Source organism: Halomonas sp. DP5N14-9 (assembly GCF_019802175.1).
GTDB lineage: Bacteria > Pseudomonadota > Gammaproteobacteria > Pseudomonadales > Halomonadaceae > Halomonas > Halomonas litopenaei.
This window is the reverse complement of record NZ_JAHVHR010000035.1, coordinates 229,173-344,515: the sequence shown is the minus strand read 5'-3', so window position 1 is coordinate 344,515 and position 115,343 is coordinate 229,173. Positions and strand designations below refer to the sequence as shown.

The window sequence follows — 115,343 nt, the reverse complement described above, 5'->3', positions numbered from 1 at the left end:
AGGAATCGAGGATGACCAGATTGCCGTCGGTGGCGCCCTCGAGGCGTTTGCCTTCGTTGTCCACCAGCGCCGGCTGCACACCGAAGAACGGCAAGGTCGCGGAGCCCGGCTTCTGGTCGATGGCACCGGGCAACGGGGTGATCATGATGCCGCCGGTCTCGGTCTGCCACCAGGTATCGACGATCGGGCATTTGCTGTTGCCGATCACCCGGTAGAACCACTCCCAGGCCTCGGGGTTGATCGGCTCGCCCACCGAGCCAAGCAGGCGCAGGCTATCCCGAGAGCTGGAGTCCATCACCTTGTCGCCGTGGGCCATCAGGGCGCGCACCGCGGTGGGGGCGGTGTAGAGAATATTGACCTTGTGCTTGTCGACGATCTCGCCCATCCGCCCGTGGGTCGGATAGCTCGGCACCCCCTCGAACATCAGGGTCACCGCACCGTTGGCCAGGGGCCCATAGACGATGTAGCTGTGGCCGGTGACCCAGCCCACGTCCGCGGTGCACCAGTAGACCTCGTCCTCGTGATAGTCGAACACGTACTGGTGGGTGAGGCTGGCGTAGGTCAGGTAGCCGCCGGTGGTGTGCTTGAGCCCCTTGGGGGTACCGGTGGAGCCGGAGGTATACAGGATGAACAGCGGATCCTCGGCGCCCATCTCTTCGGCGGGGCAGTCGGTGTCCTGGTCGGCCACTGCGTCGTGGTACCAGACGTCACGTCCCTCGTGCCATTCGATGTCACCGCCGGTACGCTTGACTACCAGCACCTTCTCGGCCACATCGGTGCCATCACGGGTCAGTGCAGCGTCGACGTTGTCCTTCAGCGGTACCTGCTTGCCACCGCGTACGGACTGGTCGGCGGTGATGATGACCCGTGAGGCTGCGTCCTTGACCCGCTGTGCCAGGGCGTCGGGAGAAAAGCCGCCGAACACCACCGAGTGCACCGCACCGATACGGGCGCAGGCCAGCATGGCCATGGCGGCTTCCGGGATCATCGGCATGTACAGGGTCACGGTGTCACCCTTGCCGATCCCCATGGACTTCAGGGCGTTGGCCAGCTGGCAGGTACGCTCGTACAGCTCGCGGTAGGTGATCACCGAAGATTCGTTCGGATCGTCCCCTTCCCAGATGATCGCCGGCTTGTCGCCACGCTTGTCGAGGTGTCGATCCAGGCAGTTGGCCGCCACGTTGAGGGTGCCATCCTCGAACCAGCGGATATCGACATTGTCGCTGGCGAAGGATACCGACTTGATGGTCTGCGGCGGCTTGATCCAGTCAAGGCGTGCGGCCTGCTCCTTCCAGAAGCCCTCGGGATCTTCCACCGACTGCCGGTAGAGCTTGTCGTAGGTGGCCTTGTCGGCCCAGGCGGTCTTGGCAAACGCATCGGAAACCGGATAGACGTGCTGATGATCGCTCATGGTGCTCTGTCCTTGGATACCCATCGAAGTGAAGAGCCAGCCGCCTGAATAAGAGAGACCGACCGGCGCGAATAACCTGACAGCCAGCATAACGTCGCCAGGCCAGGGTTTCCCCTTAGACATTGGTATGACTATTTTTTTATTTTATAACAAGAGCTTAAGCTCAAATTTCAGCACTTCTTCCCAACCAGGCACAGTCGGCCACGACAGTGCCGGCAGCGATACTCCTGACCGGCCTGGGCGTTGGCATGGCGCCGTGCCGAGAATCCGTGCTCGCGACAGGCGCAGCGATAGCGATACGGGACAGGGCTCGAGCGGGCGGTATCGAAGCGATGGGTGACCCGGGGGGCCAGGCCGAACAGCCTGAGCATGACGGTCTGCCACTCCCTGCCATGGGGGCGAAAGGTAGGCCCATCTTCCAGGTGCCAGACCAGCCAGTGGGCCACCTCGTGGGGCACCACCTCGGTGAAGAAGGCGTGGCGGTTCTCTTCCAGCAGCTGGCCATTGAAGCGCAGTCCGCCGCGACCGAAGTGGGCCTGCCCTGCGCCCTTGCCGCGCAGATCGCACCACACCTTCGGCTCCGGCAGCCCAGGATGATAGTCACGACACAGCGCCACCGCCTCCGCGACTCTTGCCATCAGCGCCTGGCGCAGGGCGGCGACGTCGAGTGACTGAAGCCAGGCGTCGTCGACGTCGGGCAACACCGGGGCGGGAGAGTCACCGCGAGCGCGCGGGCGAATTGATGGCCGGGTCGAGGTCATGACGCAGTCAGAGTAGGTAAAGGAGTGCTAGAATGCCGCCTCGAACGGGGACGGTAAAGACCACCGTCCAGTCATCCCCTCGCCAAGTGAGCGCCCCATGTCCGACGCCGAAACGCCGCTCCCCCTCCCCTTGCTCGAAGACGACGCTCTGGACCTGCTCGATGACTTTCTCGAGGAGCGCGCCGGTCCCGATGCGCTGGACCTGATCGGCGCCCACGGCTTCCTGGTCGCGCTGGCGGTGGCGCCGCGGGATGTCGAGGCTGCCGCCTGGGTCGCGGAGCTGTTTCACGGCACCCCCGAGTTCGAAAGCGACCAGGAACGGGACATCATCCTGGGCCTGCTCGAGCAGCTCAGGACCAACGCCATCGGCGTGCTGGAAGGCGGCGGTCTTCCCGAACTGCCCTTCGAGCTGACGCTGGACGGCATGGCGGCGGAAGAGACGCCCATCGGCGACTGGTGTGCCGGCTTCATGGAAGGCGTCTTCCTCGACGAGGGCGCCTGGTTCGAGGGCGATGAAGAAACCGTGGCCACACTGCTGTTGCCCTTCATGGCGCTGTCGGGACTGTTCGCTGACGAGCCCGACATGGCCGATCTGGCCGGGGAAGGCGAGCGACTCGAGCGCCTGGTCGGTCAGTTGCCGGAACTGGTGCTGGATCTGTACCTGCACTTCCGGGTACCGCCGGACACCCCCAAGCCCAAGCCCCGTGGCAAGGCGCCAGCCGGCGGCAGGGGTGGCAAGGCAGGCCACAAGGGTCATGGCAACAAGGGGCAAGGCAACAAGGGGCAAGGCAACAAGAGCAAGAGCGGCCAGGGCAGACCCCAGGCCAAAGGCCCCAAAGGCAAGCGATAGCGAATAACAGGCCAAGCGCTAGCGAATAACAGGCCAAGCGATAGCGCGTCACAGGCCAGGCGCTGGTCAGCACCGGAGCAAGCGATAGCCGGCGCCTCAGCGCAAGCGGGTCAGCCAGCCATCAAGGGTGCCGTACAGCCAGGTCCTGATCCTGGCCCACCAGGAGCGGCGCGCCCAGCTTTCCCGGGTGATCTCCCGACTCGCCGCGAAATTGCGCTCGAACAGCGCCGCGACCTCGTCGGCCAGGACGGCGTCCTCGACCTCCTGATTGGCCTCGAGGTTCCACTGCAAGCTCCAGTGGTCGAAGTTGCAGGAACCCAGGCTGACCCAGTCATCGGCGACCACAAACTTGGCGTGGATGAAGCTTGGCTGGAACTCGTAGATGCGCACCCCTGCCCGCAGCAACCGAGAGTAGAAGCGCTGCCCGGCGTAGCGGATACCGGGATGGTCGTGGTCCCGTCCTGGCAGCAGCAGGCGCACGTCACGGCCCTTGCGCGCCGCGCGCTGCAGCCTGAGCCTCAGCCCCAGGGTGGGCACAAAGTAGGGCGTACACAGCCACAGGCGCCGTTCGGCGCGGGCGATTCGCTCCTGCAGTGAGTGGCGAATGGCCTGAAAGCGGTAACCCCGTCCCCAGATCACCCGTGCCCTGACTCCAGGGTCATGGCGCCTCTCGCCACTCGACGACGGCAGCGCCGGTGCCTGCGGGGCGCCTCTGGTCAACGGCGAGTTCCACACCTGGGCAAACAGTGCCACCCAGTCGTCCACCACCGGGCCCTCGACACGCACGGCCACCTCGAACCAGGCCGCCAGGAACTCATCGACGGCGCCAAAGCCCCCGGTAAAGGCCAGGCGCTGGTCCACCACCACCAGCTTGCGATGATCACGACTGACGTTGCGTCCCAGCGAGTGCCAGCCCAGCGGGTTGAAGTCCCGCAACCACACGCCGGATGCGACCAGGCGTTCTCTATCCTGGCCTGAAAGCCCCATGGCGCCGAAACCGTCCAACAGTAGATAGACGGCGACGCCGCGCTGCGATGCGGCCACCAGCGCCTCGATGACGCGGTCGGCCAGTTCGCCGGACTCCATCAGATAAAGTTCGATCAGCACGCTTTGACGGGCCTCGGCCACCGCCTCGAACAGCGCCGGCAGGAAGCGATCGGCCTCCGGCAATAGATCGACGCGATTATGCTGTCGCCACGCGGTGGTCATGCTGCACGTCTCCCTGGCGGTGTCATATCAACCGGATATCAAGCAGATCATGGCGCCACCCTACCCGATCGTTATACTGACGGCACGACATGGATGGCCCGCAGACGGTCCTCGCCTACTGCCCCGAACAACGGAATTGCTATGCCTGGCATGCTTCGCGCACCGCTGCGCCGACTCATCGAACTGTGGACCGAGGTTCGGCTGGCGGAACCGACGCCGGATAAACTGGCGCTGGATCCGCAGCTACCGACGCTCTATGTGCTACCGCGCCCCTCGCTGAGCGACGCCCTGCTGCTGGACAGCTACTGCCAACGTCATGGCCTGCCCCAGGCGCGTGGCCGGTTGGCGCTGCCCGACAGCAACCTGCCGCGCTGCGTGGCGCTGCCGGCACGCCGGTTCCGGCTGTGGCCGGGCCAAGCCACCGGTGTCGCGCCCTTCACCGAGCTGATCACCAGCGACACCCGGATACAGCTGGTGCCCGTCAGTGTGTTCTGGGGGCGAGCCCCGGGCAAGGACTTCGGCCTCTGGCATCTGCTGGCAGCGGACAGCTGGCGCCTGACCGGACGACTGCGGCGAGCGCTGTCGGTGCTGGTCAACGGCCGCGACGTGGAAATCCAGTTCGGCGCCCCGCTGCACCTCGAAGAACTGCATGACGGTGACGCCCCACGCACCAACCGCAAGGCGGCAAGGCTGTTGCGGGTACACTTTCGCCGGGTGCGTACGCGGGTGCTGGGGCCGGACCTGTCGCACCGCAGCACGATGATTCAGGGAGTGGTGGCAAGCGACGAGGTGCGTCGGGAGATCGACCAACTGGCAGAGAAGCCCAGCTCACGCAAACGACTCAAGCGACGCGCCAGACGCTATGGCTACGAGATCGCGGCCAACATGACCTATCCGGTGCTGCGCTTTCTGGCCGGCGCCTTGAAGCGCCTGTGGAACCGGCTCTACGACGGCGTCGACGTCAATGGTCTGGAAGAGGTCAAGGCCCTGGCCGAGGATCACACCCTGATCTACGTGCCCTGCCACCGCAGCCATATCGACTACCTGCTGCTGTCCTACGTGCTCTACCGCGAAGGCTTGATGCCGCCCCACATCGCCGCAGGACGCAACCTTGACATGCCGTTGATCGGCCCTTTGCTGAGACGTGGTGGCGCCTTCTTCCTGCGTCGCAGCTTTCGCGACAACCGCCTCTACGGCGCGGTGTTCAACGAATATCTGCACCGCCTGCTGGCCCGGGGCTATCCGATGGAGTACTTCATCGAAGGCGGTCGTTCCCGCAGCGGTCGCATGCTCACGCCTCGTCCCGGCATGCTGGCGATGACACTGCGGTCCTTCCTGCGCTGCCAGCGGGTCGACGAGCGGCCGATGGTCTTTGTTCCGGTCTATATCGGCTACGAGCGTATTCTCGAGAACTCCAGCTACCAGCGCGAACTGGGCGGTGGCAAGAAGCGCAAGGAGTCCCCGCTGGATCTGCTGCGGGTGCTCGGACGTCTGCGCGAGCCCTACGGCCGGGTATCGGTCAATATCGGCGAGCCGCTGCCCATCGGGGGCTTTCTCGATAGCCACGCCCCCGGCTGGCGAGACGACGAGTCGCCGCGACCCGACTGGCTGGCACCGACGGTCACCACGCTTGGCAGATCCCTGACCCGGCGCATCAACCGGGTGGCGGCGCTGAATGCCATCAACCTGACAGGCCTAGCGCTACTCTCGTCGCCGCACCGCGCCCTGGAGTACGCCACCCTGACCGACCAGCTCGCCCTGCTCTGTCGCCTGGCCGACAGCCCCGCCTGCGGCGAAAGACCCAGTCTGCCCGACGAGTCTCCGGAAGCCTGCATCGCCAGGGCGGTGGACCTGGACATGGTCGAGCGCCACGCCCATAGCCTTGGTGACATCGTTAGCGCCACGCCCGAGCAAGCGGCACTGCTGGCCTGGTATCGCAACAACGTGCTGCACCTGTTCGCCCTGCCGGCGCTGGTCGCCTTCGCCTTTCGCAGCCGCCACCAACGCACCCTCCACGAACTCTGCGACCTGTTGACGCCGCTTTGGCCACCGCTGGCCCGGGAGTTCTGTGTCGATGAAAGCGCGGACATGAAGGAACGCCTCGCGGCCATTCTTGCCGTCCAGGTGGACCTGGGGCTGCTGGAGCGCCATGGCGAAGGCTTTACGCCGGTGGAAAGCCTCGAAGGCCGAGAACGCCTCGAGCTGATCGGCCGCATGATCCAGCCATCGCTGGAGCGCAACGCCCTGCTGATCGAGGTGCTGCTGCGATCCGGATCGGGGGCACTGGACCGGGCCACCCTGAAGGAGCGCTCGCGTGCGCTGTCGGAACGCCTTGGACTGCTCAGCGGTCGCGAGGCACCGGAGTTCTTCGACCCCAAGCTGTTCGAGACCCTGATCGATACCCTGGAACAGGAAGGCTGGGTGTGGCTCGAGCAGGACCGGCTGCACTTCGACGAGTGCCTCAAGCGCGCGGCCCAGCGGGCCTCACGCCTGCTCGACGCCTCGCTGCGACGGCGGCTGGCGTTGATCAGCCGTCACCGCGAGGAGGCCATCGAGACTCCCTCGGAGGTCAGCGCTCAGCCTTGAGCGAGCGGTGCACGTAGATGTCGTAGCGGCTGGTCTTCTCCTCGAGTCGATGCCTCGGCTCGGGGCCTGCTATGGCAGGCGCCTTGCGCGGACGCTTGACCACCACGCGGTGGCTGGCGACGTCCAGCGCCGCTTCCAATAGCCGCGGTGCATCGTCATCGTCCCCCGCCAACTCGCGAAACAGCCGCATCTCCTTCTTGACCAGGGCCGACTTGTCGCGGTGGGGGAACATCGGGTCCAAGTGGATCACCTCCGGGGCTACCCCGGCCGCTGCCACGATGGCGCCAAGCTCACGACTGCTGTCGCCGTGGGCAAGGTGCATGTGCGCCGCCGCTTCCTGAGTGTCGCTATCCTCCCGGGCACGCCGGAGGCCGTCATCCAGCAGGGCCGCAATCGCGGCTACCCGCTCGATCAGCAGCACCTCGGCGCCCAGGCTCGCCAGCACGAAGGCGTCACGGCCTAGACCCGCGGTGGCATCGATGATGCTCGGGGTGACGCCCTTGGCCAGACCACAGGCCCGAGCCACCAGTTGACCGCGCCCGCCGCCGAAACGCCGTCGGTGGCCGGCTCGCCCACCGACGAAGTCCACCCACAGCGGCTTGCCATAACGGGCCTCGTCACCGACCAGCACCAGCCGACCCTGGTCATCCCGTTCCAGCGCCAGCGCCGCCTCGGGATCGGTGTCCATAACGAAGGGCAGCGCCAGGTCAGGGCTCAGGCGAACACTCACGAACGCGCCTTTCGCTCGGTCTTCTTCCAGGCCACCTGGTCGCGCAGATAGACGGGCTGGGCGTCATGGGGACGCTGGGCATCGCCTGCGGCAAAGATCTCGACGGCCAGGCGCACCATGTCCTCGGCGGCAGGGTCGACATCGGTCACGGTCAGATTGAGGCTGGCCTGGATCTCGGCGGGCATCTGATCCCACAGCGCCCAGCCAGACCCCAGTCCCACCCAATCATGGTCTTCATGCTCACGGGGCAACACCAGTCGTTCGGGCGGCAGCACCGCTTCGTCCATCAGTGCCAACGGCCGCCCATCCTCGACCCGCCAGGCACCGACGTAGATTTCGCCCATGCGGGCGTCCAGCGCGGTGACCATGTAGCGATAGCGATGGCGCAGGTGGCCGCCCAGCGCCAGTGCCTCCAGCGTCGATACACCGACCAGCGGCCGGTCCAGTCCGTAGGCCAGCCCCTGGGCCACACCCGCGGCAATCCGTAAGCCTGTGAAGGAGCCTGGTCCGCGCCCGTAGGCCACGGCGTCCAGTTCGCTGGCCGCCACCCCGGCCTCGGCCAGCACTTCGTCGACCATCGGCAACAGACGGCGGGTATGCTCTCGCGGGGTCTGCGCAAAACGCGCTATCACCTCGTCCGGGCTACCCTCCTGGCGACGCAGCAGGGCCGCGGAGCAGGCGCTCGAGGAGGCATCGAGGGCCACAATCAAGGTCATGTCAGGCTCATCCTGGTAGTGAATCCGGCACATTATAAACGACTCACGGCCCGCCTTGGGGCGAGCCGTGAGTCGAATGCAGCAAGCGTGGTGCGGTAGATCAGCCTTCGAGGGCCTCGCGCACCTGACGGGTGATGTCATCGACACTACCCACGCCTTCCACGCGATGATAGCGCGGGGCATCCTCAGGCGCCTGCTGGGCCCATTGCTGGTAGTAGCCCACCAGCGGCTCGGTCTGCTCGTGGTAGACCGACAGACGATTGCGAACGGTGTTCTCGCGATCATCATCACGCTGAACCAGCGCCTCGCCGGTCACATCATCCTTGCCGTCTTCCTTGGGCGGATTGTGGTCGACATGGTAGACGCGGCCGGACGCCGGGTGGACCCGACGACCCGCCAGACGATTGACGATTTCCTCGTCGGCCACGGCGATCTCGAGCACGTGATCGATCTTGACGCCACCTTCCTTCATGGCATCGGCCTGGGGAATGGTGCGCGGGAAGCCATCAAACAGGAAACCGTTGGCGCAGTCAGGCTGGGCGATGCGTTCCTTGACCAAGGCAATGATGATGTCATCGGAGACCAGGCCACCGGTGGTCATGATTTCCTTCACCTTGAGGCCCAGTTCACTGCCTTCCTTGACCGCTGCACGCAGCATGTCACCAGTGGAAATCTGTGGGATATCGTAGCGCTCACAGATGAATTGGGCCTGGGTGCCCTTGCCGGCACCCGGGGCACCCAAGAGGATCAAACGCATCGTTGGAACTCCTTCGAGAAAGCGAAAAGTCGGGGTGAAGAATGGGTTAAGCGAACAATACCCGTGCCGTCTTGGCGACACAACCTGAGGTTACTCGCAACTCACCGAAAACCTGCAGAAAAAGCGTTTAACATCAAGCTGCTGGCATCTAGATTGCACTTTGGTCAGGAGTCATAGAAGCGTCACGATTCGCCCGGCCTGGCACATCCACATGGCACGCTGTCAGAGCTGACGGCAGGACGAGAAACGGCGCCTTGCGGCGCCGTTCTGTTCTCGCATTCGGCCTGAATTACAGCAGAAGGCGACGCACGTCGGTCAACAACTGTCCCAGCAACGCGGTGAAGCGCGCGGCATCGGCGCCGTTGACGGCACGGTGGTCATAGGACAGCGACAGCGGCATCATCAGTCGCGGCTGGAAGTCCGCGCCATTCCACACCGGCTTCATCGACGCCTTGGAAACCCCGAGGATCGCCACCTCCGGCGGGTTCACGATGGGCGTGAAGGCGGTCCCGCCGATGGAGCCCAGGCTCGAGATGGTGAAGCAACCACCGGTCATCTCGTCACGCTTGAGCTTCTTCGACTGAGCCTTCTTGGCCAGCTCCACCGACTCCTTGGCCAGGTCGATCAGCGACTTCTTGTCGGCATCGCGGATCACCGGCACCATCAGGCCATCGGGCGTGTCCACGGCAATACCGATGTGCACGTACTTCTTCTGCACCACGGTCTCGCCGTCGGCCTTGAGGCTGACGTTAAACTGCGGGTACTTGTTCAAGGCATAGGCGCACGCCTTGATCAGGAACGGCAGCGGAGTCAGCTTGGCGCCCTGGGCTTCCGCCTCGGCCTTCATCGACTTGCGGAAGGCCTCGAGCTCGGTGATGTCCGCCTCGTCGAACTGCGTGACGTGGGGAATATTGACCCAGCTGCGATGCAGATTGTTGGCGCCCATCTTCATCAGGCGGCCCATCTGCTTCTCTTCGATCTCGCCGAACTGGCTGAAGTCCTGATCCGGGATCGGCGGAATGCCAGAGCCCCCGGCAGCAGGTGCCGCAGCGGCGTCGTCGCTCTTGCCCTTGCCCTGGTTGGCCATGGCCTGCTTGACGTAGTTCTGCACGTCTTCCTTGAGCACTCGGTCCTTGGGACCGGAGGGCTTCACCAGGGCCAGGTCGACACCCAGTTCGCGGGCCAGCATGCGCACCGCAGGGCCGGCGTGGACGCTCTTGGCATCACGCGGCTTGTCGGCCACCGCAGAGCCCTGACCGGAGGCCGCCTGCTGCTTGGGCGCGTCCTTCTTCGGAGCATCCTTTTTCGGAGCATCCTTTTTCGGGGCGTCCTTCTTGGGAGCGTCCTTCTTCGGCGCCTTCTTCTTGGGCGCCGCGCCGGCGACCTCGATGTAGCCGATCAGGTCACCCTCGGAGACACTGTCGCCTTCCTTCACCGACAGCTCCACCACCTTGCCCTTGAACGGACTCGGCACGTCCATGGAGGCCTTGTCGGACTCCAGGGTGATCAGGGCGTCCTCGACGTCCACCTCGTCACCTTCGCTGACGGCCATCTCGATGATCGGCACGTCGCTGGAACCGGACAGGTCGGGGACACGAACCTCCTGACGACCACCTTCGGCGGCCTCGTCGTCGGAATCGTCCTCTTCCTGCTCTTCCGACGCGCTTTCGGCGGACTCGGCTGCACTATCATCGGCAGACTCATCGGCCGACTCATCGACAGAGTCGTCATCGCCATCATCGCCTTCACCGGCGACTTCCATGGAGCCGATGACGTCACCTTCGGAGACGGTATCCCCTTCCTTGACGTTCAGGCTGACCAACTTGCCGGCGTGGGGGCTCGGCACGTCCATGGAGGCCTTGTCGGACTCCAGGGTGATCAGGGTGTCTTCCTCGCCGACCTCGTCGCCTTCGGACACCGCCACCTCGATGATCTCGACGTCGCTGGAGCCACCCAGGTCCGGCACCTTGATCTCGACGGTCTTGCTGCCACCGCCGCTCTTCTTCTTCGGTGCCGGCTTGTCGTCGGACTTGGGCGCTTCCTGCTCGTCGCCGCCGGAATCGGCCTGCGACTCTTCAGCCGAATCGGCGTCGGCGTCAGCATCCTCGTCGGCGTCGCCACCACCTTCGGCCTCGATCTCGACGATGTCATCGCCTTCCGAGACGGTGTCGCCTTCCTTGACCAGAACCTTGAGGACCTTGCCGCCCTTGGGCGCCGGCACGTCCATGCTGGCCTTGTCGGATTCCAGGGTAATCAGGGTGTCTTCCGGCTCGATCACGTCACCTTCGGACACCGCGACTTCGATGATTTCCACATCGGTGTCACCACCGATATCGGGCACTTTGATGATTTCGCTACTCAAGGTCGCGCTCCTTCAAACTCTTGACGGAGGCGGGCCACCGGCCCGCCATGCCACCGGACAGTCCAACCGATGCCTTACACCTCGAGCGGGTTGGGCTTGTTCGGGTCGATGTCGTACTTCTTGAGTGCCTCGGCCACGACCTTGCGGTCGATCTCGTCACGATCGGCCAGCGCCTTGAGCGCCGCCACGGTGACGTAGTAGCGGTCGACCTCGAAGAACCGGCGAAGCGCTTCGCGGGTGTCGGAGCGACCATAGCCGTCGGTGCCCAGTACATGATAGTCGGTCGGCACCCAGGCGCGGACCTGGTCGGCGTACAGCTTCATGTAGTCGGTCGAGGCGATCGCCGGTCCCTTGCGCCCTTCCAGACACTTGGTGACGTGAGGCTTCTCGGGGTCCGCATCCGGGTTGATGAAGGCCTGACGATCGAGCCCCAGGGCCTCGCGACGCAGCTCATTGAAGCTGGTCACGCTCCAGATGTCGGAGCCCACACCCCACTCTTCGGCCAGTATCTCGGCGGCAGCCTCGACCTCGCGCAGGATGGTACCGGAGCCCAGCAGCTGGACGTGGCCCTTCTTGCCCTTGGTCTCGCGCAGCAGGTACATGCCCTTGATGATGTCCTCGGCGGGAATCTCCTCGAGCTCGGGGTGCTCGTAGTTCTCGTTCATCAGGGTCAGGTAGTAGAAGCAGTTTTCCTTGTCGGAGAACATCCGCTTCAGACCATCCTGCACGATGACCGCGACTTCGTGCCCGTAGGTCGGGTCATAGGTGCGGCAGTTCGGGATCATCGCTGCCTGCAGCAGGCTGTGACCGTCCTGGTGCTGGAGACCCTCGCCGTTGAGCGTGGTACGACCGGCGGTACCACCGCACAGGAAGCCGCGAGCCTGCATGTCACCGGCGGCCCAGGCCAGATCACCGATCCGCTGGAAGCCGAACATCGAGTAGTAGATGTAGAACGGCAGCAGAGTGGTGTTGTTGTTCGAGTACGAGGTGGCCGCGGCAATCCAGGCAGACATGGCGCCGGCCTCGGTGATGCCTTCCTCGAGGATCTGACCCTTCTGATCCTCGCGGTAGAACATGATCTGGCCCTTGTCGACCGGCTCGTACTTCTGGCCTTCGGAGGTGTAGATACCGAGCTGACGGAACATACCCTCCATACCGAAGGTGCGCGCCTCGTCGGGGATGATCGGGACCACCCGCTTGCCGATCTTCTTGTCCTTGACCAGGCCATTGAGGATCCGCACGAAGGCCATGGTGGTGGACACTTCGCGGCCCTTGGAGCCGCCGGTCTGGGAGGCGAAGGTCTTGTCATCGAGGCCGGGAATCTCGAGCGCCTCGAAGTCATTGCGACGGCTCGGCAGATAGCCGCCCAGCTGTTCGCGCTGATAGTGCATGTACTTCATTTCGGGCGAATCGTCGTCCGGCTTGTAGTACGGCACTTCCTTGAGCTGGTCGTCGGAGATCGGGATGCCGAAGCGATCACGGAAGCGCTTGAGCGCCTCGTACTCCATGGTCTTGACCTGGTGCGCCTCGTTGGCCGCCTCGCCGTCGCCGCCACCCATGCCGTAGCCCTTGACGGTATGCGCCAGGATCACGGTGGGGCGACCATTGGGTTTGGTGGTCGCCTCGTGGTACGCCGCGTAGACCTTGAACGGATCGTGGCCACCGCGATTGAGCTTCCAGATGTCCTCGTCGGACATGTCCTTGACCAGGTCGGCGGTCTCCGGGTACTTGCCGAAGAAGTGCTCACGGGTGTAGGCACCGCCGTTGGCCTTGTAGTTCTGGTAGTCGCCGTCGACCGCCTCGTCCATGCGCTTCTGCAGCATGCCCTTCTTGTCCTTCTCGAAGAGCGGGTCCCAGTGACGACCCCAGACGACCTTGAGCACGTTCCAGCCGGCACCGCGGAAGACACCCTCGAGCTCGTCGATGATGCGGGAGTTGCCGCGCACCGGGCCATCGAGACGCTGCAGGTTGCAGTTGATAACAAAGATCAGATTGTCGAGCTTCTCGCGGCTGGCCAGGTGGATGGCGCCGAGAGATTCCGGCTCGTCACACTCACCGTCGCCCATGAAGCACCAGATCTTGCGATCCTGCATGTCGTGCAGCTCGCGGGAGTGCAGGTACTTCATGACGTGGGCCTGGTAGATCGCCTGGATCGGGCCCAGACCCATGGAAACCGTCGGGAACTGCCAGAACTCCGGCATCAGCCACGGGTGCGGGTAGGATGACAGGCCGTTGCCATCGACTTCCTGGCGGTAGCTGTCCATCTGCTCTTCGGTCAGCCGGCCCTCGAGGTAGGCGCGGGCGTAGATGCCCGGTGCCACGTGACCCTGGATGTAGATCAGGTCGCCTTCGAAGTCGCCGTTGGGGGCACGGAAGAAATGGTTGAAGCCCACGTCGTAGAGAGTCGCGGAGGACATGAAGCTGGCGATGTGGCCACCCAGTCCCGGCTTCGCCTTGTTGTTGCGAATGACCTGAGCGATGGCGTTGTAGCGGATCACCGAGCGAATACGACGCTCCATGAACAGATCGCCAGGCATCGGGGCCTCGCAGTGCACCGGAATGGTGTTGCGATGCGGGGTGGTGACCGAGAAGGGCACCTGCATGCCGTCCTGGCGATAACGGTCGGCGAGCCGCGTCATCAGGTACCGGGCACGATCCTCGCCCTCACGATCCAGAACAGACTCCAGGGAATCCAACCATTCCTGGGTTTCGACCGGATCGAGATCTTCTCTTGAACCAAGACTCATAGAACGTCTCTCCGAATGACGATGGGGGTCCATTGCCCCACGATCGAGGCCAATGAGCGAGCGGGATAGAGGGGGTGATTCCCCGCCCGCCTCGCAGCGTCAGGCATGTAGTAATATTACTAGAATGTCCGTGCCAAACGAGCACGATTGGGCAAGAAGATACCTCAAACGCCCTGCACTGCCAATTGAAGCAGCTATGGAAATATTTTTCAATTACCTTATATTGCACTGCAACACAATGGCTTAACCCAAAGGGGGTATGACTTAAGCGCCTCAAGTCAGCCACTTGTAAACAAACTACCGTTTGACCTGAAGGTGATGGCTCGCGCTATGCCGAAACGATGCATGGCATCTTCATCTAGCGGTGCTGCAAACAGCGCCGCAGGTACGCCCAGTCGAAGGAGGGACCGGGATCGGTCTTTCGCAGGGGAGCGATTCGCGCGTGACTGGTCAGTCGTTGGGGGGTGATCTCGGGGTAGGCGTCAAACAGCGCGTGCAGCACCTGGGCCAGGGCACGGTACTGGGCGTCTCGATAGGGCGACACCTCGTCCCCTTCGAGCTCGATCCCGATCGAGAAGTCGTTGAGCTCGCGGCGCAGGCAATGGCCATCGAACCAGCTGGAGCGTCCCGCGTGCCAGGCCCTCGCCTCGAAGGGCGCAAACTGAACACACTCTCCGTCGCGACGGATCAACAGATGCGCCGAGACCCTGAGTCCGGCGATACTCGCGAAGTAAGGGTGGGCCTCGGGATCCAGACGGTTGGTGAACAGTTCCTCGATGTGCTCGCCGCCGAATTGACCCGGCGGCAGACTGATGGAATGCACCACCACCGCCGATATTTCTCGTTCGGGTCGTTCATTGACGTTGGGCGAAGGCGCTCGCCTGGCCCCGTCGAGCCACCCGTCGTGACACTGCATGCTGGTGTCTCCATTGTCTGAATATGGGATCGTCACCTCGCCCACTGACGTCGAGGTGCTAGTGCCCCTATAATGTCGGCTCCACGCGCCGCAATACAGAGATACCCATGCACTTTCAGGACGCCCTTGCCGAAGACATCCGCAACAGTGCCGCTCGCCTGCTGGCCGAGGACGTCGGTCCGGTGGACATCACCGCCCAACTGATTCCCGAAAAGCATCTGGGCAAGGCCCGCGTCATCAGCCGCGAGCCGGCGATACTCTGCGGCGTGGCCTGGGTCGACGAGCTGTTCCGCCGCCTCGATCCCCGGGTCGCTCTGACCTGGCATGCCGCGGACGGCGATCGACTGACGCCAGACGAGCCCTTTCTCGAACTGGCAGGCCCCGCACGCAGCCTGCTGACCGGCGAGCGCGCGGCTCTCAACCTGCTGCAGACGCTGTCGGCCACCGCCACGCGCACCCGCCACTACGTCGACCTGCTCGAGGGCACCGGTGTGCGGCTGCTCGACACCCGCAAGACGTTGCCAGGTCTGCGTATCGCCCAGAAGTATGCGGTGGCTTGTGGCGGTGGCTGCAACCATCGGATCGGCCTCTACGACGCCTTCCTGATCAAGGAAAACCATATCTCGGCCTGCGGCGGCATCGCCGGCGCCGTGAAGGAGGCCCGCAGCATCGCGCGTGACCTGACGGTGGAGGTGGAAGTCGAGACCTTCGAGGAACTGGATCAGGCGCTGGCCGCCGGCGCCGACGTGATCATGCTCGACAACTTCTCACTGGATGACATGCGAGAAGCGGTGCGCCGCGTCGCAGGCCAGGCGACGCTGGAGGCGTCCGGCAATGTCGACGAGACGACGCTGAAAGCCATCGCCCAGACAGGTGTCGACTGCATCTCGAGCGGCGCACTGACCAAGGACGTGAAGGCCATCGACCTGTCCATGCGCATGGTCGAGGAAGGCCCGGCAGGCTGACGCCCTGTCCGTTTCGAGAAGCGCTCCCCCGGCCTGGACCCTGGCCCATGCCTGGGGGCTGTTCTTGAAGGGCACTCTCGGAGTTACTCCTGGAGATTACTCTCAAGGGGCTCTCCAGCGTCCAGCGGGGGGGGCTCTCCAGCGTCCAGCGGGGGTCACTCCAACGGCTTGCTCATGCATAGCCGTGGCAGCAGCTCTCCGGCGCGCTCGACCCACTCTTCACCGTGGGATTCCCAGCCGGCGTCGAGCAGTGGCTCTGCCAGCATCAGGCTGGCTTCGATGATCATCCGCCGGGCGCCGGCGTTTCTCAGGCGCTCCTCGGCAAGCGACAGCAAGCGGCCGCCGATGCCCTGGCCGGTCAGCGAGGGCCACACATAGAGCGTCTCGACGCGCGCGCGACCGGGGTCCAACTCGACAAAGCCGACGCAGCGACCGTCACACTCGGCCACCAGGGTAGTAAACAATGCCTGACGAGCACGCCAGGCGGAACCGTCCCTGGGCAGCGCCGAAGCCCAGGCCTGACGCTGGGCCAGACTGTAGTGGCGACTGGCCCCCATCATGACGGCGTGATAGAACACTTCGGCTTGATCCGAGCCATCCTTGGCGAGGGCCTCACGATAGTGAATACGGGAACGTCGCTCGACCGGCATGGCTTGCGACATTCTGGGTTCGGACATGTAGGGAACTCCTGCAGGACTGGAGACGGATAATCCGGCGCGTCGAGGTTCGCCAAGCCTAATCAGATAACGGGCTCGATCCAACACTCCTGACCACCCTGATGCCCGGCGACGCTGTTTCATGCCCAACTGGAGCTTTGTCATGTCACGATACCTGCAAGCACGTTGCTGGAGTCATTCAGGTCACCCCTGACCCACTTCCTGCGTCATCAGAGTTTCGACATCAAAGCATCGACGTAAAAGCATCCACATCAAAGCATCGACATCAGAGCCTCACCAGATCATGCCCGACGACCTCTATACCCTGACGCCCATCGGCACCATACGCAGCGACTTCCCGGACAAGTTCGGCGTACCCCGTCAGCCAGGGCTTGCAGAAGATGCCAGAGCTCGTCTGGTGCTGGAGGGCGACTTCGCCGATCCCATGGCCGTACGTGGGCTGGAGGGGTTCAGCCACCTGTGGCTGACCTTCATCTTTCACCTTAGTCCGCCCCACTGGAAAGCGATGGTCCGTCCGCCTCGACTGGGAGGAAATGCACGAATAGGCGTATTTGCCAGCCGCAGCACCCACCGCCCCAACCGTCTCGGGCTCTCGCTGGTGGAGTTGATCGACATCGATACGCGCGACGGCGTCAGCCTGGTGCTCAAGAGCGCCGATCTGGTCGACGGCACACCAGTGGTGGATATCAAGCCCTACCTGCCCTGGGCCGAGAGTTGCCCCGACGCCCGTACCGGTTTTGCACCTGAAGCGCCGACGCAGCATCCGGTGGTGTTCTCGGCCGAGGCCGAAGCGGTGCTTTCCAGCAGCGACAACGATGGTTCCTTGCGTCGCTTGATCGCCCAGGTCCTCGCCCAGGACCCGCGCCCCGCCTATCGCAGCAAGGGCAGTGACGACGATCGCCAGTACGGCGTCAGCCTGAGAGGTTTCAACGTGCGTTTTCGCGCCGAAAACGACAAGGGCGCCCTGCGCTTTCGCGTGGACGCCCTTGAAACCGGACAGGAACCAGGACGAGACGACTAACCCGCTGTGCTCGCAACTCCACTGGCCGCAGCATCATATGCCGCTACTTCAACTTCCGCGCCCCCTGTCACTGTGCATCGACGCCGATCACCATCCGTGATCGCGACACCGTCAGTACCGCTGTGTCTTGCGACACAGCCGCACCCAAGGTGAACGACCAGATTTTCGTTTGACCTGCCCACTGGTCTCAATCGATGACCCCGGAGATTCCCAGACCGATCGTTGGGCCACCGTGGGAGGCGCCAATCCCCATCCCGACACTCCAGCGGCCAGTATCAGCGGTTCGTCGTACGCTCACACCTAGTGCCGATTCTCCGTTGTAGTAGCCAGTCCCCACATGATAGGTGAGCTTTCCTGCGACATAGGGTGCATCGCCCATGGCGGCCAGGGCCGCGATCCCCGCACTGGCATCTCGCTCTACTTCGTCAATCTTGTGGTCGAGTTGGTTGTAGTCGGAAGTGAACTTACGGTTCAGTTCATTGAGCTGCGACATGTTGACCGCATCGGTGGGTGCCGAACCGGCAGCCACGTTATGCAACTGGGTGGGGCCACTGCCATTGCCCAGGCTGACAGAGTGGTAGTCGACGCTGCCATCCTCGCTACGATCGTAGTTGACCGCTCCCTCTTGCACGGCACCAAGCTGGCGCACATTGACCGCATCGGTGTCCTCGGTGCCCCCCGCGACGTGGGTGATCTGACGTTCACCACCCTCGCTGCCGACCGCAACAGCTCCCTTGGATGACTCCACCGCCACGTGCGAAAAGGCTTCCTCCTCCCCCTTCATGCCTTCTCTATCGGCCACAGCGCCATCACCAAGTGCAACACCTCCTTCAGCTTGTGCCTTGGCGCCACCTCCGATGGCAACGGTGTCTGCAGCACTGGTAGTGGCAGCGTCTCCCTGCGAATTCGCCTGGAAGTACTTGGTGTCCTGACCACTCAGTGCCAGGTCGCCGATATCCTCCATCAAGTCCCAGATCTGACCACCATTGACCGCATCAGTACTGCCTTGATGGATATCGCCTTCGGCCAGATTGCTGATCACGGTACCACCGTCGGCACCAGCCAGAGTGATCTTTCCCTGGTTGGAATCTGGGTCATATTGCACGACATTCTGGGCCGGGTTGCCACTGCCGCCCCCCAAGCTGTCGAGGGTCGTCTGGATATCACCGACATCGCCTTCAAGATTGGTGAGACGACCATTGGTGGCGTGGAGCTGACTGCCGTTGACCGCCTCTAGACTGGTGTCGGAAAGCGACCCATCCGCAATATTACCGAGCACGGTACCGCCGAAGGCTCTACCAGGCGACTTCAGGGTTACGTGGTTCCAGTCGACGCTGCCGTCGTTGAAGTGGTCATACGCCACCACTTCCTCAAGCGCCATATTGGTCGCATGGAGCTGGCTGCCATTGACCGCATCGGTACTGGTAGCGGAGATTCGACCCGCGGCCAGGTGGGTCAAGGTTCGCTCCTGCCCTTCGTCACCGATGCTGACGGTAGCAATGGGGTTTGTGCCGGCGTATTCATGCTGTTCACCGAAGATAATGCCTGACTCGGTGCCTATTGCCTCCTGTGAGGTCGACTGGGCCCCCAGCGCCACATCCATAGCCTGATTGGCGCTGGCTCCAGCACCCAGGGCCATCGCCTGCTCGCCCGAGGACACTGCCGTACTACCGACCGCAATCGCATCTTCCAGCAGGGTGTGGCTCTGGTCGCCAATGGCAACCGCACCGGCTGCCCCTATCTCCACCTTGGCGCTCACCCCCATACCGATGGCGTCATCGCCATTGACCGTGGTATCAGGCCCAATGGCGATGGAGCCTTCGCCGGTGGCGAGGGCGTCGACTTCCCCTCCCCCGTTGGCATGAAAATACAGCGATCCCGTATCCGAGAGCGACCCCACGGCCCCCTTGAGCTGACGCATGGTCACCGCATCGTGATCCTCGATACCATCGGCGATGTTGATCAACTGGCGATACTCACCGTCCCGCCCCACGGAGACCGCTCCCATTAGATCGGCGTCCGAAGTGTTGTACTGAATGGTGGCATTGCCCACGACGATCTGGCCGGAAACCTTCGCCACCTCGCGGTTCGCGATCGCTCCGCTGCCCAGTGCCACGCCGCCAAACACCGAGCTTGAAGCGCCATTGCCGATGGACACCGCATTGGTTGCCGACGACACCGCCGCCGGCCCCATCGCCAGGCTGTCGGTGCCGCTGGCACTGGCGCCGCTACCGCTGGATTTTGCCTGGTAGTAGATGCTGTCGGCGGCGATATCCCCCAGGTTGGTGGTGAGATTGGCGATATCGCCTTCGTTCTGGGTCACGCGCACATTCGTCGCGTTCAACTGACGACCGGTGACCGCATCGGTGCTGTCGGTGGACAGGGTGGCGTCGGTCAGATTGGTGATTCGGGTACCGGCATCGCCGGCCAGGGTGATACTGCCCTCATTGAGCGTGCCACCGGTGCCGCGGTCGTAGACCACTGCGCCCTCGGCCAGATTCCCCAGGTTGGTGGTGAGGTTGGTGATATCGCCTTCGTTCTGACTGACTCGAGCATTGGTCGCGTTCAACTGACGACCGGTGACCGCATCGGTGCTGTCGGTGGACAGGGTGGCGTCGGTCAGATTGGTGATTCGGGTACCGGCATCGCCGGCCAGGGTGATACTGCCCTCATTGAGCGTGCCTCCGGTGCCGCGGTCGTAGACCACTGCGCCGTCGGCCAGATCCCCCAGTGCCTGATTGGTGGCATGGAGCTGGCTGCCGTTGACCGCGTCGGTACTGGTGGCCGAGAGTCGACCTGCTGCCACGTGGGTGATGGTGCGCTCGCTGCCGCTGGTGCCCACGCTGACCGTACCGGTCGGGCTGCTGCCGGCCAAGGCGTAGTCAGTACCGGCCACGGTGGCCGTGGTGGTGGCCACCGCCGCTTCCGTGGTGGCACCGTTACCCAAGGCTACGCTATTGGCGACGCTGGCCTTCGCGCCATTGCCGATAGCCACCCCGTTGGTTGCCGAGGACACCGCCGCCGGCCCCATCGCCAGGCTGTCGGTGCCGCTGGCACTGGCGCCGCTGGCGGAAGAGTTGGCCTGGTAGTAGATGCTGTCGGCGGCGATATCCCCCAGGTTGGTGGTGAGGTTGGTGATATCGCCTTCGTTCTGACTGACTCGAGCATTGGTCGCGTTCAACTGACGACCGGTGACCGCATCGGTGCTGTCGGTGGACAGGGTGGCGTCGGTCAGATTGGTGATCCGGGTTCCGGCATCGCCGGCCAGGGTGATACTGCCCTCATTGAGCGTGCCGTCGTCGCTACGGTCGTAGACCACCGCACCGGCCGACAGATCCCCCAGGTTGGTGGTGAGATTGGTGATATCCCCTTCGTTCTGGGTCACTCGGATATTGGTCGCGTTCAACTGACGACCGGTGACCGCATCGGTGCTGTCGGTGGACAGGGTGGCGTCGGTCAGATTGGTGATCTGGGTGCCGGCATCGCCGGCCAGGGTGATACTGCCCTCATTGAGCGTGCCGTCGTCGCTACGGTCGTAGACCACTGCGCCCTCGGCCAGATCCCCCAGTGCCTGGTTGGTGGCATGGAGCTGGCTGCCGTTGACCGCGTCGGTACTGGTGGCCGAGAGTCGACCTGCTGCCACGTGAGTGATGGTGCGCTCGCTGCCGCTGGTGCCCAAGCTGACCGTACCGGTCGGGCTGCTGCCGGCCAAGGCGTAGTCAGTACCGGCCACGGTGGCCGTGGTGGTGGCCACCGCCGCTTCCGTGGTGGCACCGTTACCCAAGGCTACGCTGTTGGCGACGCTGGCCTTCGCGCCATTGCCGATAGCCACCCCATTGGTTGCCGAGGACACCGCCGCCGGCCCCATCGCCAGGCTGTCGGTGCCGCTGGCACTGGCGCCACTACCGCTGGATTTGGCCTGGTAGTAGACGCTGTCAGCGGCGATATCCCCCAGGTTGGTGGTGAGATTGGCGATATCGCCTTCGTTCTGGGTCACGCGCACATTCGTCGCGTTCAACTGACGGCCAGTGACCGCATCGGTGCTGTCGGTGGACAGGGTGGCGTCGGTCAGATTGGTGATCCGGGTTCCGGCATCGCCGGCCAGGGTGATGCTGCCCTCATTGAGCGTGCCTCCGGTGCCGCGGTCGTAGATCACCACGCCGTCTGACAGATATCCCAACGCCTGCACGCCTTCCGACAGTTCTCCCAGCGCCTGATTGGTGGCGTTCAGCTGACTGCCGTTGACGGCATCCGTGCTGGTGACAGCTAACCGTCCGGCCGCTACGTGAGTAATAGTACGCTCGACGCTGGCTACCGCATTGCCCCCGCTATCGGTCGTTGCCGCCGCGCCAAGGCTCAGAGTGCCTGTCGGAGCCGCACCGGCGAAACTGTAGCTCTTGCCCGCGATGGTAGCCTGGGTGGTTCCCACCACCGCCTCGGTGGTGGCGCCGTTTCCCAAGGCCACGCTGTTGGCCACGCTGGCCTTGGCATTGGTACCGATGGCAATGGCATTGCTGGCGGACGCCTCTCCGGAATCACCGAGCACCATGGAGTAGTTGCCACTCGCTTTCGACCAATTTCCCACTACATTGGTAGCGGCGCCGGCGACGGTATTTTGAAGACCTACTACATTGGCACCAGTAGCAGTCGATGACAGCGTGTTACTTGAGCCGAAAACACCGGAAAAATCGCTGGTCACGTTATTGGTATTGCCAACGACCCGGACTGCATTGCCTTGAACGGTATTGTTGAGACCAATCGCAGACGCATATGTCGATGCGCCTTCGATCTTGTTGGAAGTACCAATGGCAATCGCGCTCTTGGCGCCTGTCGATGTGGAGTTGCTCTCACCCAATGCAAGGCTATTGTCGCCATTGGAAACGTTGAGATGGCCAACACTGACACTTTTCGCGCCGTTGGCAACACTGCCTGATCCCAGTGCCGTGGAGTGGCTACCCGTCGCTTTAGCCGTGGCCCCAAGTGACGTCGCATTGGTCGCCGTGGACGTCGCCTTTGCGCCAATAGCAAGACTCGAGGTGGCGCTGGCAACGGACCCTCCGGTCAGGTCTCCGCCAATGGCAATGGCGTTTACACCTATCGCTTGTGCGCCGTTTAATCGAGCGACCGTGCCGCTAGACAGTGCCCCGCCACCAATAGCGACGCCATTCTTGCTTTTCGCATAAGCCCCACGCCCGATCGAGACACCGGCTAAGCCGCTGGTAACAGCCTGATCGCCCAGGGCAATACCAGAATCTGCCGCCGCACTCGTGGTCGCATAGTAGCCCATCGCGATAGAGGCATCACCATCGCCAACGGCACCGGTGCCTATATGGATGGCAGATGCCCCCGCAGCGGGCTGGATGCCCACCGGCGCCAGATAACGATTGACGACAAACTGTTCAGGCTTGTCGGCAGGCGTCGACGTCTCACCTGGCATGACGCATCTATCTTTAGTCGGTGACGTCAGAGGTATCATTGCCTCCTCTGACGCTATGTTGCCGACTTCACCTGCCACCGTCGGACAGTCATCAACGAGGGGGCCTGCCTCCGCTTTACTCGACCCCAGCCCAGGCGTGACAGCCGATAGAGACATCAGGATACAGGTGATACAAACGCTTTTTGTCCCACTTCTTGCAGTTTTGAGCGAGTTAACGAACAAAAAAGTACGGCCATCCAATTCACTCACTCCGACCTCCTTGCCACCAATACTTAGGTGACATCTTCGTGCGCCACCAAGACACTCACTTTCATCCGACATCCATCTTCAACCACCCAAAACTCTCTTATAAAAATCCTGAAAACAGAAAAACGAATCAAAAAACCAATAGCGTGCAGAAACCCGACTTATTTACACAAAACTTTCGAAAAGAAACATGATTAAAAAAATCTACACGCGCAGCGCTGTCACTTCCATTTTTAAATGTGACACAGATCATTTCTTGCTTGTAATTGGCGCAGGACGTGCCTAATAAAGCACAAAAACTAACGGTCCGTTTCAGAAGCTGTACGGGCACTGATGAGATTCATCTTTCCCCCCAGCCATAGCCAGGTGCCATCAAAAACTGACGAGCGATGGTCAAATAAACAGGAATTTTCCCGACAGCTCAGTGCAAAGGAAGGTGTTGTACTGCGGTTAGACGCAGCCACACCAGGCACAGGGGGTTTCAGGACTTGCGGGAATGCGAATAACGTTGCCGCACACCTATCCGAGTCGACACTTCCCAGTACCCAACATCAGCGTAGCGCCAGGAACTTCATTCACTCGTGGGAGTCCAGCCATTGGTACAGACGTGGGCAGCGGAAAGCAGATCGCCCGGGCCAGGCCCGGGCGATCCTCTACATGCTTTCGGCGTTATCACCACTTGCACCACCGTCGTTGCATCATGCCCTTGCGGCAGTCAGCGCAGACCAGTGCCGGCAAGCGGCTGTCAGCTGAAATCGATGCCGATACGACGGCCGACTTCCTCGTAGGACTCGATGACGCTGCCCAGCCCTTGGCGGAAGCGATCCTTGTCGAGCTTTTCGCGGGTCTTGGCGTCCCACAGACGGCAGCCGTCCGGTGAGAATTCGTCACCCAGCACAATCTTGCCGTGGAATACGCCGAACTCGAGCTTGTAGTCCACCAGCAGCATGCCGCCGTCGGCGAACAGCTGCTTGAGCACCTCGTTGACCTTGAAGGTCAGCGCCTTCATCTCGGCCAGTTGCTCGGCGCTAGCCCAGCCGAAGCTTTCGGCCAGGGACTCGTTGACCATGGGATCGTGGAGCTCGTCGTTTTTCAGAAACAGCTCGAAGGTCGGCGGTGTCAGCGGCTCGCCTTCCTTGACGCCGAGGCGCTTGACCAGACTGCCGGCGGCGATGTTGCGCACCACGCACTCCACCGGAATCATGTCGAGCTTCTTGACCACACACTCGGTGGGCGACAGCAGCTCTTCCACGTGGGTGGGGACGCCGGCCTCTTCCAGCTTGGCCATGATGAAGGCATTGAAGCGGTTGTTGACCATGCCCTTGCGCTCGAGCGACTCCATGCGGCGTCCGTCGAAGGCGCTGGTGTCGTCACGAAAGTGCAGGATCAGACGATCCGGGTCATCGGTGGCATAGACCGACTTGGCCTTGCCGGCATAGAGTTCTTCGCGCTTTTCCATGGGTGCCTCCACAGGCAAATCAAAAAAAGGGGTTCAAGCAGGACCAGGGTCCTGAATCAGTGAATCGCTTGCCAATCCAGGCCGTCATCCTGGGCAGCCACGGTCAGGCGGGTCTCGTCGCCGTCCAGCAGAGGCGTCAATGCCTCCAGAGCGAGTTCGGGGCGGTTATTATGCTCCGACAGGTGGGAGCAGACGATACGCTGCAGCCGATCCAGCCCCAGTTCGGTCAACAGCGCCGCAGCCTGGCCATTGGCCAGGTGCCCCCAACGTCCGCCGACGCGGCGCTTGAGACTGGGCGGATAGGGGCCTTCAGCCAGCATGCGCACGTCATGATTGCACTCGAGCACGAGGGCATCGCAGCCACGGAAGGCCTGGCGCACGTGTTCGCTGGGGTGGCCCAGGTCGGTCAGCAGCCCCAGCTTCCTGTCACCTGCGGCGATACGAAACTGCACCGGCTCTCGGGCGTCGTGGGGCACCGTGATGGCGTCGACGTCGAGTCCCTTGATGGCGAAGCGCGACTGAGGGGTGATCCAGTGGGTCCGGGGCAGCCGGCCGAGCTTGCCGGACAGCCAGGTGCCCGGGGTCAGGTGTACCGGCAGGTCATAGCGACGGGCCAGAGGGCCGATGCCACGCACATGGTCGCCATGCTCGTGGGTGACCAGCAAGGCATCGAGCTGACGCGGATGGACACCCAGCCGCGCCAGCCGGCGTTCTGCCTCCTTGAGACCGAAACCGCAGTCCACCAGCAACATCGACTCGCCGTCGCTGACCAGGGTGGCGTTGCCCTTGCTTCCGCTGCCCAGGGAGGCGAAACGCAAGCCTCCCCGGGAACCATTGGCATGCCCGACGCTCATCAGCGCAGCAAGCCCTCCATGCGCTGCAGCAGCTCACGCTGGTCATCGCCGGAAAGCGGCTCGTCGTCGGCGCTACGTGCCTCCATCAGGGTTTCCTGGCCCTGGGGCGACAACCTGAGCTCGATGCGTTGCATCGACTCAAGCAGATCCATCGAGGTCAAGGAGTCGATGAAGCCACGGGTACGCTCGCTCTCGGTGATGTAATCGATCACGAAGCGCTTGCCGCTTTCATCCACGGAGACCAGTTCCCGGCGATCTTCCATCTCGAAGTTGTTCTCGAGCTGGAAGGCGAGCTCGGCGTAGGCCCGCTCGATGTCGAAGGGCATCACCATCACCCAGTCATCGCCGCGGGGCTCGAAGCGAACGCTGTCGGCTTCGGGCGTCTGCTGGGCCGACGCCGAGGCGATGCTGGCCGAGGCGCTACGCGCTTCAAAGTGACGCTGCAGAGAGTTCAGGCACAGCCGGTTGAGCTGGCCCGCGGTATCACAGCGCACCTCACTGGTGCCCGACCTGAGGCCCTGGCGCAGTACCAGGCTGGCGTCGGAGGTCTCGATGACACCGCTGGCGCTGTCGCTGCGGGTGATCTCCAGCCCGCGCTGTTCGACGAAGCGCTCGAGCTCCGGCCATACCACCGCGGGCGCGGCCCCTACCACCAGCCAGCGATCGGCGTCGGTCTCGCGCACCGCCACGTCACCGGCGGCCACCGCGGTGCTGGCAGACAGCGTCTGGGGCAAGGGCGCGGCGAAGTCTCCCTCGCGGGCGTAGAAGTCCCCGCGAGCCTGAGGCACCGGCATGATATCGCGATAGCGGCTCTGGTCGCGGCTGCCGGGGAGGGTCAGCGGAGCCGCCTGACGGGCGCCCGCGTAATCCTCGTTGCGATCGTGATAGTGACCGTCCTTGGCACAGCCGGCCAGGGTCAGGGCCGCGATCATCGCCAGCGGCAGTCCTTTAAGCGCAGAATTCATGCATCCACCTTGATTGAAAATTGGGTCCACGACATCACGACCGGAGGCACGGTTCAGGCGTCAGTCCTCGATCAGTCCTGCCAGCTGCAGGGCTTCGCTGATGGTGGAGTGATACTTCTCGCTCAGCCAGGTCAACGGCAGGCGGATGCCGGGCTCGATGATACCCATGCGGTTGAGCGCCCACTTGACGGGGATAGGATTGGCCTCGATGCCCAGGTTGGTATGCAGGGGTAGAAGCCGGGTGTTGATCTGGTGAGCCTTGTCGCTTTCACCGGCCACGGCGGCGGCGCACAACTCGTGCATGGCCTTCGGCGCCACATTGGCGGTCACCGAGATATCGCCATGACCGCCCATCAGCATGAAGTCGCAGGCGGTGGCGTCATCGCCGGAGTAGAGCATGAAGTCGCTGCCCTTGAGACGTTCGATCAGGTCCTCGGCGCGCTCCAGGTTGCCGGTGGCATCCTTGAGGCCGATGATGTTGTCGACCTCGGCCAGACGCAGCACGGTCTCGTTGTAGATGTCCGAACAGGTGCGTCCCGGCACGTTGTACAGGATCACCGGCAGATCACTGGTCTCGGCGATTACCTTGAAATGCTGATACAAACCTTCCTGGGTCGGCTTGTTGTAGTAAGGCGCCACGGTCAGGCAGTAGTCGGCCCCCACTTCCTTGGCGTAGCGGGTCAGCTCCACCGCCTCGGTGGTGTTGTTGGAGCCGGTGCCGGCGATGACGGGAATGCGGCCATTGACCTCTTCGACCACGCTGCGAATCACGTCGAAGTGCTCGGCGAAGGTCATGGTGGTGGGCTCACCGGTGGTACCCGCCGCCACGATGGCGTCTGTGCCATTGTCGAGGTGGAAATTCACCAGTTTGCGCAACACTTCCCAGTCGATATCGCCGTTGGCCTTCATCGGTGTCGCCAAGGCGACAATACTGCCCGTGATCATCCTCGTTGTTCCTCTGTTGTCTGCCCTCCCGCGACCCTGACGATGGCGGTCGGGGTGAACGAATGTGGCCAAGGGGGTCGCGACCCGGGGAAGCGTGGTCGTGACCAGAGCACAAATGGTACTCAGGCGGCCATATCCTGTACAGCCGCGTCTTTACATGAAGAGCGTCATTGCGTGTAATCGGACGCCTATTTTTGCGATTCTGGAGCCACCATGACAGTGTCCATCGGCGAGCCGGTCCCCGACTTCAGCGCCAGCGCCACCGGCGACAACACCATCACCCTGTCGCAACTGCGCGATCGCCAGGTGGTGATCTACTTCTACCCCAAGGCCAGCACCCCCGGCTGTACCACCGAGGGCGGCGACTTTCGTGACCACAAGGCAGACTTCGACGACGCCAACACCGTGGTCATCGGCGTCTCCCGTGACGGCATCCGTGCCCAGGAAAACTTCAAGGCCAAGCAGGGCTTCAATTTCGAGCTGATATCAGACAAGGACGAAGCCGTGTGTGGCCTGTTCGACGTCATCAAGCTCAAGAAGCTCTACGGCAAGGAGCACCTGGGTATCGAGCGCAGTACCTTCCTGATCGACAGCGAAGGTCGCCTGGCCAGGGAGTGGCGCAAGGTCAAGGTCAAGGGCCACGTGGAAGAAGTGCTGGAAGCCGCCCGCGAACTGCACGCCCAGTCCTGACACGCCGGCCCACGGATGCAAGCCTCATCCTCCCCGGCAAAGAACGAATGCCCGGCCATTGGCCGGGCATTGTGTTTCGCCTCGAGAGCAGAGCTCAACCGTCGGTGCCGGTCCCTGTACCTGCGTCAGAGTGGGGCGGCAACCTTGCCATGCTGCGCTCCTTGATCCCGCGAGGCCAGGCATAGACCAGCGCCTTCAACAGGGTCGCCAGCGGGATCGCGAAGAACACCCCCCAGAAGCCCCAGACGCCGCCGAAGAACAGCACCGCCAGGATGATCGACACCGGGTGTAGATTGACCGCCTCGGAGAAAAGCACCGGCACCAGCACGTTGCCGTCCAGCGCCTGGATCACGCCGTAGGCGACGATCACATAGAGAAACTGGTCCCCCAGTCCAAAGTGAAAGCCCGCTACCGCCGCCACCGGCAGTGTCGCCACCGCGGCGCCGATGTAGGGCACCAGCACCGAAAAACCCACCAGTACCGCCAGCAGCGCCGAATAGGGAAGGCCAAAGAAGGCGAAGGTGAAGAAGGTCACGCTACCGACGATGACGATCTCGGTGGCCTTGCCGCGCACATAGTTGGCGATCTGGCAGTCCATCTCCTTCCACACCCGGGTCATCAGGTCACGCTTGGCCGGCAAAAGCGACACGGTAAAGCCCACCAGACGGTCACGGTCCTTGAGCATGAACAGCACCAGGATCGGCACCAGCACCAGGTAGATGAGCAGTCCCAGCACATTGCCGAGCGACGCCAGCGACAGCGTCAGCGCACGCTGGCTCAATTGGGTCGCCTCGCGGCTGAGCACGGCGATCCAGTCCTGGACCAGGTCCGGAGTGATCAGCTGGGGGTAGCTCATCTGCAGGTCGTCCAGCATCTGCTGGCCGGCAGCAAACATCCGCGGCGCTTCCTGGATCAGGCTGGCGAGCTGGTTCCAGATCAACGGCAGCAGGATCAGCGCCAACGCCAGCAGCACCCCGACAAAGGCCAGAAAGACCGTCATGACCGCCACCAGGTGTGGCACCTTGCGTCGTGTCAGGGCGTTGACCGCGCCCTGCAGCAGAAAGGCCACCACCAGCGCGGTGAGAAAGGGCGCCAGCATCTGGCCGAGCCATATCACCACCGCCAGCCCCACCACCAGCAGTACCAGCAGCAGCACCGCCTCTTCATCGGAGAAGTAGTGATCGACCCAGCCGCGAAATACGCTACGCAGACTCATGCATCACCCGCCTTGCGCAACCAGTAGACATAGACCTTGTCGCGTTCTTCGCGACCTTCGAGCACGTGGGCGCTGTGCTCGGCAAAGCTTTCAAAGTCTCGCCAGGAACCGGCGTCGGTGGCCCTGACCTCCAGCACCTGCCCCGGCGACAGGCGCGACAGCGCCTGCTTCGCCTTGAGCAGCGGCAGCGGACACGGAAGTCCGCACGCATCTAGCACATCGTCAGGTTGCACTGCCATGATCTCTCCCGAGAGAATGCGATATCGGATCGCTGCACATCGCAGCGCCGTTGCCCCGAGGGGCGAGCCCTTGCGATTTAAAGGCACTTTTCCGGCTGAATCAATGTCCCAAGGCAACCCCCTCCAACGCTATCGACGAGGATTTCGATGCCCAAGCGCACGCTGTTTGCCGTCACCGCTCGCCCCGCGCGGGCACGCCGTCAGGCATCGCCTTGGCATCGCGGCCGCTGGCGCCCGATGCCGGCCCTGGCCCTGGCGTCGACGCTTGCGTTGAGCCTGAACGCCACCACGGCACAGGCCCAATATCTGGACCAGGGCACCCTGCTCGATCAGCCGAGGGAGCTGAACCTGCCATCGCTGATGTCCACCGGCAGCAACGCCATCAGCGGCGAGGAAACCCGCCTTGGACGTGCCTGGCTACGCCAGTTTCGCGCCCACGTGCCGGAATGGCGCGACCCCCTGGCTCAGCACTATGTGGAGACACTGGTCGGCCGCCTGGTGCCCTACAGCGACCTGGGAGGCATCAACACCACCATCACCCTGGTCGACAACAAGACCCTGAACGCCTTCGCCGTCCCCGGCGGCGTGGTCGGCGTCAACACCGGCCTGTTCGCCTTCGCCGACCAGGAGGCCGAGGTGGCCTCGGTACTGGCCCACGAGCTGGGACACCTGTCACAGCGCCACTACGCCCGTAGCAAGGCACGCGCCGAGCAGACCCAGGTGCCTGCCATGGCCACCATGCTGGCGGGCCTGATCCTGGCCGCCAGCGGCGCCGGTGACGCCGGCATCGCGGCACTGGCCGGCAGCCAGGCGGCGATGATCCAGGACCAGCTTCGCTACTCGCGTCGCTACGAGGAAGAGGCCGACCGCATCGGCCTGCAGGCCATGGCCAGCGCCGGCTACGAGCCCCAGGCGATGGTCGACATGTTTCGCTCCATGCAACGCCTGATGAGCCTCCAGGGCGGCACTCCGCCGGAATTCCTGCTGACCCACCCGATCACCGAATCACGCATCAGCGACACCCAGGCCAGGGTCAACCAGACCCGGGTGACGGGCTCGGCACCGGATGAACTGCAGTACCAGTTCATCCGTGCCCGGGCACTGCTGGCGATCCACGAGCGTGCGCCCGGCCAGGCGATGACGGTGATGCGCCAGGACCAGGCGCCGGTGGACGCCCAGCGCTATCTGCAGGCGCTGATCGACGCCCGGGCCGGCCAGACCGGCTCGGCACTGAGTACGCTCGACGGCCTGGCACGGGCCCACCCGGATACCGCCCTGCTGCCCGCCAGCGCCGTCCAGGTGGCGCTGGAGGGCGGGCGCGTCGACGAGGCCATCGAGCGTGCCCGACGCCAGTTGCGCCTGATGCCGGGCTACCCACCGACCAGCCAGCTGTTGGGCGAGGCGCTCTTGCAGCGCGACCCCGACGCGGCCTACCGGGAACTCCACGAACTGGCCCAGCGCCGTCCCGAGGACCCCACCGTGTTCGGGCTGCTGGCGGAAGCCGCCGGGCGCAGTGGCCGCGAAGCCTGGGGCCATCTGGCCAGAGCCGAACAACTGCAGCTGACCGGTGAGATCGATCGCGCCATTCGCCAGCTGGAGGTCGCCGAGGCGATGGCCGAGCGCGAAGGCGACCTCAACGCCAGGTCAAGCATTCAGCGTCGTCGAGACGCCTTCCTCGACTACCGCCGGACCATGGAGAAATTCCGCTGAGCAGGAAGCTCCGCTGAACCCGACAGCGACGGACGCGGCGACGACACCGTGCTCAGGCCCGCCAGCCCACAGACGACTCGGCCCATGAACAAAAGCGCCCACGAGACTCTCTCGTGGGCGTGGGCTCGTGGGCGTGGGCTCGTGGGCGTGGGCTCGTGGGCGTGGGCGCGGGGTGTCACCAAAAAAAAGTAACGGCTGGCCTCAGGCCTGAAACTCCAGCATACGCGTCAGCGGCTTCAGCGCCTGGGTCCGCAGGGCGTCGCTGACCTGGATTTCACCGCTGCCCTCTCGCAGCGCGGCGGCCAGATTGTCCAGGGCGTTCATCGCCATCCACGGGCAGTGGGCGCAGCTTCGACAGGTCGCGCCATTGCCCGCCGTCGGGGCCTCGAACAGGGTCTTGTCGGGCACCGCCTGCTGCATCTTGAAGAAGATGCCGCGATCGGTGGCGACGATCAGCTGCTCGTTGGGCAGCTCCTTGGCCGCCTTGATCAACTGGGAGGTGGAACCGGCGACGTCGGCCAGACTGACCACCGCTTCGGGCGACTCCGGGTGCACCAGTACGGCGGCGTCCGGATAGACCGACTTGAGGTCCTCGACCCCCTTGGCCTTGAACTCCTCGTGGACGATGCAGGCGCCGTCCCACAACAGCATGTCGGCGCCGGTCTGCTTCTGGATATAGCCGCCCAGGTGCTTGTCCGGGGCCCACAGGATCTTCTCGCCCCTGGCCTTGAGGTGCTCGATGACGTCCACCGCGATGGAGGAGGTAACGACCCAGTCGGCACGCGCCTTGACCGCCGCCGAGGTGTTGGCATAGACCACCACGGTGCGATCTGGATGGGCGTCGCAGAAGGCCGCGAACTCGTCCTCCGGGCAACCCACGTCCAGCGAGCAGGTGGCCTCCAGGGTCGGCATCAGCACGCGCTTTTCCGGTGACAGGATCTTGGCAGTCTCGCCCATGAAGCGCACGCCGGCGACCACCAGCGTATCGGCCTCGTGGCGTGCACCGAAGCGCGCCATCTCCAGCGAATCGGCGACACAGCCGCCGGTCTCTTCGGCCAGCTGCTGGATAGCGTCATCGGTGTAGTAGTGCGCCACCAGTACGGCATTGTGAGCCTTGAGCAGGCGCTTGATCTCTTCGACGCGCGCAGCGTCTTCCGAGGGAATACGGGTAGGGCAGTACGGGCGCGCGAGATGCTCTCTGATCTCGGCGCGAGAAGTCATGATCGTCATCGTGTCTACCACTGTGATCGACAGGGGATCCCCCTGCTGATGGGACAGTGCCGCGAACGCTCCGTTCGGCGACACGCCAGGAGAACCCTCGAGCGTGGAGCCCGGCGCCGATAGCGCCAGCTGCGACTCCTGATGCGGCGCTGGAAAGGCGTCACTGCCGCTCCAGACCCGCTGCCGGTGGTTCTCTCCCTCGCCCATGCGTCTATCGCAGCGGCGAGTCACTTGACAGTTTAACGCAGGCGGACGGTTATGCCGAGTCTCCACGCATGGCATCGGCGCAAGATTGCGCCTGCGGCATACCTGTTCTCGATTCCCTGTCGACACGATGGCATCGGCTCGGCGCAGCGTACTCGCGTCGCGTGAGGAACGGCCTGTTCAGGCTGACAGCGCCGTCGTGGCTGCGGCGGCGACTCCAACCGCGAACTGTGCACACGAAAAACGGCCCCCGCTGCAAGCAGCGAGGGCCGTGAATCTGGTGGGTCGTGTAGGATTCGAACCTACGACCAATTGGTTAAAAGCCAACTGCTCTACCAACTGAGCTAACGACCCGATCATGACAGGACATCGTCCTGACCATGCACAGGTTCGGATGGTGGGTCGTGTAGGATTCGAACCTACGACCAATTGGTTAAAAGCCAACTGCTCTACCAACTGAGCTAACGACCCTTCCGAACGGGTGCAGATATTACGGATATGCCCCTTTCGACGCAAGTGTTTTTTTCGATTACCGTATCTTTAGCGCTTCTTGTCGCCGCGATCCGGCTTGCCGCCACGCTTCATCGTATGCACCGGGCGACGCTTGTTCTTGTCGCGGCTCCAGCGATTCTTCTCGTCCGGCGTCAACTCAGGCACCTTGCGCGATTCGAGTCCCGCCAGTCCGGCCAGGTCGTCGACCTCGTCCTGGGAAAGCTCGGTCCACTCGCCGGCCTTGGCCCGCTTGTCGAGGAAGATGTTGCCGTAGCGGACCCGCTTGAGGCGACTGACGGTCAGCCCCTGGGACTCCCACAGACGCCTGACCTCGCGGTTGCGGCCTTCCATGATGACCACGTGGAACCAGGTGTTGATGCCCTCGCCGCCGAACTCCTGGACGTCGCTGAAGCGTGCCGGGCCATCCTCGAGCATCACGCCTTCGACCATGGCCACCACGTGCTCGCGCTTGACCTCCCCCATCACTCGCACTGCGTATTCGCGCTCGATCTCGGTGGAAGGATGCATCAGCCGATTGGCCAGCTCGCCGTCGGTGGTGAACAGCAACAGCCCACTGGTGTTGATGTCCAGGCGGCCAATCGCGATCCAGCGCTCGCCCTTGAGGCGCGGCAGGCGGTCGAATACCGTACGCCGCCCCTCTGGATCCTTGCGCGTGCACAGCTCGCCCTCGGGCTTGTTGTACATGATCACCCGCCTTGGCACCTCGTCGGCGGCGCGCAGGGTGATCGGTCGGTCATCGAAACTGACCCGGTCACGGGCCTCCACTCGGTCGCCCAGGGTCGCCACGCTGCCGTTGACCTTGACCCGGCCATCGGCGATGGCGGCCTCCATCTCCCGGCGGGATCCCAGGCCGGCACGCGCCAGCACCTTCTGCAGTTTTTCGCTGGTGGTCGTCATTCGTCGTTCTCACTCTCTGTGGGTTCCACCCCCGAGGCAGCGTCATCATCGACGCGGCCCCGGGCGCGTTCGGACAGCCTGGCTTCCAGATCGGCAAAGCTCAGGCGAGCCCGTTCGGACGCCGTCCCGGCGTGCTCGTCGTCGGCCGTCCCGGCCGTCGGTTCATTGACGTCGGGCGCTTGGCCCGCCGTCGTCTCGGCTTCCCCGCGGGAAGCCGTCACTTCATCCTGATCGGGCGATGATGCCTCGCCTTCCTCGGTCTCGCCTCTTTCGGTTGCAGCTTCAGCGCTGCCAACTTCAGCGCTTCCATCTTCAGCGCTTCCATCTTCAGCGCTTCCATCTTCAGTGGGTTCACCCTCGGCAGTTTCACCCTCGGCAGTTTCACCCTCGGCAGTTTCACCCTCGGCGGTCTCACCATCGTCGTCCAGCGGCTCGTCGGCCTGGGCCAGCAGCGCCGAGGGCGGAGGCGGTGGCTCGTCCTCGGTGTCGAACTGCTCGAACTGCTTGAGCTCGTGCATCGGTGGAAGTTCGTCGAGGGTCTTGAGCCCGAAATCGTCGAGAAAGCCACGGGTGGTGGCGAACACCGCCGGTCGTCCCGGCACGTCTCGGTGCCCGACCACGCGAATCCAGCCACGATCGAGCAGGGTGCGCATGATCGAGCCACTCACCGTGACACCGCGGACCTCCTCGATATCGCCCCGGGTCACCGGCTGACGATAGGCGATCAGCGCCAGCGTCTCCAGCAACGCCCGGGAATAGCGCTGGGGGCGTTCATCCCACAACCGGGCGACCCAGTTGGCCAGCCGCGGGCGAATGCGCAGCTGGTACCCGGAGGCGGTCTCGATCAGCTCCATGGCGCCTCTGAGGTGACGCTCGGACAATCGCTCCAGCGCTTCCTTGAGCGCCCGTCGCGGCGGGCGCTCGTGTTCATCGAACAGCTGTTCGAGGCGGTCCAGCGCCAGCGGTTGGCCGGCGGCCAGCAGCGCCGCCTCTACGATGTCGTCCAACGCATCGGGCGTCTCCATCACGCTCATGCGGGCTCATCTCCCTGTGTCTTGTCAACCGACTGACCGATACGCCTATCCGGTTCACCAGCATCATCGAAGGCGCTGTCGTCGCCCGCCTCGTCGTCAACAGCGCTGTCCTCGGCGGCGCTATCATCAAAGGCATCATCCAAGGCATCACCGAAGGTATCGCCGAAGGTTTCGTCGTCGAAGGCGCTCTCGCCCTCGTCCTCGAGCCCTTCGTACGGATCTTCGTCGCCGTCCTCGGCCAACCGCGCCCTGACATGGATCGGCGACATCGGCGCATTCTGGACGATTTCGATCATCGCCTCCTTGGCCAGTTCCAGGATCGCCATAAAGGTCACCACCACCCCAGCCCTGCCCTCATCAAGCGAGAACAACGCCTCGAAGGGGGTGTAGTGCTCGTGAGTCAGGCGCTCCATGATCGCCAGCATGCGCTCCCGGGTCGACAGCACTTCACTTTCGATCTGGTGGGCCTGGTTGAGTTCGGCCCGGCGCAGAATGCCGGCCAGTGCGCCAAGCAGTTCATCGAGTTCGACGTCCGGGTGGATGACCCGGGCCTCCACCGGGGGCAGCGCCGCCCGGGCGGGAAACCAGTCACGTCCGACCCGGGGCAACTCCGCCAGGGCCTCGGCGGCGAGCTTGAGCCGCTCGTACTCCTGCAGGCGGCGAATCAGCTCGGCGCGGGGGTCTTCGTCCTCGTCACCGTCCTCGCTCCTGGGCGGGCGCGGCAGCAGGGTACGCGACTTGATCTCGGCCAGCATCGCCGCCATCAGCAGATACTCGCCGGCCAGTTCGATTTCCATGGCCTTCATCAGTTCCACGTACTCGATGTACTGGTGGGTGATGGCGGCCACATTGATCGACAGGATATCCAGATTCTGCCGGCGAATCAGATAGAGCAGCAGGTCAAGCGGTCCTTCGAAGGTCTCGAGAAAGACCCTGAGCGCCTCCGGGGGAATGTACAGATCCTCGGGCAGCTCGGTGATCGGCTCATCGAACAGGCGTCCCAGCACCTGGGCGTGGGCTTCGACCTCGGCGTGAGGGGCCGCACCGGCCTGGGCCTGGGCATCGAAATCGCCCTCGGCGTCAGGCCGAGTCGCTGCACCTTCCTCGTCAGTCCCACCCTGGGATTGTTGTGTCGTCGGCGAGTCGCTCACGCGTGGGGGACCTGGGTTGCCATGGTAGTGGTTACGATGAACAAGGGAGGATGCGGCCGCTTGGACCGAGGCGCCACCAATCCCCCAGTCTATCAAGCTCCGCGCGATCTGGCTAAATCAGCGAGGCCCAGTCGGCACTTCAGGCGGCACTTCAGTCGGCGCTATCGGCAGTGCGATAGCGGCCGCGATAGTCGAACAGCTTTTCACGCACCTGCCAGTGACGCCCCACCTTGCGCCCGACCACGAAATCCGGGGCCCTGAGCCTTTGCTGCTCGCGACATACCTGATCGGGTGACGTCGGCGACCAGGGCACACCGGGCGCCCGGGCGTGATCACGCAGAAACACCGCCTCGAAGGCCCGCCGCTGGGCGGGCGTCTCCAGTGCGAACCACTCGGCCAGGGTGGCGCCATCCTCATCATGGTAGGTGACCTTGAGCCGCGGCAGCCCCCGCCCATTGACGGTGGGCTCGAGCAGCATGCCGCTGACCCGCAGTACCCTGGCGTCCTTGAGCTTCAAGGCCTCGCGCAGCTTGTCATCGGCGTCCACCAGCAGCGTCTGGCACCCATGGCAGCGTCGGGCGGCGATATCGTTCTCGGCGCCGCAGTCGCCGCAGGTCTTGAAGCGAAAACGAAAGTCGCACTGGCGCGCCCCTGGCTCGGCGGCGGCCAGCGCCCTGCCTTCGGCGTCGACCAGGCCCTGGCAGCGACGGCCGAAGTGTTCGATCACCAGCTCGCCGTCGCGCTTGCCCCAGAACAGGTTGGCGTGGCCACACAGCGGACAGGGCACCTGCACCGGCTCGCTGTCGCTGTCCGGCCGCGGACTGCCCACCTCCGGCGCATACAGGTCCCAGGGATTGCCGGCGTAGTCGAGGATCAGACAGTCGCGCTTGCCGGGCGAGAGCCTGAGCCCTCGCCCGACGATCTGCTGGTACAGGCCGACGGACTCGGTGGGCCTGAGGATCGCGATCAGGTCCACATGGGGCGCATCGAAGCCGGTGGTCAGCACCGAGACGTTGACCAGGTACTTGAGCCGTTTCGCCTTGAAGTCCTCGATCAGCCGGGTGCGCTCGTCACTGTCGGTATCGCCGGTGATCAGTGCCGAGGCTTGTGCCGGGAGATAGCCGAGGATCTCCTCGGCGTGGGCCACGCTTGCCGCAAACAGCATGACACCCTCACGCTCCCGCGCCCGCTCGATCACCTCGGCGATGATGCCTGGCGTGGCCCGGTGCCCGGCCACCACGCGATTGAGCTCTTCCTCGCGATATAGCCCGCCGGTTCCCGGCGCCAGTTGCGAGAAGTCGTAGCGGGCCACCGCCGCATCTACCTTGAGCGGGCTTGCCAGGTAGCCCTGGCGCACCATCAGCCGCAGCGGCTGCTCGAACACGCAGTCGCCAAAGAAGCTGTCCGCGTCACCGCGCACCATGCCGTGGTGGTGGCGGTGGTAGATGAAGCCCTGGCCCAGCCGATAGGGGGTCGCGGTCAATCCCAGCACCTTGAGCGAGGGATTGCGAGAACGCAGATGGTCGATGACCCGCCGATAGGAGGAGTCCGCGTCGAGCGATACCCGGTGGCACTCGTCGATTACCAGCAGGGTGAAGGGGCCATGGGCGTTCTGCTCGTCACTTACCGCGTCCAGGTGGCGGACCACCGACTGCACCGAGCCGAACACCACCTGGCGGGCGCTCTCCTTGCGCCCGAGTCCGGCGCTGAAGATGTCCGCCTCGAGGCCGTAGGCCAGGTACTTGGCATGATTCTGCTCGACCAGCTCACGCACGTGGGCCAGCACCAGAACCCGCCCCCGGGCCAGGCGGGCCAGTTCGGCGATGACCAGCGACTTGCCGCTGCCGGTAGGCAACACCACCACCGCGGGCTCATCGGACTGACGAAAGTGACCAATGACGCGTTTCACCGCCTCGTGCTGGTAGGGCCGCAGTTCTGGCCTGACGGAGGCGGGAGGCGACGATGGCGGGAGCCGGGACTCGGTCTGGGGCATGACGACGCCTTTACTCTGCAGGGTTCGGCAAATATTGATCCAGGGCACATCAGCGTGCACTCGGCGCCAGTAGCATAGGCGCCTGCGCGTCGAACCGACGCACTCTACGCCAAGCGCTCGATGCTCCACAACAGGGCCGGACCCTCCCCACCCTCCGGGCAGCCCTGGGGCACCGGCCTCGGCGAGTCACGCCGCACGTCAAGCGGCTCCGTCTTCAAGGACTCAGCCATGTCGCTTCGCCAACTCTGTCAGATGGCCTCCCTGCTCGTCTTTGCCGGTCTGCCCCTGCTGCAGGGCTGCTCCGAGGGAGATCCGCCCTTGGCCAAGCAGGTCACCCGCCCGGTCAAGCTGCTCACCCTGGACGAGATGGGCAATCGGTCCCTGACTCGCTACCCCGGTGTGGTCGAGGCCTCCGAACGCACCGACCTGGCCTTTCGCATCGGCGGGGAACTCAAGGAGTTGAACGTCCAGGCCGGCCAGGCGGTGACCAGTGGCGAGCGTATCGCCCTGCTCGACGACCGCGACGCCCGCAACGCCTTGTCCAACGCCCAGTCGAGCTACGACCTGGCGCTGGCGACCTACCGCCGCATGCAGATATCGCTGGAAAAAGGCGCCATCAGCCGCGCCGCCTTCGATGAAGCCCGGGCGGCCTTCCTGTCGGCCCAGGCCCAGTTCGACCTGGCCAAGGACCAGCTCGGCTACACCGAGCTGAAGGCGCCCTTCGACGGCGTCATCGCCAGCGTGCCGGTGGACAATTTCCAGGTGGTGGCCCCCCAGCAGACCATCGCGGTGCTGCAGCAGCCCGGCAATATCGACGTGACCTTCGACCTGCCCGAACAACAGATCCGCCAGCTCAACCTGGAACGCGTGCGTGCCGCCCTCGAGAAGGCCGACAGCGTCGCCTGGGTGCGCTTCGGCGATGACGAGCGTCGTTTCCCCGCGCGCTACAAGGAGCACGATACCCGCGCCTCCAGCGGCACCCTCAGCTACACCGTTACCCTGACCCTGCCGACGCCGGACGACGTCTACGTGCTGGCCGGCATGAGCGCCGTGGTGTCGATGGACCTCAACGCCCTGACCGGCGAAAGCGACGGCCTGTGGCGGGTGCCGCTGGGCACCGTGGTCACGCTGGAGGACGACCCCGAGGCCACGGTGGTGTGGCGCTATATCGCCGACGACGAAGCCTCGGGCAAGGTGGAAGCGGTACCGGTAGAGGTCCGCACCGCCAGCGACGACGGCATCTTCATCGCCGGCGAGCTGGCGGCCGGCGACCGACTGGTCGGCGCCGGCGCTCATCTGATGCGCCAAGGTCTTCGGGTCACTGCCTGGACCCAGGAAGAGGGGCTCTAGGTCATGGTCGGCTATTTTCTGCGCAACAAGACCATCAGCTGGATGGTCACGATCCTGCTGTCGGTGGGCGGTATCGTCTCCTTTCTGGGCCTTGGACAGCTGGAGTTTCCCGACTTCACCATCCGCATGGCGCTGGTCAGCACCGCCTACCCCGGCGCCAACCCGCAGCAGGTCGAGGAAGAGGTGACGCTGCGCCTGGAAAAGGCGATCCAGGAGATCCCCAACCTCAAGCGGGTCAGCTCGGTGAACAGCGCCGGGCTCTCCCAGATCACCGTGGAGCTCGACACCGACGTCCAGGGCACTGCCCTGCCCCAGTACTGGGACCTGCTTCGGCGCAAGATCGGCGATGCCCAGGCGGGCCTGCCCCCCGGCACCTCGGAGTCGCTGGTGGTGGACGACTTCAGCGACGTCTACGGTCTGCTGTTCAACCTGTCCGGCGATGACTACAGCCTTTACGACCTGAAGAATCAGGCCGACTTCCTGCAGCGCGAACTGCGCCTGATCGAGGGCGTCAAGAAGGTGGTGATCGCCGGTGATCGCCCGGAGCAGGTGACCATCTCGCTCAACCGCGAGCGCATGCAGGCTCTGAACATTCCCCCGGATGCGCTGATCGGCCTGCTCAACGCCCAGAACGCGGTAGCCGACGCCGGCAGCGTGCGTCGACACGGCAAGATCATCTCGCTGCAGCCCAGCGGCGAATTCAGAAGCGTCGAGGCGCTGGAGGACCTGATCGTCGGTCGCCCCGGCGCCAACCCGGTGCATCTGGGCGACATCGCCACGGTGACGCGCGCGCTCACCGACCGTCCCGGCCAGCTCTACCATGCCGACGGCAAGCCGGCGATCTCGCTTGGCCTGTCGTTCGTGTCCGGGGTCAACGTGGTCAAGGTCGGAGAGGCGGTGGACGCCCGCCTGGCCGAACTGGAATCCCGCCTGCCGCTGGGCATGCAGCTGACCCCGGTCTACCACCAGCCCCAGGTGGTCAAGGAGGCGGTGTCCGGCTTCGTCATCAACCTGATGGAGTCGGTGGGCATCGTCATCGTGGTGCTGCTGGTGTTCATGGGCCTGCGCTCCGGCCTTCTGATGGGGCTGATCCTGTCGATCACCATCCTCGGCACACTGATGCTGATGGCCGCCCACGGCCTGCAGTTGCAGAAGGTCTCGCTGGGGGCCCTGATCATTGCCCTGGGCATGCTGGTGGACAACGCCATCGTGGTCACCGAAGGCATGCTGATCGGCCTTGGCAAGGGCAAGAGCAAGCTCGAGGCGGCCAAGGAGGTGGCCGGCCAGAACTGGCTGCCGCTGCTCGGCGCCACCGCCATCGCCATCACCGCCTTCGCCCCCATCGGCCTGTCACCGGACGCCACCGGCGAACTGGTGGGCTCGCTGTTCTGGGTGCTGTTCTATTCGCTGCTGTTGAGCTGGATCACCGCCCTGACGCTGACCCCCTTCTTCTTCGACATCTTCTTCAAGGATCGTGAGATCGGCGACGGCGACAGTCACGAGGATCCCTACAAGGGAGTGATCTTCCAGCTGTTCGGCTGGCTGGTCGACAAGGGCATTCGCTTTCGCTGGCTGACCATCGCGGTCTGCGTGGGCCTTTTGGTCGGCGCCTTCACGCTGTCCTCCAACATCAAGAACGCCTTCTTCCCGGATTCCACCACACCACTGTTCTTCGTCGATGTGTGGATGCCGGAGGGCACCGACATTCTCGAGAGCGAGCGGGTGGCCTCGCGCCTGGAGGCCCAGGTGGCGACGATGGACCAGGTCACCCACGTGACCAGCGTGATCGGCGGCGGCGCCCAGCGCTTCACCCTGACCTACTCACCGGAGGACCGCTACGCGAGCTATAGCCAGCTGATCGTGGAGACCGAGGATCTCGACAGCCGAGCAAGCCGTATGGCCGAGATCATCACCCTGCTGCGCGATGACTATCCCGAGGTGCAGTACAAGGTCCAGGCGCTGCAGGTCGGTCCTGCGGCCAAGGCCAGCCTGGAGGCGCGCCTGTACGGCCCGGACCCAGACACCCTGCGCAAGCTCGCCACCGAGGTCAGCGAGGTGTTCCGCGCCGAGCCCTTCGTCGACAGCATCCGCCTGTCCTGGGGCAATCGGGTGGAGGAGCTGACGCCTGAGTTTCTCGAGCAGCAGGCGCGGCGCGTCGGCGTCACCCGCCAGGCGCTGCACCAGGCGTTGCTGATCCACAACGACGGCCAGATGGCCGGCGTCTACCGCGAGGGCTCCGACCTGATCCCCATCGTGCTGCGCGATGAACGGCAAGAGCGCTACGGCCTCAACGACATCGCCAGCCTCAACGTCTGGAGCGCCGAGCAGCAGACCTACATCAGCGCCGGCAGTGTGCTGGGGCCGCTCGAGACCCAGCTGCATGATCCACTGATCAAGCGTCGCGACCGTCAGCGCATGCTTGCGGTCTACGCCGAGCCGCTACCGCTGTCCGGCGAGACGGCGGCCAATATCCTTGCGCGGCTCAAGCCCCAGATCGAGGCCATCGAGCTTCCCGAGGGCTACCACCTGGGCTGGGGCGGCGAGGACGAGACCTCGCGTGACGCCAAGAAGGCGCTGTTCAAGCTGTTGCCGCTGGGCATCCTCGGCATGTTCATCCTGACCATGCTGCTGTTCGGCAACCTGCGCCAGTCGCTGGCGATCTGGGCCATCGTGCCCTTGACCGTGATCGGTATCGTCGGCGGTCTTCTGACCTTCAACGCCCCCTTCACCTTCATGGCGCTGCTCGGCACCCTGAGCCTGGTCGGCATGGTGCTCAAGAACGCCATCGTGCTGGTCGAGGAGATCAAGATTCAGATGCCGCTGTACGAGGCGCCCTTCGATGCGGTGATGGCCGCCGCCATCAGCCGGGTACGGCCGGTATCCATGGCGGCGATCACCACCATGCTGGGCATGATCCCGCTGTTCGGCGACGCCTTCTTCGCCTCCATGGCGGTGGTCATCGTGTTCGGTCTGGGTGCGGCCACCCTGCTGACCCTGGTAATCCTGCCGGTGATCTACGCCACCCTGTTCCGCATCCATCCTCCGTCGCCAGCCGAGGGGCCTACCGGAACCTGACCCCTATCGGAAGGTGACTGCAAGACAAGGCCCTCGCGGGCGATACCCGCGAGGGCCTTGTCGTTGGCTTGCGTCATAGGCCGCCGGCGCTCAATCGAAGCGCGGTGGGCGCCCGTCCAGGCGTGCCCGGGTCGCTTCTCGCTGCTCGCGCCCGGCCAGCAGATTGCGCTGCAGTTCGGCCTCCATGGCCAAGCGTCCGCGCTCATCCAGGCGCGGCGCCTCTCGCCACAGCCGACGCGCCGCGGCCACCGCCTTGGGCGAGCGCCGGGCCATGGACACGGCGAGCTCCAGCGCCGCCTCGCGCGGGTCCTCGTCCAGCCGCGAGGCCAGCCCCAGTACCATGGCCTCGTCGCCGGCTAGATGACGGCCGGTCAGCATCAGATCCTGAATCACGTCCTGGCGCAGCGCGGCGGCGGTGACGCTGACCGCCATATCCGACATCAGCCCCCACTCGATCTCCGGCAGCGCCAGCGTCGCTTCCGGGTGGACGATACGCAGATCGGCACCCAGCGCCATCTGCAGGCCGGCGCCAAAGACGTGACCATGCAGCGCCGCTACCACCGGCGCCCCCAGGTCACGCCAGCCAAGCGCCAGGCGCTGGGCCGGATTGACCCCACTGGCGTCCGGCGTCAGCAGCCAGGCCACGCGCTCGGGGCTTGCCACCACCGAGGCCACGTCCAGTCCCGAGCAGAAGCTCTCGCCCTCGCCGGTAAGCACCACGGCGCGCAGGCCCACCCGCTCGCCCAGCCAGCGCTGAACCTCGAGCAGGGCGTCGATCATCGGCGGATCCATGGCGTTGTGGCGATCGGGCCGCTCGAGATGTACCCGTGCCACATGGTCGATCAGGGAGACGCTCAAGCGGTCATGAAAACTGCGCTGGGTGGATGAGGACATGGAAGCTCCGTCGATAAGGTGGCCAGTCAGGTGATCGATAAAGAGGCGAAACTGCGAAAGCGGGAACTTCAACTTGGCACCTGACGCCGCTCGATACAACACCTGACTTTGTCCCGGATACGACAACGCCGCCCGCAGGCGGCGTTGTCGTGGGGCTGGAGGGACTGGAGGATCAGCCCAGCCACACCCGGGCATTGCGGAACAGCCTGAGCCAGGCGCCATCCTGGCTCCACTCGGCCGGCCGCCAGGAGTTGGTGACGGCACGCACCACCCGCTCCGGGTGGGGCATCATGATCGTCACCCGGCCATCCGGCGTGGTCAGGCCGGTGATACCGGAGGGCGAGCCGTTGGGGTTGGCCGGATAACGGGTGGTGCACTGGCCGTGGTTGTCGATATAGCGCAGGGCCACCTGGCCCGAGCCCTGCATGCTGCGCAGGTGGGCGCTATCGCGAAACTCGGCGCGGCCCTCGCCATGGGCCACGGCGATGGGCAGGCGCGAGCCTTCCATGCCGGCCAGCAGGATCGACGGGGTCTTCTCCACCTGCACCATGGCCACCCGGGCCTCGAACTGCTCGGACTCGTTACGCACGAAGCGCGGCCAGTTCTCGGCGCCGGGGATCAGCTCCTTGAGCTGGGACAGCATCTGGCAGCCGTTGCACACGCCGAGGGCGAAGCTATCGTCGCGCGCGAAGAAGTCGGCGAACTGCTCGCGGGCGCGAGGGTTGAACAGTACCGACTTGGCCCAGCCACCACCGGCGCCGAGCACGTCGCCGTAGGAGAAGCCACCGCAGGCGGCCAGCCCCTTGAACTCGTCGAGAGCGACACGTCCCTCGAGCAGGTCGCTCATGTGCACGTCGACCGCCTCGAAGCCGGCCTTGTCGAAGGCCCAGGCCATCTCCAGGTGACCATTGACGCCCTGCTCGCGCAGGATGGCGGCACGCGGACGTGCGCTGTTGACGAAGGGTGCGCTGATGTCCTCGTCGACGTCGAAGGTCGGGCTGGCACTCAGGCCCGGGTCACGGGTGTCGAGCAGGTTGTCGAACTCGTTCTTGGCGCACTCGGGGTTGTCGCGCAGAGCCTGCAGGCGGTAGCTGGTCTCGCTCCAGGTGCGCTGGGTCAGCTGCCGGGTGGTCTCCAGCAACGGCTCCTCGAACAGGGTTACGCGGATCTGGTCGTCGTAGCGCGGACGGGCGATGACGCCGCAGGTCTCGATACCGGCGGCGGCGAACTGGGCCAGCACCTCTTCGGTGTGCTCACGGCTGACCTGAATGACCGCCCCCAACTCCTCGCTGAACAGCGCGTCCACCGCCTCGGCGGCCTCGTCGATCAACCAGTCGAGCTTGATCTCGAGCCCGGCGCGGCCGGCGAAGGCCATCTCCAGCAGGGTGACGATCAGGCCACCGTCGCTGCGGTCGTGGTAGGCCAGCAGTCGACCGTCGGCGTTGAGCCCCTGGATGACGCTGAAGAACGCCTTGAGGTCCTCGGCGTCGTCCAGGTCCGGGCAGTCGTTGCCGACCTGACCGTAGACCTGGGCCAGGGCGGAGCCGCCCAGACGATTCTTGCCGGCGCCCAGGTCGATCAGCAGCAGGTCGCTCTCGTCCTGGTCGAGGCGAATCTGCGGGGTCAGCGTCTTCATGGCGTCGGTGACCGGAGCGAAGCCGGTGATCGCCAGGGTCAGCGGCGAGGTCACCGCCTTCTGCTCACCGTCCTGCTCCCAGGCGGTGCGCATGGACATGGAGTCCTTGCCCACCGGCACCGCGATGCCCAGCGCCGGGCACAGCTCCATGCCGACGGCGTGCACGGCGTCATACAGCGCCTGGTTCTCGCCTTCATGGTCCGCCGCGCTCATCCAGTTGGCCGACATCTTGATGTCGCCAAGCTGGGCGATCGGGGCAGCGGCCAGGTTGGTGATCGACTCGGCCACCGCCAGGCGTGCGCTGGCGGCGGGGTCGATCAGCGCCACCGGCGAGCGCTCGCCCATGGCCATGGCCTCACCGGCGTGGGTATCGAAGCTTGCCGTGGTCACCGCCACGTCGGCCACCGGCACCTGCCAGGGACCGACCATCTGGTCACGCGCGACCTGACCGGTGATCGAACGGTCGCCGATGGTGATCAGGAAGCTCTTGGAGGCCACGGTGGGCAGACGCAGCACCCGATCCAGCGCCTCGCGCAGGTCCAGGTTGTCGAGCATCACACCGGGCAGCTCCAGCGGCGCACGCTTGAACTCACGCTGCATCTTGGGCGGCTTGCCGAACAGCACGCTCATCGGCAGGTCCACCGGGCGCGTGTCGAAGTGGCCGTCCACCACCGCCAGGTGGTGTTCTGCGGTGGCCTCGCCGACCACCGCGTAGGGGCAGCGTTCTCGCCGGCACAGGGCGTCGAAGGTCTCGAGATCCGCAGGTGCCACCGCCAGCACGTAGCGCTCCTGGGCCTCGTTGCACCAGATCTCCAGCGGGCTCATGCCGGGCTCGGCGTTGGGCACCTCGCGCAGGCTGAACAGACCACCACGATCGCCGTCCTTGACCAGTTCCGGCAAGGCGTTGGACAGACCACCGGCGCCTACGTCATGGATAAAGCAGATGGGGTTGTCGTCACCCAGCGCCCAGCAGCGGTCGATGACCTCCTGGGCACGCCGCTCGATCTCGGGGTTGTCGCGCTGAACTGAAGCGAAGTCGAGATCGAAGCTCGACGAGCCGGACGCCATCGACGACGCTGCGCCGCCGCCGAGCCCGATCAACATCGCCGGGCCACCCATCACGATCAGCTTGCCGCCCACCGGGATCTCGCCCTTGGCCACGTGCTGTTCGCGGATGTTGCCGTAGCCGCCGGCGATCATGATCGGCTTGTGGTAGCCGCGACGCTCGATGCCGCTGGCACCGAGGGCGTCCTGCTCGTAGGTACGGAAGTAGCCGGTGAGGTTGGGACGGCCAAATTCGTTGTTGAAGGCGGCGCCGCCGATGGGGCCCTCGAGCATGATCTCCAGGGCGTTGACGATGCGCTCGGGCTTGCCGTAGTCGAACGCCTCCCACGGCTGCACGAACTCGGGGATACGCAGGTTGGACACGGTAAAGCCGGTCAGCCCCGCCTTGGGCTTGCCGCCGATGCCGGTGGCGCCTTCGTCGCGGATCTCGCCACCGGCACCGGTGGCCGCACCGGGATGAGGCGCGATGGCGGTCGGGTGGTTGTGGGTCTCGACCTTGGTCAGGATGTGGATCGGCTCCACTTCCCCGCCGTAGCTGGCGCGCTCACCATCACGACCGGTCAGCGGGGTGGCGAAGAAGCGACGCGCCTCGCTGCCCTTGATCACCGCAGCGTTGTCGCTGTAGGCCGACAGGATGCCGTCCGGCGAGGCCTCGAAGGTGTTCTTGATCATCTTGAACAGCGAGTGGCTCTGGGCCTCGCCGTCGATGACCCAGTCGGCGTTGAAGATCTTGTGGCGGCAGTGCTCGGAGTTGGCCTGGGCGAACATCATCAGCTCGACGTCGCTGGGGTTGCGGCCCAGCTCGACAAACGCCTCGACCAGGTAGTCGATCTCGTCCTCGGCCAGGGCGAGCCCCAGCTCGCGATTGGCGACCTCAAGCGCAGTACGGCCGCCCTCGAGCACGTCCACCTGGCCTAGCGGCGCCGGCTCATGGTGGGCAAACAGGGTGGCGGCGTCGGAGCTGTCTCGCAGCACCGTCTCGGTCATGCGGTCATGCAGGCCGGCGACGATGGCGTCGAAGTGGGCTTCCTTCAGCGTACCGCGCACCTTGATGCGATAGAGGATGCCGCGCTCCAGGCGGTTGATCTGGGTCAAACCGCAGTTGTGGGCAATGTCGGTAGCCTTGGATGACCAGGGAGACTGGGTGCCGATACGTGGCACCACCAGCAACGCAAGCCCCTCCACATCGCTATCCTGCTGTGCCGGCCCGTAGTCGAGCAGGCGCTCGAGCAGGCTCAGTTCGGTGGCATCGAGCTCCCGCTCCAGATCGGCAAAGTGCACATACTCGGCGTGCAGCGCCTCGATCTCGGGGACGGACACACGCAGTTGAGCCAGCAGCTTGGCGTGACGGAAGGTGGACAGGGCGGGCGCTCCGCGCAGTTCGAGCATATCCAGGAGCCTCTGAAGATCAGCGATAAAAGAAGGGGGCCGCGGCGGGCGAGACGGCATATGATACTGGAAACCGACGGGTGCGAGAAATCGATGCGGATGACAGCGCCCCGTGGGCTGGGTAAGGTGGGCGCTCCACCATGAGCGATTTTGCCCCGATGAAGGACGGTTTCCGTCATGCGCGGCGCCTGCGCATCCTTGCCACCAGTGGCCTGGGCCTGCTGTGGGCGCTCTGGCCAACACCGCCCGGCCCCTCCTCAAGCGCTGCCCTGGAGCGAGTACTGGCACGTGATTTCATCACCGTGCACACCCGCAATACCCCCTTTACGTACTACGAGGGGCGTCAGGGACCTACCGGCTTCGAGTACGAACTGATGCGTCGCTTCGCCGACCGCCTCGGGGTCAGCCTTAACCTGAGCGACGACCACCATGTGCAGAGCGTGCTCGACGCGGTGCGCCACCAGGGCGACCTCGGCGCGGCCGCCCTGCCGCTGGACCCGCTGGCGGAAGGCCTGGTGTTTTCCCGCCCGATCCTGTCGATGCAGCCGATGGTGGTGTATCGCCGAGGACTGCAGCCGCCCAAGGCGCTCGATGACCTCAAGGACTGGAACATCGGCATCGCCAAGGGCACCGGCATCAGCCGCGTCATGCACGAATTGCAGCGCGAGCACCCTCGCCTCAGCTGGAAGGAAGCGGAAGACCTGGAGATCGCTTCGCTGCTCAGGCGCATCGAGGATGGCGAGCTGGACGCCGCGGTGGTGTACGCCCACCAGTTCCGCCTCAATCGTCTGTTCTTCCCCGAAGTGGAAGACGGCTTCGACATCGGCGAGCCGGTGACCATGGCCTGGGCCTTCTCCGGGAAAGACGGTCTGGCGCTGATCGAACGCGCCAATACGTTCTTCGACGAGCTTCGCGCAGACGGTGAACTCGACCGTCTCACCGCCCGCTACTTCGGTCATGACGACTATCTCGAGTACGTCGGCGCCCGGGTCTTCATCAACCACGTCAACAAGCGCCTGCCGCGATTCGATGCCCTGTTTCGAGAGGCCGCCCGCGCGCAGCACTTCGACTGGAAGCTGCTGGCAGCGGTCGGTTATCAAGAGTCCCACTGGGACCCCGAGGCGACGTCGCCCACCGGGGTGCGTGGGCTGATGATGCTGACCAACGCCACCGCCGAGGAAGTCGGAGTATCGAACCGGCTGGACCCGGCCCAGAGCATCGAGGGTGGCGCACGCTATCTGCGCAGCGTCGAACAGCGATTGCCCGAGTCGATCACCGGTGAGGACCGTCTCTACATGGCGCTCGCGGCCTACAACGTGGGCCTCGGCCATCTGTATGACGCCCGTGACATCGCCCGCATGCGGGGTGGCAACCCGGATCTGTGGCGTGATGTGCGTGAGGCGCTGCCCCTGTTGCAGGAAAGCCAGTGGCACAGCAAGACACGCCACGGCTACGCAAGGGGTGGCGAACCGGTCATCTATGTGCAGAATATTCGCCGCTATCTCGAGATCCTCGACTACGTCGATCGCAGCCAGCAGCAGTTCCACCAGCTGAATGCCCGCCTGCCCGATCAAGCCGACGCCGAGATCTTCGAACTCGTGCCCCCCATGCCCTAGGACACCTTGCCTTCATGTCTCGAATTGCCCTGTCCATGACGCTGCTGGTCATCCTGCTGGCCACGGCAGGACTGATCGTCGACCCCTCGATGATCCAGGATCAGAGCCACAGCGCCAGCTGGACCCTGCTGCTACTGATCGGCATCGGCCAGGCGATGTGGTACTGGCGTGGGGTGAGGATGTCGGTCGTGTGTCTGCTGCCGGTGCTGGCGATCCTGCTGCTGGGCCTGGCCAGCTACCTGCTGCCCGAAGCCCTGATCTCTTACGTCACGCTCGACCAATGGGCATCGTGGCTACCCGGGGTCCAGGGCCTCGACGATCTTCGACCGCCCTTGATGGAGCTGCTCATCCTGCTGGCGCTGACTGGCGGGCTGCTGGGACGCACCCGGGCGAGCCTGGCCACCCCGCTGCTGCAGGCGCTGGCGGCGCTGTTACTGGTCACCGAAGCGCTGCTGGTGATCAACGACGAGATCCGCTCGCCGCAGAACCTGGCAGGGACCCCCGCCAGCATGCTGTTGCTGGCGCTCTTGCTGGTCGCCCAGTTCGTCGGCGTGGTCTCGGGGTGGCGCCACACCCGGATCAGCATCCTGCGCAGCCTGATTCCCTCGCTCGCCCTGGTGCTGGTCAGTCTGTTCGTCTGGAACCAGCAACGTGTGTACGTGGACCAGCAGCTTCAAGACGAGCTGCAGGGCGAATCGGATCGTCTGGCGACTCAGCTTGGCGCCGAGATAACGGCCCACCTGGAGGCAGTGAGACGCTTCGCCAGCTTCTGGAGCCTGCTGGAAGAGGCCCCCAGCGCCGAAGAGTGGGAGCGCCAGGCCGCCTTTTACCACCAGGACTTCAGCTACTTTCTCAACATCGCCTATATCGAAGCCGACGGTACCATCCGCCTTGTCCACCCACGCGATGACAGCAACCGGGCGATCATCGGCATCAATGCACTAGACGTGGACCGCCCCTACATCGACGCACTGGCGAAGGCACTTTCCGACAACCAGGAGGGCCACACCGGCGTCGTGCCACTGCTGCAGGGGATGCCCGGCATGATCTACTACCTGCCGATCACCTCCCCCGACCAGCAGCGCGTCACCGGCGCTGCGGCCATGGTGCTCAGCCTCCCGGTGCTGGCCGACAAGCTCTACGCCGAGACCCTGCTGGACCGTGAGCATATCCGCATGCGCTTTGCCGTGGATGGTGACACCATCCGCGACTGGCCGACCAGCGAGTCGCCAGGCCCATGGACCATGCTGAGCCTGCTTGCCCTCGACGAACAAGAGCTGACCGTCGCCTTGAACGCCTCCACCGGCTACCTGCTGGGTCTGCGTTCGCGCCAGCCGGTGGCCAGTCTCAGTATCGGGCTGCTGCTGGCTTACCTGTTGTATATGGTGGTATTCGGCCACCACCGCATGTCGGTCCAACACTCGTCGATGTACCGCTCCAACGAGGAGCTGCGCCGAGAGGTCCGCCATCGTACCGAACTGCAGCGTGAGGTGGAGTGGCTTGCCGGCCACGACGAGCTGACGCTGCTGCCCAACCGCCGCCTGTTCATGTCGACCTTGCGAGAACAGCAGGAGTGCCGCCCGCTGAGCGTTCTTCTGTGTGACATCGATCACTTCAAGAGCATCAATGACCAGCTCGGCCACCAGGCGGGGGACGAGGCGCTTCGTCGCTTCGCCCGAGTGGGACGCCTGGCGATGCCCGAAGGGGTGGTGCTGGCCCGTTACGGCGGCGAGGAATTCGTCGCCCTGCTGACCGGGGTGGCGGCGGACGAGGCCGTCGAGATCGCCGAATCCCTGCGCCAGAGCGTGATGAACTGCGGCGTTGAGCATGCCGACGGGCGCCCCATGACGGTGAGTATCGGCATCGCCAGCCACGGCGCCGGCGACCTGATCGCCGAAGACCTGCTCCACCGCGCGGACCTGGCGCTTTATCGGGCCAAGCGACAGGGGCGAAATCGCATCGAGGTTTGTGGATCACCTGCCTGAGCGCGGCCTCGCGCGGATCTGGCGCGCTGACTTGATACACCAGGAGCCAACCAGACACCCACCCGCCCTCTCGATGTCCTTGATCTACATCAGGAAAGGCATGGTTCCGCGCCCACTTGGCCGCATTTTCCAGCACAATCCCCCGAACGTCTATTCTTCTCGCTGATCGGTTCGGCGAGATATTTCGCTGACCACAACGTCCAACAACCGCCAGCTCCTCGCCTGGAAAGTGGGTACATGCTACGTCTCAGAATCCCGCTGACGCTGTTGTCCCTGGCACTGTACATTGCGGGGCTCTGCGCCAGCCTCGCCGGCTATACCGCCTCGACCACCTTGCCCACCCTGGTACTGGGCGGCTTGATCGGTCTTGCTCAACTGGCCTGGTACCGCCAGCGGCTGGGCTTGAGTCTGACGCTGGTGGTGGCGGTGTTGGCCGCTCTGCTGATCGGCGTGGCCGGCGATATCCTGCCCCAGGGCTGGCTGTCTCTGGCGACTTTCGATCCACCGGCGCCGCTCGATACTGGCCACCCACGCCTTTCCTGGCAGTGGCCGGGGTTGGCCGACAGCCTGCTGCTGGCGTGCCTGGCCTTGAGTCTTGCCCTGCGCACCCGTGCCAGCCTGGGCACCCCCTTGCTCCACGCCATCGCCGTCCTGCTGTGGGGGAGTCTGGCCTACCAGGTGGCGGCGCCCGAGACACTGCCGCCGCTGGCGCCACCCGCAGGCCCCTGGGCGCTGGCGGGCAGCGGGCTGCTATTGCTGACCCAGTTCCTGGCGGTGGTGACCGGCTGGCGCCATAACCAGGCGAGCCTGTTGCGCGCCCTGGGCCCCGGTCTTCTTATTGCCACGGCAACGGTTCTGCTGTGGTGCCAGCAGGACAGCGAGGCCAATCGACAGCTATTCGAACGTGCCCAGCGGGAGACCGATCGCCTGTCGGCAACGATGACAGACCGCATCGACGACACCCTTCGAGCCATGCATCGCTTCCATCTGGTCTGGGAGATCGATCAACGCCTGCCCTCGGCATCGATGTGGCGCCACGAAGCCCAGAGCTTTATGAACGACTTCCCGGAACTGCCCCTGCTGGCCCTGATCGATCCCTCCGGACGGGTCGAGCACCTCTATCCCGACGACAACTGGCACCTGGTCTACCCGGGCATGCGCTTGCTGGATGGAGCCCTCGACCAGCCACTGATGGAAGTGCTGCAGCAGAGCTTTCACCAGCGCGACGCGGTGTCATCGGATATCCTGCCACTGCCCGATGGAGGCTGGGGCATCATCCACTTTCTGCCGATCCACACGGTGGATGGTGATCGGCTGCTGGGTTCGGTCGCCATGGTCTTCAGCCTCGACGCCTTAGCTTCCAACCTCCTGCCCGCGCTCGCCGATATACCGGACGCCATGACGCTGACATTGAAAGACGGCGACAGCACTCTATGGCGGGTACCGGCGTCAGCGACGAATTCGCCCTGGAAGCTCGTCAGCGATGTTCGTCTGCTGTCCCACACCCTGAGCCTGGAGCTCAGCCCCAACCGCCGTTTGCTGGAGCACCTGAAGCTGCACTATCCGAGTTCAACGCTGTGCACCGGCCTGATCATGGCTCTGCTGCTCTACCTGCTGTTGTTCAGCCGCCATCGGCAGCGCCAGCAGCACCGCCAGATTGCCGATACCAATCTCGAACTACGCCGAGAGATGCGGCGTCGTTCACGCCTGCAGAAAAACATCGAATGGCTGGCAGGACACGACGACCTCACGGGCCTGGCCAATCGACGCACCTTTCTCGCCAGCCTGCCGACGAACGCCGGACAGAACCCTCTCAGTCTGCTGTTATGTGACCTCGACCATTTCAAGCGCATCAACGACCAACAAGGCCATCAAGCCGGGGACCAGGCACTCAAGCGCTTCGCCGCCTGCGCGCAGAAGCTGCTTCCACAGGGTGGCGTGCTGGCCCGCTACGGCGGCGAGGAATTCGTGGTCTATCTGCCACAGGGCGATATCGCCTGGGTACATACCTGGGCAGAACGCCTGAGGCGAGAGGTGCAGGCCTGCGGCGTACAACACGAAGACGGCAGTCCCATGACGGTATGTATAGGCCTGATCACCCAGACCGACGGCCCCGTTGTGCCAAGGGACTTGCTGCATCGAGCGGATATGGCGCTGTATCGTGCCAAGCGGCTGGGCCGCAATCGGGTGGAGATCGCCGAGGCGAAGCCCGCTGCCGAGCCCAGCGAGGCCACAGAGCCCAGCGGTCTGTTGCACTCCTGACTCAGGTCAACCCCACTGGCGCGAGGCGGCGCACTTCTTCCTGAGCCTCGTTCAGCGCCTGGGTAAGCTGGTCGTAGCGCGGCCAGTCAGGCCGCGAGCCGCCAGGGTTGGAACGCCTGAATGTGGTACACCTCGACACCCGTTGTTCGTCACTACCGGCTATTGAGCCAAGGGCTGACCCTGCTCGCCCTGGTGCTGGCAGTCGCCTCCCTCACCGTGCTCGATACGCGGGTAGCGTCTCTGCCAGCGAATCAGACGACCCTGGCGCTGGCCCTTATCGTCGCCATTGGTCAATGGCGATGGACACGCAAGGGGGTCTTCACCAGTGCCCTGGTGCTATGGCCACTGTGTCTGTGCCTGGTCACTCTGCTATTCGGCACCTGTGCACCGGAAGACTGGCTGTCACTGGAGCGCCTGTCCGAACCCTTCCGTTGGCTGACAACACCTTCGACTCTGCTGGACTGGCGCCCGCCGCTGGTCGAACTGGTCGTGCTGACGCTGCTGACCCTGGGGATACTGGCGCGCACGCGCTCGAGCCTGGGCGTCCCCTTGCTCCACATGTCCTGCTTGCTGCTGTTGCTGCTGGACCAGACACCACTGCATCACTGGCTGCCTTCAGCGTCACTGCTGCACGCCCACTCGCTCACCGTCACCGCCGTCCTCGGCCTGTTGCTGGCCGGCCAGTGGGTGGGCGTGGTAAGCGGCTGGCGTCCCACCCGCGACAGTCTCAGACGGGGGCTTTGGCCTTCGACACTTCTGGTCGTGATGACCCTGGCACTTTGGCAGTACCTGGAGATTCAGGCCGATGGCGAACTGCAACACCTGGGGCAGCGCGAAGGCCGTGCCATGGAGGAACGCCTGGCTAGCGAATTCAATGACTTTCGACACTCACTACAACATTTGCAGGTTTTCCTCGAACAATCGCCGCTCCCGCCCTCTACCGAACGCTGGCAGCACCTGACGCGACCTCTTCGCGACCACTTTCCCTACCTTGCGACGCTGCGCTACGTCGAAGTGACCGGCGGCAATGTGCGAAGCCCCGCGACCACAGTCGTCCCCAGGCCCACTGATATGCCTCAACCTGCCGCGGTGCTCCCCCCGGAGGCCCAGATCACTACCCTCGCCATCGACGCTCCTGCACCGACGATGAAGGTCACGCTCTCGCTACCGATTCGCCGTCCCGGTGGAAAGCTGCTCGGGCACTTGGCAGCGACCTTGTCACTGTCAGCCATGGCCGAGAATATGTATACGCATCCCCCCTCGGGGGCGGGGAGCCTGCAGGTCCGACTTACCTACCACAACCGTCTGATCAAGGAATGGCCCATGGAGGGGCATCCGGCCCCGTGGACAGTATCCGTTCCCCTCGACGCCATTCCCCTGCATCGACCCGACAATAAGGCGGTGACAGTCGACACAGCCTATCTACCGCTCGAGCTGACCTTGCGCCCCGATACCCGATTGCTGACGCGCCTGCGCAGCCGTCTTCCGGCTGTCACCCTGATGCTGGGTCTGCTGTTCAGCCAGTTCCTCTATCTGACATTGTTCAGCCAGCACCAGATGGCCTCCCAGCATCGTGCGCTTGCACGCTCCAACGGAGACCTTCGCCGCGAGGTCCGCACTCGCCATCGCCTGCAGCAGCAACTCAGCTGGCTCGCCGACCACGACGAACTCACCGGTCTGCCGAACCGACGTCACCTTCAGGCCACCGCCCAGACCTGGCGGGCGCGCTTGCCCCTGAGCGTTACTCTTGTCGACATCGACCACTTCAAGCGCATCAACGACTGCCTCGGCCATGCCGAAGGCGACAGAGTGCTCAAGGCGGTAGGTCGACTTGCACAGGAGACCCTGGGGGATGACGGCCTGCTGGGGCGCTACGGCGGGGAAGAGTTTCTGGTGATCATTCCCGAAGGACGGCTAGCCGAAGCCAGCGCTGTGGCCGAGCGTCTGCGGCGTGCCGTCCGACAGGCACCGCTGGCTCATCACGACGGCACGCCACTGACCATCAGCCTAGGGGTGGCATGCCAGGACCAGGCACCGCTAGATCTGGCACGCCTGATACAGCAGGCGGACCAGGCGCTCTATACAGCGAAGCACCAGGGACGCGACCGGGTCGAGCTCTTCGTGGATACCGTCGACGGCGCATCGGACCTGGACACACCGCCCTTCACCGCCTGAGCAAGGCTCGAAACCTGTAACGGGAGTCTTGAGCAACCCGTCGGCACCGCCGACGCTACCTCAGTGCTCTGCGCTGCGGCAAAGGCTCATCGGCGCTCGGCAAAAAACGTCTTGAGCAGGCGAGAGGCTCGGCTCGCCAGCACCCCACCTTCGACCTCCACCTGGTGGAAGTGCCAGGGCTGGGCGAACAGGTTGGCCCGGGACTCGACCATGCCGGAACGAGGCTCCGCGGCACCGTAGACCAGACGCCGGATCCTGGCGTGGATGATGGCACCAGAGCACATCATGCAGGGTTCCAGCGTCACGTACAGCGTGCAGCCCTCGAGCCGATAGTTCGACAGGCTCACCCCGGCGTCCCTGAGCGCCTGAACCTCGGCATGCGCGCTGGGATCATGGCTCGCCACGGGGCCGTTGGCGCCGCGACCGATGATCTCTCCGGCCGCGTCCACCACCACCGCACCGACCGGCACCTCTCCTGCCTGGGCCGCCCGCTCGGCCAGTTCCAGCGCTCGATGCATGTAAAATTCGTCACTGCGCAAGGTGTTGCACTCCCGTACACTGAGCCCAGGCAAATGCTGAACCATTGTCGCGGGCACGGCAATCGCCACCGTGTCACCGCCATCGACTAGCCGGGCTACCCCGGCGCAAGGAGGATACGCGAATGTCGGACGCCTTGAAGGGTCTGGTAGACCTGCTGGGCCTGGAAATGCTGGAAGAGAACCTGTTTCGTGGACGCAGCCAGGACCTGGGGCTTCCCCAGCTGTTCGGCGGCCAGGTACTGGGCCAGGCGCTGTCGGCAGCCACCCAAACCGTCGCGGCGGAGCGTCAGGTGCACTCGCTGCACGGCTACTTCCTGCGTCCCGGCGACGCCGCCATGCCGGTGGTCTATCAGGTCGACCGCGTTCGTGACGGAGGCAGCTTCACCACCCGCCGCATCACCGCGATCCAGAAGGGCCGTCCGATCTTCTTCTGCAGCGCTTCCTTCCATGGCCAGGAACATAGCCTGAGCCACCAGGCCAGCATGCCCGCCCTCGAGGCAACAGAGCCCGGCGACAGCGACGAGATCCTGCGCTTCCCCGGCCACCCGATCGAATTTCGCCATGTGGAAGACACCGCCGAGGACGGCGCGCCCGCACGCAAGCGGTTGTGGTTCCGGCTCAATGGCGAGCTGCCCGATGACCCCGCTCTGCATCGCTACCTGCTCGCCTACAGCTCGGATTTCAACCTGCTGACCACCGCCCTGGTGCCCCATGGCATCCGTTTCGGCGACCCCAAGCTGCAGATCGCCAGCCTCGACCACTCGCTCTGGTTTCACCAGGACGTGGCCGTCAACGACTGGCTGCTGTACGACATGGACAGCCCCTGGGCCGGCGGCGCCAGAGGCCTGGCTCGTGGCAGCATCTACAATCGAAAAGGCGAACTGGTGGCCTCCAGCGCCCAGGAAGGCCTGACTCGCTTGAGGGAGCCCCGGGACTAGCGCACGGGAGGCCATCAGGGACGCCTGGAAACCCCGCTAGCCGGGCTGGCGGTAGGCCCGGTGTGATCGAGAAGGTGGTGTCAAGCCGGTGTAGCTCAGCAGGTAGAGCAACGCCTTCGTAATGCGTGGGTCGGAGGTTCGAGGCCGTGATGCCCGGTGGTCCGCCCGAACGTCACCCGGTCAGCATGGCCAGATAGTCCTTGAGCACCACGGCGTTGTTGTGGGTCTCATCCTTCGAGGAAAACACCAGGGTTACCTTGTGCTGCTGGCTGCGCTCGGCCAGGGGTCTGAGCGTTTCCCTCTGCTCCTTCAGCTCAGCCAGATAGCGCTGACGAAACTCGCCCCAGCCCAGTGCTTCGCTGTGAAAGGCCTTGCGCAGGTCATCACTGGGAGCGGCCTCCTTGATCCATTCATCGATACGCGCCTCGTCCTTGGCGATCCCCCGCGGCCAGAGCCTGTCCACCAGCACCCGATAGCCGTCGTTGTCGGCGGGCGCATCGTAGGCCCGCTTGAGCTGAATCGTCATCGTGCCTCCACGTCCGAGAATGTGCTCCATCCTTAACAGACGCATGGCCCGGCCGTCACCCCGTGTGGCTTTGGCAGTCGCAGCCGATGCCGATGCCGATGCCGATGCCGATGCCAATGAGACAATCAGACCAGGCGCCAGCGTCCGACTATTCGAGGCGTTCGAGAATGGTGCAGGAGCAATCCCGCTCCCCCACCTCGTCGATCAGTACCCGATAGCGCGGCAGACGTATGTCGTCACCGTCACCTTCGACCAGGGCCGAGGTATCGATGATCTCGGCGGTGTTACCCGAGGACAACTGGTCCTCGGCTACCATGACCAGATCACGGGCAATCAGCAGGGTGTCGCCAATGTGCATGGGGGCTTCCTCTTGATGGCTCTTTTCTCTTGATGGGGAGCGGCCACGCCCAAGGGCGAAGCCATCTACCGACATTGGCTGGCGCCGGATCATCCCAGTGCTGGCGTGCGCTCGCGCGCCGCCAGGTGCTCGGGCCGTGGGGACTTGGCGCCGAAGGGAGTGACCAGGCGGTTGTCGACGCTGTTGTAGACGAAGAACAGGTTGGAGCGCGGCCACGGTGACAGGTTGCTGTTGGACGCATGCAGCGCGTTGCAGTCGAACAGCAGAATCGACCCGGCCGGCCCCTTGGGTGCCTCGATGCCCTGCTGTTCGATGATCGGCCCCAGCTGCTCCCGGGTCGGTACACCGATGTGCTGCGCCTTGAGCGAGGTCTCCCAGTTCTGGTCCGGGGTGCGTCCCACGGTGGGGACAAACTGGCGATGGGACCCCGGCACCAGCATCAGCGGTCCGTTGAACTCGCCGTTGTCGGTGAGCATCAGCGAGACACTCAGCGCGCGCATGCCGGGCATGCCGTCTTCTGCGTGCCAGGTCTCGAAGTCCGAGTGCCAATCGAAGCCACTGCCCTGAAAGCCGGCCTTGTCGTTGATCCGCGACTGGTGCACGTAGACACCGCCCCCGAGCAGCTGCTCGACGATCTTCAGAAGTCGCGGCGAGCGGGTCAGGCGATCGAAGCGCTCGGACAATTCGTGCATGCCGAACACCGAACGAATGGCGCCAGAGACAGGATCGGTGATGACCTTGTCGCTGCCGGTCAGCTCGGGATCGCGCTCCATGGCGCTTAGCTCATCGAAGAAGGGCTCGATGTCGTCGGCCTCGAAGAAGCTGTCGAACCAGAGAAAGCCACGTTCTTCGAATGCGGCCAGCTCCTGCTCGTCGAGCGGCCCGGCCTGGCGCTGCTCGGGCGTCGCATGGACGACCGGGCAATGGCGGGCGATATTGCCCATTGGCGCGTCGAGGCGTGTGGGATAGCCATCATCCGAACGGATCGACAGTTGGTTGGGTGCGTAAGTCATGACTCCGCCTCCGTAACGATTCCAGAATGGATCGCCGTGACCGGAGACGCTGTGCCTTGACCGACCTCGGCGATGGACCCCCATCCTGGGCCTGTATCTACCGCGCCGACATAACCTGAGTTAACGTAAACCCCTAATACGCATTCTCCATCGAGCCTGTCGTGCAAGGAGCCTTGCCGTGTCGAACCGGGACAGCTGCATCGTCAAGCATTTTCGCCACTATCACCCGCTCAGCGATGGCGATCGCCAGCTGCTGGGCGCGCTCGAGAAGTCACCGCTGGAGGTCAAGGCCGGCGATAGCCTTTGGGAGGAACGCGATCCTGCCCAGGACTTCTTCACCCTGAGCCAGGGCTGGGCCTTCTCCTACCGGCAGCTGGAAGACGGCGCGCGCCAGATCCTGGAGGTCTACCTCCCTGGCGACGTGATCGGGCTACGCGAATACGCCTTTCATCAGCGTCTTACCGGCGTCCAGATGATCGAGGACGGCACCATCTGCCGCTTCCCCCACGCCCGTCTGACCGACATCTTTCAACAGTCGACCACCCTGACCTCGATCCTCTTCGCCATGGCCAGCCGCCAGCAGGTGCTGCTGACCGAGCGCCTGGTCAATCTGTCGCGACGCAGCGCCAGACAGAAGCTGGCTCACTTCATCATGGAAATGTACGAGCGCCTGGCCAAGACCGCCGGCCGCCAGGAAGACCACAGCATCCGTCTGCCACTGTCCCAGGAAATGCTGGCCGACGTGCTGGGGCTGAGTCCTGTGCACGTCAGTCGCACCTTCAGCGCACTCGACGAGGAGGGCCTGCTGCACCGAAACCGTCATCGTCTGCTGCTGCCTGATCCGGCCGCCCTGGCCGATGCCGGCCAGTTCGACGAACGTTACCTGGCCGACAGCGTATTCGCGGCCAACGACGCGGTGGGCTAGGGCTTGTCTGAAAAGTGCCTGCGCTCGGTAATACGGCGTTAAAAATCGGATCAAAATGCTCATTTACACCCCGTAAACTGCGCTTTCTCACCGATTTTTGCCTTGTCTAACCTTCGCTCGTCGACTTTTCGGACAGCGCCTAGGACTGGTCCACCACCGGGGAATCACCGGCCGCTGCATGCAATTTCGACCAAAAGTCTAACTTCGCCCAGCCATAAAGCCCTCTACTCTTACGATTGTATGCAATGTAAGAGATTTCCTCGTGACTCCGACCACCCCGCTCGAAGCCAGCGGTGCCCGCACGGCCACCGCCCAAGTCCATGAAGCCATCAAGCAACGCATCCTCGACGGCGTCTATCGACCGCTCGAATTCGTGCGTGAGGCGGCGGTTGCCCGGGAGCTCGAGGTCAGCCGTACCCCGGTCCGCGAGGCGCTGCGGGAGCTGGTCTCCGAGGGCTGGCTCGAGGCCATCCCCCATCAGGGCGCCAGGGTGACCGAGTGGACCGAAAAGGACGCTCGTGAAGTGTTCGAACTGCGCCTGGTACTCGAACCCATGGCGGTCGGACTCGCCTGCCGACACCTCGACGCTGAGACCCTCGCCCATCTGGACGACCTGGCCTCGCGCATGGAGGCCCTGACCGAGAGCCCCCTCGATGGTGCGGGCCACAGCGAGCTGGCCTCGCTCAACCACGAGTTTCACCGCCTGTTGATCCAGGCCAGCGACAACCAGCGTCTGGCCCAGATCCTCGAGAGCGTGGTGCGTACCTCGATCATCCGACGCAATTTCGCCAGCTACGACCGTTCGGCGCTCAAGCGCAGCATGCAGCACCACCGCGAGATGCTGATCGCCATCGGCGCCGGCAACGCCGCCTGGGCGGAGAACGTGATGCGCGCCCATCTGCTGGCCGCGCGGGTATTGCACGTGACCGTCGACACTTCGACCGCGACCTCATCGCCCCCGTGATCCTCCCGACGCGGCCCTTTTTTGCGTTTCACCCTTCATCTTCCACCTTCGACCTCTGACCACGGACCTCCAACATGAACGAGCTTATCGCCTCACTCCCGCTGGACGACCTCAAGGTGCTCGAACTCGGCCAGCTTATCGCCGGGCCCACCTGCGGCCAGGTACTGGCCGACTTCGGCGCCCAGGTGGTCAAGATCGAGCCACCGGGCAAGGGCGACGCCATGCGCCAATGGGGCCAGACCGACGAGAGCGGCGAACCGTTGTGGTGGAACGTGATCGCCCGCAACAAGCAATCGCTGACCCTCGATCTGCGCAAGCCCGAGGGGCAGGACCTGCTGCGGCGCCTGGCGGCCAAGGCCGACGTGCTGATCGAAAACTTCCGCCCCGGCACCATGGAGCGCTGGGGCCTGGACTACCAGAGCCTGTCGGCCGACAACCCGGGGCTGATCATGGTGCGGGTCACCGGCTTCGGCCAGGACGGTCCCTACGCGTCGCGTGCCGGTTTCGCGGCGGTGTGCGAAGCCATGGGTGGGCTGCGCTACATCAGCGGCTACCCGGACCGCCCCCCGGTCAGGGTGGGAATTTCGCTGGGCGACACCCTGGCCGGGGTCCAGGGCGCCATGGGCGCGTTGCTGGCGCTGCATCAGCGCGAGAAGACCGGGCGTGGCCAGGTGGTGGACAGCGCCATCTTCGAGGCGGTGATGGCGATGATGGAGAGCCTGATTCCCGACTACGCCCGGGCCGGCAAGATCCGTGAGCGCGCAGGCAGTTTCCTGCCCAAGATCGCCCCATCCAACGCCTATCCCGCCAGGGACGGCCGGGACGTCATCATCGGCGCCAATCAGGACACCGTCTTCCGCCGGCTGTGCGAGGCCATGGGCCAGCCCACCCTGGCCGATCACCCAGACTATGCCGACCATCGTGCGCGCGGCGAGAACCAGCAGGCCATCGACGAGCTGATCGCCGCCTGGACCGCCCACCACGATGCCCAGCATATCGTCGACCTGCTGGCCGACGCCGGTGTCCCGGCGGGCCTGGTGTACACCGCCAAGGACATGCTCGAAGACGAACACATCAAGGAGCGCGGCTCCATCGTCGAGGTGCCGGACCGCCACGGCAAGCCGCTGCCGATGCAGAACGTCTTTCCGCGGCTGTCGCAGACGCCTGGCAAGGTACGCCAGGTCGGTCCGGCCCTGGGCGAACACACCGAGGCGGTACTCGGCGACTGGCTGGAACTCGACCACAACAGCATCGACGCCTTGCGCAAGGACAGCGTGATCTAGCACCGCCAACCAGCGACCACTCTGCCGACAACAACAACCTAGAGGCTCTTGCATGGAACCCCTACTCGTCCTGGCGCTGCTGATCGTATTGATCGCCGTCGGCCTGCCGATATTTCTGTCCCTGGGGCTGGCCGGGCTCGCCGGCCTGTACATGGCCCGGGGCTCCATGGCGTTCTTCTTCGCGCCGTCATCGCTGTTTGGCCAGCTCAATGCCTTCGAATTGATCGCCCTGCCGCTGTTCATATTGATGGGCAACCTGCTCGGCGCGACGCCGGTGGGCAACAACCTGTTCCAGGCGGCGGTGAGGTGGCTGCACTGGCTCAGGGGTAGCCTGGCGATCTCCTCGGTGGGCGCCTCGGCGGTGTTCGGCGCGGTGTCCGGGGTGAGCCTGGCCGGCGTCGCCGCGGTCGGTTCGATCGCCGTACCGCAGATGCTCGAGCGCGGCTACAGCCGCTCGCTGGCCGCCGGTGCGGTGGTCAGCGCCGGCGCCCTGGCGATGCTGATCCCGCCCAGTGTGCCCTTCATCATCTATGGCGCCGTGGCCAGCGTATCGGTGGCAGACCTGTTCATCGGCGGTATCGTCCCCGGGGTGGTACTGGCGCTGGCGCTGTCGCTCTACATCTTTATCCGGGTGAGTCTGAAGCCCGAGGAAGCGCCCAGCGTCGAGCAACGCTTCAGCTGGCGCGAGCGCTTCGCCAGCCTTGCCCACATCTGGCACGCCGCCCTGCTGGTGCTGGTGGTGCTTGGCTCTATCTATTCTGGACTGGCCACCCCCAGCGAGGCCGCCGGCATCGGCGCCTTCGGCGCCTTCGTGATCGCCGCGCTGATCTTCCGCTGCCTGACGCTTGCCTCCTTCGGCCGCATCCTGGCCAGCACCGCGCGAGTCAGCGGCGCCATCCTGCTGATCATCGGCTGCGCCAAGATCTTCGGCGACTACCTCAACATGGTGCGGGTGCCGCAGCTACTGACCGAATCGCTGACCGCCTCGGGCCTGCCGGACTGGGCGATCCTGCTGGCGGTCATGCTGCTGCTGATCCTGCTCGGCATGATCGTCGATGCGGTCTCGCTGATCGTGGTCACCACGCCGGTGCTGCTGCCGCTGATCCAGGCCATGGGCTATGACCCCCTGTGGTTCGGCATCGTCATGGTGCTGAACCTGGAGATCGCGGTGATCACCCCGCCGGTAGGGCTCAACCTCTACGCGCTCAGGGGGGTCTGCCCGGAGCTGTCGGTGGAGGAGATCATCAAGAGCGCGCTGCCCTTCGTGGCGGTGCAGTTCCTGGTGCTGATGCTGTTCGTGTTCTTCCCCAGCATCAGCCTGTGGCTACCGAGCCTGATGCACTGAAGGGGCCCCGATTCACTCGCCCCGCTGGCCAGGGGCAACAACGACAATGACAAGACGGAGACATTCCCATGAACCTGACCCGCCGCCAACTGCTCAAGACCACCGCCTTCGCCACCGCAGGGGCCTCGCTGCTGGGCCCCCAGGCGCTGATGCCACGCCATGCCCGCGCCGCCACCACCTTCACCGGCGTGACCTACCTGCCACCGTCCTACAAGGCGCTGACCTACGGCTCCGCCGGCTTCGTCAACTACCTGCGCGACAACGGCGGCGACGTGCTCGAGGTCGATTTCTACGACTCGGGCCAGCTGCTCAAGGCCGACGAACAGCTTCCCGCGCTGCGCTCGCGCAATATCGACTTCATGTTCCACACCACCTCCTACATCACCCGCTCGCTGCCGATCCTCGGCATCACCGGGCTGCCCGGTGTCGTCGGCGAGCTGTACCGCCACCCCGAGCGGCTGCGTCAGGGCAGCCCGCTGTTCGACCTGATCAATGAGGAGCTGGCCAAGGAAAACCTCTACATGCTGACCTCCGGCGGCGGCATCCTCGAGCCCGAGTACATCTGGAGCACCCAGGACAACGCGGTGCGCAGCCTCGAGGACATTCGCGGCAAGAAGGTCAGGGTGGTCAGCTTCGAGGCCACCTCGGCGCTGGAGGCCTACGACATCGGTGCGGTACGCATTCCTTCGTCCGAGACCTACATGGCGCTGCAGCGCGGTACCGTGGACGCCGGCGTGTTCAATATCTCCACCATCATCGGGCGCAGCCTGCAGGAGCAGGTGGACGTGTGCTACCAGCTGCCGATCACCGGCTTCTCGGTGGCGCCCTTCATGCTGCGTGACCGCTGGGACAGCCTCGACGACGACAGCCGTGCGATCCTCGACGATGCCGCCCGCTGGTACGACGAGAACTTCATCAGCCACTGCAACGACGATATCTATCCCAACGAGTACTGGCCCCAGGTGCGCGAGGAGAACGTCGAGATCATCGGCCCCAGCGACGAGGATCTAGCAACCTTCAACGAGGCCACCCACAAGGTATGGGACCACTGGAAAGGCGAGGTCGGTGAGGAACTCGGCGAACGTGCCATCAAGCTCGCGCTGGGACAGGCCTGAGGTCGCCATGAAAGCGCACGCACAGAGGATCCCCCTCAAGGGCTGGGATGGTGTACTCGCCATCCTGCGCCTCGCCTCGATGGCGGTGCTGGTGTTCATGACGGTGTCGATCTGCTACGACACTGTCATGCGCTACGCCTTCTCCGCCCCCACCCACTGGAGCCTGGAGATCAACTCCTTCCTGCTGGTGTATCTGGCGGTGATGGGCGCCGCCGAGGCCCAACGCTTCGACGCCCATATCCGTATCACCTTCTTCAAGGACAAGCTTCCCGCCAAGGCGCGTCGCCTGCTGGAAGTGTTCACTGGTCTTGCCGGGATGACGTTCTGCGCGATCCTCGCCTGGCGCGGTTATCTGATGGCGGCCCAGGCCTTCGAGTACGGCGAACGGGTGTCCAGCGCCCTCGGCACCCCCATGGGCATCCCCTACGCGCTGCTGCCGATCGGCTTCACCGCACTCGGCCTTCAGTTTCTGATCGACACCCTGGCGAGCCTTTCCCGCGGCGCCCCACTGCCGCCGCCGGACGGCTCCGATCACATCGATGCCACCCACCCTTGAACCCGACGGAGACTCCCGCATGACCACCACGTCACCCGCCCCGATCGAACTGGTCGAGGTCGCCCCACGCGACGGCTTCCAGTCGATCGCCGATCCGCTGCCGACAGAGCGCAAGATCGAGGTCATCCAGGCGCTGCTCGACGCCGGCATCCGACGCATGGAGATCGGCTCCTTCGTCAGCCCCCGGGCGATTCCGCAGATGGCGGACACCGGCGAGCTGATCCGCGCCTTCGCCCATCGCCGCGATGTGAGATTCTCCGCGCTTGTTCCCAACCTCAAGGGAGCCGAGCTTGCGCTTGAACACGATGTCAGCGAGCTGGTCTACGTGGTCTCGGTGTCCGAGGCGCACAACCGCAACAATGTGCGCCAGTCGGTGGATGAATCGTTGGAGGCCTTCGCCCGAGTGGTCGAGGCGGTGCGCGCCAAGGGCAACACCGCCCTGCGCCTGGACCTTGGCACCAGCTTCGACTGCCCCTTCGACGGCAGGGTCGACTGGCGCCGGGTCGATGAGGTGCTCACTAAGGCGCTCGCCATCACCGGCGAGTTGCCGGTGGAAGTCGCCCTGTGCGACACCACCGGTCGCGCCACACCCTTCCAGGTGGCGGACCACTTCACCGAGCTGACCGAGCGCCACCGATCCCCCGCCCTGTCCTGGGCGTTCCACGGCCACGACACCTTCGGCATGGGCGTGGCCAACGCCCTGTTCGCGGCCCGCCACGGTGCCACCGCACTCGACGCTGCCTGCGCCGGCCTCGGCGGTTGTCCCTTCGCTCCGGGGGCCACCGGCAATACCGCCAGCGAAGACCTGGTCTACGCCCTGCAGGGGGGCGGGATGGCAGGTGACATCGATCTTGGCGCGCTGCTGCACGCGGCCGACTTGATCGCGGCACTGCCCGGCGGCAAGACCGAAAGCCACCTGCGCCGGGTTCCACGTGAGGGCCTGGCCGGGGCAGACGCGGGGGCATGAACCAGCAGACGGCGCCCTCTACAGCTCCCTCTTCACCACCCTCTCCGCCTCCCCAGGTCGGTATCGCCCTGCTGGCAACGACCCTGGTGTTGGCCTTCTCGTCGCTGGTGGCGCTGTTTCCCTCGGCGATCGCGCCGACCCTGGCGGACTCGCTGGGAGTTTCCACCGCCACCGTGGGTATCCAGGTCAGCCTGATCTTCGGTGGCGCCATGCTGACCTCACTGGTCGGTGGGCCGCTGACCCGACGCTATGGCCCCTGTCGCGTCAGCCAGCTGGCGCTGGGGCTGCTTGGCGGCGGCGCGGCGCTGCTGACCCTGCCGTCGCTGGCCACCTTCGCCCTGGCCTCGCTGATCGCCGGGCTCGGCTATGGCCTGACCAACCCCTCTGCGTCGCTTTTGCTGTTTCGGGTGACTCCGCGTCACCGCCAGGGCCTGGTGTTCTCGCTCAAGCAGACCGGGGTGCCCTTCGGTGGCGTGCTGGCGGGCCTTGTCGCCCCCGCCCTGGCGCTGGCCATCGGCTGGCAGGCGGCTCTGGGCTGCCTGTTCCTGGTCGCCGTCATCGGTATTCTGCTATTGCAGATTCAGCGCCATCACTGGGACCGCGAGCGCGACCCTCGCACTCCTTGGCTGACCACCCCCTTGGCCGGGCTCCAGGTGGTCTGGCAGCGCCCGGCGCTGCGCTACCTGGCCCTCTTGAGTCTCTGCTTTTCAGCCATCCAGCTATCGGTCTCGGCCTTCACCGTGGCGCTGCTGGTCGAGGATCTGGGCGTCGGCCTGGTCGTCGCCGGCGCCACCATGTCCGCGGTCCAGGTCTTCGGCATCATCGGCCGAGTGCTGTGGGGCCTTGTCGGCGATATCCTCGACGATCGCCTGATCACCCTGATGGGGCTGGCCTGCCTGAGCGCCGGTAGCGGCCTGGCCATCGCCACCATGGACGCCGACTGGCCGCGCTGGGCAATGGTCGCGGTGCTGTGCCTCATGAGCCTGTCGGCGCTTGGCTGGAACGGCGTGTTCATGGCCGAGATCACCCGTCTGGCCCCCGCCGAACGGGTGGCCGACGCCGCCGGCGGTTGCCTGGTGCTGACCTACAGCGGTGTGCTTGTCGGGCTACCCCTGCTGGGTGCGCTACATGGGCTGTTCGGCAGCTATACCGCCCTGTTCGGGCTGTTGGCGGGACTTGCCCTGGTGGGCCTTGGCTTTCTGCTGAAGGCGCGACGGGCCATCGCCGCTCCCGGCTAACCGTCGACGCGGTGTGACCAACGTTCGGCGGCCAAGGGTCGTTGAAGCGGCTGGTTCAAGCGGCTGGTTCAAGCGTCTGGCTCAAGAGGCTGGCTCAAGCGGCTGGCTCAAGCGGCTGCCAGGGCCTAGATAAAACGCCAGCGCTTGAGCACCACCAGCTCCACCGCCACCAGCACCACCATGAAGGTGCAGAACAGGGCGAAGGACATGGGATTGTCGACGCCAGGCATGCCGCCGATATTCACGCCCAGCAGGCCGGTCAGAAAGCTGATCGGCAGGAAGATGCCGGAGATGATCGACAGCAGGTAGGTGTTGCGGTTGACCTTTTCGGTGTGCTGGTGGGTCTGGTACTGCTGAACCATGCCTACGTGCTCAAGATAGAAGTCCACCGACTCGTTGATTCGCTGGATGGTGTCACGGGCATTGGCCAGATCGAATCGATCATCGGCAAGCAGCGGTGGCAGGCTGTCGATCATCGCTTCAATGGCGTAGCGCTGGGGCTTGAGGAAGCGACGCAGCTTGATCAACCGCTTGTTCAGCGACATCAGGACGGCGTTGTCGGCCTCAGGCTCTTCTTCCTGGGCGGCGATGGTGGCGTCGAAGGGCTCGACGAAATCCTCGATGCGCTCGTGGAGCTTTTCGATGATATCCACCACCACTGCTCCCAGATCGTCAGGCCCCTTGCCCTGCTCGAGCTCACGGCGTATGTCGGCGATGGCCCGGGAAGGCAGCTTGCGGGTGGAAATCAGCACCCCATCGTAATAGAGGATGCGGATACTGAGCATGTCGTCGGGCTGCTCGCCCTGGTTGAGGTTGACCCCACGCAGAATCAACAGGAAGTTGCCGTCGCCGAGGGTCTCGAAGCGCGGCCGGGTGTCCTCGGCCAGCACGCCGTCGATGGCGGATTCGGGGATTCCTGCCAGCTCGAGGCGCTCGCAGGTGGCTTCGGCATCCCGCTGAAAGTGGTACCAGGCGCCTGCCTGAAGCGGGCCAGGCGCTGGCTCGGGCAACTGGCGGACTTCCTGGCCAAACGACCAGGCGTCGATAAAAAAAGGCGCGGTCATGCAGGCTCCATCAGGTGTTCGTCAGGCGGGCCGCGCCCGCCGCTTACAAGGTCGAGAAATCAAGCTCGGACAGCGGCGCCGGCTGTCCGTACAAAAAGCCCTGGTAGCGGTGGCAACCGTGTCGATGAAGCCAGTCCCGCTGCTCCGCTGACTCCACTCCCTCGGCAATCACATCAAGCCCCAGGCTGCGCGCCAGGGCAATGGTGCTTGCCACGATGGCGGAGCTGGTGGCGTTGTCGAGCACGTCGCGAACGAAGGACTGGTCGATCTTCAGCTCGTCCAGCGGCAGACGCTTCAGATAGGCCAGCGACGAGTAGCCGGTGCCGAAGTCGTCCAGCGCGAAGGTCACGCCCAGTGCCTTGAGCCGCGTCATGGTGCGCTCGACCCCGTCGCGATCCGCCACGAACAGCGACTCGGTCACCTCAAGCTTGAGACGCCGGGCCGGCGCCCCGGTGCGCGCGAGGATATCACTGACCCGGGCAACGAAGCCGGGATCCTGAAACTGCCTGGGACTGACGTTGACCGACACGGTCCTGGTGGTGTCATCACCCTGCTGCACCCAATCCACCAGCGTCAGGCAGGCCTGCTCGATGACCCAGAGACCGAGTTCATGGATCAGTGGGCGCTCCTCGGCCAGCGGAATGAACTCGGACGGCGGAACGAGGCCCCTGTCGGGGTGTCGCCAGCGGATCAGCGCCTCGACCCCGGTGACACAATCAAGCTGATCGACCTGTTTCTGGTAGACCAGATACAGCTCAGAGCGCGCCAGCGCGCCAAGCAGGTCTTCGTATAGCTGAGCACGCTGCTGCATCCGTCGCTGCATCCCCGGGTCGAAGAAGCAGACGTCGCTGGCGGTCTGACTCTTGGCCTGGAACAAGGCCATGTCGGCCTGCTGCAACAACCGTTCGCGAGAGACCTCGTCGCGAAACGGACTGATACCGACGCGCGCATTCGGCGACACCGGACGTCCTTCGATCCAGACCGGCATATCCAGCGTGTTCAGCAGCTTGCGAGCAACGGTATCGGCCACGCGCACCGCGGTCTCGAGTTCCACGCCCACGCCTTCGAGGACCACCACGAACTCATCGGCGCTGAGACGTGCCAGAGTATCCTCCTCGCGCAATACCGACTCGAAGCGACGGGCGGCTTCTCTGAGCAGCTCGTCACCGCCGTGGTGGCCGAGGGTATCGTTGACCTGCTTGAAGTTATCGAAATCAATGAGCAGCAGTGCGCCGTAACAGCCATCCCGCTGACAACGTTCCAGTTTTTCGCCGAGTCGATCGAGCAGCAGGCGTCGATTGGCCAGGCCCGTCAGCGGGTCGAAGAAGGCAAGCTGATGAATTTCTTCCTCCGCCGCCTTGCGCTCGGTGATGTCGCTGAGCGTCGCCACGTAGTTGCGCAGCTGGCCCCGCTCGTCACGCACCGCGCTGATGGTCAGCCATTGAGGATAGATGTCTCCGCTCTTGCGACGATTCCAGATCTCGCCCTGCCAGGCACCGGTATCGCCGATCCGCTGCCATAGCTGTCGATAGAAGTGTTCGTCATGTCGCCCCGAGCGCAGGATGTCTGGGCGACTCCCCTGGACCTCGTCTTCGCGATAGCCGGTGATGTCGGTAAAGGTCCGATTGACCTTGAGAATGCGGCCATCGACATCGGTGATCATCATGCCCAGGTGGGTCTCGAAGGCTACCGCGGCAATGCTCATGTTGGCCTGATGCAACCGCTCCAGGGTGACATCACGCACTACCAGCAGGACACCGTCATGCTCCCCATCACCGCTGAGCAGCGGACTGATCAATGCACTGAAGTCACGGGGGCCGCCACCTACGGTCAGAGAATAATCAAACCGACGTACTTCACCGCTGGCCGCCACCTCGGCCAGCGCCTCGTCCAGACGTCTGGCGATGTCCGGCGGCAGAAAGGCGCGGTAGTGGCTCCCGACCAGGACCTCCGGCGGTGCCAGCAGCAAGGCTTCGTCTCCGGCATGGACAAAGGAGAAGTGGCCACCGCGATCCAGCACCAGTACCAGGTCCTGCATGGAACCGATCAACGCCTTCAAGCGAGCTTCACGGCGGTGGGCGGCCTGTTCGGCGCGCTGCCGTTCGACCACCTCCCCCTGCAACGCCAGCTGGGCACGCCCCTGCGCCAGCACGTGACGCAGCAACCATAATCCGAGCAGGGCCAGCAACGCCCCCAGCACTACCAGTGGCCACAGGCGCTGGCTCCAGCCCGACAGCAACGCCTCGTGACTGTAGCCCAGCACCAGCCACAGAGGCAGTTCGGCCACTCGCCTCGCCACGAACAACCGCTCCTGACCATCCAGCGGGGATTGCTGACGAAAGTGAAGCGTATCCGGCGCGTCCGCGGTCAGCGATCGACTTCCCGCCTGCGACACCAATTCTCCCGGCGCCAGCCCAGCCGCAGGCACGCGGACCACCAGCCGTGCCTCGCTGTCGACCAGGGCGATGCTTTCTCCCTGCATCAGGCCGAACCCCTTGATCGCTTCCGCCAGGGGCCGAGGGTCGATCGATGCCATGGCAACATGCATCTGAGTGGTCTCTGCCGTGCTCCGTTGCACCAGAGTCATGCGATATTCGCCGGCAGACGGCGAATAGTGCAGAGACGAAACCAGGGTCTCTCCCCTCCTCAATCCGGCCAACTGTCGAAGAAACGCATCCTGGGGTAACCAACCCTCGAAAAAGCGAGCTTCTGCGCTTGTCGGGTCCGAGAGGATCGCCAGGTCTTCTACCAGGGGAAGGGACCTGGTTCGCTCCCTGAGCAAGGGTGCCATCGGCGGTCCATTGCCGGCAGGATTGATCATTTCATCGAGAGCCAGTAGCCCGGCAAGCGCGTGAGTCGCGACGTCAAAAGGCTCGGCCACCAGCGCCTCGACCACCTCCGCTCGCGCGTCGAGACGTTGCTCCACACGCTCCACCTCGGCCAGATACTGGCCCCTGAGGGTCCACACGATGCTGGCGACCAGCAGCATCAAGGCGGTCACATAGAGCGCAATGGCACGACGACGCCCCGAGTCGGACGCATTCGTCACAAAGGGGGATGGATCAACTGACACGGACACGTCGTCGTTTCGCCTCTAGAGCATTCATGTGGAAGGTGCGCATCCAGATTCCGTCGACTGTCTTGGGCATGGACGAGTGATCATAGCCAACCCTGCACTACTTGCGCACCACTCGCGCATTAAACCGCCTAGTTTCTTGATCACACCAAGCTGACCATGGTCCATCATTCCCCCAGAAAACCTCCGACCTGGCGGCGCCACAGGGAAGCATAGAGGCCATCCCGGGCCAGCAAAGATTCGTGCTTACCCATCTCGACGATGCGCCCCTTGTCGATGATTACCAGTCGATCGAGCATGGCGATGGTCGACAGACGATGGGCAATGGCGATGACGGTCTTGCCCTCCATCAGGGTATAGAGATGCTGCTGAATTGCCGCTTCCACCTCGGAGTCCAGCGCCGAGGTGGCCTCGTCGAGCACCAGGATCGGCGCATCCTTGAGCAACACCCGAGCGATGGCGATCCGCTGGCGCTGCCCCCCGGACAGGGTCACACCGCGCTCTCCCACCTGGGCATCCAGGCCCCGACGCCCATGAGGATCGACCAGGTCCTCGATAAACTCGTGAACATGCGCCTGACGCACCGCCTGCCACAACCTTTCTTCGCTGCAGTCTCGACAACCGTAGGTCAGATTCTCGCGCAGCGATCGATGCAGCAGGGAAGTATCCTGGGTCACCATACCGATCTGTCGACGCAGCGATGCCTGGGTGACCTCGGCGATATTCTGGCCATCGATCGTTATCTGCCCGGCCTGCAGATCATGAAAGCGCATCAGCAGCGACGCCAGGGTCGACTTGCCGGCGCCGGAGCGGCCGATGATGCCCACCTTTTCGCCCGGGGAAATGTTCAGATCGAAACCGTCGAACACCCTGGGGCCCACCTGGCTTCCCCGGGCGTAGCCAAAGACCACGTCCTCGAAACGAATCTCGCCGTGCTGGACCCGCAGCGCAGGGGCCGCTGGTCGATCCTGCACTTCGGGGATACGCGACAGGGTGTTGATACCGTCCTGAACGGTGCCGACATTCTCGAACAGGCCAGCGACTTCCCACAGGATCCAGTCGGACATGGAGCGCACCCGCATGACCAGACCGATCGCCACCGCCGTTTCACCAAGGGACACCCAGCGGTGATACCAGGCCAGTACGACCAGTCCCGCCATACCCACCAGCAGCAGGGTATTGAGGGTCGCCAACGACACCGATAGCCAGGTGGCCAGGCGCATCTGCCGATGTACCGTTCCCATGAAGCCATCCATGGCTTCCCGGGCGTAGGCCCGCTCCGCCCCGGCATCGGCAAACAGCTTGATCGTCTGGATATTGCTGTAGCTGTCCACGACCCGCCCGGTCATCACCGCCCGCGCGTCCGCCTGGGCCATGGACACTCGGCGCAGCCGGGGGATAAAAACCCTCATCAATGCCAGGTAGCCCGCAAGCCATAGCACCAGAGGAGCCATCAACCAGGGCTCGGCGGCCCCCAGCACCACCAGCGCGCCGGTGAAATACACCAGCACATAGACCAGCATGTCGAGCACCTTGGTGACGGTCTCGCGCATGGCCAGCGCGGTCTGCATCACCTTCTGCGAGACGCGCCCGGCAAACTCGTCATGAAAGAACGACAGGCTCTGCTCGAGCATCAGCCGATGGGAGAGCCAGCGCCCGAGCATGGGGTAGTTGCCGAAGATTCCCTGGTGGGTGATCAACGACAGCAAAAACACCAGAAGTGGCAGTCCTGCCAGCACCGCCGCTCCCAGGCCGATCAAGCTGGTCAGGTGGGTGTCGACAAAGCCCTCACGGTCGGCTTCGGCCAGCCAGTCCACCAGTTCGCCCATGGCGGTGAAGAACACCACCTCGGCGATGGAGACCAGCGCCGTGACCACCGCCATGGCCGCCAACAGCCCGGTGAAGGGACGCGAGTAGTGGAGCACGAAGGGCCACAACCGGTCCGCGGGTACCGACTCGGGCTGGTCGGGATAGGGATCCACCAGCCTCTCGAAAAAACGCAGCATGTTCCGCTCTCGTATCGCATGACGCCAGCCGCTCATCATACCCTTGTGCCGTTCATGCGGCGTGTTCTGTCAAGGTCGGTGCACCAGTGCCATGTCATGGTCGGTCAGGCGCATCGCGCCTCGATCGGTGACCCTCACCGTATTGCTTAGACCGATGCCGAAACCTCCCGGCAAGCGCAGACACAGCGGCAGGTGGAAGACCATGTTGCGGGCAAGCGGCGTGGTCTGCCCGGCGGCGAGAAAACCCGTGCCTTCCACCCAGCTCGGCGGAAACTGGGCACCGACCGCGTAGCCGTAAACCCCCGAATGGAAGAAGCGTTCGCGGTGTGGCGCCAGGATAGCATCGGCGAGCCGGGCGACGTCTTCGAAAGGTGTGCCCGGCGTCATGGCCTCGCACATGCGGGCCTCCATCTCGACACACAGGTCGGCGGCGAGGCGCATCTCGTCGCTGATCGGCCCGACCACCACCGTGCGCATGGTCGGCGCGGTGTAGCGCTGCCAGACGGCGCCAAACTCGAGGAACACCGCATCGCCCGAAGCGATGCCCCGGCGCTTGTGGTTGACGTGGATGATGCCACTGCGCGACCCGCTGGTGACGATCGGGGCCAGGCTGAAAAATTCGCTGCCGGCCTCGAGCATCACCTGGGCACCGACGGCGGCCACCTGGTTGTCGGTGACACCGGGCTCGACCACCTCGATGGCACGCGCAAGCCCAAGCGATGTCATCTTGGCGCTGCGCGTCAGGCAATCGAGTTCGGCGTCGCTCTTGACCAGTCTCAGGCTCGCCATCAGGCCACCGGCACGATCATGGAAGCGATCGCCACCGAGTCGTCCCTGCAGATGACGCATCAGGCCAAACCGTAGACCGCTACTGCTGCCATCGATGCCGATGTCGTGACTGTCCGCCAAGGCGTCAGCCAACGGATCGATCACCTCATCGAGGGCTTCCCAGCGATAGCCGACCACTTCATCGACCCTCGCCGTTACCACGGCGGGTCCGGTCTCGATGGACGCCACCTGCAGCAGCGTGCGCGAAGGGGTGACCACCAGGGCCGCGTGCACGGAGACTTCGAAGGTGTGATAGCCACACAGATAGAAGATGTCCGCCGCCTGGCACAGCAGCAGGGCGTCCAGCCCCTGTCGCTGCATGGCATCGCGAGCGCGCGCCAGCCGGCGATCGAACTCCTCGGCGGCAAACGGCAGTTCGCTTCCGGCGTGCTCTACCGCCAGGGCCTGGCGGTACTGATGGTGATCCATTGGCCGTCTCCTTGATCGATTCACCACAGTGTAGACAGTCAAGCCGGTTCGTCTTCCAGGCGATCCCGGGCAAGCCAAGGGGAAATAAGACTTCTCGCCGAGGGGCGGACTCTCGTAGAATTCCAGACTCGTGTAGACACGCCACAGGAATACGCAATGGGCAGGGCCTTCCAGAACCGCAAGGAATCCATGGCCAAGACGGCCGCCGCCAAGACCAAGGTCTACAGCAAGTACGGACGCGAGATCTACGTCTGCGCCAAGTCCGGAGGCGTCGATCCGAACGCCAATCTGACGCTGCGCAGCCTTCTCGACCGCGCCAAGAAGGACCAGGTACCGGGTCATGTCATCGATCGGGCGCTGGAGAAGGCGTCGGGCGTCGGCGGCGAGGACTACTCGCTGGCACGCTATGAGGGCTTCGGTCCCGGCAACGCCATGGTGATCGTCGAATGTCTGACCGACAATCCCAACCGGACCTTCGGCGACGTTCGTGCCTGCTTCACCAAGACCAAGAGCAAGATCGGCACACCGGGCAGCGTCAGCCACATGTTCGACCATCTGGCGATCCTCGCCTACACCGGCGAGGATGAAGAAGCCGCGCTGGAAGCCTTGATGGAAGCCGACGTGGATGTCACCGACATCGAGAACGAGAACGGCCTGATCACCGTGTTTGCTCCGCCGACCGACTACGCCAAGGCGCGTCAGGCGCTGCGCGAATCCCTCGGCGCCGAGGAGTTCGAGATCGACGAGATCCAGTTCCTTCCCCAGGCCACCACGCCGGTGGAGGGGGATGACCTGGCCATGTTCGAAAAGCTGCTCGACATGCTCAACGACCTCGATGACGTCCAGAACGTTTACCACAGCGCTGAATTACCCTAGCGCATCGACGCCTTTCGACTGACGAAACTGCTACAGTTAAGTAGCATCGCAGTGCCCGGCAGGGGCTCGTACCCAGGCATGAGCCCTGCCCTGACACTGCTTCCGGGCATGGGATTCGATAGAACTGCGAGGACTCTACCGTTCGTTGGAACGCTTCGACGACTACTTCCACCGAGAGCGAGTTTCCGTGCATGGCCCCATTTTCAACCCTGACCCAGGCTGCCGCACAACGCCCGGACAACATTCGACACCGCAATCTTCGCAAGCACCTGCTCACCCGCTGGGCCAGTCTGATGGGTGCGGCGGTGCACTTCCTCTTCATTCCACTGTTCTGGGTGCTCGATCACTCGCTGCTGGCACTGATCAACGTGATCAGCGTGGCCATGTGGCTTGGCGCCTATCTCGCCAATCAACATGGCGAGCAGGACCGCGCGGTCTACCTGATCACCACCGAGGCATACTGCCACGCCAACATCGCCACCGTGATCCTGGGTACCTCCGCCGGCTTTCACTTCTACCTGCTGACACTGTCCTGCTGGGCGGCCGTCACCCACTCGGTCAAGTGGGTCGCGCTGGTGCTCGGCCTGATGGGGATGCTGATCTTCCTGTTCCTGGAGTTCCCGCTGTCCCAGATGTTTCCGCTGGAAAGCGGCCCCGGCTTCCCGCTGATGCTGGCGACCCTGAACCTCTCCTGTGCGCTGTTCACCATGGTCGGCTTCGCCATGCTGGCCCGCCACGTCTACGAGACCCAGGAAGAAACGCTGACCAGCATGGCGACCCGTGATGCCCTCACCGGCCTGCACAACCGTCGTTTTGCCGGCGAATACCTGCGCCAGTTATCAGGCGACAGACAGGATGGCACCAACACGCCCTACAGCCTCGCGCTGATCGATATCGATCATTTCAAGCTGATCAACGACAAGCATGGGCACAAGGTCGGCGACCAGTGCCTGATCCAGATTTCCGATTTGCTGGTGCGCCACTTTCGCCGCTCGGATGTACTCTGCCGCTGGGGCGGCGAGGAATTCCTGCTGATCTTCCCCGGCGCCGACTTGAACGAGATCCTGCCGGTGCTCGAAGGTTTCCAGGAGCGCCTTCGCAGCCTGCCCATCATGCACAACGGCGACGTCATTTCCTTGACCGTCAGCGTCGGCGTGACCAGCCATACGCCCGGCATGCACTATGATCTGCTGATCAATCGCGCCGATCACCTGCTTTACCGAGCCAAGGCCGAAGGTCGGGACCGGATCATCAGCGATGAGTCAGAGGAGCAGGTCCCTCCGCCACTCTAGCCGGCAAGCGCCAAGCGACCACCCGGACAGCGCCAGGTCATCGCTCCCACGCCAATCTAATGCCGCCCGTCAAAGCCTGCCTTGAGGCAGGACTCAGGTCAGGTGCACCACCTCGAACCGGGCCAGCACCTTGTCGTTTTCATCGAGCAGTTCAAGCTCATCGGCCAGCAGACGAAACGCTCTAGTGGCCCCCAGTGCCTCGACCAGCGCGCGCTCCTGGGCCATGACAGGCCCCTGGCAGGCCTTCCTGGTAGTGGCCAGCGGGGCCAGCGACAGCGCATCCCCCTCCCGCTGGTAACTTCCCATCAGGCGGTTGCACCCTCCGGATCCGGCCAGGCGGCCCTCCTGGGTGTGCAGCACGATATGCGCAGAACCGTCGACAGCGACTTCTCCGTCGACTTGCACCAGCTTCCAGTAGCGCTCTTCCAGTGGTTCACGCAGCGGTTCGGGCAGCCGCGCCAGGCGAGCAGCCTCGCCATCCGGCGTACTCGACGCCTGCGACACAAGATCGCCACCCTGCGCGACTTGCCACCGCTGCGCCGCCTCCGGGGCGGGCTCGCCCAGCGACAGTTCGCCATCCGTCAACTGCCACTGACCACGGTGGCGGCGGCGAGGTTGCTTGCCGGGTCCCAGATGCGTCTCCTTGAGCAGATATCGCCCCCCGTCCTCGAGCGCCAGATCGAGACGTACCGCCTTGCAGTCATCACAGGACAGTTCACCACGAAAGCTCGCAGGAAGTGGCGCCAGGCTGGACGCCTCTGCCTGGAAGGACTCGCTCGACCCGGTGCCACTCGAGGACGCCCCGGTACAACCGGCCATCAGCAGCAACAGCCAGGCCGTCCCCCACAGACGCGACTGGCGTAGAGTTCCTGGAGTCGGTTTCATGGTGCCCCCTTGGTGTTGAAGAAGAAATGCTGGCACACGGCTGTGGCTACATGTGACTGATCTTGGACCACCATCCTGCCAAGGGTTCCCCGCCTGCGCATGTCGAAGATCAGGGAACCGGCCAGACGCCAGACTTCAGAGGGTACCTTCATGAGGTTGTCGAGGCGACGCCACCTGAGGCATTCAGCACCACCCGATCGCGGCCGGCGTACTTGCCTCGATACAGCGCCTGGTCGGCCCGCCGCAACAGGGCTGAGGCGCTCTCGCCCTCCAGTCGCTTGGCCACCCCCAGGGTACAGGTCAACAACACCTGCTCTCCGGTGAGCAGCGTCAAGGGCGTTGTCGCCAGACCCTTGCGAATGCGTTCGGCGATATCCAGCGCCTGATGCTCGTCGCGCTCCTTGAGCAGAATCACGAACTCTTCTCCCCCGTAGCGACACACAGGATCGATGTCGCGCACGACCTCCTCGATCACCTTGCCCAGATGCTGCAGCGCGCGATCGCCCTCGGCATGCCCCCAGCCATCGTTGAATCGCTTGAAGTTATCGATATCCAGCATGATCAACGACAGTGGTCGCCCGCTTACCTCGGCCTGGGCCACCGCAGCGGGCAAGGCTTCATCGAGATAGCGGCGATTGTGCACGCCAGTAAGACCATCGAGATAGCTCATGCCATGCAACCGCGCCTTCTCCTCCAGCAGCGTCTCTCGCTCGCGCTGCAACAGACTGATGCGATCGGCCAGGGCCAGCGACAAGAGGATGGCCTCCAGCGCGGAACCGATCTGGAAACCGTGCAGCGTCCAGAAGTTGTGGGGGGACAACCCATAGGTCACCAGCAGCAACAGGACCACGCCGACCACCAGCACCGACCACGCCATCAACAGCCATTGCGCGGGGCGAAAGCCACGCCACAAGCCACGCACCGACGACAGCAGAAAAGCCGTTAGCGTCAGCACCCCCAGCAGCGAATAGAACACCACGGTCAAGAAACTCGGCAGCAGCCAGGCGATGGCGGCGGCCAGCGCCAGGAGCCAGCACAGCCACCGCATCAACGAGTCCACTCTCGGGTCCTGGCGCGCCGTCATCAGAAAACGCCGGCAGAACTGCAACCCGCAGATGCTGATCACCGACAGGGCCGTCAGCAGCAAGGCCTCGTTCAGGCGTGCCCCCATCTGCGGAAAATAAAGCAGCAGCAAGCCGTTCTGACACAAGAAGTAAGCGCCCGCTCCACTCAAGAACCCCAGATACCAGAGGTAGTTGGTATCGCGAAGACTGAACAGTAGAAGGCTGTTGTAGATCACCAGGCCCGCAATCAAGCCGAAATAGAGCCCCTGCCCCAGCAACAAGTCACGCCAGTAACGGTGTAGATCGACGTCATCCAGTACCTGCACATTGAAGCGTATCGCCTGATCGGTCTCGACGCGCAACAGCAGTTCATTCGTTGCCACAGGCAAGCGGAACTGGGGCAAGGCAGCAGCGAGCCCCGGATCATCGGCAAAATGCGTCTCCCTCGCGACGGGGCGACACCCCGAGTCGTCACAGACCAGCAGCTCGACTCCCTGAACCAGAGGATTGGACAGCACCAGGCGCTGCCCGGGCAGAGCACCCACCACCCTCAGTCGCAGCCATACCGGATGCGCCTTGAGTCCCAGGCTGACCTGCTCATCGAGAGACTCTGCGGTAACCGTAGAAAGCGCTCCTTTCTCCGGTGGTTGCTGCCCCTGGTGGTCGAGTACCCACAGCGACACATTGGGCTGTGGGCGTGAGGCCTCCCCCGCCAGCTCCCACGCCAGCAGCACCACCATCGCGGTCAACAAAAGCCAAAGCCGCCCCATGCCTCTGCCCGACTCAACTCCGCCGCCCCACTGCATCGCAGCACTCCTTGTCGCCCAGACTCAGTGTAGCCGCTTCCTTCCGGCATACCTTTCCTGCGGCACTGTGCCGCCAGCGAAGTTTCAACCCAGAGGAAGGATAGTGCCCAAATCCCCCAGCAAGGACTCACTTACACGAGACGACCCAACAGGGTTGAGGTAGCGCCCCCGAGGGAGGGAGTGGCAAGGACGTCATATGCGAGTATGCTGGGACCTGAACGTGATGAAAGAACAGGAGATCGCTCACTTCACCAGCAAGGAGGTTCACATGAAGGTCTACAAACCTCAGTGGCAATGTACCCTCAACGTGACCGAGGGCGCAGAGCAGACCGCAAGCTGGAAGAATCGCCTGGCCTGGCAGCTCAGGCAGATGGCAGACCGTCTCGAAGGAGGCCGCCGCACCCTGATTCTGGATGTGGATGTCCAGCCCTCCATCGCCAAGGACGATGTGGATCGTTGCCTGGGCAAGGGCTTTGCCCTTTCCCAGACCCTGATGACCGAGCTGGCCCAGCAGGCCGCCTGCGAGGACATCATGCGTGACGCCAAGGCAGAACTGTACGAGAGCGATTGAACGACAGAGTCCCCGACCGGCGCGGCTTGATGGTGCGCCAGGCCCGGGCCAATAGTCTGCACCTGAACGCACAACACCCGCCAGATGGCGGGTGTTGTGGTTTTCGAACATTGCACCGACGCCGTCAGGTCGTCGGAGAAGGGATCATTCCCACTCGATCGTCGCCGGCGGCTTGGACGAGACGTCGTAGGTGACGCGGGAGACTCCGGACAGCTCGTTGATGATGCGGTTGGAGACCTTCTCCAGCAGTTCGTAGGGCAGGTGGGCCCAGCGGGCGGTCATGAAGTCGATGGTCTCGACGGCACGCAGGGCGATGACCCATTCGTAGCGGCGGCCATCACCGACCACACCGACGGACTTGACCGGCAGGAACACCGCGAAGGCCTGGCTGGTCTTGTGGTACCAGCCGGAATTGTGCAGCTCTTCGATGAAGATGGCGTCGGCCTCGCGCAGGATGTCGGCGTACTCCTTCTTGACCTCGCCGAGGATACGCACGCCCAGGCCCGGCCCCGGGAAGGGGTGACGGTAGACCATGTCGTAGGGCAGGCCGAGTTCCAGGCCGAGCTTGCGCACCTCGTCCTTGAACAGCTCACGCAACGGCTCGACCAGCTTGAGCTTCATCGTCTCCGGCAGGCCACCGACGTTGTGGTGGGACTTGATCACGTGGGCCTTGCCGGTCTTGGCGGCGGCCGACTCGATCACGTCCGGGTAGATGGTGCCCTGGGCCAGGAAGTCCACGCCCTCGATCTTGGCCGCTTCGCTGTCGAAGACGTCGATGAAGGTGTTACCGATGATCTTGCGCTTGGCTTCGGGGTCGGCCTCTCCTTCGAGCTTGCCGAGGAACAGCTCTTCGGCGTCGACGCGGATCACCCGCACGCCCATGTGCTGGGCGAAGGTCTCCATCACCTGGTCGCCTTCGTTCTTGCGCAGCAGGCCGTTGTCGACGAACACGCAGGTCAGCTGGTCGCCGATGGCCTTGTGCAACAGGGCCGCGACCACCGAGGAGTCGACCCCGCCTGACAGTCCCAGCAGCACGTGGCGGTCACCGACCTGGTCGCGCACCCGGGCGATCTGGTCCTCGATGATCTTGGCCGGCGTCCAGTTGCGCTCGGCGCCACAGATCTCCAGCACGAAGTGCTCGAGGATGCGCTGACCCTGCAGGGTGTGGGTGACCTCGGGGTGGAACTGTACGCCGTAGAAGCGCTTTTCCTCCCAGGCCATGGCAGCGATCGGGCAGCTCGGGGTGGAGGCGGTGACGGTGAAGGTCTCCGGCACCTGGGCGACCTTGTCACCGTGACTCATCCACACGTCCAGCAGGCCGCGCCCGCTATCCGGATCGACGTGATCCTTGATGTCCTTGAACAGCGCCGTCTCGGCGTCCAGGCGGATCTGGGCGTAGCCGAACTCGCGCTTATTGGAGCCCTCGACCTTGCCACCCAGCTGCTCGGCCATGGTCTGCATGCCGTAGCAGATACCGAACACCGGCAGCCCCATCTCGAACACGCAGGCCGGCGCCCGCGGCGAGTCCAGCTCGGTCACCGACTCCGGGCCACCGGCCAGGATGATGCCGTTGGGGCGATACTCGCGGATCTCCTCTTCGGTGATGTCGAAGGCGCGAATCTCGGAGTAGACGCCGATCTCGCGCACCCGGCGAGCGATCAGCTGGGTGTACTGGGAGCCGAAGTCGAGGATCAGGATCTTGTGGGCGTGGATATCGGTCATGGGGACTTACCTTGCAGGCAGTGGGGCCGGTGGGCCGAGCAATCGAAAAGCGAAAAGCGAAAAGCTGGAAGCGGCGGACCGCTTCCAGCTCAGGGTGACGAGGGGCGAGTCGCCCCGCGCGCCTTCTGGTGCAACGCGTCTGGTGCGATACGCCTGGCGCGTCACGTCAGCGCCTACCCTGCTCGATAGTTGGGCGCTTCCTTGGTGATCTGGACGTCGTGAACGTGGGACTCGTTGAAGCCGGCGCCGGTGATCTTGACGAACTCGGGCTTGGTGCGCATCTCGTCGATGCTGGCACAGCCGGTGTAGCCCATGGAGGCACGCAGGCCACCCATCAGCTGGTGCACGATGGCACCCATCACGCCCTTGTAGGGCACCCGGCCTTCGATGCCTTCCGGCACCAGCTTCTCGACGCCGTCGTCCTTGTCCTGGAAGTAGCGGTCGCTGGAACCCTGGGTCTGGGACATGGCGCCCATGGAACCCATGCCACGGTAGGCCTTGTAGGTACGCCCCTGGAACAGCTCGACCTCGCCCGGCGCCTCCTCGGTGCCGGCCAGCAGGCCACCGACCATGATGCAGCTGGCACCGGCGGCTACCGCCTTGGCGATGTCGCCGGAGAAGCGCACGCCACCGTCGGCGATCAGCGGGATGTCGAACTCCTTGAGCGCCTCGGCCACGTTGGACACCGCGGTGATCTGCGGCACGCCGACACCGGCGACGATGCGGGTGGTGCAGATGGAGCCGGGACCGATGCCCACCTTGACCGCGTCGGCACCGGCCTCGGCCAGCGCCCGGGCGGCGTCGGCGGTGGCGATGTTGCCGCCGATGACCTGGATCTGCGGGAAGTGCTCCTTGACCCAGCGCACCCGCTCGATCACGCCACGGGAATGACCGTGGGCGGTATCGACGACGAGGGCGTCGACACCGGCTTCGGCCAGCGCCTTGACTCGGTCAGGGGTTTCCGGACCGGTGCCCACGGCGGCGCCGACCAGCAGGCGGCCATCGGCGTCCTTGGCGGCGCTGGGGAAGGTGCGCGCCTTCTCGATGTCCTGGAAGGTCACCAGGCCACGCAGGCGGAAGTCGCCGTCCACCACCAGCATCTTCTCGACCCGGTGCTCCTGCATCTTGCCCTTGATGACATCCAGCGGGGTGCCTTCCGGCACGGTCACCAGGCGATCGCTCGGGGTCATGATGTCGGCGACGCTGTCGCCATGGTTGGGCTGGAAGCGCATGTCACGCTCGGTCACCAGGCCGACCAGGGTCTCACCCTCGACCACCGGGAAGCCGGAGAAGCCGTGTTCCTTGGCCATCGCCAGCAGATCCTGCAGCTTGGCCTTGGGTCCGACGGTGACGGGATCCTTGACGATGACGCTCTCGTGCTTCTTGACCTTGCGCACTTCCAGCGCCTGCTGAGCGATGCCCATGCTCTTGTGGATGATGCCGATGCCACCTTCCTGAGCCATGGCGATGGCCAGGCGGGCTTCGGTGACGGTATCCATGGCGGCGGAGGCGAGGGGAATATTGAGGAAGAGGTCGCGAGTCAGGCGGGTCCGGAGACTGACGTCCTTGGGGAGAACGTCGGAATAGCCGGGAACGAGCAATACGTCGTCAAACGTAAGTGCTTCTTGGGCCATACGTAGCATAATCGGCAACACCCACTGAGGCTTTAGAGGGAGGGAAGAAGTTAATCGCCCATTATAACGTTCCGCCCCGGCCTCCGGCAATGTGCCAGCTTGACACATCGATGCTCCTCGGTTGCCATCCGCCGTCTACTCCGGCGCCAGCGCCCCGCTACCCCGTTCGACCGCTTCATCCAACGCCTGCTCGCCCTGAAAACGCGCTCGCCAGTGGTCGGTGAAGGCCTCCCGGCGGGCAGGATCGACAAAGGCCAGCAAGGTGGCGTTGGGTAGTATCGGGTAGAGCCGCTCCCCCACCTGGGTGCGCAGCCTGGCGGCGGTGTAGGGGCCGGTCACCCCCGGCAGCACGCTGAACAGTGGCGTCTGCCCCGCCAGCACCCGCTGGCCACGCTGACTCAGCAAAAACCTGACGAAGGTCTCGGCGGCCTCGATGTGGGGGGCATCGCGATGCACGAAGGCCATGCGCATCAGCACCAGCGAATAGTCCCTGGGCACCTGCACGATCACCTCGGGATGTTCCTGGGCGTAGACCATGGCGTAGGAACCCAGCAGGTTGTAGCCGAGCCAGTAGCGTCCCTGGCTGAGCCCTTCGAGCATGGCCCGGGTGGTCGTCTCCAGGCGGGTATCGACACGCCCCATGGCGCCGACCAGCTCCCAGAAGCGCGAGGAGTAGCGCGCATCCTGCTGGGCCAGGGTGTAGCCCACCCCGCTGGAAAGCGGCGAGTAGGTGGTCACCTTGCCCGTCAGCCAGCGGGCCTGGGTCGCCAGCAGTGCGTGCAGGTCGCCATGGGTCTGGGGCGGCAGCATATGCCGCGACAGATCCAGCCGATAGGCCATCACCACCGGCTCGAAGGTGAAGGCGAAGACCTCGTCGCGCCAGCGCGCCCACTCGGGCCAGCGCTCGATCTCCGGCCCGTTCAGACGCCGCGCCAGTCCTTCATTGACCCGGGCCATCTGCCACGGCATCGCCGAGCTGATCACCACGTCCGGCGCTCTGCTCGTCCCTTCGCCCTCTGCCCCGCCCCCAGCGAGATGTCCCACCACGCTGTCGTCCACCTCCCGGGTGGTGCGATCCTCAAAGCGCAGGGGAATCTGAGGGTAGGCCTGGCGAAAGGCGTCCAGCAGCGGCGCCACCACGTCAAGATCCAGCGCCGCCGAGATCACCAGCGGATCATCGTCCGAGGGGGTGCGGCTGTCGCCGCTGTGACAGCCGCCCAGCAGCACGAGCATGAGCATGAGCAGTAAAAGGGGCAGGCACGGCGACGCCACCAGGGGCTGCCGCCGTGTGACCTGCGTCGCACAGCGGGCCGGGAGACGTCCACAGGATCGAAGGCGTTGTCCAGGCTGCAGGGGCATCAAGTACTCTCTCCTGGATTCACGCCGGCCGCAAAGGCTCCGGTGACATCCTGTTCGTCCTTCGCCAGCGGCAGCCACAGCACCACCTCGAGTCCCTGCGGCGAGCGGTTGGCGAATTGCACGCGGGCGCCCATGCGCCGGGCGGTGGTATCGACGATGGCCAGGCCCAGTCCAGAGCCCTCGGTGTCCTGACGCCCACCCCGCTGAAACGGCTGCCCCAGCGTCGCCAGCGCCGCGTCGGCGACACCGGGGCCGTCATCGACGATCGACAACCGCGCCCAGTCGCCCTCGCGCGACAGATGCAGGGTGATCTCGCAACCTGTCGGCGTGTAGCGCAGGGCGTTGTCGATCAGGTTGCCCAGGGCTTCGCGCAGTGCCCAGTCCTCGACACAGACCTTCAGCGGCTCGGCTGGCAGGCTGCCAAGCCCGAGGTCATGCTCCGCCGCCCGCTCCCGCGCCGCCCAGTCCAGGGCGACGTCGCGTACCAGCTCACCCAGGTCGAGCGCAGGCAGCGCCGTCTCCCGGTCGAGGTGGCGCAGTCGCGCCAGCGACAGCAATTGGCCGGCCAGTCGACTGGTGTCCTCGGCCCGGGCGTGAACGCGCGTGAGCGCCTGGCGCCATTCATCCGGATCACTGCTGCGAAGGCCCAGCTCGCTGACGGTCTTGAGTCCCGCCAGCGGCGTCTTGAGCTGGTGGCTGGCGTCGGCGGTGAAGCGCAGAAGATCCTCGCGTCCCTGGCGCTGACGGGCGAACAGGTGGTCCAAGGCCTGGGCGAGCTCATGAAGCTCCCTGGGCACCCTGGCCGCCAGCGGACTGAAGTCATCGGCGCCGCGTCCACGAATCTGGCGGCGCAGGCGGCGCAGGGGAGACAGCGCCGCGCGCATGGTCAAGCCCATCAGCACCCCGGTCAGCAGCACCATGGCAATAAAGCGCGACAGCGAACGCTCGAACAGTGAGCGGGCCAGGGCTCGACGCCCCTCGAGGGTATGCCCGACCCACACCTGCACCGGCAGCTGGGTGACCCAACCCGCCGAGGCCACCCGCTGGGCATGCAGACGCAGCTCTCCCAGCGTCGTGGTCAGGTCCCGCGACATACCGCCTTCATCCAGCGCCTGCTGCCAGGTGGTGGGGATGTCCACCGGCCAGTTACGCGACAGCGTCCTGCCTTCATCGTCGAGCACCGCGTAGAACACCCGCGCCTGGCTGTCGGTGGCGAGGATCTGCAGCGCCGCCGCCGGCACCACCACCTGGGGGATGCCGTCCTGCCAGCGCACCGCCTCGGCGATGGTCAGCGCCGCCGCCTGCAACTGGGCGTCGAAGGCCCGCGCCGCCGCCCGCTGACTGCTGACCCAGGCCTCCACCATCAGCGCCAGCCCCAGCACTCCGACGGTGACCACCAGCCAGCCACCGAGCCGACGCTTGAGTGATCCATCGACCTCGATCACCCGTCGTCCTCTTCCAGACGGTAGCCAAGTCCGCGAAAGGTGCGGATACGCAGACCTGCGCCCTTGAGCCGCTTGCGCAGCCGGCTGACGTAGACCTCCAGGGCGTTGGAGCCCACCTCGCCGAAGCCGAAAAGTCGCCCCTCCAGGGTCTCGCGAGGCGCGATGGCTCCAGCGTGCAGCAACAGGCTTTCGACCAGCAGCAGCTCGCGATGGGGTAGCGCCATGGGCTCGCCGAACAGACTGGCGGCGCCACTGGCCGGATCGAAGGACAAGGGTCCCAGGCCAAGACGGTTGTCGGCACGCTGCTGGCTGCGCCTGAGCAGCGCGCGCACCCGCGCCTCAAGTTCGGCCAGTTCAAAGGGCTTGGCCAGGTAGTCATCGGCCCCCAGGTCGAGTCCCCTGACCCGGTCATCCAGGGCGTCCCGGGCGGTCAGGATGATCACCGGGGTGCGATCGCCCGCGTCACGCAACTCGGCCAGCAGTGACAGGCCGTCGCCGTCGGGCAGGCCGATGTCCAGAAGCATCAGGTCGACCCCACCCTGGCGCAGCGCCGCCCTGGCATCACTGCAGCAGGCAAACACCTCCACGGTATTGCCAAGGGGGGTCAGGGCCTCGACCAGCGAGCGGCTGATGAGGGCATCATCTTCGACGACGAGAAGGCGCATGCGACTAATGTCTTATCCAGGCAGGGAGGGCATGACAGGTTGATGAAAGCTAGTCGGCCTAGCATCTCTCACGTTAAAGCACCCCGGTTTCATCAATCCATAATAATAGTTGTCAGGAGTCCGCATGAAGAATATCACAGCTCTGCCCGCCGCCCTGCTGCTCGGCGCCAGCCTCAGCGTCGGCACCGCCCAGGCCGCCGACGAGGCCGAATGCATCGCCCCGGCCAAGCCCGGCGGTGGCTACGACCTGACCTGCCGGCTAGCCGCCAATGGCCTGCTCGAGACCGGCCTGATCGAGGACCCGATGCTGGTCACCTACATGCCCGGCGGCATCGGTGCGGTGGCCTACAACCACGTCAACGGCGTGCGCACCGACGACCCCAACCTGATCGTCGCCGCCAGCACCGGCGCTGCGGTCAACCTGGCGCTGGGCAAGTTCGGCCAGTACGACGCCAGCGAAGTGCGCTGGGTCGGCGCCCTGGGGGTCGACTACGGCGCCATCGTGGTCAAGGCCGACGCGCCCTGGCAGACCCTGGATGAGCTGATGACGGCACTGCAGGAAGACCCCACCCAGGTCGCCTTCGGCGCCGGCGGCAGCGTGGGCAGCCAGGACTGGATGAAGGCCGCGCTGACCGCCAAGGCCGCCGACGTCGACCCGCGCAGCCTGCGCTACGTGGCCTTCGAGGGTGGCGGTGAAGCCCTGGCCGCACTGCTCGGCAACCATATCCAGGTGTTCTCCGGTGACCTGTCGGAGCTCAAGTCCCAGCTCGAGAGCGGCGACATCCGCGTGCTGGCGGCGCTGTCCGAGGAGCGCATGGGCGGCCCCTACGCCGAGATTCCCACCGCCGCCGAACAGGGTTACGACGTCCAGTGGCCGATCTGGCGCGGCTACTACATGGGCCCCGAGGTCAGCGACGAGGCCTACCAGGCCTGGGTCGAGCGCCTCGAGAACCTGGCCGGCAACGAGACCTTCGCCGAGCTGCGCGAAGCCCGCGGACTGTTCCCCATGGCCCGCTTCGGTGACGACTTCGACGGCTACGTCAAGGATCAGGTCGCCGGCTTCAAGGAGCTGGCCACGGAAGTGGGTCTGACCCAATGAGAATCGCCGCCGACCGCTGTCTAGGTATCGCCCTGATGGGGTTGGCGGCGTTTACCGCCGTCAACGCCCTGTCCCTCGAGGTGCCTTTCAGCTACGACCCCGTCGGCCCCAAGGCCTTTCCGCTGGGGCTCTCCATCCTGCTGGGGCTGCTGTCGCTGGTTCTGGTGATACGTCCGGGTGAAAACGGCCACTGGCCCGACAAGCGCCTGGGATTGCGCCTGGTCGGCGTGCTGGTGCTGCTGCTGGTCTACGCCGTGCTGTTCCCGCGCCTGGGCTTTTTGTTGAGCTCGATGCTGGTGATCGCCGCCCTGGCCTGGCTGTTCGAGGCCAGTCCGCTCAAGGCCGTGGCCACCGGTGTGCTGATGGCGCTGGGCGGCCAGTGGCTGTTTACTCATGGCCTTGGCATCGGCCTGCCCGGCTTGCCGTGGTAGCGCGAACCGCCGTCCTGAAGCCAGCTCCTGTAACAGCTTAGCTGCCAGCGCGGCCCCAGCCCTGACCGCCACCGATCCCTGATCAAGGTGTTCCCATGTTCGACTTTCTTATTGAAGGCTTCGGCGTCGCCCTGACGCCGCTCAATCTTGGCCTGGCCTTCCTCGGCGCGCTGCTGGGCACCCTGTTCGGCGCCCTGCCGGGCATCGGGCCAATCAACGGCATCGCCATCCTGATGCCGCTGGCCTACACCCTGGGCCTGCCCGCCGAATCCGCGCTGATCCTGCTGGCCGGCATCTACACCGGTGCCGAGTACGGCGGGCGCATGTCCAGCATCCTGCTCAATGTGCCCGGCGACGCCGGCGCGGTGATGACCACCCTCGACGGCCATCCGCTGGCCAAGCGTGGCCTGGCCGGTCCGGCGCTGGGCCTGTCGGCGGTGGCGTCCTTTGTCGGCGCCACCATCGCCATCATCGGCCTGACCCTGTTCGCCCCGCTGCTGGCCCGGGTGGCGGTGATGTTCGGTCCCGCCGAATTCTTCGCGCTGATGGTGTTCGCCTTCTCGTCGATGTCGGTAATGATGGGCAAGGACCCGATCAAGACTGCCATCGGCGCCGTGCTCGGCGTGCTGATCGGCACCGTCGGCGTCGACTCCGGCACCGGCGTGATGCGCTACACCTTCGGCATGCCGGAGCTCTATGACGGTATCGACTTCGTGGTGATGATCATCGGCCTGTTCGCCATCAGCGAGATCCTGCTGATGCTCGAGCACGCCCATCGCGACGACGTCGATGACACCCTGCCTCCGCTGGGCCGGGTATTCGTCAGCCTCAAGGAAGTGATGGCCTGCAAGGGCACCATGCTACGCTCCGGTGTGCTCGGCTTCATCATCGGCGTACTGCCGGGAACTGGCGCCTCGGTGGCCGGGGCGGTGTCCTACACCACCGAAAAGCGGCTGGTGGACAAGGACAACACCTTCGGCACCGGCGACATGCGTGGCCTGGCGGCGCCCGAAGCGGCCAACAACGCTTCCGCCGCAGGCTCCTTCGTACCGATGCTGACCCTGGGCATCCCCGGCTCCGGCACCACCGCGGTGCTGCTCGGCGCGCTGATGCTCTACAACATCACCCCGGGTCCGATGATGTTCACCGACAACCCGGAGGTCGCCGGTGGCCTGATCGCCTCGCTGTACATCGGCAACCTGGTGTTGCTGGCGCTCAACCTGCCGCTGGCCGGGGTCTTCGCCAAGGTGCTGACCATCCCGCGCTGGGTGCTGGTGCCGGCCATCGCCGTGCTATCCTTCGTCGGGGTCTATCAGCTGCATTCCGACCTGACCGCCATCTATCTGATGCTCGTCATCGGTGTCTTCGGCTACCTGCTGCGCAAGCTCGGCTTCTCGCTGGCGCCGGTCATCCTCGGCTACGTGCTGGGCGGCCTGATGGAAGAGAACCTGCGTCGGGCTTTGGCGATCAGCGGTGGTGACACCGCCATCCTGTGGCAGTCCGGCATCTCGCTGTCGCTGTGGATCGCCGCCTCGGCACTGCTGGTACTGCCCTGGCTGGTACCCAAGCTGCTCAAGCAACGGCCCTCGAGTCAGGCTTGATGCAACGGGCTTCAGGGCCATGCTCGAGTCGCCCCGGCAAAGGCCCTGGCATCGCTCTTATATGGCCCGCACGAAGCCCCTGCGTAGCCCTTGTGTAGCCCTTAATGTAGCCCTCGTGTAGTCCCTGCGCGGCGCCATCTGGCGCCGCGCGCCGTCGTCAGGCTCGATCACCACCACCTGTGCACAGAGTACAGGCAACGCACACAGGAGACGCCATGCCCGCCGCCCCCACACTCCTTCCCCCCGGCGCCTGGCGCTTCCTGCCCACCCTCGCCCTGGGCGGCCTGGGCGGGGTCATCGCCTACCTGATCGACCTGCCGCTTCCGTGGCTACTCGGCGCCCTGATCACCACCACCCTGGCGAGCCTCGCCGGGGTGCGCCTGGGCTCGCCGGGACGGTTGCGCAAGGGGGTTCTGGTGGTCATCGGGGTGATGCTGGGCTCGGCCTTCACCCCGGAGCTGTCCGGCGATATCACCGCCTGGGCCGCCAGCGCCGCAATCATGCTCGCCGCCACCGCGGTAATGATGGTGGTGGCGGTGGCCTTCAGCTACCGCGTGGCCGGTCACTCGCTGGACACCGCGCTCTACGCCGGCGCCCCGGGCGGACTGTCGGCGCTGTTGATGATGGCCCACGAGTCTGGCGCTGACCTGCGTGCCGTCGGTATCACCCACGCGGTGCGTATCCTGGTGCTGCTGCTGGCGATTCCACCGATCCTCGGCCTGTTCGGCCACGTGGATCTGGCCGGCGCCAGCAACGGGCCGGCCCAGTGGAGCCAGCTACCCTCGCTCGCCGGCACCGCCTGGCTGGTGGTAGCGGCGGCGCTCGGCGCCGTGGTCGGCCGGGTGCTGCGCCTGCCCAACGCCCTGCTGTTCGGCCCGGCGCTGGTGTCGTCGCTGCTGCACTTTTCCGGGCTGACCCACGCGGTGCTGCCACCGGCGCTGATCGCCCTGGCTCAGGTGGTCATCGGCACCTCGGTGGGCGTGCGCTTCGTCGGCGTGGCGCTGTCCGACATGGCGCGCCAGCTGGGTCTGGCGGTGGTCCAGGCGCTGATCCTGGTGGTGCTGGCGGTGGCGGCGGCCTGGGTCGGCCAGGCGCTGACCGGCATCTCGGTGGCCGCGGCACTGCTGGCCTACATGCCGGGCGGGGCGCCGGAGCTGAGCCTGGTGGCGCTGTCACTGAACATCGAACCGGCCTTCGTCACCTCCCACCATCTGCTGCGCATCACCGTTCTGCTGGTGGCGCTGCCGCCGCTGGTGGGCTGGGCCCATCGCCGCCTCAGGGCCTGACGGCAACTAGATTCTGGCGTGGCGCCTGGGCTCAAGTGTGGGCGTTCAGAAACGTCATCAACCGGGGAAAGACCTCACGGTCGACCCGGGCGCCCATGAACACGTCCTGATGACCGTAGCCGTCGATGATCGCGAGCTCATGGCGCCCCGGGGCGGCCTCCTCCAGGGCCCGGTGGCAGTGCACGTTGCTGTCGGTGAAGACGCGATTGTCGCGTCCCGTCAGCAACAGGCAGGGGGTATCGACGCGGCGCGCCTCGAGCAGGTAGTCGTCGGGTAGCGCGGCGTATTCGGGCGCCTCGCGCATCTTCACCGTGCGATGGCCCCGGCCCAGCATCTTCAAGACATGCCGGTGGTAGTTGAGCCCTACCGGGCCGTAGAGGTCACCACCCCGCCGGTGGGTGCGCTCGTCCAGATTCTCGTGGTTGTACAGTGCCGGCCAGCCGGTGCCCCACATCAGTGACAGCATATGGCAGGCCGGCACGTCGCATTCGCGGTGGAACAGCGATACGCCTTTCGACAACAGCTTGCCCAGCGTGAATCTTGGATCCTCGCTCCAGCGCGGGCTGACGTAGGGCTGCTGGAAGATGCGCTCGATCACGAAGGGAAAGATGTGGCCCTTGATCCTCGACCAGCGCGGTACATGGGGCGTCAGCGCAACGCTGTTGAGGATGCAGGAGCGAATGCCGCTGACGGTTCTGCCGAACAGTGCCATGGCAAAGCCCATCGAGCCGAGACAATGGGCGATCACGTGCAGCTCGACGTCGTCACCGGCGACCTGCCGGATCTTTGCCACCGCCGCGGGAAAATCAAACAGCGCACAGTCATCCATGGAGTAGCGGTTGGGCTGCAGGTTGTAGGGGTGGCGGTTGCTCATGCGGAAGTCCAGCGTCCACACCTCGTCGACCCCTTCGTCGAGCAGGAAGCTGACCAGATTGCGATGCTCGGGCTGGATGAACATGTCGCTGGAGGTGGTCAGACCGTGAACGATCATCACCGCCATGCGCCCCTGGCCACGACGAAAGCGCAGCAGCGACAGCCCCAGGCCGTCCTCGGTACAGAAGCCGTGCTGGGTGACCTCGGCGTCGACAACGCCGTCGAGGGTGTAGAGGGGGATCTCGCGGGCCATGATGTTACCTCCCGGTGGGTCGCCGCTTCCGTCTGCTAGGCCAGCATCCGCACCATGGCGCGCTCGGCCAGGGCGGCGATGGTGCGCGAGGGATTGAGCCCCAGCGCGCGCGGCACGATGGCACCGTCGAGCACGTACAGTCGCGGATAGCCGAACACCTCCCCGGCATGGTCGACCACCCCGTCCCAGCGATTCTCTCCCATGGGACAACCGCCCAGTGGGTGCGGGGTGATCAAATAGTCCAGCAGGCGCCAGCTCGGTGGCTCAATGGCGACGCCTCCGGTGGCCGCGCTCAGGCGCTTGTGGCGTTCGCACAGCGCCTGCACCGTGGCTCGCGACGCGGCCACCCGATAGTCCAGGCTCAACGACGGCTCTCGCTCCAGCCAACGCCGCGTCAACCTCAGCACCCCGTCGGCGGTGTCCATGCCCTGGCCGAACCAGGGCATCAGGCAGCGATCGGGGTCATTCTCCTTGAGCGCCTCGGCCAGCACCGCACGCCAGCCACCCCGCAACATGCTCGCGGTGGCGGAGCGCGACAGCAATTGCGTCAAGGCGTGGGCGATCAAGTCAGGGTAGCCGCCGTCCTCGACGAAGTAGCGCTCACCGCCGTCGCTGCCGTCGAGATAGTCGATGGCGGCGCTGATGGTCGGCCCGCGACAGGCATCGATGCGTCTGTTCGGGTAGATCGCGGGGGTCAGGAAATCGCCATTGGCGCACCAGTGATGGCCGAGCAGCGGCGACAGTTCCGGCAGGGTGCGATACTGGTCCCTGGCCCGCAGCAACAGCTCGGTGGACCCCAGCGAGCCGGCGGCAAGGATCACTCGCTCGGCGCGCTCGTGACGGATCGTCGGCGCGCCTTCCAGATGCTGAAAGGTCACCCGATAGCCCCCGGACTCAGGCACCAGTGAGCGCACCATACTCAGTGGACGGACCTGTGCCCCCAGTTGCTCGGCCCGGGCCAGGTAATTCAGGTCGAGCGTGTTGCGGGCCCCCACCGGGCAGCCGATATCGCAATAGCCGCAGTGGATGCAGGTCCCCTGTTCCTTGCCGTGGACGTTGATGGTCTGCCGACTGTGTCGACGGTGGTGAGGCTCACTGAGCCGATAGCTCCAGTCGGGGTCGAAGCGCACCGCCAGCGGCAAGGGGCGAAAGCGATCGCCGTCACCGCTGCGCACGGCGGCCTCCTGGACCAGTCGATAACGCTCGCTGACCTGGCCCGCGGGGACCTCGGCCACCTCCAGCATCTTGCCTACCCGGTCCTGGTAGGGGACGAGCTCATCGAAGTCGATCGCCTCCGGCCAGCCACTGTCGAAGGCGAAGCGCTCAGCCGGCACCGAGACATTGGCGTAGACCAGCGAACCACCACCCACGCCAGCGCCCTGTGCCACCGCCATGCGCGAAAAGAAGCGCAGGTCGAGCCAGCCATGACGCTCCCGAGGGGCGTCCACATCGAAGCACCAGTCATCATCCGGCCCCCGGGGAAAGTCCTCGCGCTCCCAGCGTCTTCCGCGCTCAAGCACCAGTACCTTGAGCCCGGCCTCGGCGAGCCGGCAGGCCGCCACGGCCCCACCAAACCCTGACCCCACCACGATGGCGCCGTAGTTCATGCCTCGGGCCCCCGGCGAATGACCCAGGGCGCATAGAGGTGCCACAGTTCACCAAAGAAGAAGCGACCGAAATCCGCCACCGTGCGCAGGTCCCCTTGGCCCGTCGGCGTCATGGTCTTGAGCATGGCCATCAACTCGGCCACGCCCAGGTGCAGGATGCCCGCCCCGAGAATGTCGGCCGTGGCGCTCTCACCCTCGTGCAGGGTGGTATAGAGGGTGGTGGTATCGCGCCAGAGATCAGGCCCCGGATCGTCGTTGACCCGCTTCACCCCGTGCAGGAACAATCGCCGCTCATCCAGTTCCAGAACCGCATCGTAGACCATCTGACGCCCCGCCCCGGGGCCCTGGGAAAACAACTGAAAGTCGCCCTCGAGAATCACCAGCCCGAGGCCCAGCGGGGCAAAATCGACGACACCACCCAGCCTGCCGTGGTGGCGGTCGTCGGCCAGGAAGGCGCCCATGTCGTTGATCTGGACCTTGGCGTGGAGGGCCAGTTCGGTGCCTTCTGTATGCCCCAGCCGTTCACCACGCTCGGGCGCCTGGCTTCCGAGCGAAAAATGGCCTCGCATGGTTTCCTCGAACAGCAATCCCGCCAGCATGGGGTTAGTCGTATTCACCGCCATTTCTCCAGGAAAGGACCTGCTCTTGCGCCTGTCGTCCGGGCCGCCCGCCCTTTGGCGACCGGCACGTCAGCACTCTTCCGACGAGCACTCTTCCGACGAGCGCTCTCCAGCCCAGCGCCCTTCAGCCCCGCTTTCGACACTGCCGCTACCGGCCATATCGCTCGCTACCAGGGCACCAGCGCCAGATCGTTATAGGGCACCACGGAGCCATCGGGGTCCGTCACCCTGACTTCATCGCCGTAGCGATCGATCACCTTGACCCGCAGACGGTGGTGAGCGCGGTCCAGCTCCAGGCGACAGAAGTTTTCCTGCTGATAGAAGCCAAAGGCCCGGTAGTGCAGCGTCACGTCACCATCAAACAGCGGAAAACCATCCACCTGGCCGGGCAGACGGGAGTCGTGAACAAAGCCGTTGGGGTCCCCGTCGGCCCAGAAGAACGGCCAGTACAGTGCCGAGGAGGTGACGTCGTACAGCCGTCTTGGTTCGCCGCCGTCGCCCTCCACCACCATCTCGGCGATATTGGCGCAGTGCACGTCGCCGCTGAGGAAGATCACATTGTCGATGCCTGCCTCGACGATATGCTCGACCAAGGTCTTGCGGGTGGCCGGAAACCCCGACCAGCTATCGCTCTCGACACGCCGGGAGAGGTTGGTCCGCACCAGATCCGTCGGCGCCTGGGCGTCATGGCCATCCAGGGCCGGATCGAGCCGTTCATCCAGCGGGCTCGGGGCGAACACCGTGGAGGTGACGACGAACTTGGGCGCCGCGCCGCACTGGGCCTGCTGATCGCTCAGCCACTTGAGCAGTCGATCGAGTTGGGAGGGATGCTGGGGATCGATACTGGGCCGCCCCAGCAGGTGGTTGTCCATCACCCGGTTCTCGCGACCGTAGGTACGATGGGTACGGGTGTCACAGACGAAGAAGGGATAACCACCGCAGTCGAAGTGGTAGTGCAGATGACGCCCGAAGCTGCGCGGGCAGTGGGACCACTGATAGCTCATGTAGGCGCCGATGGCGAGATCGAACAGTTCGCGCTTGTCGGGCAGCCGATCACTGTGCCAGTTGTCCTCGATCTCATGGTCATCGAGGATCATGTACACCGGTGCCTGGCTCAGAAAGTGCCGCATTCGCGGCGAGCCAAAGGCTTCACTGTAGCGCTGCTGGAACTCGGCGTAGGTGTCGGCACGACCGATCGGCACGAGGCGATGGTACTGATCGGCATAGATCTGATCGCCTACCAACAGGCTAAAGCGCGCCGCCGGCCGACTGCCTCGGCGCCGGAGGTGGCTGGCCATGGGACCGAAGATGCGATCGGCTTCCTTGGTCTTCCACAGGGTACCGGGATAACGACAGGACCCCAGCAGAAAGGCCAGTCGAGGCTCCACGGCAGCGGCGAAGGTGGTGAATTCGGCCTCGCAGAGCTCGCCATCGAGATCGGCGAGCAGCGACGCCATGCCGTTGACGTCGGGCAGCCTGGCGGCGATCTGGGCGTCACTCAGGCTTTCCACGTCAGGCGTCGTGTCGTCCAGGGTGAGGGTCGCGACACGCACCTTGTAGCGGGTATCCGGCGTCAAAGGCACAACGCCATCGGGCTGCCCCAGAGGCGCCACGCCATCGATCGCTCCCAGGCCCTCTTCGGCCCCCAGTTCGAAGGTCCCGGTGCGGTCGAATTCCCGGTGCAGACGAAAATAGAAGGCGTGGGGGCGGGACGGATCCCCATCGATCAGGCGGGGCGAGCCATTGTCCTCGACCACCGCCAGCAGGCCCACGGTTCGCAAGGACGCGGTCAGGTCGACGCCGTCATCACTGGGCGCGATACCACGCACCCACAGCCGACAGCTATGTGCCGTGGTGTGCCCCACGATAGGCCCGATATCGGGCGCGCGAAGACCCGACATGTGTCCTCCTCCGTCGCAGCGGCGCGTGCAAGGCAGACCGGTTGCCCGCCTGTCCCGTTAAGCGTAGTTCGACTTTGCTGAAGCGGCGACCTGGCCTCTGGTAACCTGTCACTTGCCAGCGCTGTCCTGCCAGTCGCTGATGCTCGCCGATTCTCTTCAATGACAGCCCAGGAAGCCTCCATGACAGCGACGTCGGACAGCGCCCAGGACGTACTCTCGGTCAGCGACCTCAATCGACGTGCGCGCTCTGCGCTGGAAGCCGATCTCGGCGAACAGTGGATCGAAGGTGAGCTGTCGGGGGTCTCGCGCCCGGCCTCGGGGCACGTCTACTTCACCCTCAAGGATGAACGCGCCCAGGTGAAGGCGGTGCTGTTTCGCACGCGTGGACGCTTTGTGTCGACGCCCATGCGCGACGGAGATCTGGTGCGAGTGCGCGCCCGAGTCTCGCTGTTCGAGCCCAGGGGCGACTACCAGTTGATCGTCGAGGCGGTGCAGGCCGCCGGAGCCGGCGCCCTGCTCGCCGCCCTGGCGGCGCTCAAGCAACGCCTGGGCGACCAGGGGGTCTTCACCAACGCTCGCTCGCTGGCCTTTCCCCCGCGACATCTGCTGGTGCTGACCTCCGCCAGCGGCGCCGCCCTGCGCGACGTGCTGGCGGTACTCCGGGCACGCTGGCCGCTGGTCACGGTGACCCTGATACCGGTACCGGTCCAGGGGGCCGAGGCGGCGCCCGCGATCATCGCCGCCCTGGGCCTGCTCAATCGCCAGGCGACGCTGGACCCGGCCCGGGACGTGGTGCTGATCACCCGTGGCGGCGGCAGTCTCGAGGATCTGTGGGCCTTCAACGATGAACACCTGGCCCGAGCGATCCACCACTCGCGCCTGCCGGTGATGTCTGCGGTGGGCCACGAGACCGACCAGAGCCTGTCGGATCTGGCCGCCGACGCCAGCGCACCGACGCCCTCCGCCGCCGCCGAACGTCTGGTGCCCTCGCGCCAGGAACTGACGACCCGGCTAACCCAGGCAGACAATCGTCTGAAGGGTGCACAAGCACGCCTGTTGCAGCGGGAAGGCCAGCGGCTGGATCACCTGCGCTCGCGCCTGCGTCACCCCGGCGAGGCGATCGCACGCCAGCGCGATAGTCTTGGCCAGCTGAAGGAACGCCTCGGACGCGCCATCAGCGGTCGAGTGGTCGCCGAGCGGCGCCGCCAGACAGACCTGGCTCACCGTCTGTCGCTGCGCTCGCCCGGACTCACCCTGGACGAGAATCGGCGCCAACTGAGCCGCTTGAGACGCCGTCTCGACGGCGCCCAGCGGCTATCGCTGGTCCATCGGCGCGAGCGCCTGGCAGCCGCCGCCCGGGAGTTGCAGGCGGTCAGTCCGCTGGCCGTATTAGGTCGTGGCTACGCCATCCTCACCGCCAGCGACGGCCAGGCGGTGCGCCGTGCCGATCAGGCCGCGCCCGGCCAGCGACTGCACGCTCGTCTCGCCGATGGCGAGCTGGACGTCGAGGTGATCGAGACATGGCCGGCAGGCAAGCAGGCCACCGGCGACCGGTCGGACGACGACGGGGCCTAGGTTGTCGGTATCTTGCCGGCGGCACCTTGCCGGCGGCACCTTGGCGGCGAACCGCCGCCGGCTGAAGCAGCCGGACGGGGCCGGAGCGGGGATCTTCGGGGCCTCGGCCCATCGGACCAAGCCTGCCCATCGGGCTAGCGAGAGGGGCTGGCCACCCCCGGCTTGAACGAGGCGGGTTCCAGCTCGTGGCGGGACAATAGCTTGTAGAAGTCGGTGCGGTTACGTCCGGCGATGCGCGCCGCCTGGGTCACGTTGCCCTCGGTGATCTTCAGCACCTTGACCAGGTAGCTACGCTCGAACCCTGCGCGAGCGTCGTTGAAGGTCGGCATGGCGTTGTCTTCCGCCGCCAGCGCCTGGGCCACCAGGGCTTCAGGGATCATCGGCGCACTGGATAGTGCCACGCACTGCTCGACCACGTTGACCAGTTGACGCACATTGCCGGGCCAGGCACAGGTTGCCAGCAGATTGAGCGCCTCCGGCGAGAACCCCTTGACGAAGGGCTTGTGGCGCGACGCCGCCTGGGCCACCAGATGCTTGACCAGCAGCGGCACATCCTCGGCGCGATCCTTGAGCGCCGGTAGCTTCAGGTTGACCACGTTGAGGCGATAGTAGAGATCCTCACGGAACTCGCCTTCATGCATGGCCTGATCCAGATCGCGATGGGTCGCCGACAGCACCCGCACGTCCACCGGCACCGACGTGGTGGAGCCCACCGGGCGCACCTGACGCTCCTGCAACACCCGCAGCAGCTTGACCTGGATCGCCAGTGGCATGTCGCCGATCTCGTCCAGGAACAGGGTGCCACCGTCGGCCGCCTGGAACAGCCCGCCGTGTTCGCTGATGGCCCCGGTGAAAGCGCCCTTGGCGTGGCCAAACAGCTCGCTTTCCAGCAACTGCTCCGGCAGCGCGCCGCAGTTGATCGCGATAAAGGGCTTGTCGGCGCGGGCGCTGGCCTTGTGGATGGCATTGGCCAGCAGCTCCTTGCCGGAGCCCGATGGTCCAGTGACCAGCACGCTGACATCGGACCCCGCCACCATCCGCGCCTGCTCGAGAATACGCTCCATTTCAGGGCTGCGGGTGATGATCTCGTCGCGCCAGCTGTCGTCACCTTCGCCGCTGCTGGCGGTATTGGACAGAGCATCGTCGATGGCACCGAACAGCTCTTCGCGGTCCACCGGTTTTGTCAGAAAGCTGAACACGCCCTGGCGAGTGGCGCTGACCGCATCCGGAATCGAGCCATGGGCGGTCAGGATGATCACCGGCAGGCCGGGCATGCGCCGCTGGATATCCTGGAACAGCGCCATGCCGTCCATTTCATCCATGCGCAGGTCAGACAGCACCAGATCCGGCCGCCCTTCTTCCAGCCGTTTGAGTGCCTCGCGACCGCTCTCGGCGGTGGTCACCCGGTAGCCGCGGCTTTCCAGGCGCATGCCCAGAAGCTTCAGCAGGCTGACATCATCGTCTACCAGCAGTACATGGGCCGATGTCCTGGCGTTCGCGGTCGCTGCGACTTGCTTCATATCACCGTCTCCACAATTTCACTCCATCCGCTGTCGCTGGTTGGTGCTCTGCTCTCATTCCGCCTGCTGTCGCAGATTGATGTTCTGCTCGATGGCAGTCATTGCATCGAGCTTGTCTGCCAGTTCCTTGTTTTCCTGGCGTAGCCGAGCCACCTCGCCATGATGGCGACCGGCGCGGTCATCCAGGGCGCGCCGCCCTTCGAGTTCGTTGAGCCAGTAGCGCAGCAGGGGCTGGAGTTCAGCGGGGGCCAGGCTCAGATCCGCCTTGTAAAGCTCCGAGGCTTGGTCCCACTGGGCTTCGCTGCCCCAGCTCAAGGCCACGGCGCGCCCCAGGCGTTGCTCGGGCGCATGACCTTCCAGCCGCGCCAGCATGGCGTCACGCCACTGGCGATCGCCACGCTGGGAGGCCAGACCGAAGGCGATCCAGTCGGTCAACATGCAAGAAGACTCGGCAAAGGTCGGCACCTCTGCATGGCAGGTGGTCAGATCAAGCGCTTCGACCGCCGGTGTTTCGTCACCGACTGACTCGATAGGCAGCATTTCACAACCGCTGATCACCAGCATCAGACTGACAACAGCGGCAGGGCCGACAACTCGGGTAAGCGAGCGTCGAGGTGTCAGGGTCACACCCCTTGAGTTCATAGCGTCAGATTCCTTGCGTCCTGACCCGTCAATGCGGGCCTTGTATCGTTATGTAGGCCGTAATGTCGGCCATCTTCCGGTGGTGCTGCCGGCAGCGTCAGTCGAAAGCACACCGGCCACTCGGGATCATCGATCAGCTCGAGCCGGCCGTGCTGCAGACGAGCGCAGTCAGCCGCCACGGAGAGTCCGATGCCGGAGCCCTTGAGCGCACCCTTGCGTCGTGCTCGTCCCTGGTAGAAGGCCTCGAAAAGGTGGTCGCGATCCTGCTCGGCGATCGGCTCACCGGTGTTGGCTACCTCGAGCTCGAGCCTGTCGTGGCGGGCACGGGCGCGAATCAGCAGCTTGCCACCATCCTCACCGTAGGCCACGGCGTTGGACACCAGATTATCGAGCAATCGGGCGGTGGCCTGATGATCGGCACGCCACTGCAGCGGGCCCGAGAACACTTCGACCGCCATTTCCTTGGACTGCAGGCTCAATCGATGCTTGGCCAGCACCTCGCGTGCCACCGTGGCCATGTCGAGGCGCTCGATGGCCGCACTGCGGTGGTGCTGCAACAGATTATAGTCGAGCAGTTGCTCGATCAGGCGCTGCAGTTCGGCGCCGCTGGCGTCGATCAGGTCCAGCACTTCACGCTGACGCGGGCTCAACTCACCGGCCACGCCATCGGACAAAAGCGCCGATCCCTCACGAACGCTGGCCAGCGGTGTCTTCAGTTCATGGGACATATGGCGCAGGAACTGCTGTTTCTGGGCTTCGAGCTCTTCGAGGCGATGGGTCAACCAGTCGAGCCTCTCGCCCAGCGCCACCAGCTCCGCAGGACCCTGAACGTGGCGCTGCTGGCTGTCCTGATAGCCACTGCCGATGCCGAGGATGCGCCGCTCGAGCTGACGCACCGGGCGTATGATCAAGCGGGTGAACAACAGCATCAGCATCAGACTCGCCGAGACCAGCGCCCCGGTCTGCCACCACAGGCGTTGCTGAACTTGTCGAGCCCGTTCACGGATGGCGTCCAGGCGCAGATCGATGCGCCTGTTGGTGGCCTGGCGCATACCCTCGACGTGTCGGGAAAAAGCTACAAAGTCGTCGAGCGAAGCCGCGTAGGCCTCCGACGGCTGTTGCGGCAGGGTCGCGAGTTCGTCGAGCAGGCGTTCCAGCGCCTGGATGTCGGGGTCATCGGGCAGCAGCAGGCGCTGACGCGCCAGCAACTCGCGGAACTCGGCCAGACGATCGGCATAGATGTCGAGCAGGCTTTCTTCCTGGATCACCGCGTACTGGCGCGCACCACGCTCCATTTCCACCGCCAGCGACCCCAGGGTGCGTGCCCGACGTGTCTCGGACACCGCCTGACGAGCGCTGACCTCGGCCAGCCGCGACAGCTCCGACAGCGCCTGACCAGCCTGGTACATCAGCACACCAAGCGGCAGCATGACCACCACGAAGGCCAGCAGCACCAGTTGCAACAACGAGCGGGGGCGCCAACGGCGCGTGGCAGCAGAGGTCATGACCAGAGTTCTGTGAAGGAAGGTGAATGAAGCGTCCATCAATCCATCCAGAAGAATACCAGAGTTGGCCCATTACCCCCGCGTCAAACGCTCAGCCGACTTCGCAAAAAACCGTATGAAAAAAAAGGGGCCGGCTAGGCCGGCCCGAATACGCAGGGAACTGAAGGGTCGAAAACAGATCAATCGATGGCCTGGTCCGCCCATTGAACGGTTTTCGGGTGGCCCAAAGGGCCCGAAGCCAAGGTGGGATCGTCGTTACCAGGAACTTGATCTCACCTCTTGGATGGTCTCCCATCCTGCCTCGTTCTGGCTCCGTCGCCTGGGCGGCGGAGCGAAAGACTCCCCCGAAGGGGTCGGCTTCCTTGCCAGAGCATCCTTGCTCTTCACGACACCTCTCCATGCCTGATCGGCCGGTGCCGTCTCATCGCAACCTTGTGTCGCACATCACGCGGAGCAGGCGCTGGGTTCGTCGGAGTCGCACAGGGCAGTGATTTCTCCGCCGATCCCGGAAGGACAACGACACTTGATCGCCACCTTCCCTGCTCGCCAAGACTATTGCGATCACCGTGCCAAAAACAAAGCAACTTATTTATTATCAATAACTTAAAATTATCAAAAATCGCCAACCACAGCCATCTTGAGCGTCATGGCCGACTTTCGAGGCCTGACCCTTGAACAAACGTCGCCAAATCCAGACGCAAAACGAGTCAAAATCAAAATATCCTTACTTAACAAACAATTACGGCGTCTCCAAATGGAGACGCCGTAATGGTTGGCCGAAACGTCGACGAGCACCTTCCCTGGTACCCCCTACAAGGCCTTGCTCATTACCTTCGACTTCCGCGCATGATTGTAGGCGTCGCGTCGCAGCGGTGGCAGTTCATCGAGCGCCGAGGGGACAAAGCCGTGCTCAAGAAACCAGTGGGCGGTGTGGGTGGTCAGGGCAAACAGACGATCGATGCCCTGGCGCCGGGCCTGACGCTCGATCTCTGCCAGCAGGCGTTCACCACGGGCCCCGCTACGATAGTCCGGGTGCACCGCCACGCAGGCCAGCTCACCGACGTTGGCGTCGTCGAAACGGTGCAGGGCGGCGCAACCGATGACCATGCCATCACGCTCGATCACCAGGTAGTCGTCGATCTCGTGCTCGAGCCGTTCGCGGGATCTCGGGACCAGCATGCCGCGCTTCTCCAGCGGATCCAGCAGTTCCAGCAGCCCGCCGATATCCTCCACGCCCGCCGCTCGAAGCTGTTCGTAGCGATGCTGGGTGATCATGGTGCCGACGCCGTCACGGGTGAAGAGTTCGCCCAGCAGAGCGTCGGCGTCGCGCCAGGACAACAGGTGGGTGCGTGCGACGCCATGGGACGCCGCCTCGCAGGCGGCTCCCAGGTGGCGTGCGCGCTCCTCACCGAGAGAGGCGTCGTCCAGCAGCGGCCGCGCCTCCGCCGGAGACAGCTGTCGCAACAACCGCCCGCTGTCATCGCGCAGACCGTCGGATTCCCCCAGCAGGATCAACTTGTCGGCCTTCAGCGCCACTGCCACCTGCTGGGCGACCTCTGCGGCGTCCAGATCGAAGACCTCGCCCGTGCTGGAAAACCCGAGCGGCGGCAGCAGTACCAGCGAGTGCTGCTCGAGCAGGGCTCTGACCGCCCCCGAGCGGACCCGGCGTACCTCGCCGGAACGCTGGAAGTCGACGCCGTCACGCACCCCCAGGGGCTTGGCCATGACCAGATTGCCGGACACCGTGGTCAACTCGATACCGTGCAGCGGCGTGTTGGGCAGCCCCAGTGACAGCCGCGCCTCGAGCCACAGGCGCTGCTCGGCGGCGACCCGCTCGACCCTGGCCATGATGGTTTCGTCGGCGACCCAGCGCCCCTGATGGCGCACCGGCGAGATACCCTCGGCTTCGAGCACGCTGTGTACCTGATGGCGAATGCCGAAGGCCACCACCAGCTTGACCCCCAGGGTGTGCAAGAGCGCCAGGTCCTGGATCAGCGACTCCCCTCGCCCCGCCGCCATCGCCTCTCCTTCGACCAGCACGACGAAGGTGCGGCCACGGTGGGCATTGATATAGGGCGAGGAATGGCGAAACCAGTCGACGAAGGAAAAGGACGTGTTCAAGGACCGGACCTGCTGCGGCGGACAAGGAGAAAGGAGTTCTCACTATATCAGAGCCTGCTATCGACCCACACCCGCCCCGCCCGTTACGCCCTGCTGCCACCTGCGCAGCTGCGGACGCCAGACACGACAACGGCGCCCGAAGGCGCCGTCGTGGGGGGGAGGAGTGAGCGACATGATCGCCCTATAGCCCCTTTCCAACCCGTTAGTTGAAGATCCCTTGCCTAGTTGAAGATCCCCTTGAACATAAAGAAGAACATGATCGCAAGGCCCGCCCCTGCCGGCAGGGTGATCAGCCAGGACATCACGATGGTACCGATGACCCGCAAGTTGAGGGCGGCAAGACCGCGGGCCAGACCCACGCCCAGCACCGCACCCACCAGGGTGTGGGTGGTCGAGATCGGCAGGCCGGTTCCCGAGGCCAGCACCACGGTGGTGGCGGCGGCCAGGGTGGCGGCGAAGCCACGGCTCGGGGTCAGCTCGGTGATGCCGGTGCCGACGGTGGCGATGACCTTGTGACCATAGGTCACCAGGCCGACCACGATGCCACCACCGCCCAGCACCAGCACCCACCAGGGCACCGCCGAGGCGCCTTCGATGCTGCCATGCTCATGCACCACGCTGATGACCGCGGCCAGAGGGCCGACGGCATTGGCCACGTCGTTGGAACCGTGGGCGAAGGCCATGGCACAGGCGGTGAAAATCATCAGCACGCCGAACACTCGCTCGACACCCTCGAAACCGAAGGAGTCGGTCTTGCGCTGGCTACGGCCGATGCTGCGCTCGCGCCAGATACCCAGGCCCATCAGCGCCAGGCCAAAGAGCACCGCGATCAGCAGGCTCTCGAACGGAGCGAGGTGTAGGCCCACGTGCTTGAGGCCCTTGGTCAGGGTCACCATGGCGACGATGAAACCCACCAGGAACACGTACATCGGCACATAGCGCTTGGCAGCGGCGAACGGGTCGTCGGCTTCGAACACCAGTCGCTGCACCGACTTGAACAGCATGAAACCGATGGAGCCCGCGAGCAGCGGCGAGACGATCCAGCTGGCGGCGATCTGGCCCACCTTGCCCCAGCCCACCGCCTCGATGCCGAGCCCGGCCAGGGCAAAACCGACGATGGCACCGACGATGGAATGGGTGGTGGACACCGGCCAGCCCTTCATCGAAGCGATCAGCAGCCAGGTGCCGGCGGCCAGCAGCGAGGCCAGCATGCCGTAGACCAGGAACTGGGGGTCGTTTTCCAGAAGGGCCGGATTGATGATGCCCTTGCGGATGGTTTCGGTGACCTGGCCACCGGCCAGCCAGGCACCGAGAAATTCAAAGATGACGGCGATGATGATCGCCTGCTTGATGGTGACCGCCCGTGAACCTACGGAGGTACCCATGGCGTTGGCCACGTCATTGGCACCGACGCCCCAGGCCATGAAGAAACCGAACGCGCAGGCCAGTAGGATGAAGATGTCACCGTGCTGGGCAATGATCGACATGGGAGAAGATCCCTTGATTGCTGACTGAGGAAAGTCTGAATGACGTCAGACCGCCCGCAGGCGGTCGGATGGAAAGACGGTCTTCAGTTCGCCGTCATGATCTGGAGTCGGCTGCCGACCCGCTCGGCGCGGTCCGACACTTCTCCGATCCATTCGATGATCTGATAGAGGAACATCACGTCTACCGGCGGCAGGTCCTTCTCGAGGGCGAACAGCTGGCGACGAATGGCGATCTGCTGCTCGTCGGCACGCTGCTCGAGATCATGCAGCCCACGGATCAATTTCTGCATCAGCTCGGTGACATTGCGTCCGAAGCCGGATTCGAGCAGGTCCTTGAGTTCCTCGAGGGCCTGACGCGCCTGGGCGACACAGTCGACGGCGGTGGCGATGTACTCACGCATCGGGGTCGCCAGGGCGTCGGGTACCTGCATCTGGCGGCCGAGCATGATGCCGGTGATGTCGCGGGTCTTGTTGGCGATCTTGTCCTGAACGCTGACCAGGTCCAGCAGGTCCGAACGGGAAACCGGCAGGAACAGGGTGTTGGGCAGGTTCAGCCTCAGCTCGGTCTTCAGCGAGTCCGCCTCGTGTTCGAGCCGGGTAATCACTTCACGATGCGAGGCCGCCGCATCCCAGTCGCCCCTAAGGGTCGCCTCGAAGAAGGGCAGCAGCTCGGCAGAGCAGTCGTGCGCCTTTTCGATATGGGCCAGCAGCGGTTGAAAGGGGGAGCGGCCAAACATCGCCGAAAACGGATTTGATGTCACCATAGGGAGTCACGGACACTGGAGAAATGGCGGCGACAGTATAGTGACCCCAAACTGTCACGTCATGGAAAAAATACTGCCTCACTAACGTCACATTGATGTGATTCACCCTCCATTATCCCTGCCAGGACGCTCCGCATGAGCCATGAAGTCGAACTCAAACTCGCCCTGGGGCCGGATGGCCCGGATGCGCTACGACGCCACCCCCGCCTCGCCGGAGAGGCTTCCCGCCGTCAGACGCTGGTCAATACCTACTACGACACCCCTGAGGGATATCTCAAAGAGGCCCGCGTGGCCCTGCGTCTGCGGCGTATCGGCGACGAGTGGCGCCAGACCCTGAAGACCAGCGGCCAGGGCGGTGGTGGCCTGTCCACCCGGGGAGAATGGGAATGGAAGGTGGCCGGCGACACCCTCGACCTGGAAGGTCTCAAGGGGCTCGAGCCGATCCAGGCATTGGACGAGACCCTGCTGACCCGCCTCGCCCCCTGCTTTACCACCGACTTTCAGCGGGAGGTGTGGCTTTTGCAAAGCGATGGTGGCGAGGTCGAAATCGCCCTCGACGAGGGCGAGATTCGCGTGGGGGAGCTAAGCGTTACCATCCGCGAGGTCGAGCTCGAGCTCAAGCGGGGAGACGCCAGACAGCTACTGGAGCTGGCCGATGGCTTCGCCGAGAGCGTCCCGCTGCGCCCATCGGACACCAGCAAGGCGGCTCGCGGGACGGCACTGGCGGAGGGCTGGCGGCTGCCGTCCGGCGACAGCCCCTCGACCCTGCTGCATCGCCTGGTGGTCGCCCTCGACGCCTACGCCGACACCCAGGACAGCGGCTGGATGGTCACCGCCCGGGAGACGCTAGAGCGGCTTGCACAGTGCTCGTCGGCGCCCGGTGTCGGTGAGGAAGTCAAGCACCTGCAAGGCTCCCTCGAGGACGCAGAGCACCGTCCCGACTGGCTCAGTGCCGAGGTCGGCGCCGGCCTGTTGAGACTCGGTCGCCGGCTACCCGACAACGTCGAGATGGAGTAACGTCAATAGCGAGCAACGCCGACGATGGCCCCATTTCCTGTAGGCGATAACCTAATCCCTGCAGGAGAATGCCCCGAGACCACAAGGACACGCCCGTGATCAACGGCTACAAGCCGGCCGCCGAAGGCCTCAAGACGCGCATCTTTCAGATCATCTTCGAGTCGGATACCCGGCTGGCCAAGGGCTTCGACATCGCCTTGATCACCGCCATCCTGGCCAGCGTGCTGGTGGTGGTGCTGGAGAGCGTCGATAGCCTGCGCATGCAGTATGGCGAGCTGTTCCGGGCCATCGAATGGACCTTCACCATCCTCTTTACCATCGAGCTGGTCCTCAGGCTCTACTGCCTCGAGCGGCCGCTCAATTATCTGAAGAGCTTCTACGGCACCGTCGACCTGATCGCCATCCTGCCGAGCTGGCTGGCGCTGCTGATCCCCGGGGCCCAGTCGCTGATCGTCATCCGCCTGCTGCGCAGCCTGCGCATCTTCCGGATACTGAGACTGATGGAATTCGTCGGCGAGGGACGCCTGTTGATCGACGCGCTGAAGCGCAGCGGCCACCAGATCTTCCTGTTCCTGTTCACGGTGTTCATGCTGGTGACCATCTTCGCCTCGATGATGTATCTGATCGAGCCGAGGGAGGCCGGTTTCACCAGCATTCCCGTAGCCATCTACTGGGCGGTGGTGACCCTGACCACGGTGGGCTACGGCGATATCTCACCGGTGACGCCGCTTGGCCAGGCCATCAGCGTGGTGGTCATGTTGATCGGCTACTCGATCATCGCGGTCCCCACCGGGGTCTTCTCCGCCGAGGTAATCCGCTCGATTCGTGCCGATCGCTACTCCGACGAAGCCTGCCCAGGCTGCGGCCACGACCGCCACGAGCAGCGTGCCAAGTACTGCCTGATCTGTGGCACCTGGCTCGACGAGGACACCCCCGACCCCAACGCGCCGAAGGAAGAACCAGAAGAGGAACCGGAGGACGACGGCGGTGAGGAAGAAAAGGCCAAGCGCGAAGATGACGAAGACGATGGCGTCAGCAATCCCGACCGCAGCGGGCCCTCTGTCTAAGGCGGGGTCCACAACCGCGGCCCGGGAGAGCGAGCCAGGAACGCGACCCCATCATCGTGGCGGTATTCGCCTGTCGCCTTTCTGACAATGCGCCGCATGCTTTCGCTGGTTTGCGTCGAGCGCTACTCCTGGAAGGGTGAGATATCGCCGCGCCCTTCGCGCACGATGACCGGCGGCATGTCGCGCAGATCGATCACGCTGGTCGGCTCCAGCTGACAGGCGCCACCGTCGATCACCAGATCCAGGTGCGCACCGAAGCGATCGCGAATCTCTTCGGGGTCGGTCATCGGCAACGCCTCCCCTACCGGAATCAGGGTCACGCTCATCAGCGGCTCGCCCAGGCGTTCAAGCAGGGCACGCGAGATCTCGTGGTCCGGCACCCGAACGCCGATGGAGCGGCGCTTGGGATGCAGCAGCAGCCGGGGCACCTCGGTGGTGGCGTGCAGGATAAAGGTGTAGGCGCCTGGGGTGTGGGCCTTGAGCAGGCGGAAGACGGCGTTGTCCACCTTGGCGTAGGTGCCGATCTCCGACAGGTCCGAGCACACCAGGGTGAAGTTGTGCTTGTCGTCCAGCGACCTGAGCCACTTGATCTTCTCGATGGCCTTCTTGTCCCCCAGGTGGCAGCCCAGGGCGTAGCCCGAGTCGGTCGGATAGGCCACCACTCCGCCCTTGTGGATGATCTCGACCGCGCGGTCGATCAGGCGCTTCTGGGGGTTGTCGGGGTGAATCTGAAAGTACTGGGTCATGTTGCCTCCCTGGCGAACAAACGGGCAAAAGAAGTTGGCGAAGAAAGCACGAGGCGCAGCGCGGGCCTTCCCTCTGAGACTAGACCGAATGGGCGGCGTTCTTGTCTTCGGGGCTCAGGTCTTCCGGACTCTCGCCTTCCGGGCTCTGGTCTTCAGGGCTCTTGTCTTCCGGGCCGGCGCGCGGGGTGTCATCGTCCACGCTCGCATTTGTCGCGCCAGGGCCCGCCACGTCCGTACTCGCCGCGCTGGCGAACCAGGCGGCAAGGCGCGGATGGGCCCACACCGGCGCCACCGCGGTGCGCGGAATCGGACTCATGCTGCCCGGCGCCAGGTGTCCTCCCGGAAAGTGAAAGTCGCTGCCCAGCGATCCGTACAGGTCGCGCTCCATCAACTGTCGCGCCAGGTCCCGGGTGACATCCGGGTTCTGGAAGCCGCTGACCAGCTCCGCCGCCTGGCCCCCCGCCCGACAGAACTCGTCGAGCAGCAGGCCGCGCTTGCGCCGGGTCAGCTTGTAGCGAAGGGGATGAGCCAGCACCGCCACGCCGCCGCTGTCGAGGATCCACTCCACCACCTCGGACAGGTAGGGCCAATGCGACTTCACGTCGCCGATCTTGCCGTTGCCAAGATACTTGCTGAAGGCCCCGGACAGATCCGCCACCAGCCCTTCTGCCACCATCACGTGGGCGAAGTCGGGGCGATTGAGCGGCCGGTCGCTGCCGGCCCAGGCACGCGCCTTGGCCAACCCGTCGCTCAGGCCGATGCGCTCGAGTCGCCGGGCAATGGTCTCGGCACGCTTCTCGCGGGCGATGGCCTGCTCGGCAAGGCCGGCCTCCAGCATGGCCCCCGGCCCCGACGGCAACAGCCCGACCACATGGATATTGAGTCCCCGCCACTGACAGGACAGTTCGCTGGCGGGCAGCACCGACAGCCCAAGCTCGCGGGCGCAAAGGTCGGCCTCGGCGACCCCCTCGAGGCTGTCATGGTCGGTCAGGGCGATATGCGAAAGCCCCTTGGCGTGGCACAGCGTCACCAGTTCCGACGGCGCAAGAGCGCCGTCGGAAGCGGTCGAGTGCATATGCAGATCGATGGCGAGGGCCGTGCCCTCGAAGGACTCAGGAAGGGCTGGCATGGGACAGGAAACTGGCTCCTCGACATGACGCCGGGCGGCGACTTTGACAGAATATGGCCTCCATGGTGCGCGTGGCGCCTGCCGCGGTCAATGCTGGTCGCGTCGCGCATGCGCCTCCCCGAGCCGGGTGATCGTCATCCAGGATGCCGTAGAGCGGCATCCGACCGCCCGGCGAGTCTGCCCGGGCCAACGTCAACCGGGCCCTATCGAGGAACTATCGATGCTCTACGCGATCATCAGCGAAGATGTGGACAACAGCCTGGAACGTCGACTGGCCGCCCGGCCCGACCACCTGGCTCGACTCGAGGCCCTGCGCGATGAGGGACGCCTGGTGCTGGCCGGACCGCACCCGGCGGTGGACAGCGAAAATCCCGGCGACGCCGGCTTCAGCGGAAGCCTGGTGGTCGCCGAGTTCGACGACCTGGCCAGCGCCCAGGCCTGGGCCGATGCCGACCCCTACATGATCGCCGGCGTCTACGCGTCGGTCACCGTCAAGCCGTTCAAGAAGGTCCTGCCCTGAGGCGAGCCGAGTGCCTGCCCCGCGCACCTGGCGGGATCGCGGGCACCCTGCTTCTGGCACCTGTTCGTGGACAGGCGATGTCCTGGCTGCCGTTCACGAACAGCCTGTTTGCACAGGTCTTGTTCACAGCCTGCTTGTTCACAGAGTCTGTGGAAAAGTCTGTTGAAACGCCGCGGACGCATTGCTGTAACCCTGTTGCCACGCCCTCGACAACAGAGTGATCAATTCTTGACCAGCCCCGCCAGCCGGAAATCTACGACGTGACATCATCTCCAGATGGCCTCCCCGCCCTGACCGCCGCCACTACCGCCGAACTGGACTGGCGAGAGGACGACAGCGGAATCAGCCCTCACTCCCGTGCCTTCGACGATGTGTACTTCTCGCGCCACGACGGTCGCGCCGAGACCGAGCACGTGTTTATCGCCGCCAACCGGCTGCCCCAGCGCTTTGCCGCCTGGCACGAGCAGCGCCCCTTCGTGATCGGTGAAACGGGCTTCGGCACCGGGCTCAACGTGCTGTGCGCCTGGCACAGCTTCGAGACGCTGGCGCCCCCCGGGGCGCGGCTGCACATCGTCTCCACCGAGCGCTATCCCATGAGCGCCGAGGATCTGACTCGGGCCCTGGCAGGCCAGCCGGATCTGGCCGACAAGGCGGCGGCGTTGATTCGCCAATGGCCGGCGGCGGTCACCGGGGTGCATCGACTGGTGCTGTCGCCCCGGGTCATTCTCGATCTGCACCTGGGTGACAGCAGCGAACGCCTTGCGCTGCTCGACGGCCTGGTGGACGCCTGGTTCCTCGACGGCTTCGCCCCCTCGAAGAACCCCGAGATGTGGCAGCCTGCACTGTTCGCCGCGATGGCGGCGCACTCCCGTCCTGGCGCCACCTTCGCCACCTTCACCTGCGCCGGCATCGTCAAGCGCGGGCTCAAGGCCGCCGGCTTCACCTGGCGCAAGGTACCGGGCCATGGACGCAAGCGCGAGATGCTCGCCGGCGAGATCGACTCGCCTCCCGACGATACCGGCAGACGTCACACCCCCTGGTTTCGTCCCCCTGAGGCGCGGCCCTGTCGGCGCGTGGCCATTGTCGGCGCGGGCATCGCCGGCTGCAGCGCCGCCGAGGCGCTGGCCCGACGTGGTGTCGAGGTCACCCTGATCGACGCTTCGCGACCCGGCAGCGGGGGCTCCGGCAATGTCCAGGGCGCGCTATACGTGAAGCTCGCCGCCGACACCAACCACCAGAGCCGGGTCTATCTGGGCGGGCTGCTCTACAGCCAGCGCTGGCTCGCCCGGCTCGACCCCGAGCAGCGCCTGTGGTCGCCCTGTGGCGTGCTGCAACTCGGTGCCAACGAGCGCGAGGCCCGTCGTCAGCGACGCTTTCTCGATCACCACGGCCTTCCCCACACTGTGGTGCGTGGCATCGACGCCGACGAGGCCTCCAGCCTCGCCGAGCTCTCGCTGCCCCACGGCGGCCTTTACTATCCGCTGGCAGGCTGGGCCAGGCCGCGCGAGCTGTGCGAGCAGCTCGCCCGCACGCCAGGGGTGACCTTCGTCCAGGCCAGCATCGACAGCATCGAGCCTCTGGAGGACGGCGGCTGGCGTCTTGTCGGCAGCCACGCCCTGAAGGGCGATCACTCCAGCGTCGCCATCGAGGTGGATCAGGTCATCGTCGCCGCCGCCTATCGCTCGGCTGACTTCAGCCAGGTCACTGGCCTGCCGCTGCAGGCGGTACGCGGCCAGGTCAGCCGCGCGCCCCTGGCGCTCGAGGCCCCGGCGCCGAAGCGAGTGGTCTGCGCCGGTGGCTACGTGGCACCGCCGCTGGATGGCGTGCTGACCTTCGGCGCGACCTTTGCCCCGGGGCGTAGCGACAACGACACCCTCGACGAAGACCACCAGGCCAACCTGGAGGAACTCGACAGAACCCTGCCGGGCTACCTCGACCAGCTGCGCCAAGCCGGCCACCCGCTGGCGCTCGAGACTCTCGACGGTCGTGGCGGTGTGCGCTGCGCAAGCCCCGACAAGACGCCCTACGCTGGCCCGCTACCCGATCAGCCGGCATGGCTTCGCGACTACGCGGTGCTGGCCAAGGACGCCACCCGGGTGCCGGACGTCGCGGGCAGCCACCATCCCGGCCTATGGATCAGCGCCGCCCACGGCTCACGGGGGCTGGCCAGCGCGCCGCTGTGCGCCGAACTGCTGGCCTCGCGGATCTGCGATGAACCGCTGCCGCTGGAAGCCCCCCTGGCCGACCACCTGCACCCGGGGCGGCGGCTGATCCGCGATATCGTCCAGGGCAAGCGCCAGGGCTGACTCCAGGATGAGCACCAAGGCTTGCTCCAGGGCTGGACGCAAGCAGCAACGCCCAGACGCCGACGGCCCGCCTTGAAGGCGGGCCGTCGTCTTTTACACCCGCCGCAGCAAGCGTCTGGTGGCCGGGGGCATCGGCAGATCAGATGTCTCCTTCTTCCTCGTCATCTGCGATGTCTCTGCCAAAGGATCGCCACTGGGCCAGGGTCAGCACCTCGGTGCTCTCGGTCTCCAGATCGTGGGCGATGATCAGCTCCGAGCGCTCGAGCTGGCCCTTGAGCTCCTTGACCCAGCCATTCATGCCCTCTCCGGTGTCGGTGGTGTCGTAGCCCTGACGGGTGACGAAGCTTTCCAGCAGGGCGTCCAGCGTCTCCCCGGGCAACATGCGATAGGGTACTTCGACGAAACGGCTCATGCTTGCTCCTCCGAACTCTCGGATTCCCACTCGTTAAGGCGCGCGAGGAAGGTCGCCTCGTCGATCACCTCGACCCCCGCCTGCTCGGCCTTGGCCAGTTTGCTACCGGCACCGGGGCCGGCCACCAGGCAATGGGTCTTCTTCGACACGCTGCCAGCCACCTTGGCGCCCAGCGCCTGCAGGCGCGCCTTGCCCTCGTCCCTTGTCATGGTCTCCAGAGTACCGGTGAGCACCCAGGTCTGGCCTTCCAAGGGCGTGGGGCGCTCGCCGACGTCGACTTCGTCCCAGTGCACCCCCGCGGCGATCAACGCCTCCAGCGTTTCGAGGTTGTGCGCCTGGTGGAAGAAGGTAGCGATATGGGCGGCCACCACCGGACCCACGTCGTCCACCGCCTCCAGCGTCTCACGGTCGGCCTGCTTGAGGGCATCGAGGTTGCCGAAGTGGCTCGCCAGGTTGGCCGCGGTGGCCTCGCCGACCTCGCGGATACCCAGGGCGTAGATAAAGCGTGCCAGGGTGGTGGCCTTGGCCTTTTCCAGCGCCTCGACCAGATTGCTCGCCGACTTCTCGGCCATGCGCGGCAATTCTGCCAGTCGCTCGGCGGACAGGCTGAACAGGTCCGCCGGGGTCTTGACCCAGTCACGCTCGACCAGGGCATCGATCAGCTTGACGCCGAGGCCGTCGATGTCCATCGCCCGGCGCGAGGCGAAGTGCTTGAGCGCCTCCTTGCGCTGGGCGGCGCATACCAGCCCGCCGGAGCAGCGTGCCACCACCTCGCCCTCGATCCGCTCTATCTCGGACTCGCACACCGGGCAGCGCTCGGGAAAGACGATATCCTCGCCTTCGCCTGCCGCCTCGACCACCCTGACCACCTGGGGGATCACGTCGCCGGCGCGGCGAATGGCGACCCGGTCGCCGATGCGCACGCCAAGCCTCGCGATCTCGTCGGCGTTGTGCAGGGTGGCGTTGGACACCGTCACCCCGGCCACGCTGACCGGGTCGAGCCGTGCCACCGGGGTGATCGCCCCGGTGCGCCCCACCTGAAATTCCACGTCGGTGAGGGTCGTGGTCTGCTCCTGGGCCGGGAACTTGAAGGCGATGGCCCAGCGCGGCGCCCGCGAAACGAAGCCCAGCTCGCGCTGCAGGCGTAGCTCGTCGACCTTGATCACCACCCCGTCGATATCGACGTCCAGGCGCTCACGACGCTCCCCCAGGCGGCGGCAGTAGTCGATCACACCGTCCGCCCCCTTGACCACTTCGAGCTCGCGACTGACCGGCAGGCCGACCTCGGCCACCCGCTGCATCAGTTCGCTATGGGTGCTCGCGCCTCCATCGGGCTCAAGGCGCGCTACCTGGTAGCCACGGAATTCGAGTGGCCGCGTGGCGGTCACCCTGGGGTCGAGCTGGCGCAGGCTGCCGGCGGCGGCATTACGAGGATTGGCGAAG

Annotated in this window: 86 protein-coding genes, 2 tRNA genes and 1 pseudogene (2 of these 89 cut by a window edge); 33 read left to right on the top strand and 56 right to left on the bottom strand. The window is 64.9% G+C overall.

The window, feature by feature from the left end; translation table 11 throughout:
- Together acs and KUW00_RS21190 are read right to left on the bottom strand one after the other, a co-directional pair.
- Positions 1–1,411 carry the 5' portion of an acetate--CoA ligase gene (gene acs, locus KUW00_RS21195; protein WP_222570072.1) on the bottom strand. It extends 539 nt beyond the left edge of the window, so only the first 1,411 of its 1,950 coding nucleotides appear in the window; its start codon is at positions 1,409–1,411; the stop codon falls past the left edge of the window.
- 170 nt (positions 1,412–1,581) lie between these two features.
- The gene (locus KUW00_RS21190) at positions 1,582–2,172 is read right to left on the bottom strand and encodes a SprT-like domain-containing protein (RefSeq protein WP_222570071.1); all 591 of its coding nucleotides are present in this window, start codon (positions 2,170–2,172) and stop codon (positions 1,582–1,584) included.
- A gap of 97 nt (positions 2,173–2,269) precedes the next feature.
- Between KUW00_RS21190 and KUW00_RS21185 the strand changes: the two genes are divergently transcribed.
- Complete coding sequence (locus KUW00_RS21185) at positions 2,270–3,022, top strand: YecA family protein (protein ID WP_222570070.1); 753 nt, start codon at positions 2,270–2,272, stop codon at positions 3,020–3,022.
- Positions 3,023–3,118: 96 nt separating this feature from the next.
- On the opposite strand, the gene KUW00_RS21180 is transcribed toward KUW00_RS21185, so the two are convergent.
- The gene (locus tag KUW00_RS21180; protein ID WP_222570069.1) at positions 3,119–4,231 is read right to left on the bottom strand and encodes a phospholipase D-like domain-containing protein; all 1,113 of its coding nucleotides are present in this window, start codon (positions 4,229–4,231) and stop codon (positions 3,119–3,121) included.
- 141 nt (positions 4,232–4,372) lie between these two features.
- Between KUW00_RS21180 and plsB the strand changes: the two genes are divergently transcribed.
- Entirely contained in the window at positions 4,373–6,817 is a 2,445-nt protein-coding gene (gene plsB / locus KUW00_RS21175) for a glycerol-3-phosphate 1-O-acyltransferase PlsB (RefSeq protein WP_222570068.1), read from the top strand.
- Here plsB and KUW00_RS21170 read toward each other — a convergent pair.
- The 6 genes from KUW00_RS21170 to ampD all read right to left on the bottom strand — a co-directional run bounded on the left by KUW00_RS21170 (position 6,801) and on the right by ampD (position 15,045).
- Positions 6,801–7,505, bottom strand: a complete 705-nt coding sequence (locus KUW00_RS21170) for a class I SAM-dependent methyltransferase (RefSeq protein ID WP_213229948.1) — start codon at positions 7,503–7,505, stop codon at positions 6,801–6,803. The genes plsB and KUW00_RS21170 overlap by 17 nt on opposite strands.
- Before the next feature lie 38 nt (positions 7,506–7,543).
- The gene (gene tsaB, locus KUW00_RS21165; RefSeq protein ID WP_213229915.1) at positions 7,544–8,263 is read right to left on the bottom strand and encodes a tRNA (adenosine(37)-N6)-threonylcarbamoyltransferase complex dimerization subunit type 1 TsaB; all 720 of its coding nucleotides are present in this window, start codon (positions 8,261–8,263) and stop codon (positions 7,544–7,546) included.
- Positions 8,264–8,363: 100 nt separating this feature from the next.
- Positions 8,364–9,020: an adenylate kinase gene (gene adk / locus KUW00_RS21160; RefSeq protein ID WP_045992828.1), complete on the bottom strand. Its 657-nt coding sequence runs from the start codon at positions 9,018–9,020 to the stop codon at positions 8,364–8,366.
- 289 nt (positions 9,021–9,309) lie between these two features.
- Entirely contained in the window at positions 9,310–11,382 is a 2,073-nt protein-coding gene (gene aceF / locus KUW00_RS21155) for a pyruvate dehydrogenase complex dihydrolipoyllysine-residue acetyltransferase (protein ID WP_222570067.1), read from the bottom strand.
- A 74-nt stretch (positions 11,383–11,456) separates the two neighbouring features.
- Positions 11,457–14,129 carry a pyruvate dehydrogenase (acetyl-transferring), homodimeric type gene (gene aceE / locus KUW00_RS21150; RefSeq protein ID WP_045992830.1) on the bottom strand — a complete coding sequence of 891 codons (2,673 nt, stop codon included), beginning with the start codon at positions 14,127–14,129 and terminating at the stop codon, positions 11,457–11,459.
- Positions 14,130–14,487: 358 nt separating this feature from the next.
- Positions 14,488–15,045 carry a 1,6-anhydro-N-acetylmuramyl-L-alanine amidase AmpD gene (gene ampD / locus KUW00_RS21145; protein WP_222570066.1) on the bottom strand — a complete coding sequence of 186 codons (558 nt, stop codon included), beginning with the start codon at positions 15,043–15,045 and terminating at the stop codon, positions 14,488–14,490.
- 107 nt (positions 15,046–15,152) lie between these two features.
- On the opposite strand from ampD, the gene nadC reads away from it, so the two are divergent.
- Positions 15,153–16,010 (top strand): carboxylating nicotinate-nucleotide diphosphorylase, encoded by an 858-nt coding sequence (gene nadC / locus KUW00_RS21140; RefSeq protein WP_045992832.1) that lies wholly within the window; start codon positions 15,153–15,155, stop codon positions 16,008–16,010.
- 155 nt (positions 16,011–16,165) lie between these two features.
- Here nadC and KUW00_RS21135 read toward each other — a convergent pair whose 3' ends face one another.
- Entirely contained in the window at positions 16,166–16,687 is a 522-nt protein-coding gene (locus KUW00_RS21135; protein WP_045992833.1) for a GNAT family N-acetyltransferase, read from the bottom strand.
- 283 nt (positions 16,688–16,970) lie between these two features.
- Here KUW00_RS21135 and tsaA point away from each other — a divergent pair, with 283 nt between their 5' ends.
- Positions 16,971–17,708 carry a tRNA (N6-threonylcarbamoyladenosine(37)-N6)-methyltransferase TrmO gene (gene tsaA, locus KUW00_RS21130; RefSeq protein WP_213229919.1) on the top strand — a complete coding sequence of 246 codons (738 nt, stop codon included), beginning with the start codon at positions 16,971–16,973 and terminating at the stop codon, positions 17,706–17,708.
- A 187-nt stretch (positions 17,709–17,895) separates the two neighbouring features.
- Here the strand turns inward: tsaA and KUW00_RS21125 are convergent, their stop codons facing one another.
- The 6 genes and pseudogenes from KUW00_RS21125 to dapA form a co-directional block, all read right to left on the bottom strand.
- Positions 17,896–22,257 carry a YadA-like family protein gene (locus KUW00_RS21125; RefSeq protein WP_222570065.1) on the bottom strand — a complete coding sequence of 1,454 codons (4,362 nt, stop codon included), beginning with the start codon at positions 22,255–22,257 and terminating at the stop codon, positions 17,896–17,898.
- Positions 22,258–22,608: 351 nt separating this feature from the next.
- A pseudogene (locus tag KUW00_RS22715) lies at positions 22,609–22,995 on the bottom strand (hypothetical protein); the annotation flags it as partial.
- Between the two features lie 1,141 nt (positions 22,996–24,136).
- A complete protein-coding gene (gene purC / locus KUW00_RS21120; RefSeq protein ID WP_222570064.1) occupies positions 24,137–24,850 on the bottom strand; it encodes a phosphoribosylaminoimidazolesuccinocarboxamide synthase in 714 nt (237 codons plus the stop codon).
- Positions 24,851–24,906: 56 nt separating this feature from the next.
- The gene (locus KUW00_RS21115; protein ID WP_045992002.1) at positions 24,907–25,704 is read right to left on the bottom strand and encodes an MBL fold metallo-hydrolase; all 798 of its coding nucleotides are present in this window, start codon (positions 25,702–25,704) and stop codon (positions 24,907–24,909) included.
- Positions 25,704–26,669, bottom strand: coding sequence for an outer membrane protein assembly factor BamC (locus KUW00_RS21110; protein ID WP_045992001.1), 966 nt, complete (start codon positions 26,667–26,669; stop codon positions 25,704–25,706). The genes KUW00_RS21115 and KUW00_RS21110 overlap by 1 nt, the downstream gene beginning before the upstream one ends.
- A 60-nt stretch (positions 26,670–26,729) precedes the next feature.
- Entirely contained in the window at positions 26,730–27,614 is an 885-nt protein-coding gene (gene dapA, locus KUW00_RS21105; RefSeq protein WP_045992000.1) for a 4-hydroxy-tetrahydrodipicolinate synthase, read from the bottom strand.
- A gap of 213 nt (positions 27,615–27,827) precedes the next feature.
- On the opposite strand from dapA, the gene KUW00_RS21100 reads away from it, so the two are divergent.
- A complete protein-coding gene (locus KUW00_RS21100; RefSeq protein ID WP_222570063.1) occupies positions 27,828–28,304 on the top strand; it encodes a peroxiredoxin in 477 nt (158 codons plus the stop codon).
- Between the two features lie 94 nt (positions 28,305–28,398).
- Here the strand turns inward: KUW00_RS21100 and KUW00_RS21095 are convergent, their stop codons facing one another.
- Positions 28,399–29,520 carry an AI-2E family transporter gene (locus tag KUW00_RS21095; protein WP_045991998.1) on the bottom strand — a complete coding sequence of 374 codons (1,122 nt, stop codon included), beginning with the start codon at positions 29,518–29,520 and terminating at the stop codon, positions 28,399–28,401.
- Positions 29,517–29,759: a sulfurtransferase TusA family protein gene (locus tag KUW00_RS21090; protein ID WP_045991997.1), complete on the bottom strand. Its 243-nt coding sequence runs from the start codon at positions 29,757–29,759 to the stop codon at positions 29,517–29,519. Before KUW00_RS21090 ends, KUW00_RS21095 begins: the two co-directional genes overlap by 4 nt.
- Before the next feature lie 147 nt (positions 29,760–29,906).
- Here KUW00_RS21090 and KUW00_RS21085 point away from each other — a divergent pair, with 147 nt between their 5' ends.
- Positions 29,907–31,469, top strand: a complete 1,563-nt coding sequence (locus KUW00_RS21085) for a M48 family metalloprotease (RefSeq protein ID WP_261392295.1) — start codon at positions 29,907–29,909, stop codon at positions 31,467–31,469.
- Positions 31,470–31,670: 201 nt separating this feature from the next.
- On the opposite strand, the gene nadA is transcribed toward KUW00_RS21085, so the two are convergent.
- From nadA to KUW00_RS21050, 7 genes are all read right to left on the bottom strand, one after another.
- The gene (nadA, locus tag KUW00_RS21080; RefSeq protein ID WP_045992009.1) at positions 31,671–32,699 is read right to left on the bottom strand and encodes a quinolinate synthase NadA; all 1,029 of its coding nucleotides are present in this window, start codon (positions 32,697–32,699) and stop codon (positions 31,671–31,673) included.
- 473 nt (positions 32,700–33,172) lie between these two features.
- Positions 33,173–33,248 (bottom strand) — tRNA-Lys (locus tag KUW00_RS21075).
- 41 nt (positions 33,249–33,289) lie between these two features.
- Positions 33,290–33,365: transfer RNA gene (locus KUW00_RS21070), tRNA-Lys, on the bottom strand.
- 69 nt (positions 33,366–33,434) lie between these two features.
- Positions 33,435–34,304, bottom strand: coding sequence for a 23S rRNA pseudouridine(2605) synthase RluB (rluB, locus tag KUW00_RS21065; RefSeq protein ID WP_045991996.1), 870 nt, complete (start codon positions 34,302–34,304; stop codon positions 33,435–33,437).
- Positions 34,301–35,338 (bottom strand): SMC-Scp complex subunit ScpB, encoded by a 1,038-nt coding sequence (gene scpB / locus KUW00_RS21060; RefSeq protein ID WP_222570062.1) that lies wholly within the window; start codon positions 35,336–35,338, stop codon positions 34,301–34,303. The genes rluB and scpB overlap by 4 nt, the downstream gene beginning before the upstream one ends.
- Positions 35,335–36,345, bottom strand: a complete 1,011-nt coding sequence (locus KUW00_RS21055; protein WP_222570172.1) for a segregation and condensation protein A — start codon at positions 36,343–36,345, stop codon at positions 35,335–35,337. The genes scpB and KUW00_RS21055 overlap by 4 nt, the downstream gene beginning before the upstream one ends.
- A gap of 295 nt (positions 36,346–36,640) precedes the next feature.
- A complete protein-coding gene (locus tag KUW00_RS21050) occupies positions 36,641–38,482 on the bottom strand; it encodes a DEAD/DEAH box helicase (protein ID WP_222570061.1) in 1,842 nt (613 codons plus the stop codon).
- Positions 38,483–38,710: 228 nt separating this feature from the next.
- On the opposite strand from KUW00_RS21050, the gene KUW00_RS21045 reads away from it, so the two are divergent.
- Complete coding sequence (locus tag KUW00_RS21045) at positions 38,711–39,832, top strand: efflux RND transporter periplasmic adaptor subunit (protein WP_222570060.1); 1,122 nt, start codon at positions 38,711–38,713, stop codon at positions 39,830–39,832.
- 3 nt (positions 39,833–39,835) lie between these two features.
- Positions 39,836–42,907, top strand: coding sequence for an efflux RND transporter permease subunit (locus KUW00_RS21040; RefSeq protein WP_222570059.1), 3,072 nt, complete (start codon positions 39,836–39,838; stop codon positions 42,905–42,907).
- Between the two features lie 90 nt (positions 42,908–42,997).
- Here KUW00_RS21040 and KUW00_RS21035 read toward each other — a convergent pair whose 3' ends face one another.
- Positions 42,998–43,801, bottom strand: a complete 804-nt coding sequence (locus KUW00_RS21035) for a crotonase/enoyl-CoA hydratase family protein (RefSeq protein WP_045992008.1) — start codon at positions 43,799–43,801, stop codon at positions 42,998–43,000.
- A 172-nt stretch (positions 43,802–43,973) separates the two neighbouring features.
- On the bottom strand, positions 43,974–47,891 hold the full coding sequence (gene purL, locus KUW00_RS21030) for a phosphoribosylformylglycinamidine synthase (protein WP_222570058.1): 3,918 nt from the start codon (positions 47,889–47,891) through the stop codon (positions 43,974–43,976).
- Between the two features lie 140 nt (positions 47,892–48,031).
- Between purL and mltF the strand changes: the two genes are divergently transcribed.
- The 4 genes from mltF (at position 48,032) to KUW00_RS21010 (ending at position 55,929) form a co-directional block, all read left to right on the top strand.
- The gene (gene mltF, locus KUW00_RS21025) at positions 48,032–49,507 is read left to right on the top strand and encodes a membrane-bound lytic murein transglycosylase MltF (RefSeq protein ID WP_261392294.1); all 1,476 of its coding nucleotides are present in this window, start codon (positions 48,032–48,034) and stop codon (positions 49,505–49,507) included.
- 14 nt (positions 49,508–49,521) lie between these two features.
- Positions 49,522–51,492, top strand: coding sequence for a sensor domain-containing diguanylate cyclase (locus KUW00_RS21020; protein ID WP_222570057.1), 1,971 nt, complete (start codon positions 49,522–49,524; stop codon positions 51,490–51,492).
- A 237-nt stretch (positions 51,493–51,729) separates the two neighbouring features.
- Positions 51,730–53,754 (top strand): sensor domain-containing diguanylate cyclase, encoded by a 2,025-nt coding sequence (locus KUW00_RS21015; protein WP_222570056.1) that lies wholly within the window; start codon positions 51,730–51,732, stop codon positions 53,752–53,754.
- Between the two features lie 120 nt (positions 53,755–53,874).
- Positions 53,875–55,929: a GGDEF domain-containing protein gene (locus KUW00_RS21010; RefSeq protein WP_222570055.1), complete on the top strand. Its 2,055-nt coding sequence runs from the start codon at positions 53,875–53,877 to the stop codon at positions 55,927–55,929.
- Between the two features lie 86 nt (positions 55,930–56,015).
- On the opposite strand, the gene tadA is transcribed toward KUW00_RS21010, so the two are convergent.
- Positions 56,016–56,468, bottom strand: a complete 453-nt coding sequence (tadA, locus tag KUW00_RS21005; protein ID WP_045991988.1) for a tRNA adenosine(34) deaminase TadA — start codon at positions 56,466–56,468, stop codon at positions 56,016–56,018.
- A 122-nt stretch (positions 56,469–56,590) separates the two neighbouring features.
- Between tadA and KUW00_RS21000 the strand changes: the two genes are divergently transcribed.
- Entirely contained in the window at positions 56,591–57,406 is an 816-nt protein-coding gene (locus KUW00_RS21000) for an acyl-CoA thioesterase (RefSeq protein ID WP_108132364.1), read from the top strand.
- 172 nt (positions 57,407–57,578) lie between these two features.
- Here KUW00_RS21000 and KUW00_RS20995 read toward each other — a convergent pair whose 3' ends face one another.
- From KUW00_RS20995 to thpD, 3 genes are all read right to left on the bottom strand, one after another.
- Entirely contained in the window at positions 57,579–57,932 is a 354-nt protein-coding gene (locus KUW00_RS20995) for a DUF488 domain-containing protein (RefSeq protein WP_045991984.1), read from the bottom strand.
- Positions 57,933–58,080: 148 nt separating this feature from the next.
- Complete coding sequence (locus KUW00_RS20990) at positions 58,081–58,290, bottom strand: hypothetical protein (RefSeq protein WP_108132360.1); 210 nt, start codon at positions 58,288–58,290, stop codon at positions 58,081–58,083.
- An 89-nt stretch (positions 58,291–58,379) separates the two neighbouring features.
- Positions 58,380–59,303 carry an ectoine hydroxylase gene (thpD, locus tag KUW00_RS20985; protein WP_108449962.1) on the bottom strand — a complete coding sequence of 308 codons (924 nt, stop codon included), beginning with the start codon at positions 59,301–59,303 and terminating at the stop codon, positions 58,380–58,382.
- Between the two features lie 178 nt (positions 59,304–59,481).
- Here thpD and KUW00_RS20980 point away from each other — a divergent pair, with 178 nt between their 5' ends.
- The 8 genes from KUW00_RS20980 (at position 59,482) to KUW00_RS20945 (ending at position 67,696) form a co-directional block, all read left to right on the top strand.
- Positions 59,482–60,228, top strand: a complete 747-nt coding sequence (locus KUW00_RS20980; protein WP_045991981.1) for a Crp/Fnr family transcriptional regulator — start codon at positions 59,482–59,484, stop codon at positions 60,226–60,228.
- A gap of 262 nt (positions 60,229–60,490) precedes the next feature.
- Positions 60,491–61,192 (top strand): GntR family transcriptional regulator, encoded by a 702-nt coding sequence (locus KUW00_RS22600; protein ID WP_222570054.1) that lies wholly within the window; start codon positions 60,491–60,493, stop codon positions 61,190–61,192.
- Positions 61,193–61,266: 74 nt separating this feature from the next.
- On the top strand, positions 61,267–62,475 hold the full coding sequence (locus KUW00_RS20970) for a CaiB/BaiF CoA transferase family protein (RefSeq protein ID WP_108449960.1): 1,209 nt from the start codon (positions 61,267–61,269) through the stop codon (positions 62,473–62,475).
- 52 nt (positions 62,476–62,527) lie between these two features.
- Positions 62,528–63,820, top strand: a complete 1,293-nt coding sequence (locus tag KUW00_RS20965; RefSeq protein ID WP_108132357.1) for a TRAP transporter large permease — start codon at positions 62,528–62,530, stop codon at positions 63,818–63,820.
- Positions 63,821–63,888: 68 nt separating this feature from the next.
- Entirely contained in the window at positions 63,889–64,935 is a 1,047-nt protein-coding gene (locus tag KUW00_RS20960) for a TRAP transporter substrate-binding protein (RefSeq protein WP_222570053.1), read from the top strand.
- Positions 64,936–64,942: 7 nt separating this feature from the next.
- Positions 64,943–65,491 (top strand): TRAP transporter small permease, encoded by a 549-nt coding sequence (locus KUW00_RS20955; RefSeq protein WP_108132356.1) that lies wholly within the window; start codon positions 64,943–64,945, stop codon positions 65,489–65,491.
- A 19-nt stretch (positions 65,492–65,510) separates the two neighbouring features.
- Positions 65,511–66,458 (top strand): hydroxymethylglutaryl-CoA lyase, encoded by a 948-nt coding sequence (locus tag KUW00_RS20950; protein ID WP_222570052.1) that lies wholly within the window; start codon positions 65,511–65,513, stop codon positions 66,456–66,458.
- Positions 66,455–67,696: an MFS transporter gene (locus KUW00_RS20945; RefSeq protein ID WP_222570051.1), complete on the top strand. Its 1,242-nt coding sequence runs from the start codon at positions 66,455–66,457 to the stop codon at positions 67,694–67,696. The genes KUW00_RS20950 and KUW00_RS20945 overlap by 4 nt, the downstream gene beginning before the upstream one ends.
- A 125-nt stretch (positions 67,697–67,821) precedes the next feature.
- Here KUW00_RS20945 and KUW00_RS20940 read toward each other — a convergent pair whose 3' ends face one another.
- From KUW00_RS20940 to KUW00_RS20925, 4 genes are all read right to left on the bottom strand, one after another.
- The gene (locus KUW00_RS20940) at positions 67,822–68,760 is read right to left on the bottom strand and encodes a CorA family divalent cation transporter (protein ID WP_222570050.1); all 939 of its coding nucleotides are present in this window, start codon (positions 68,758–68,760) and stop codon (positions 67,822–67,824) included.
- 43 nt (positions 68,761–68,803) lie between these two features.
- Positions 68,804–71,833 (bottom strand): EAL domain-containing protein, encoded by a 3,030-nt coding sequence (locus tag KUW00_RS20935; RefSeq protein ID WP_222570049.1) that lies wholly within the window; start codon positions 71,831–71,833, stop codon positions 68,804–68,806.
- 170 nt (positions 71,834–72,003) lie between these two features.
- Complete coding sequence (locus KUW00_RS20930) at positions 72,004–73,842, bottom strand: ABC transporter ATP-binding protein (protein ID WP_222570048.1); 1,839 nt, start codon at positions 73,840–73,842, stop codon at positions 72,004–72,006.
- Between the two features lie 69 nt (positions 73,843–73,911).
- Positions 73,912–75,099 carry a M24 family metallopeptidase gene (locus KUW00_RS20925; protein ID WP_108132351.1) on the bottom strand — a complete coding sequence of 396 codons (1,188 nt, stop codon included), beginning with the start codon at positions 75,097–75,099 and terminating at the stop codon, positions 73,912–73,914.
- A 156-nt stretch (positions 75,100–75,255) separates the two neighbouring features.
- Between KUW00_RS20925 and KUW00_RS20920 the strand changes: the two genes are divergently transcribed.
- Positions 75,256–75,975, top strand: coding sequence for a YebC/PmpR family DNA-binding transcriptional regulator (locus KUW00_RS20920; RefSeq protein WP_222570047.1), 720 nt, complete (start codon positions 75,256–75,258; stop codon positions 75,973–75,975).
- A gap of 191 nt (positions 75,976–76,166) precedes the next feature.
- Positions 76,167–77,267, top strand: coding sequence for a GGDEF domain-containing protein (locus tag KUW00_RS20915; protein WP_222570046.1), 1,101 nt, complete (start codon positions 76,167–76,169; stop codon positions 77,265–77,267).
- A 93-nt stretch (positions 77,268–77,360) separates the two neighbouring features.
- Here KUW00_RS20915 and KUW00_RS20910 read toward each other — a convergent pair whose 3' ends face one another.
- Positions 77,361–78,152, bottom strand: a complete 792-nt coding sequence (locus tag KUW00_RS20910; protein ID WP_222570045.1) for an META domain-containing protein — start codon at positions 78,150–78,152, stop codon at positions 77,361–77,363.
- A gap of 148 nt (positions 78,153–78,300) precedes the next feature.
- Positions 78,301–80,022, bottom strand: a complete 1,722-nt coding sequence (locus tag KUW00_RS20905) for a GGDEF domain-containing protein (protein ID WP_222570044.1) — start codon at positions 80,020–80,022, stop codon at positions 78,301–78,303.
- Positions 80,023–80,290: 268 nt separating this feature from the next.
- On the opposite strand from KUW00_RS20905, the gene KUW00_RS20900 reads away from it, so the two are divergent.
- Positions 80,291–80,593: a hypothetical protein gene (locus KUW00_RS20900; RefSeq protein ID WP_045991267.1), complete on the top strand. Its 303-nt coding sequence runs from the start codon at positions 80,291–80,293 to the stop codon at positions 80,591–80,593.
- Between the two features lie 144 nt (positions 80,594–80,737).
- Here KUW00_RS20900 and guaA read toward each other — a convergent pair whose 3' ends face one another.
- The 5 genes from guaA to KUW00_RS20875 form a co-directional block, all read right to left on the bottom strand.
- Positions 80,738–82,315 (bottom strand): glutamine-hydrolyzing GMP synthase, encoded by a 1,578-nt coding sequence (guaA, locus tag KUW00_RS20895; protein WP_045991086.1) that lies wholly within the window; start codon positions 82,313–82,315, stop codon positions 80,738–80,740.
- Positions 82,316–82,488: 173 nt separating this feature from the next.
- On the bottom strand, positions 82,489–83,958 hold the full coding sequence (gene guaB / locus KUW00_RS20890; protein WP_045991087.1) for an IMP dehydrogenase: 1,470 nt from the start codon (positions 83,956–83,958) through the stop codon (positions 82,489–82,491).
- 126 nt (positions 83,959–84,084) lie between these two features.
- The gene (locus KUW00_RS20885) at positions 84,085–85,182 is read right to left on the bottom strand and encodes an ABC transporter substrate-binding protein (RefSeq protein WP_261392292.1); all 1,098 of its coding nucleotides are present in this window, start codon (positions 85,180–85,182) and stop codon (positions 84,085–84,087) included.
- Positions 85,183–85,307: 125 nt separating this feature from the next.
- Positions 85,308–86,753 carry a sensor histidine kinase gene (locus KUW00_RS20880; protein WP_222570042.1) on the bottom strand — a complete coding sequence of 482 codons (1,446 nt, stop codon included), beginning with the start codon at positions 86,751–86,753 and terminating at the stop codon, positions 85,308–85,310.
- A complete protein-coding gene (locus tag KUW00_RS20875) occupies positions 86,750–87,418 on the bottom strand; it encodes a response regulator (RefSeq protein WP_045991089.1) in 669 nt (222 codons plus the stop codon). The genes KUW00_RS20880 and KUW00_RS20875 overlap by 4 nt, the downstream gene beginning before the upstream one ends.
- A 124-nt stretch (positions 87,419–87,542) precedes the next feature.
- Here KUW00_RS20875 and KUW00_RS20870 point away from each other — a divergent pair, with 124 nt between their 5' ends.
- The 4 genes from KUW00_RS20870 to KUW00_RS20855 all read left to right on the top strand — a co-directional run bounded on the left by KUW00_RS20870 (position 87,543) and on the right by KUW00_RS20855 (position 91,835).
- Positions 87,543–88,517 (top strand): Bug family tripartite tricarboxylate transporter substrate binding protein, encoded by a 975-nt coding sequence (locus KUW00_RS20870; protein ID WP_108449946.1) that lies wholly within the window; start codon positions 87,543–87,545, stop codon positions 88,515–88,517.
- Complete coding sequence (locus KUW00_RS20865; RefSeq protein WP_222570041.1) at positions 88,514–88,948, top strand: tripartite tricarboxylate transporter TctB family protein; 435 nt, start codon at positions 88,514–88,516, stop codon at positions 88,946–88,948. Before KUW00_RS20870 ends, KUW00_RS20865 begins: the two co-directional genes overlap by 4 nt.
- Before the next feature lie 95 nt (positions 88,949–89,043).
- Complete coding sequence (locus KUW00_RS20860) at positions 89,044–90,549, top strand: tripartite tricarboxylate transporter permease (RefSeq protein WP_045991091.1); 1,506 nt, start codon at positions 89,044–89,046, stop codon at positions 90,547–90,549.
- Between the two features lie 215 nt (positions 90,550–90,764).
- Entirely contained in the window at positions 90,765–91,835 is a 1,071-nt protein-coding gene (locus KUW00_RS20855; RefSeq protein WP_045991092.1) for an AbrB family transcriptional regulator, read from the top strand.
- A 31-nt stretch (positions 91,836–91,866) separates the two neighbouring features.
- Here KUW00_RS20855 and KUW00_RS20850 read toward each other — a convergent pair whose 3' ends face one another.
- From KUW00_RS20850 to KUW00_RS20835, 4 genes are all read right to left on the bottom strand, one after another.
- Positions 91,867–92,961, bottom strand: a complete 1,095-nt coding sequence (locus KUW00_RS20850; RefSeq protein WP_222570040.1) for an alpha/beta fold hydrolase — start codon at positions 92,959–92,961, stop codon at positions 91,867–91,869.
- Between the two features lie 35 nt (positions 92,962–92,996).
- A complete protein-coding gene (locus KUW00_RS20845) occupies positions 92,997–94,568 on the bottom strand; it encodes a GMC oxidoreductase (protein WP_222570039.1) in 1,572 nt (523 codons plus the stop codon).
- A complete protein-coding gene (locus KUW00_RS20840; RefSeq protein WP_222570038.1) occupies positions 94,565–95,185 on the bottom strand; it encodes a hypothetical protein in 621 nt (206 codons plus the stop codon). The genes KUW00_RS20845 and KUW00_RS20840 overlap by 4 nt, the downstream gene beginning before the upstream one ends.
- 170 nt (positions 95,186–95,355) lie before the next feature.
- On the bottom strand, positions 95,356–97,089 hold the full coding sequence (locus KUW00_RS20835) for an alkaline phosphatase D family protein (RefSeq protein WP_222570037.1): 1,734 nt from the start codon (positions 97,087–97,089) through the stop codon (positions 95,356–95,358).
- A 180-nt stretch (positions 97,090–97,269) separates the two neighbouring features.
- On the opposite strand from KUW00_RS20835, the gene xseA reads away from it, so the two are divergent.
- The gene (gene xseA, locus KUW00_RS20830; RefSeq protein WP_222570036.1) at positions 97,270–98,664 is read left to right on the top strand and encodes an exodeoxyribonuclease VII large subunit; all 1,395 of its coding nucleotides are present in this window, start codon (positions 97,270–97,272) and stop codon (positions 98,662–98,664) included.
- Between the two features lie 134 nt (positions 98,665–98,798).
- Here the strand turns inward: xseA and glrR are convergent, their stop codons facing one another.
- The 6 genes from glrR to KUW00_RS20800 form a co-directional block, all read right to left on the bottom strand.
- A complete protein-coding gene (gene glrR / locus KUW00_RS20825) occupies positions 98,799–100,184 on the bottom strand; it encodes a two-component system response regulator GlrR (protein ID WP_045991097.1) in 1,386 nt (461 codons plus the stop codon).
- 54 nt (positions 100,185–100,238) lie between these two features.
- Positions 100,239–100,826 (bottom strand): hypothetical protein, encoded by a 588-nt coding sequence (locus KUW00_RS20820; protein ID WP_261392290.1) that lies wholly within the window; start codon positions 100,824–100,826, stop codon positions 100,239–100,241.
- Positions 100,823–102,331 carry a sensor histidine kinase gene (locus KUW00_RS20815; RefSeq protein WP_222570035.1) on the bottom strand — a complete coding sequence of 503 codons (1,509 nt, stop codon included), beginning with the start codon at positions 102,329–102,331 and terminating at the stop codon, positions 100,823–100,825. The genes KUW00_RS20820 and KUW00_RS20815 overlap by 4 nt, the downstream gene beginning before the upstream one ends.
- An 810-nt stretch (positions 102,332–103,141) precedes the next feature.
- Entirely contained in the window at positions 103,142–104,452 is a 1,311-nt protein-coding gene (gene argA / locus KUW00_RS20810) for an amino-acid N-acetyltransferase (protein ID WP_213228518.1), read from the bottom strand.
- A gap of 221 nt (positions 104,453–104,673) precedes the next feature.
- Positions 104,674–105,939 (bottom strand): inorganic phosphate transporter, encoded by a 1,266-nt coding sequence (locus KUW00_RS20805; RefSeq protein ID WP_045991099.1) that lies wholly within the window; start codon positions 105,937–105,939, stop codon positions 104,674–104,676.
- A gap of 83 nt (positions 105,940–106,022) precedes the next feature.
- Positions 106,023–106,703 carry a TIGR00153 family protein gene (locus KUW00_RS20800; RefSeq protein ID WP_045991100.1) on the bottom strand — a complete coding sequence of 227 codons (681 nt, stop codon included), beginning with the start codon at positions 106,701–106,703 and terminating at the stop codon, positions 106,023–106,025.
- Between the two features lie 135 nt (positions 106,704–106,838).
- Between KUW00_RS20800 and KUW00_RS20795 the strand changes: the two genes are divergently transcribed.
- Both KUW00_RS20795 and KUW00_RS20790 read left to right on the top strand, forming a co-directional pair.
- Positions 106,839–107,720 carry a CYTH domain-containing protein gene (locus KUW00_RS20795; RefSeq protein ID WP_222570034.1) on the top strand — a complete coding sequence of 294 codons (882 nt, stop codon included), beginning with the start codon at positions 106,839–106,841 and terminating at the stop codon, positions 107,718–107,720.
- A gap of 98 nt (positions 107,721–107,818) precedes the next feature.
- Complete coding sequence (locus KUW00_RS20790; protein ID WP_315901234.1) at positions 107,819–108,787, top strand: ion transporter; 969 nt, start codon at positions 107,819–107,821, stop codon at positions 108,785–108,787.
- A gap of 122 nt (positions 108,788–108,909) precedes the next feature.
- On the opposite strand, the gene KUW00_RS20785 is transcribed toward KUW00_RS20790, so the two are convergent.
- Entirely contained in the window at positions 108,910–109,533 is a 624-nt protein-coding gene (locus tag KUW00_RS20785) for an L-threonylcarbamoyladenylate synthase (protein WP_045991103.1), read from the bottom strand.
- A 79-nt stretch (positions 109,534–109,612) separates the two neighbouring features.
- Positions 109,613–110,662, bottom strand: a complete 1,050-nt coding sequence (locus tag KUW00_RS20780; protein WP_222570032.1) for a PHP domain-containing protein — start codon at positions 110,660–110,662, stop codon at positions 109,613–109,615.
- 220 nt (positions 110,663–110,882) lie between these two features.
- Between KUW00_RS20780 and KUW00_RS20775 the strand changes: the two genes are divergently transcribed.
- Complete coding sequence (locus tag KUW00_RS20775) at positions 110,883–111,182, top strand: YciI family protein (RefSeq protein ID WP_045991104.1); 300 nt, start codon at positions 110,883–110,885, stop codon at positions 111,180–111,182.
- 260 nt (positions 111,183–111,442) lie between these two features.
- Positions 111,443–113,488, top strand: coding sequence for a bifunctional tRNA (5-methylaminomethyl-2-thiouridine)(34)-methyltransferase MnmD/FAD-dependent 5-carboxymethylaminomethyl-2-thiouridine(34) oxidoreductase MnmC (gene mnmC / locus KUW00_RS20770; RefSeq protein WP_222570031.1), 2,046 nt, complete (start codon positions 111,443–111,445; stop codon positions 113,486–113,488).
- Positions 113,489–113,627: 139 nt separating this feature from the next.
- On the opposite strand, the gene KUW00_RS20765 is transcribed toward mnmC, so the two are convergent.
- Entirely contained in the window at positions 113,628–113,900 is a 273-nt protein-coding gene (locus tag KUW00_RS20765) for a YheU family protein (RefSeq protein ID WP_108449937.1), read from the bottom strand.
- Positions 113,897–115,343, bottom strand: the 3' portion of a protein-coding gene (gene ligA, locus KUW00_RS20760; RefSeq protein WP_222570030.1) for an NAD-dependent DNA ligase LigA. 596 nt of this gene lie beyond the right edge of the window; only the last 1,447 of its 2,043 coding nucleotides appear in the window; its start codon lies beyond the right edge, outside the window; it ends in the stop codon at positions 113,897–113,899. The genes KUW00_RS20765 and ligA overlap by 4 nt, the downstream gene beginning before the upstream one ends.

What these genes read in the sequence shown, in the direction of transcription:
- KUW00_RS21190 (WP_222570071.1), bottom strand. Translation starts at nt 2,172, where the DNA reads ATGACCTCGACCCGGCCATCAATTCGCCCGCGCGCTCGCGGTGACTCT.
- KUW00_RS21185 (WP_222570070.1), top strand. Translation starts at nt 2,270, where the DNA reads ATGTCCGACGCCGAAACGCCGCTCCCCCTCCCCTTGCTCGAAGACGAC.
- KUW00_RS21180 (WP_222570069.1), bottom strand. Translation starts at nt 4,231, where the DNA reads ATGACCACCGCGTGGCGACAGCATAATCGCGTCGATCTATTGCCGGAG.
- plsB (WP_222570068.1), top strand. Translation starts at nt 4,373, where the DNA reads ATGCCTGGCATGCTTCGCGCACCGCTGCGCCGACTCATCGAACTGTGG.
- KUW00_RS21170 (WP_213229948.1), bottom strand. Translation starts at nt 7,505, where the DNA reads ATGGACACCGATCCCGAGGCGGCGCTGGCGCTGGAACGGGATGACCAG.
- tsaB (WP_213229915.1), bottom strand. Translation starts at nt 8,263, where the DNA reads ATGACCTTGATTGTGGCCCTCGATGCCTCCTCGAGCGCCTGCTCCGCG.
- adk (WP_045992828.1), bottom strand. Translation starts at nt 9,020, where the DNA reads ATGCGTTTGATCCTCTTGGGTGCCCCGGGTGCCGGCAAGGGCACCCAG.
- aceE (WP_045992830.1), bottom strand. Translation starts at nt 14,129, where the DNA reads ATGAGTCTTGGTTCAAGAGAAGATCTCGATCCGGTCGAAACCCAGGAA.
- ampD (WP_222570066.1), bottom strand. Translation starts at nt 15,045, where the DNA reads ATGCAGTGTCACGACGGGTGGCTCGACGGGGCCAGGCGAGCGCCTTCG.
- nadC (WP_045992832.1), top strand. Translation starts at nt 15,153, where the DNA reads ATGCACTTTCAGGACGCCCTTGCCGAAGACATCCGCAACAGTGCCGCT.
- KUW00_RS21135 (WP_045992833.1), bottom strand. Translation starts at nt 16,687, where the DNA reads ATGTCCGAACCCAGAATGTCGCAAGCCATGCCGGTCGAGCGACGTTCC.
- tsaA (WP_213229919.1), top strand. Translation starts at nt 16,971, where the DNA reads ATGCCCGACGACCTCTATACCCTGACGCCCATCGGCACCATACGCAGC.
- KUW00_RS21125 (WP_222570065.1), bottom strand. Translation starts at nt 22,257, where the DNA reads ATGGTGCTCGGTGATTCCGGAGAGGCGTCCGCCAGCAATGCCATTGCC.
- purC (WP_222570064.1), bottom strand. Translation starts at nt 24,850, where the DNA reads ATGGAAAAGCGCGAAGAACTCTATGCCGGCAAGGCCAAGTCGGTCTAT.
- KUW00_RS21115 (WP_045992002.1), bottom strand. Translation starts at nt 25,704, where the DNA reads ATGAGCGTCGGGCATGCCAATGGTTCCCGGGGAGGCTTGCGTTTCGCC.
- KUW00_RS21110 (WP_045992001.1), bottom strand. Translation starts at nt 26,669, where the DNA reads ATGAATTCTGCGCTTAAAGGACTGCCGCTGGCGATGATCGCGGCCCTG.
- dapA (WP_045992000.1), bottom strand. Translation starts at nt 27,614, where the DNA reads ATGATCACGGGCAGTATTGTCGCCTTGGCGACACCGATGAAGGCCAAC.
- KUW00_RS21100 (WP_222570063.1), top strand. Translation starts at nt 27,828, where the DNA reads ATGACAGTGTCCATCGGCGAGCCGGTCCCCGACTTCAGCGCCAGCGCC.
- KUW00_RS21095 (WP_045991998.1), bottom strand. Translation starts at nt 29,520, where the DNA reads ATGAGTCTGCGTAGCGTATTTCGCGGCTGGGTCGATCACTACTTCTCC.
- KUW00_RS21090 (WP_045991997.1), bottom strand. Translation starts at nt 29,759, where the DNA reads ATGGCAGTGCAACCTGACGATGTGCTAGATGCGTGCGGACTTCCGTGT.
- KUW00_RS21085 (WP_261392295.1), top strand. Translation starts at nt 29,907, where the DNA reads ATGCCCAAGCGCACGCTGTTTGCCGTCACCGCTCGCCCCGCGCGGGCA.
- nadA (WP_045992009.1), bottom strand. Translation starts at nt 32,699, where the DNA reads ATGACGATCATGACTTCTCGCGCCGAGATCAGAGAGCATCTCGCGCGC.
- rluB (WP_045991996.1), bottom strand. Translation starts at nt 34,304, where the DNA reads ATGACGACCACCAGCGAAAAACTGCAGAAGGTGCTGGCGCGTGCCGGC.
- scpB (WP_222570062.1), bottom strand. Translation starts at nt 35,338, where the DNA reads ATGAGCGTGATGGAGACGCCCGATGCGTTGGACGACATCGTAGAGGCG.
- KUW00_RS21050 (WP_222570061.1), bottom strand. Translation starts at nt 38,482, where the DNA reads ATGCCCCAGACCGAGTCCCGGCTCCCGCCATCGTCGCCTCCCGCCTCC.
- KUW00_RS21045 (WP_222570060.1), top strand. Translation starts at nt 38,711, where the DNA reads ATGTCGCTTCGCCAACTCTGTCAGATGGCCTCCCTGCTCGTCTTTGCC.
- KUW00_RS21040 (WP_222570059.1), top strand. Translation starts at nt 39,836, where the DNA reads ATGGTCGGCTATTTTCTGCGCAACAAGACCATCAGCTGGATGGTCACG.
- KUW00_RS21035 (WP_045992008.1), bottom strand. Translation starts at nt 43,801, where the DNA reads ATGTCCTCATCCACCCAGCGCAGTTTTCATGACCGCTTGAGCGTCTCC.
- purL (WP_222570058.1), bottom strand. Translation starts at nt 47,891, where the DNA reads ATGCTCGAACTGCGCGGAGCGCCCGCCCTGTCCACCTTCCGTCACGCC.
- mltF (WP_261392294.1), top strand. Translation starts at nt 48,032, where the DNA reads ATGAGCGATTTTGCCCCGATGAAGGACGGTTTCCGTCATGCGCGGCGC.
- KUW00_RS21020 (WP_222570057.1), top strand. Translation starts at nt 49,522, where the DNA reads ATGTCTCGAATTGCCCTGTCCATGACGCTGCTGGTCATCCTGCTGGCC.
- KUW00_RS21015 (WP_222570056.1), top strand. Translation starts at nt 51,730, where the DNA reads ATGCTACGTCTCAGAATCCCGCTGACGCTGTTGTCCCTGGCACTGTAC.
- KUW00_RS21010 (WP_222570055.1), top strand. Translation starts at nt 53,875, where the DNA reads ATGTGGTACACCTCGACACCCGTTGTTCGTCACTACCGGCTATTGAGC.
- KUW00_RS21000 (WP_108132364.1), top strand. Translation starts at nt 56,591, where the DNA reads ATGTCGGACGCCTTGAAGGGTCTGGTAGACCTGCTGGGCCTGGAAATG.
- KUW00_RS20995 (WP_045991984.1), bottom strand. Translation starts at nt 57,932, where the DNA reads ATGACGATTCAGCTCAAGCGGGCCTACGATGCGCCCGCCGACAACGAC.
- KUW00_RS20990 (WP_108132360.1), bottom strand. Translation starts at nt 58,290, where the DNA reads ATGCACATTGGCGACACCCTGCTGATTGCCCGTGATCTGGTCATGGTA.
- thpD (WP_108449962.1), bottom strand. Translation starts at nt 59,303, where the DNA reads ATGACTTACGCACCCAACCAACTGTCGATCCGTTCGGATGATGGCTAT.
- KUW00_RS20970 (WP_108449960.1), top strand. Translation starts at nt 61,267, where the DNA reads ATGAACGAGCTTATCGCCTCACTCCCGCTGGACGACCTCAAGGTGCTC.
- KUW00_RS20965 (WP_108132357.1), top strand. Translation starts at nt 62,528, where the DNA reads ATGGAACCCCTACTCGTCCTGGCGCTGCTGATCGTATTGATCGCCGTC.
- KUW00_RS20960 (WP_222570053.1), top strand. Translation starts at nt 63,889, where the DNA reads ATGAACCTGACCCGCCGCCAACTGCTCAAGACCACCGCCTTCGCCACC.
- KUW00_RS20955 (WP_108132356.1), top strand. Translation starts at nt 64,943, where the DNA reads ATGAAAGCGCACGCACAGAGGATCCCCCTCAAGGGCTGGGATGGTGTA.
- KUW00_RS20950 (WP_222570052.1), top strand. Translation starts at nt 65,511, where the DNA reads ATGACCACCACGTCACCCGCCCCGATCGAACTGGTCGAGGTCGCCCCA.
- KUW00_RS20945 (WP_222570051.1), top strand. Translation starts at nt 66,455, where the DNA reads ATGAACCAGCAGACGGCGCCCTCTACAGCTCCCTCTTCACCACCCTCT.
- KUW00_RS20940 (WP_222570050.1), bottom strand. Translation starts at nt 68,760, where the DNA reads ATGACCGCGCCTTTTTTTATCGACGCCTGGTCGTTTGGCCAGGAAGTC.
- KUW00_RS20930 (WP_222570048.1), bottom strand. Translation starts at nt 73,842, where the DNA reads ATGCTGCGTTTTTTCGAGAGGCTGGTGGATCCCTATCCCGACCAGCCC.
- KUW00_RS20925 (WP_108132351.1), bottom strand. Translation starts at nt 75,099, where the DNA reads ATGGATCACCATCAGTACCGCCAGGCCCTGGCGGTAGAGCACGCCGGA.
- KUW00_RS20920 (WP_222570047.1), top strand. Translation starts at nt 75,256, where the DNA reads ATGGGCAGGGCCTTCCAGAACCGCAAGGAATCCATGGCCAAGACGGCC.
- KUW00_RS20915 (WP_222570046.1), top strand. Translation starts at nt 76,167, where the DNA reads ATGGCCCCATTTTCAACCCTGACCCAGGCTGCCGCACAACGCCCGGAC.
- KUW00_RS20910 (WP_222570045.1), bottom strand. Translation starts at nt 78,152, where the DNA reads ATGAAACCGACTCCAGGAACTCTACGCCAGTCGCGTCTGTGGGGGACG.
- KUW00_RS20905 (WP_222570044.1), bottom strand. Translation starts at nt 80,022, where the DNA reads ATGCAGTGGGGCGGCGGAGTTGAGTCGGGCAGAGGCATGGGGCGGCTT.
- KUW00_RS20900 (WP_045991267.1), top strand. Translation starts at nt 80,291, where the DNA reads ATGAAGGTCTACAAACCTCAGTGGCAATGTACCCTCAACGTGACCGAG.
- guaA (WP_045991086.1), bottom strand. Translation starts at nt 82,315, where the DNA reads ATGACCGATATCCACGCCCACAAGATCCTGATCCTCGACTTCGGCTCC.
- guaB (WP_045991087.1), bottom strand. Translation starts at nt 83,958, where the DNA reads ATGCTACGTATGGCCCAAGAAGCACTTACGTTTGACGACGTATTGCTC.
- KUW00_RS20885 (WP_261392292.1), bottom strand. Translation starts at nt 85,182, where the DNA reads ATGCTCGTGCTGCTGGGCGGCTGTCACAGCGGCGACAGCCGCACCCCC.
- KUW00_RS20875 (WP_045991089.1), bottom strand. Translation starts at nt 87,418, where the DNA reads ATGCGCCTTCTCGTCGTCGAAGATGATGCCCTCATCAGCCGCTCGCTG.
- KUW00_RS20870 (WP_108449946.1), top strand. Translation starts at nt 87,543, where the DNA reads ATGAAGAATATCACAGCTCTGCCCGCCGCCCTGCTGCTCGGCGCCAGC.
- KUW00_RS20865 (WP_222570041.1), top strand. Translation starts at nt 88,514, where the DNA reads ATGAGAATCGCCGCCGACCGCTGTCTAGGTATCGCCCTGATGGGGTTG.
- KUW00_RS20860 (WP_045991091.1), top strand. Translation starts at nt 89,044, where the DNA reads ATGTTCGACTTTCTTATTGAAGGCTTCGGCGTCGCCCTGACGCCGCTC.
- KUW00_RS20855 (WP_045991092.1), top strand. Translation starts at nt 90,765, where the DNA reads ATGCCCGCCGCCCCCACACTCCTTCCCCCCGGCGCCTGGCGCTTCCTG.
- KUW00_RS20850 (WP_222570040.1), bottom strand. Translation starts at nt 92,961, where the DNA reads ATGGCCCGCGAGATCCCCCTCTACACCCTCGACGGCGTTGTCGACGCC.
- KUW00_RS20845 (WP_222570039.1), bottom strand. Translation starts at nt 94,568, where the DNA reads ATGAACTACGGCGCCATCGTGGTGGGGTCAGGGTTTGGTGGGGCCGTG.
- KUW00_RS20835 (WP_222570037.1), bottom strand. Translation starts at nt 97,089, where the DNA reads ATGTCGGGTCTTCGCGCGCCCGATATCGGGCCTATCGTGGGGCACACC.
- xseA (WP_222570036.1), top strand. Translation starts at nt 97,270, where the DNA reads ATGACAGCGACGTCGGACAGCGCCCAGGACGTACTCTCGGTCAGCGAC.
- glrR (WP_045991097.1), bottom strand. Translation starts at nt 100,184, where the DNA reads ATGAAGCAAGTCGCAGCGACCGCGAACGCCAGGACATCGGCCCATGTA.
- KUW00_RS20820 (WP_261392290.1), bottom strand. Translation starts at nt 100,826, where the DNA reads ATGAACTCAAGGGGTGTGACCCTGACACCTCGACGCTCGCTTACCCGA.
- KUW00_RS20815 (WP_222570035.1), bottom strand. Translation starts at nt 102,331, where the DNA reads ATGACCTCTGCTGCCACGCGCCGTTGGCGCCCCCGCTCGTTGTTGCAA.
- KUW00_RS20805 (WP_045991099.1), bottom strand. Translation starts at nt 105,939, where the DNA reads ATGTCGATCATTGCCCAGCACGGTGACATCTTCATCCTACTGGCCTGC.
- KUW00_RS20800 (WP_045991100.1), bottom strand. Translation starts at nt 106,703, where the DNA reads ATGGTGACATCAAATCCGTTTTCGGCGATGTTTGGCCGCTCCCCCTTT.
- KUW00_RS20795 (WP_222570034.1), top strand. Translation starts at nt 106,839, where the DNA reads ATGAGCCATGAAGTCGAACTCAAACTCGCCCTGGGGCCGGATGGCCCG.
- KUW00_RS20785 (WP_045991103.1), bottom strand. Translation starts at nt 109,533, where the DNA reads ATGACCCAGTACTTTCAGATTCACCCCGACAACCCCCAGAAGCGCCTG.
- KUW00_RS20780 (WP_222570032.1), bottom strand. Translation starts at nt 110,662, where the DNA reads ATGCCAGCCCTTCCTGAGTCCTTCGAGGGCACGGCCCTCGCCATCGAT.
- KUW00_RS20775 (WP_045991104.1), top strand. Translation starts at nt 110,883, where the DNA reads ATGCTCTACGCGATCATCAGCGAAGATGTGGACAACAGCCTGGAACGT.
- KUW00_RS20765 (WP_108449937.1), bottom strand. Translation starts at nt 113,900, where the DNA reads ATGAGCCGTTTCGTCGAAGTACCCTATCGCATGTTGCCCGGGGAGACG.